Here is a 106078-nt window from a genome sequence, read left to right on the forward strand (position 1 = left end):
ACCCGACGAGCGCGAGAAGGGCAAACAGTCCCGGCATCAGGGTCCAGCCTTTCCGAAAAGCCATAACATCCCCGCCCGATAGGCGTCCGTCGAATTGGCGGCGTGGGTGCCGCCGGGAATCCGGATCAGGCGAATGTCCCACGGGCGATCGGGCACATCCCGGCCAGACCAGGTATCGACCCAAAGGGCCGCTTCCGCCGGAAGGTCGGCCCTGTCCCGCTCGCCGCTGGTGATGACAACCCGGAGGTCGTCCCGCCCGGCGGGGGCGGCCCCGTCAAGGATCGACCCCATGCCGGGTGTGAGCGACGGATTGCTGGCGATCCGCCCCCGGAACACGTCGGGATGGGCGACCGCCGAATAGAGCACGAGATTTCCGGCCCGGGACTGGCCGAACAGCACGCGCCCGTCGGGATCGACGTGGAACCGCGCCTCGATCACGGGGATCAGCTCATCGGTCAGGAAGGTGTGAAAGCGCCCGGCGCCGGCGTCTTCGGGCGGAACACCCTCATCGGGCGACTGGAAGTCGATGTTGCGGCGGTTCACCGAGGGTTCGAACCCGCCATAGGCAATGCCGACGATCACGACTTCCGGCAGGTTTTCCTCGTAGGTCAGGAAGAGGTGATTGGCCGCCAGTATGGGAAACAGGCTGTCGCCATCCAGCAGATAGACGACCGGATAGGCCGGGCCCTCATGGTCGTACTCCGGCGGCAGGCGGACATAGAGGTCGAACCCCCGGCCAAGGGTCGCCGACTCGAGCCGGAAGGCCTCGCCGCGGAGGGCCGCTGGAAACGGAACCTCGCCGACCTGCTGCGCGGTTGCCTGTGGCGCCGGGACCAGCAGAAGAAGACCGAACAGGATGCTGACAAGGCCCCGCATCCCGGTCATGCCGTCAGTCGTCGCGGTGGACGCGCTCGCGGCGCTCGTGGCGTTCCTGGGCTTCGACCGAGAGGGTCGCGGTCGGGCGGGCTTCCAGACGGCCCAGGCTGATGGGCTCGCCGGTTTCCTCGCAATAGCCGTAGGAGCCGTCCTCGATCCGGCGCAGGGCCTCGTCAATCTTGGCGATCAGCTTGCGCTGCCGGTCACGGGTCCGCAATTCCAGCGCCCGGTCGGATTCCGACGAGGCCCGGTCCACCAGATCCGGATGATTTTCGGTCTCGGCCTTCAGATTGACGACCGTGCCGCGGGACTCCCGCAGGATGTCATCCTTCCAGGCGTTCAGCTTGGCCTTGAAATAGGCCAGCTGCCGCTCGTTCATGAAGGGTTCGTCGTCGGACGGGCGATACACTTCCGTCCCTTCAGTCACCACAGACGCTAATGCGTTCATCGCACTCACGCTCACTTCTCACGCCCCCCTGTGGCGCATGCAGGCCTATAGGCAAGGCGACGAGTCGTCTCAAGCCGATTCCCCGGTTTGGTCAGCTTTATCGGGTCACTATGCCGTGAGCCGTGACAATTCCCCCGCACCCTGAGCGGGTGTCAGCGCCCGGCGACGGCGGCTTTGGCCAGCTCGACCGCGACCCGCAGGTCCACCTGGTCGAGCACGGCATTCAGGCCTGCATCCTCGGCATCCGGACGTTCCTCACGGCCGGTTAGCGACAAGGCGGACAGGGCCTCGGCGCCGCCCTGCCCGGCCAGATGCGCCAGCTTCAGCGCCTCCAGCCGGTCCAGCAGCCGGCTGCCCCGGCGGATGGCACGCCGACGCCGCTCCTGCGGACCTTCGATCCCATCGACGCCCTGGAGGGCCATCAGCGAGGCGACACTGGTCGGGCCTGCCGGGCCGGACACGCCGGCTTTCGCGCCGGTAGAAGTCGCCCCCGCCGTGCTGCCCAGGCTGAATCCGCCCGAGGCCTGACCCGTACGCGTGGGCCGACCGGCGGGGGTGTTGGACTGGGGACCAGTGATCTTCATGTGCGGGCACTCCGGACCATGGTTCCTGATTGGGGCCACGAGGTGAGGGTTTGGTTAACGGCCCGGCAGAAAATGCAGACCTGCGTGCAAGCTTCACAGATCAGGCCACTGAAATTCCGACACTTTCTCTCCGGCACGGAATTGGCATCCCTCCGGGCATGTTTGTCAGGACCGCCCCCATGTCGTCAGTTCTTGCCCGCCTCGCCTCCTGCCTTGCCGCCGGTGCGCTCGCCGTGGTCGCCCTGCCGCAGGCCGCCCAGGCGCAGTCGCGCATCAAGGACATCGTCTCGATTGAGGGTGTCCGGTCCAACCAGCTGGTGGGCTATGGCCTGGTCGTCGGCCTGAACGGCACCGGCGACAACCTGCGCAACTGCCCCCTGACCCGCCAGTCTCTGGAAGGGATGATGGAGCGCCAGGGCGTCAACATCCGGGGCGCAAACGCCAACACCAAGAACATTGCCGCCGTCATGGTCACGGCCGAACTGCCGCCCTTCGCCACGCCCGGCGCACGGATCGACGTTTCGGTCTCGACCCTGTGCGATGCCAAGAGCCTGCTGGGCGGCACGGTCGTCGTGACCGCCCTGCAAGGCGCTGACGGTGAGGTCTATGCCGTGGCCCAGGGCTCGATCCAGACCGGCTCGCTGTCCGCCTCGGGCGCCTCGGGCTCGTCCGTCACGCGCGGCGTGCCGACCGCCGGACGCATTGCGGGCGGGGCCGTAGTCGAGCGCGAAACCGGCTTTGACCTCAGCCGCCAGCCCGAGGTTCGCCTGACCCTGCGCAATCCCGACTTCACCACCGCCCAGCGGGTGGCCGGGGCCATCAACGACGCCTACCCCGGCACGGCCTGGGCCGAGAACGGCACGGTCGTGACCGTCCGCGCGCCCCAGGGCTGGGGCATGGCCGGCTATCTCAGCCGCATCGAGAACCTGCCGATCATGGTCGATGCCCCCGCCCGGGTGATCATCGACGAGGTCAATGGCGTCATCGTCATGGGCGATGCCGTGCGCATCTCCACCGTCGCCATCGCCCAGGGCAATCTGACCGTCAGCGTCCAGGAAGACCCCTTCGTCAGCCAGCCCGCGCCGTTCAGTGACGGCGAGACCGTGGTCGTCCCCTCCTCGACCGTCACGGTCGAAGAAGATCAGGGCACCCAGATGCGTATCGTCGGCGGCGGGGCCTCCCTCTCCAGCCTGGTGGCCGGGCTGAACGCGCTGGGCGTCACGCCCCGCGACATGATCAGCATCCTGCAGGCCATCAAGGCCGCCGGCGCCCTGCAAGCCGACATCGAGGTGATGTGAGCATGAGCGATCCGATCTCCCTCTCTCCCGACCTGCTCCGCCCGGTCCAGACCCCGGCTCTCCGCCAGGACCGCATGCGCGAGACCGCCATCGACTTTGAGGCCTCCTTCATCGCCCAGATGCTGCGCCCCATGTTCGAAGGCATTTCGACCGAGGCCCCGTTCGGCGGCGGCGAGGCCGAGGGCACCTGGCGGTCCTTCCTGATCGACGAAATGGCCAAGCAGACCGCCCGCGCCGGCGGCATCGGCCTGGCCGATCAGGTGATGTCCACCATGCTCCAGATGCAGGAAGTTCCGGAATGATCGACACCGCCCTGACCGTGAATGCCTCGGCCCGCGTGCGCCAGCTGATCGACCTGACCCAGGCTCTCACCCGTCGCCTGTCCGATGAGCTGGCCGCCTTCGAGGCCCAGCGCCCGCAGGACGTTGCCGAAGGTCTGGCCGAGACCCAGGAGCTGGCCAATCGCTATCGCCGCGAGTCTGCCCAGCTTAAGGCCGATCCGTCCGGCCTCGCCCACGCCCCCGCCCCCGACCGCGCCGCCCTGATCAAGGCCACGGAGGCGTTCGAGGCCATCCTGGGTCGCCACGCCCGCGCGGTCGAGGCCGCCCGCATCATCTCGGAAGGTCTGGTGAAGACCCTGGCCGCCGAGATCCGCCAGCAACGCGGCGCCCCCAACGCCTATGGCGCCACCGGTCAGGCAACCCCGACCGACGCCTGCGCGGTGGCCTTCAACCGTTCGGCCTGATCGCCGGAAACCTCTCGTAAACCAGACTTGCCACCGGTTTCTTCAAGACTGCCACGCTAGTGTGCGGCAATGGCGCTCAACAGTCGTCTTCTGGGTCTGGCCTTCGCTTCGGCGGACACCCTCGTCGAGATCGACGGAGGGGGCCGTATTGTGCTGGCCATGGGGGCGGCCCCCTGCGCCGGCCATTCCCCTGAGGCGACATGGACCGGCCGCTCGCTGACCGACCTTTTCGAGGCCCGCAGTGTCGAGCGGCTTGAAGCCGCGCTGACGGACCTGACGCCAGGCGCCCGCAGCGAACCGCTGGATCTGATGTACGACCTGGGCCGCGGCACCTATCGCCGGGTCCGCCTGCGCCTGTTCAGCCTGCCCGAACTGGCCCCTCATCTGTCGTGCGCCCTCACCTGGCTGGGCCAGCCCTTCGCGCTCGAAGCCCCCCAGCCCACCGAAATGCTGTCGCGCGACGACCTGCTGCGTCAGACCAGCGGTCTGCTGGCCGCATCAGGCTCGGACGCGATCAATCTGGCCTTCGTCGATGTCACGGGCCTTGAGAGCGTCGAGCCGGACCGGATGGAAGGTCTGAAGGCCCATCTGCATCACGCCCTGCAATCCGTATCGATCGACGGGGCCTCCGCCTCGCATCTGGCGGGGAATGCCTATGCCCTGCTGCGCCGCGACGGCGACGCCTCGGCCGTCGAGGACGCGATCCACAATGTCGCCGCCCTGGAAGGTATCGACGTCGGTGCCGACGTCCGCCAGGTTAATCTGACCAACGGCAGGGACCGCCACGCCACCCTGCGCGCCATGCGCCATGCGCTTGAGGTCTGCATCACCAATGGCGCGCTCGACGCCCCCGATGTGACCTTCCACAAGACGCTGGATCGCACGCTCGTGCAGATGGACAGCTTCCGCGCCATGGTGAAGGCGCGCGATTTCAGCCTTCACTATCAGCCGATCGTCGACCTGCGCACCGGCGCGGTCCACCACTTCGAGGCCCTCGCCCGCATTCCCGGCAGCGACGGTCCCGAAAGCACCATCCGCCTGGCCGAAACCCTCGCCCTGATCGACAGCTTCGATCTGGTCGTGGCCGAAAAGGCCATCCAGCAGATGAAGAGCCCCGGCTATGGCCTGACCCACATCGCCGTGAACGTCTCGGCCGGATCGCTGGATTCCGACGCCTATGGCGAGGCCCTGCTGCGGTTGTCAGCCAACGATCCCGACATCCGCCGCCGCCTGAGCCTCGAGATTACCGAGACCGCCAGTATCGCCGATCTGGAGGGCGCCCAGAAGCGGCTGGCCCGGATTCGCAAGGCCGGATTCCGCGTCTACCTCGACGACTTCGGGGTCGGTGCCTCCTGCTTCGACTATCTCAACCACCTGACGGTCGACGGGGTGAAGATCGACGGCGGCTTCGTCATGCGCGCCTGCGAGGACGAAAAGTCCCGCACCCTGATCCGCCACCTGGTCGACATGTGTGCGGGCCTCAAGCTCAAGACCGTGGCCGAGCGGGTCGAGACCGGACAGGTGGCCGAACTGATGGTCGGCCTGGGCGTCGATCTCGGCCAGGGCTGGTTCTACGGCAAGCCCGAGCCCCGGCCCCGGCTGGAGCCCCCGGCGCCCCCCGTCGCGGCCCGCCGCCGCGGTGCAGTCGAGTCCTGGGGCTGAACCTCAGTCCAGACGGAGCTCGCGATCAATCCGGATCGCGTTCAGAAAATCGCGGTCGTGACTGACCACCACCAGCGCCCCGTCCCACGCGGCCAGCGCCGCCTCCACCGCTTCGATGGCCTCCAGATCGAGGTGGTTGGTGGGCTCATCCAGCACCAGCAGTTGCGGGGGCTCCGGGCCGGTCATCACGCAGGCCAGGGCGGCCCGTAAACGCTCCCCACCCGACAGAGTCGCGACCGACTTGTGCGCCTCGACATTGCGGAACAGGAAGCGCGCCAGCGCCGCCTGGGCGTCATTCAGGGTGCCGCCGGGGTTCAGCCTCTGCCACGCCTCGATCAGCGTCTCCTCATCGCGCAGGATACTGGCGTGTTGGTCCAGCATCGCCATCGGCACGGAGCGTCCGACCTGCCCCTCTGAGGGTTCTAACCGGCCCGCGATCAGGTCCAGCAGCGTCGTCTTGCCCGAGCCGTTCGGTCCCGTGATGGCCACCCGCTCGGGCCCGATCAGCCGCAGATCGACCGGGCCGATGCGGACGCCCTTCGCCGGCGCGACGACCACCCGGTCCAGGGTCAGCACCTGCCGCACCGCTGCCAGTCCGGTCGCCGGCAGGGTCAGGCTCATGCGCCTTACCCGTTCGACCCGGTCACGCGCGGCGGCCAATGCCTGTTCCGCGTCTTCCGCCTGCTTCGCCGCCAAACGGACCTGACTGGCCCCGGACTGCTCGGCCTGCTCAATCTTCGCGTCGCGCAGCATCTTGGGCATGTCGCCCTTCATGCCCTTGCGCCGCCCAACCCGATCCCGCCGGGCCTTGCTCTCCGCCCGGCGCTGCGCCTCGGCAGCCGTCCGTACCACTGCGCGTTCGGCGACGGCCAGATCATGTTCAGCGGCCTCGCGTTCGACGGCCTGGCGCTCGGCATAGAGCTCGTAGTTCCCGCCATAGACGGCCGCACCGAGAGGCGACAGCTCGACGATCCGGTCCATCCGGCGCAGCAGCGCCCGGTCATGACTGACCACCACCGACCCGCCCGGCCATGTCGCCAGTCGCTCGGCCACCAGGGCGCGCCCCGCCTCATCGAGATGGTTGGTCGGCTCATCCAGCAGGATCAAATCCGCCCCGACCAGCTCCAGCGCCGCCAGCTCCAGACGCGTGCGCTCACCCCCGCTGAGGGTGGCGGCGTCCCGGCCGAGGGCCAGCCCGCGCAGACCGACGGCGGCCAGCGCCTCCTCCAGCCGCGTCTCCAGTGTCCAGTCGGCCTCGGCCAGGTCATCTGCCGTGCCTTCCCCCGCCAGAATACGCTGCTGGCGGGCCAGCGCCGCTTCCGCGCCCAGCACGCCCGCGACCGTCAGATCCGGCGCCCTGTCGGCTTCCTGACGAAGGCGCGCGATGCTGCCTGCCCGCGCGACCGATCCCTCGGCGGGGGCACGGTCGCCCGAGATCAGGTCGAGCAAGGTCGTCTTGCCGGTGCCGTTGCGGCCGACAATGCCGGTGCGCTCGCGCCCCAGCGACAGGTTCAGATTGTCAAAAAGGGTGCGGCCGTCAGGCGTGCGGGCGGCGACGCCGCTGAGCGTCACGTACGCGGATGGGCACGGGTTTCGGGCGAGGCTGGAGCGAGACATAGGCGACCACGAGGGCGACGAGGGAAAGGGCGGTACCGATTTCCACAGCGCTGATCATGATCGTCTGGCCTCCAGAAACTACTCACGCGAAGCTAGGAGAATGGGATGGATTGCCGATGGGTGCAAGCGCCATTCCCCCTTGGCCAGATGCACGATGCCGTGAGATCGTGCCACAGGCGAACGGACGGGAGGCGGCCATGAAGCGATCGGCGGGCGGGATTCTGATGGCCATGGCCGGGATTTCGGCCTGCGCCCACGCACCGGCGGGGCCGCCCGATCCGCTGGACCTCCGGCCGGTCACCACACAGACTGCGCCGCCCCACGCCCGCCTCTATGCCGACTGCATCGGTCAGGCCATCGACGCCGGCACCTATGCGCGGGCGTCCGACCCCGGCACCGAGCTTCTGGTGTTCAGCTGCTCCGGCCAGCCGGCCCGGGCCTTCTACGACGGCCTCGCCACCCGCAGCCAGGCTATGGGTTCGGAATACGCCGTCGAGGGCCGCACCCTGCGCACGACCGAACCTCTCCAGCGCGACCGCTTCGGCGCCGACGGCTGCAGCTGGGACGGCGTCACCGACTGGCGCTGCGACATCACCCTCCGAACCGGCACCTTCCTGGCGGATATGTCGCCGGTCCAGTGATCCTAAGGATCGACCGGCCTCAGAACGGGCGCTTCATCCGCTTGCGGCGCCCTATCGGCCGCTACCGCTGCCGGCCCCTCAGGCGTGGCGCCGGGTTTGAAGTTCGCATTGATGTGGAAGCCGTGAACCTTCCAGACCTCGCCCTCCTTCCGGAATACGACGTTCTGGACAATGACCCGGTCCGGATAGTCGTAGCTGCGCACCAGACTGTAGGTCATGCCCCCCGTCCCGGCATTCGTTTGCCAGCCTTCGGTCTTGCCCTCCGGCACCGGCCCCTCGGGCAGCATGGACTTCACAAAGGGAAGCTGGGCCGCGACCTGTTCCAGATCCGTGCCCGCCGCCATGGCTTCGGTGATCCGGGCGTCATCTCCGGTCGCAAGGGCGACCATAATCGCCTGGGCTTCCTGATTGCGGTCTTCATCACCGGTCAGGGACGGCATGCTGCACGCCGCCACCGCCAGCGTCATCACCATTGCAAGCGCCCGCATCCAGGCCATCGACATCACTCACTCCCGTTTCCAAGGGAACGCTGGCACGGAGACCGCGCGGGTTCAAGAAGTGCGATACAGCGAGTTCCGCATTTGTTCTTGCTGAAATCGGCAAATCAATGCCCATATACCGGCGTCGCGCCGGACCCGTCCGGCCCTCTCTGCGTTCCCGGACAGGCATGATCGAAAAACACGACTTCATCCGTGTGCGCGGCGCACGGGAGCACAATCTCAAGGGCGTCGACGTCGATATTCCCCGCGGCCAGCTGGTCGTGATGACGGGGCTGTCCGGCTCGGGCAAGTCCTCACTGGCGTTCGACACCATCTATGCCGAAGGCCAGCGACGCTATGTCGAGAGCCTCTCGGCCTACGCCCGCCAGTTCCTGGAGCTGATGGGCAAGCCCGACGTCGACCTGATCGAGGGGCTGTCGCCGGCCATCTCGATCGAACAGAAGACCACCTCGAAGAACCCGCGCTCGACCGTCGGCACGGTCACCGAGATCCACGACTATATGCGCCTGCTGTGGGCGCGGGTCGGGGTGCCCTATTCGCCGGCCACGGGCCTGCCCATTGAAAGCCAGACCGTCAGCCAGATGGTCGACAAGTTGACCGCCCTGCCCGAGGGCGAGCGCATCCTGCTGCTGGCGCCCGTGGTGCGCGACCGCAAGGGGGAGTACCGCAAGGAAATCGCCGAATGGCAGCGGCTGGGCTATCAGCGGCTCAAGATCGATGGTGAGTTCTACCCCATCGAGGACGCACCGACGCTCGACAAGAAGTTCAAGCACGACATCGATGTCGTGGTCGACCGGCTGATCACAAAGGATGGCCTTGAGGGCCGCTATGCCGACAGCCTGCAGACCGCGCTGAAGCTGACCGAAGGCATCGCGGTCGCCGAATGGGCCAGCGTGGCCGATGGCGAGACCGAACCCCGCCGCATCATCTTTTCCGAGCGATTCGCCTGTCCGGTCTCGGGCTTCACCATCAGCGAGATCGAGCCACGCCTGTTCTCGTTCAACAGCCCGACCGGCGCCTGTCCGTCCTGCGACGGCCTCGGCGTCAAGCTGGCCTTCGATGCGGGCCTGGTCGTGCCCGATGGCGACAAGACCCTGCACAAGGGGGCGGTCGCCCCCTGGTCGCGCGGCCCCTCGCCCCTCTACACCCAGACGCTGCAGGCGCTGGCCCGCCACTATGGCTTCTCGATGGACAAGCCCTGGCGCGACCTGCCGCAGCAGGCGCGCGACGTCATCCTGGGCGGCACGGGCAAGGAGAAAATCAAATTCGTCTATGACGACAACGCCCGCAAATATGAGGTCTCCAAGCCGTTCGAGGGCGTGCTGCCGAACCTGGAGCGGCGCTGGCGCGAGACGGACAGCGCCTGGGTGCGCGAGGAGCTGGGCCGCTACCAGTCGGAAACCCCGTGCGAGTCCTGTGGCGGCAAACGGCTGAAGCCCGAGGCCCTGTCGGTCAAGATCAGTGGCGAGGACATCGCCGACGTCAGCGCCCTGTCGATCTCAAAGGCTTACCTCTGGTTCTCGACGCTTGAGGAGACCCTCACCGAGAAACAGGCCGAGATCGCCCGCCGCATCCTCAAGGAGATCACCGACCGGCTGCGGTTCCTGAACAATGTCGGGCTCGATTATCTGAACCTGTCGCGGAACTCCGGCACCCTGTCGGGCGGCGAGAGCCAGCGCATCCGTCTGGCCAGCCAGATCGGCTCCGGGCTGACCGGCGTCCTCTATGTGCTCGACGAGCCCTCGATCGGCCTGCACCAGCGCGACAACACCCGCCTGCTCGACAGTCTGCGCGGCCTGCGCGACCTCGGCAATTCGGTGCTGGTGGTCGAGCACGACGAGGAAGCCATCCTGACCGCCGACCATGTCATCGACATGGGCCCGGCCGCCGGCGTGCATGGCGGCCAGATCTGCGCCCAGGGCACACCTGCGGAGGTGATGGCCAACCCTCAATCATTGACGGGCCAGTATCTGACGGGCGAGCGCGAGATCGAACTGCCCGCCGACGGCCGCCGCCCGGTCGACCGCAAGCGGATGCTCCGCATCTCGGGCGCCACCGGCAACAACCTCAAAAACGTCACGGGCGAAATCCCTGTCGGCCTGTTCACCTGCATCACCGGTGTGTCCGGCGGGGGCAAATCCACGTTCACCATCGAGACGTTGTACAAGGCCGCCGCGCGCCGCCTGCACAATGCGTCGGATGCGCCAGCCCCCCACGACCGGATCGAGGGGATGGAGCATTTCGACAAGGTCATCGACATCGACCAGTCCCCCATCGGCCGGACCCCGCGCTCGAACCCGGCCACCTATACCGGGGCCTTCGGGCCGATCCGCGACTGGTACGCCGGTCTGCCCGAGGCCAAGGCCCGCGGCTATGGCCCCGGCCGCTTCAGCTTCAACGTCAAGGGCGGCCGCTGCGAGGCCTGCCAGGGCGACGGCGTCATCAAGATCGAGATGCATTTCCTGCCCGACGTCTACGTCACCTGCGACGTCTGCAAGGGCAAGCGCTACAACCGCGAGACGCTGGAAATCGTCTTCAAGGGCAAGAGCATATCCGACGTTCTGGATATGACGGTTGAAGAAGCCGCCACCTTCTTCAAAGCTGTCCCGCCGATCCGCGACCGCATGCTGACGCTGGAGCGTGTGGGCCTGGGCTATGTCAAGGTCGGCCAGCCCGCCACCACCCTGTCCGGCGGCGAGGCCCAGCGGGTCAAGCTGTCCAAGGAGCTGTCCAAGCGCGCCACCGGCAAGACCCTCTACATCCTCGACGAGCCGACCACCGGCCTGCATTTCGAGGACACCAAGAAGCTGCTGGAGGTGCTCCAGGAACTGGTCGAGGCCGGCAACACCATCGTGGTGATCGAGCACAATCTGGACGTCATCAAGGTGGCCGACTGGCTGCTCGACTTCGGGCCCGAGGGCGGCGACGGCGGTGGCGAGATCGTCGCGACCGGCACGCCGGAACAGGTGGCCGACAATCCCGCCAGCTGGACCGGCCGCTACCTCAAACCGGTGCTGGAACGCCACGAGGACCGCCGCAAGGCGCGTGTGGCCACCCTCACGGCCGAGGCCGCGCCCGCCCGACGAAAGACCCGGGCGAAAGCCTGACGCCCGGGCGCTTCGAGTATCAGAGGTGGGTGGCGGTGCCCTTCAGGCCCATATAGGCAGCCGAGAAGGGCGCATAGCTGACGGCGGCCTGCAGGGCGGCGCTGATGGCCTGGATCACGATCGCGATCAGGATCATGGGCCCGGCGCTTTGCAGGATGGTGGCAATATCGGCGCCTTCCAGCGCCTCCCAGTCCACGGTCGCAAACAGGCCCATGGTGACCGGGAAGAAGACGATAGAGGTCAGAATGCTCACCACAATCGTCATGACAAAGGCGATGATCGCCATGCCGATCAGGCCCCACACATGGCCGCGGGTCATCTTGAACGACTCGAAGAACGCAAACTTCTTCTCGGCCACGGTGATCGGCACCGCCAGCGACAGACGAACATAGAGCCAGATGATCGCAGCAGCCGCCGCCAGGCCCAGAACGATAGCAACCAGCCAGGCTCCGGGCACATCCGCCGCGATCAGTGCGCCGCCGACGCCGCCTGCCACCGTGAGGGCGATGAAAGAGGCGATGCCGATCAGGACAGACAGCACCAGGCTGACGACCGCCACGCGGACCTCATCCATGCCGATGCGCAGATAGCCGAAGGCCGACTTGCCCGGCTCCACCACCGAGCGTGCCACGGCAGCGGTGGTCACGGCCCCCAGCAGGATCCCGAGCGGAACCATAAGCGGCATGACGCCCATATAGGCCATCATGAACGGTTCGAAGTCTTCGGGTGATGCGGCCGGGCCCATTTCCTGCAAGGCGCTGAACGCATTGATCATGCCGATGATCGGTCCCGCAGCCACCGCAAAGATCAGGGCGAAGCTGAGCATGTAGAAACCGGCCCACCACAGCAGCACCACCGGCTTGCGCCGCACCACGCGAAAGCCCTCAAAGGCCGCGTCTGTCGCTGAAAACATGGTCACCCCTCCCGATCGATGAGCGCCCGACCCTAGACGGACTCGGATGCACTGTCAGCCATGTCCGCATCGGTCGACAGCTCGCGCACCACATGGGCAAAGGGCGCATTGCCCAGCAGTTGGAAGAAGCCCTGCGCCCACGCCAGCGGTATCAGCATGATGACACCCACGGTGACCCAGATCATCGGCTGGTCAAAGATGTTCTCGAACCATGCCTCCGGGTCATCCATGGCCGGCGCAGTCCAGCCGCCCAGAACGGCGCCGACGATCATCAGCAGGATCACGCCGACAACCAGCAACACCAGCGACATCACGATGCTGACGATGGCCACCATGATGACCAGACCGGCCAGCCGCCAAGTGTTGCCGCGGCCCAGCTTCCAGCCCTCCTCAAAGGCCAGTTTGTGGTGCCAGACACAGGCCGGCAGGATCAGATAGGCACGTCCGGCCGCCAGCAGGATCGCCAGCAGCACCCCGACGCCCAAAATCAGATAGCCAAACACGCGGGCCACCTCGGGCAACTGCCAGATCGCCACGCCCAGACCGATGGCCAGGGCCGCCAGAATCAATACCGCGATCACCGCCACGATCGCCACGACCAGGCTGCCGACCAGAACCCACAGTTCGTCCCAGCCAACCCGCAGGAAGAAGGCGTTGTCCCGCCGACGGACGGCGAAGGTCGCGCGCGTCACGGCCGTGATCACGACGATCGAGCCCAGCCACTCGACCAGATTGATCATCGCCGACCATCCTTGGAACTGGAAGAAGGCGCCCAGGTCTTCCATGCTCTCGGGGTCCGGCTCGAAGAACATCTCATTGCCGAACAGATGGAACATCAGGGCGATGCCCGCGAGGCTCGGCAGCAGGCCGATCAGCCCCCACACCAGCGTCGCCATCGGGCGCCGCATGGTCTGGCGAAAGGGCTCGGCGAGCGCCTCCGTGATATCGAATGTCTTCATCTCACCCTCCCCCGAGGTGGCGTGAAAAGTCCGGCGTCCAGTATTCCAGCTGCCCGTAGGCCGCAGCCAGCGCCCCCGCCGACAAGGGTAGCCATAGCGCGATCAGTCCCGCGAGCGCCAGCCCGATCAACCCGTTGGCGCCCGCCCACCCCAGAAGGGCGAGCGGCGGCACGGCCAGAATCAGGAACAGCCCCATCAGCGGCCAGAAGCTGCCCTGCGCCACCCCCATGGTGTTCAGCGACACCACCTGGCCCCGGCCGACGGTCGCCTGCACGAACAGCGACAGCCGCACAATCAGCAGCAAGGGCACGACCAGCACGATCAGGGCGACGGCGCCCAGGGCCACCATCTGCCAGAGCGGCCCGACCCGGGCCCAGTCCCGGGCCTGAATGGCCTCCAGATCCAGCCCGGACATGCCGAAGATCGCCAGGCTGACCAGCGCCAGCACCACCGCGATCATGGCCAGAAAGATCAGGTTCAGCACCGCCGCCGCCACCACCCGCAGCAGCCGGACACCCAGCGCGACCCCTCCGGCGGGCGGGTCGCGATCCAGCGCCACCGCCGTCAGCCCGGTCCAGACCGCCAGCGTCAGCACAGCCCCCATGGCATGCACCAGGGTGGCGGCCGCGGTCGACCCGGCCGCCCAGCGACCCAGCGGAATCATCAGGCCCAGCAGCACCAGTCCGGGCCAGCCCCCGGCCCACAGGTGCGGCAGGCCCCTGACCGCCGTGGCCAGCGCCTTGCCCGGCTGCAACCGGCGCGCGTCCGTCATCGATGCCCTGAGTGCCGACATTCTGCCTCCCCCACGGGACATTCTAGCGTCCCTGCCGCCTGTGCGACCAGACGGTTGCTGACGAAGTCTCCCGGCGTGTCTAGAAAGCCGCGATGACCTCTCCCTCCCCCTCTCCCGTACACATCATCGGCGGCGGCCTGGCCGGCTCGGAAGCCGCCTGGCAGATCGCCCGCGCGGGCGTGCCCGTCATCCTGCACGAGATGCGTGGCGTGCCCGGCATCAAGACCGATGCCCACCAGACCGACGGCCTGGCCGAACTGGTCTGTTCCAACTCCTTCCGCTCGGACGACTGGGAGTACAATGCCGTCGGCCTGCTCCACGCCGAGATGCGGGCGCTGGATTCCATCATCATGAGCTGCGGCGACGCCCATCAGGTGCCCGCCGGCGGCGCCCTGGCCGTGGACCGCGAGGGCTTTTCCGAAGCGGTCACCGCGCGCCTGATGGATCACCCCCTGATCACCGTCTTGCGCGAGGAAATCGTCGGCATCCCGCCGGAGGACTGGGACAATGTCATCGTCTCCACCGGGCCCCTGACCTCGGCCGCCCTGGCCGACGCGATTCTGAAGACCACAGGCGAGGAGTCGCTCAGCTTCTTCGACGCCATCGCCCCCATCGTCCACGCCGACTCGATCGACTTCGACATCGCCTGGCGCCAGTCGCGCTATGACAAGGCCGGACCCGGCGGCGACGCGGCCGCCTACGTCAACTGCCCGATGGACAAGGACGAGTACGAGGCCTTCATCGATGCCCTGCTGGCCGGCCCCAAAACCGAGTTCAAGGCGTGGGAGAACGTCCCCTATTTCGACGGCTGCCTGCCGATCGAAGTGATGGCCGAACGCGGCCGCGAGACCCTGCGCCACGGCCCGATGAAGCCCGTCGGCCTGACCAATCCGCGCAACCCGACGGTCAAGGCCCACGCCATCGTCCAGCTGCGTCAGGACAATGCGCTCGGCACCCTGTTCAACATGGTCGGCTTCCAGACCAAGCTGAAGTACGGCGCCCAGACCGAGATCTTCCGCATGATCCCGGGCCTGCAGAACGCCCAGTTCGCGCGGCTGGGCGGCCTGCACCGCAACACCTTCCTCAACAGCCCGAAACTGCTGGACCGCCAGCTGCGGCTGAAGGCCCTGCCCCGCCTGCGCTTCGCCGGTCAGGTGACCGGGGTGGAGGGCTATGTCGAGAGCGCGGCGCTCGGCCTGCTGACCGGTCGCCTCGCCGCCGCCCAGGCTCTGGGCCGCGATCTGGCGCCCCCGCCGCCCGAGACCGCCATCGGCGCCCTGGTCGAACACATCACCGGCGGCCATCTGGAAGGCTCGAAATTCCAGCCGATGAACATCAACTACGGCCTGCTGCCGCCGCTCGAGGCGCCGCGCGTCGACGAGGACGGCAAGAAGATCCCGCCCAAGGACCGCGGCCGCGCCAAGAAACGCCTGATGAGCATCCGCGCCATGGAGTCGCTCAAGGCCTGGCGGGACTCGGCATGACCGGCTCCGCCAGCGAGCTGGAGCGCCTGATCGAGCGCCGCGTCACCCTGATCCACCGCCTCGACCTGATCGCGAAGGGGGCGCAGATCACCTATGACGACGGCACGCCTGTCGACATGGCCTCGGAAAAGGCGCGCCTGGAGTCCGAGATCACCCGCCTCGACCGCAAGATCCTCGCCCTCCAGCCGCCGGCCGGTCAGGCCTGACGGGCTGCGCAGAGGCGTCACCGGCGCCTGGCGCGAGCCGCTCTCTACGCTCCTGTTCGGACTCGCGCCGCCCGGACGCTCACCACGGCACCCCAACCCCCGGCGATCACCACACACAAGAGCAGCAGAACCGGCACGTCGTGACGTGAAAGGCCACGCATCGCATAGAACAGGAACATGAGGTTCATCACCAGCAGCGCTGCATACCATGGCAAAAATGCTGCCTTGAGCGCGTTTGGGAAGGCAAGCGTCGGGCGCCCGCCCTTCATGACGAGGGCCATCAGACTGGCCGGAATTATCGCCAGCACGGCCGGGTAGACGATGGTGTAGATGATGATGCCGACGATCTGCATGAGCGGGCCCCCCTCTCTACAGTCAGCCTCACCGCACCCGGATTCACAAGGGATTTGAACTTCTCGGGCTGAAGACGGGCGTCCTGAGCCGGTCAGCTGGCCTGGCTGAGAAGCCTGCTCAGGTCGGGCAGCGGAACGTCAAGCCAAGGCTTTGACTGGCCACAGTTGTAGTTGACCCGGGCTGTTCCCCTGGCCTCGGGGGGACTGTCAGTCCACATCTGGGTCGGGTTGAGGAACAGCAGATACTGGACGTTGGGATCAAAGCGCCCTCGGGGTGGCTCAAGATAGAAGCCTCCGCTATCGCGCTCGGTAAACACCGTCATCTCGCGGGGGGCGTCGCCCTTGAAGACCTCGAGAACCTCGATCCGGTAGGTGGTCCACGGGTCCTCGTCATAGTCGGGGCCGGCATCCGCCCAGCTGTCCGTCTGGGCCGTCACGCGCGCCCTTACGACCCAGCGGGAGTCCGCAAACTCCTGGGGGATCGTCGTCGTCGCATACAGTTCACCCTTGTAGATGCACAATGCGTGCGCCGCCGGGGGTCCGGTCAGGGCCAGGGCGGCTGCGACAAGCAAGGGGGTCGGCGACATCATGAGCCGATGCTATCACCGCTCCACCCCGGCGCCAGCGATCCACGAGAACGTGATGCTCTCCCCTTCCCAGACCCTCCGCGCCGCCATCCGCAAGCGCATCAGCGATGTGTTCAACGATGCGGAGAAGGGCGAGCGGCCCGTGATGCGCCGGGGCGATGCCCTGTTCCCGCCGGACTCAGTCGCCTGGCAGGTCAATGGCGATGTCGTCACAATGATGATCGGCGGGGTGTCGGGCTTGCTGCTGCAGATGCTGCACCCGGCGGTGCTGGCCGGGGTCTGGGACCATTCCGACTTTCGCGCGGACATGCACGGGCGGCTGCGCCGCACGGCCAAATTCATCGCCGTAACCACCTATGACCATGCCGAGGCGGGCCGCGCCGCCATCGACAAGGTCAACCGCATCCACAGGAAGCTGGGCGGCACCCTGCCCGACGGTACGGCCTATCGCGTGTCCGACCCCGCCCTGCTCGCCTGGGTCCATGTGACCGAGACGATAAGCTTTCTCGATGCCTGGATCCGCTACGCCCGGCCCGACATGCCGCTGGCCGAACAGGACGCCTATTTCGACGAGATGGCCCGCGTCGGTCAGGCGCTGGGCGCCGATCCCCTGCCCCGGACGCGGGCGGACGCGGAAGCCCTGATCCAGTCGTATCATCCCCAGCTGCGCGCCGACGCCCGCACCCGCGAGGTCGCCGATCTGGTCATGCGCCAGCGGATCGGCTCGCCCGCCGTTGACGCGGCAGCCGGGGTGATCATGCAGGCCGGCTTTGACCTCCTGCCCCCCTGGGCCCAGGCGATGCACGGGCCCAGACCCGCCTTGCCGCGTCCGCTCGTCCGCAACAGCGCCCTGACCACCGCCCGCTTCATCCGCTGGGCCTTCGACCAGTCGCCCAACCGCCGGGTCTGGCCGCGCGAGGCGACCGAGTTTCCGCGTCCTTCCCGTTCCTGATCGCGGCTAGGCAAAGGACGTTGCGGGTCATAGGCTTGCAGCCGGAATTTGCGGAGTGACGATCATGATCAGCGTGCTGGCCGCCCTTGCCCTTCTTGTCCCGGCTCCGGATCCGCAGGACGGCCCTTGGCGCCAGCTGATCGACTTTGTCCCGACCGCAGAGCAGCCTGACGGCACATCCTTGTTTCTGCTCGAGGCGGATATGCTGCCGCAGGGCAGCCCCTCGCGGCGGGAAGAGCGCCCCGTCCGGTATCTCCGGGTCAATCATGGCGCGGTCGTCGGCGATCAGGCCGTGACCCTGGTCACCGGCACCACCGACTGCGACGGCGAGATCCGCATGCAGCAGGTTCAGGTCTTCGACGCCGAAGGCCGAACGCTGGGCGAGGCAACGATCGACGAAGTGGTCCATGCCATCCCCCACTCGGCCGAGAGCCTGATCAGCGACGCCGTCTGCCGGGGGTCCCCGTACCTGTATAACAAGCCTGTGGTCGCCACCCGCGCCGAAGCCACCGCCGGGGCCGGCTCCAGCGCCGCCCTGTCCGCGCCGGCCGACGCTGTCCGCTGGGACGTCGACTATGACGGCCAGGACGACACCGTCCTGATTGCCCTGCGGCCCCACAGCTATCGCCATGACGTCGAGTTCGTGCTGGCGAAGGCCTCGAACCGCAGCCTTAATGTCATTACCGCCAACCCGTTGCCGACCGGCCCGCTACTGGAGCGCCGCATCCGCCCGCTCGAGCGCGATCGCTATCTGACCGCCTGCGATATGAATGAAGGCGCGGACGTCGCGCCCTGCGTCGCCCGCTACCCGCTGGTCCAGCGCGGCGTCGAGGTGGTGACCGAGGGCCAGCCGCCCATCCTCGTCTGGCTGGTCAATGGCGAGCCCCATGTCGCCCGACTGCCGATGGCTGAGTGATCAGGCGGTTCGGTCGCCCCTCACCCGCTCAGACGACCGCGCCGAACAGCCTGCCCACCGCAGCGGTCACCGCCATGGCCAGTGTCCCCCAGAACACCACCCGGACCGCCGAGCGCGCCAGCGGCGCCCCTCCGGCTCCAGCGCCCAGAAGACCAAGCGCCCCCAGTCCGATCAGCGCCGCTCCCGCTACCCACCACAGAAGGGTCGCCAGCGGCGCTATGGCGGCCACCAGCAGCGGCAGGGCCGCACCCATGGCGAAGGTCAGGGCCGAGGTCAGCGCCGCCTGTATCGGCCGGGCGGTCGAGATTTCCGAAATGCCGAGTTCGTCCCGGGCATGGGCCCCGAGCGCATCCTTGTCCATCAGTTGCAGCGCCACCTGGCGCGCCAGGTCCGGATCGACCCCGCGCGCGGCGTAGATGCCGGCCAGTTCCTCGACCTCGGCTTCCCGATCGGCGGCCAGCTCAGCCGTCTCGCGCAGGAGGTCGGCCTTTTCGGTGTCGGACTGCGAACTGACGGAAATATATTCACCGGCCGCCATCGACATCGCACCGGCCACCAGCCCCGCCACGCCCGCGACCAGCACCGCGCCGCGCGGTCCCCCGGCTGCCGCCACCCCCGCCACCAGGCTGGCGGTCGAGACAAGTCCGTCGTTGGCACCCAGCACAGCAGCACGCAGCCAGCCGATGCGTGACACCCGGTGTCTTTCCGCGTGGACCTTCATCCGCGTCATTGTCCCCTCCCCGGACGTCCGCGCCGGTCGCGACCCGCCCCTTCTACACCCTGGCTGTGAGACTGGCCCAGACGAGCCTTAGCCGCTTGACCGGTTCGGGGGCGGCCGGGTCTCTCAGGGCCGCGGGGGCCACGGCAGGAAAGGCCTCGGTCGGCAGCGCCTTCAGGGCCGCATTGGCGGCAGGCCTCAGCGCGCGGGCCTCATCCATGCGTCCGGTCTGGGACAGGCCCCGCACCCGTCCGGCCTCGACCACCGCCGCCTCGTGGCCCGGCCCGGCCAGAATCTGCACCGCCGCCTGCATCGGTCCGACGTAGAAGGCGTCCAGATCGTGGGGCTCGCCGTGCACCCGACCGATGTGCGCCTCGATCAGGGCATCCAGTGGCGCGCGCGGCAGATCGTGCCGTGTGACGGTGCGGGTCAGGGCTTCCAGAACGGGATGGCCGATGCGGGGCACGTTCGCAAACACCCCGTCCATCTGGTCGGCCCACCAGCGGTAGCGCATCTCGGCCAGCAGCGGCTGGGTCACCCGCGTGGGGATGACCATCAGCTCGGACTCGAACGCATACAGCGCAATCAGGTGCGCGCGCCGCGCCTCGTCGCTGACGAAACGGCTGGCCAGCCAGCGGTCCGGATCGTGCGTCCGGACCTGGGCGTCCAGATCGACCGCAGGAGAGTCACTCACGCCTGCCTCCGCCTTACGGGCGGCTGGCGCCGCCCAGCTTGATCGGCTTGGCTTCCTCGGCGAACTCGCCCCGCTTCACGCCCCACAGCAGGATGATCGGCGCGGCCACATAGACCGAGGAATAGGTGCCGACGATGATTCCGAACATCAGGGCCACCGAGAAGCCGAACAGCACCTCGCCGCCCAGGAAGGCCAGCACGGCCAGCACCATGACGGCGGTCACACCGGTGATCACCGTCCGGCTGAGGGTCTCGTTGATCGACAGGTCGATCACCTCTGCCAGGGGCATGCTCTTGTACTTGCGCAGGTTCTCGCGAAGGCGGTCAAACACGACGACGGTGTCGTTCATCGAATAGCCGATCACGGTCAGGATCGCGGCCACCATGTTCAGGCTGAACTCCAGCCGCATGATGACGATCAGGCCGAACGTCAGGATCACGTCGTGCACCAGACCCGCCACGGCGCCCATGCCGAACTGCGGCTCGAACCGGAACCAGATGTAGAGGAACATCAGCACGGTCGCGAGGCCCAGCGCCATCAGGCCAGAGCGGAACAGTTCGCCCGAAACCTTGGAGCCGACCACCGACACCCCGGAATAGGACACTTCGCCCACGGCCTGGGTGATGGCCGCCTCGGCATTGCGTACGACCTCGGTCTGGTCAGCACCCTCCGGCAGTTGGAAGCGCAGCAGGACGGTCGAGCCGTCGACCTGGTTGTTGTCCAGCCGGGCGATGCCCTGGACCCCTACGTCCTGCAGGCCGATGGCGGTCACGGCCCGGGCCACCTCTTCCTGGTCAATGGTCTGACCAGCGGGCTTCGACACTTCCAGCGAGGCGCCACCGCTGAAGTCGATGCCCATGTTCAGACCGGGCGTGAAGCACCCCACGATCGAGGCGATACACAGGATCACCGACAACACCCCGAACAGGCGGGAGTATTTGACGAACTGGAAGTTCGTCTTGGTCGGCAGCAGCTTGATAAGAGGCCATCCACGCATCGGCTTACTCCGCGACCGGCAGTTTCTTGGGCTTGGCGACCTTCAGCCACCAGGCCAGTCCCACCTGCGCGACCAGAACGGCCGACAGCATGGAGGTGAAGACGCCGATCGACAGCGTCCAGGCGAAGCCGCGCACCGGGCCCGCCCCGAAGAAGAACATGATGATCGCCGCCACCAGCGTCGTCAGGTTGGCGTCGACGATGGTGCCCATGGCCTTGTTGAAGCCGGCGTCCAGCGAGGCGATCACGCTGCGCCCCTGTCGGGCCTCGTCACGCATCCGCTCATAGATCAGAACGTTGGCGTCCACGGCCACGGCAAAGGTCAGGATCAGACCCGCGATACCGGGAAGCGTCAGCGTCGCCTGGGTCATCGACATGGCCGCGAGGATCAGGAGGCCGTTCAGAACCAGACCGATCACCGAAATGCCGCCGAACAGCACGCCATAGGCCAGGAACATGAAGACCACGATCACGACAAAGCCCAGCGCCGTGGCCCGCATGCCGCGATCCACGGCATCCTTGCCCAGCTCGGCGGTCACGGTCCGGCGCTCCTCGACCTTCAGCGGCGCCGGCAGGGCCCCGCCGTTCAGCAGGCTGACCATTTCCGAGGCCGAGGCGATTGAATAATTGCCCTCGATGACGCCCGAGCCGCCGAGGATGGCGCTGCGGATCACCGGGGCGGAAATCACCTTGCCGTCCAGAATGATGGCGAACCGGCGTCCGATGTTCGAGGCCGTCGCCTCACCAAAGCGACGGGCGCCTTGGCTGTCGAAGTTGAAGCCGATGGCCGTCTGGCCATTCTGGTCCTGGGTCACAAAGGCCCGGGTCAGGTTCTCGCCCGACACCAGAATGCGGCGCTTGACCAAGAGCGGTGTGCCCAGCTCGTCCTGCATCAGCACGGCATCGGGCGGCACCCGGCCCTGCAGGGCATCTTCGATGCTGTTGCTTTCATCCACCATCTGGAAGGTCAGTTGCGCCGTCTGGCCAATCACCCGCTCCAGCTCGGCGGGATCGCTCTCGCCGGGGGCCTGAATGACGATGCGGTCCGCGCCCTGGCGCGTGATCGACGGCTCCCGCGTGCCCAGGCTGTCGATCCGGCGGCGCACCACCTCGATCGACTGGGTCACGGCATCCGGCCCCATGCTGTTCAGGGCCGCGTCGGTAAAGGCCACCCGCAGGCGGTTGCCCGACAGACGGTTCAGCTGCCGGTCCGGCACGCCGCCGGCCGAGGTCCGTCCCACCACGTCGCGCAGGGCGGCAAAGGCTTTGTCCACGTCCGCATCGCTGGCCAAGGTGACAACGACGCCCGCATCCTCGGTCTGCATCGAGACCGGCGTGATCTGGGCCTCACCCAGCGCCTGACGGACGTCCTCGACCGTATTGCCGACCCGCTTGGACTGCATCTCGGTCACATCGACCTCGAGCAGCAGATAGGACCCGCCCTGAAGGTCGAGGCCCAGATTCAGCGTATTCTTGGGCAGGAAGCCGGGCAGCGCGTCGCGCTGGGCCGGCGTCAGCAGATTGGGGTAGGCGAACAGCAGTCCGAACGCCAGGGACAGAGCCAGAAGGATCACCTTCCAGCGCGACAGATGGATCATGGTTCGCTTCCCCGAAGGCCGGCCCTGGTCAGGCCTTGGCGCTCTTGGCCTTACGTTCGATGGCCGGAGCGGTGCGGCCACGCACCTCGGTGATCATCGTCTTGACGACCCGCACGTTCACGCCCTGGGCGATCTCGGCCATGACTTCCTCGGCCTCGACCCGCGTCACCTTGGCGATCATGCCGCTCGACAGCACGATGGTGTCGCCGCGCTTGACCGAGGACACCAGCTCCTGGTGCGCCTTCATCCGCTTCTGCTGCGGCCGGATCAGCAGGAAGTAGAACAGGACGAAGATGGCGACGAACGGCAGAAAGTTCACCAGCAGCGGCAGGATGCCGCCGTCGGCCGCCACGGCCATCAGCAGGATGGGGTCTTGGTCTGTCATGGTTTCTCCCGGCACGGATCGTTGTCCGGCCACATGTCTCGAATGTGGCGCGGAACCTAGGGGGCCGGACGCCTGAATGCAACGGACCTCAGGGCCCGCGAACGCGACTTATCGCGGCAGTTGCGTCACGGGGTCCAGCGGCACCGGCTGATCGCCCTGCATGCGCCACACCTCAAAGTGGATCGAGGGGCGTCCGTCACCGGCTGTATCGCCCACGGTGCCCAGTTGCTGACCGGCCTCGACGTCATCACCTTCGCGCACCAGGGCCGAGCCCAGATGGCCATAGACCGTCCGCCAGCCGTCCCGGTGCAGCACCAGCACCGTCAGCCCCTGCCCCGGCAAGGTGTCGCCGACATAGCCGACCCGTCCGGCGGCCGAGGCCCGGACCGGCTCGCCCAGCGGCGCGCCGATATTGATGCCGTTGTTGCGCTCGCCCATGCCGACGGGGCCGAAGCGGCGCAGGATCTCGCCCCGCAACGGCCAGTCCAGCGGCCCGTTGCGCGCGGTCGATCCGCTGGCGATGGGCGGCATGGGGGCATTGCCCGAGGGCGGCGGCGGCGGGGGCGGCAGGGCACCGGACGGCACGCGCACCCCGGTGGGTGAAGGCCCGGTGGCATAGGGGTCGCGGCCCGAATCCACGGCGGAGTCCGGCAGCACCACATCGGCGCCGACGCTGAGCGCCGCACGCGGACCCAGATCATTCATCTCGATCAGCACCTGAATGGGGGTCAGGAACCGGCGGCCGATCCCCGACAGGGTGTCGCCCGGCTGCACCGTATAGCGCGCACCCGCCACCCGGCTGACCGGTAGCGGCTCGAGTGCGGGCGGAGGCGGCACCTCTGCTTCAGGGGGCGGCGGGAGCGTGCCGGTTGTATCCAGCGCCCCGCCCTCGATCTCGCCCCGCGGCGCGGTCGAGCCGTATTCCACCGCGGGCGGCAGGCCGGCTTCGCGGGCCGGCGGCGGGGCCTCGTTCGGGCCGACGACCCGCACCCCGGTCGGGTTGACTGGCATGGGCCGCGTCGAATAGCGCGGCTCGCTGGGATAGCTGGCACAGGCCGCCATGGTCATCATACCCATGGCCAAAGCCAGAAGGGTCATCCCCTGACGGATGCTCACCATCGCCTGTCTCCTCTCGGTCCCGATTCCTCAGCCCCCGGTGTGCCCCGGCGCGGCCCCCAAGCCAACCCGCCAAACCGCGCCAAAATGGGGCGCCAAGGTTAACAGCCCCCGGAAATCCGGCGTCAGCCTTCCTTCGCCGTGCCCTCGACCAGCGGCACAAAGCGCACCTCCGTCAGGCTCTCACGGTGGAAGGAACCGTCGGGCTGGCCGACATAGCGGTTCAGCATCTGCACCGACGTCCGCCCCACCGGACACACCAGAATCCCGCCCGGCTTCAGCTGTTTCAGCAGTTCCGTCGGCTCGTGCGGCGCGGCCGCCGTCACCATGATGCGGTCAAAGGGCGCCTGTTCGGGCCAGCCCATGCCGCCGTCGCCATGCCGGGTGATGACATTGTCGATCTGCAGGGTCTTCAGCTTCGCCTCGGCCTCGTTCAGCAGGCTGCGATAGCGCTCGACCGAATAGACATAGCGTGCCAGCCGGCTCAGCACCGCGCACTGATAGCCACTGCCCGTGCCGATCTCGAGCACCCGGTGGCGCGGCTGCACCTCCAGCGCCTGGGTCATCAGGCCGACGATATAGGGCTGGCTGATCGTCTGGGCACAGTCGATCGGCAAGGCCTGGTCCTCCCAGGCCTGATCGAGGAATTTCTCGTGCACGAAGACCGCGCGGTCGATTGATTCCATCGCCGCAAGCACGCGGGGATCGGTCACCCCCTGCTGCCGCAGGCCCAGGATCAGCCGCCCCGCCCGATCGTCGTTCAGCTTCATCCCACCGTCCTCGGGACCGCCCCGCCCAGCACACCCTTCAGGTCATGCATACTCGGCCGGTGGGTCAGGTCGATGTGCAGCGGCGTCACCGAGATCCGCCCCTCGTCCATGGCGCGCAGGTCGGTGCCGGGGGCGTGGTCCTGCTTCTCGCCACGGAAGCTCATCCAGTAGTAGTCCCGCCCGCGCAGGTCGGTGCGCTTGACCGCGTGCATCTCGCCGATCTGACGGAAGCCCTGGCGGGTCACCTCGACCTCGGTCACCGCCTCGGGCGCGCGGGCGGGGAAGTTGATGTTCCACATCACCCCCTCGTGCCACTCCTGCGCCATCAGCCGCGACAGTATCGGCGGCGCATGCGTCTCGGCGGTCTCCCAGTGCGCCGTCACCTCATCGTGGAAGCGCTCAAGGCTCTGAGACAGGGCGATCGAGCGGATGCCGAACGCCATCCCCTGCAGGGCGCCGGCCACCGTGCCGGAATAGGAGCAATCCTCGCCGACATTGTGCCCGCGATTGACCCCCGACAGCACCAGATCGGGCCGCTCGGGCATCAGATCATTGACCGCCAGCACCACACAGTCGGTCGGCGTGCCGGTCACGGCGAACCGCTTGTCGCCCATCCGGTTGACCCGCAGCGGCTCGGTCAGGGTGATGCCGCGCCCCTTGCCCGATTGTTCGACCGCCGGCGCACAGATCCACACATCGTCCGACAGGGTCCGCGCGATCCGCTCCAGACAGGCCAGACCCTCCGCCTCGATCCCGTCGTCATTGGTCAGAAGAATACGCATCAGATGGGACTCAACCTCAGTTCGCTGGCCGGATATCATCGGCCAGAAGCACCGTATCGCCGCCACAGCTGTTCCGGATGACCGACCCCCGGTGCCGGATCAGGCTCCCGTCCCGGCCGGACCAGGGCATCATACGCGCGCTGATCGTCACGCGGCTGTTGTCCAGACCCTGACGCGCCTGATCCATTTGGGCGCGTGACGCGGCGCCCGACACACAGGACCCGGAGAACGGCGACCGGTCACTCTCTGGGTTGCCATAAAACCGGAATTCCTCGCCTTCGAACCGCACCCACCCGGTCACGCTGAAGTGGGCCCCCTCGACGGGTGTGGACAGTCTGGCGGTAGGAGCGGTGACAGTGCAGGCCGTCAGGCCAAGCACACTGATGACGCCCAGAACTACGGCTGGACTACGGACCGACATGCGTCACCCCTTCCGGCATGTAGCGCTTCAGGACTTCGGGCACGGCGATGCGGCCGCCCTCTTCCTGATAGTTCTCCATGACGGCCACCAGCGTCCGCCCGACCGCCAGGCCCGAGCCGTTCAGCGTGTGCACGAACTCGGTCTTCTTCTCGCCCGCCCGCTTGAAGCGCGCGTCCATCCGCCGGGCCTGGAAGTCCCCGCAGTTCGAGCAACTGCTGATCTCGCGATAGGTGTCCTGGCTGGGCAGCCAGACCTCGAGGTCAAAGGTCTTCCGCGCCGAAAAGCCCATGTCGCCCTTGCACAGCAGCATCCGCCGATAGGGCAGCTCCAGCGCCTGCAAGACCGCCTCGGCACAGCCGGTCATGCGCTCGTGCTCGGCGTCCGAATCCTCGGGCCGGGTGATCGAGACCAGCTCGACCTTGGAGAACTGGTGCTGGCGGATCAGGCCGCGCGTGTCCCGCCCCGCCGACCCCGCCTCGGCCCGGAAGCACGGCGTCAGCGCCGTCAGCCGCACGGGCTGCGCCAGTTCCTCCTCCGACAGGATCGTCTCGCGCACGAGGTTGGTCAGGGAGACTTCGGCCGTGGGGATGAGCCAGCGGCGCTCGGGGTCCCGCTGCTCAAGCGCGAAGAGCAGATCGTAGACCGCTTGATAGCCGAGATCGTCGGCCAGATTCCGACTTTGGCCATGCCTCAGTTCGAAAGACACCGCGCGATCAAAAGCCGGGACGTAATCGTTGATGATGCGCCGACGCTGCTCTTCCAGCGAGACACCCGTCGCGAAAAGGTCATCCGAAAACTTCGGCAGCTGCCCCGTCCCGAACATGGCCTCGTCGCGGACCAGATAGGGCGGGTTGACCTCCAGATAGCCGTGCTGGACCGTCTGCATGTCCAGCATGAACTGACCCAGCGCCCGTTCCAGCCGGGCCAGCCCGCCCTTCAGCACGGCAAAGCGCGCGCCCGACATCTTCGCCGCGGCCTCAAAGTCCAGCAGGCCCAGGGCCTCGCCCAGATCGGCGTGATCCTTGGCCGGGCCCGACTTCCTCGGTTCGCCCCAGCGGCCGGTCTCGACATTGCCGGTCTCATCGTCACCGTCCGGCACATCGTCGGCGGCCAAGTTCTTCAGCCCCGCGAGGATGTCCCGCAACTCCCGGCCCTTTTCGGCCTCGACCGCCTCCTGCGCCGCGATCTCGCCCTTCAGCCCCTCGACCTCGGCCTTCAGCCGCTCAGCCTCGGCCATGTCCTTACGGCCCATGGCCGCGCCGATGGCCTTGGACGCCGCATTCCGCTTCGACAGGGCCTCCTGCCCCGCCGTCTGGGCGGCGCGCAGGTCGCGGTCCAGCTCCAGAATACGGTCGACCATCGCCTCGGCATCCTCCACCCCGCGCGAGGTCCAGCCCGCCACATAGGCCTGCGGGTTGTCACGGATGGCTCGGATGTCGTGCATGGTCGGTCTTCGTCTTCGGGGAGGAAGCGATGCTCTAACGCCCCACGCGGAGTCGGGCAAACCTCCACATCGTTTCCTTCTCCCCTTGCGGGAGAAGGTGGGCCGCGAAAGCGGCTCGGATGAGGGGTGGCGCCGCCCTTAAAGACACCTCCCCACATTCAGCCGCAGCAAGACCCCTCATCCGCCCCCTTCTCAGGGGGCACCTTCTCCCGCAAGGGGAGAAGGACCATGTCCTGGCAGACGCCCTCCGCGCTTTGCCGTAGTCTCTCCGAATCCATGCCCATCCGCCGCCTCCCCCCCGAGACCGTCAACCGCATCGCCGCCGGCGAGGTGGTCGAGCGCCCGGCCAGTGCCGTCAAGGAGCTGGTCGAGAACGCCCTCGATGCCGGCGCCACCCGCATCGAGGTCCAGATCGAGGGCGGCGGCCTGACCCGCATCCTGGTCGCCGACGACGGCCACGGCATGGCCCCGGACCAGCTGGAACTGGCCATCGAGCGCCACGCGACCTCCAAGCTGGAGCCCGACGACGCAGGCGATGTCGACCTGCTGCGTATCTCCACCCTCGGCTTTCGCGGCGAGGCCCTGCCCTCCATCGGTTCGGTCGCCCGGCTGACGCTGACCAGCCGCCCGGCCGCCGGCGGCGACGCCCATGCCCTGCGCGTCGAGGGCGGGCGCGTCACCCCGCCCGGCCCCGCCGCCTTCCCCGGCCCGCACGGCACCCGGGTCGAGGTGCGCGACCTGTTCTATGCCACCCCCGCCCGGCTCAAGTTCATGAAGTCCGAGCGCGCCGAGGCCATGGCCATCGCCGAGGAGCTGCGCCGTCAGGCCATGGCGCACGAGGCCGTCACCTTCGCGCTGGACGTCGAGGGCCGCTCCGTCCTGCGCCTGCCCGCCGAACATCCGGGCGACGAAGGCCGCCTGCGCCGTTTGGCCGCCATCCTCGGCCGCGATTTCGAGGCCAATGCCCTGCTGGTCGACCACACCCGCGACGAGGTCCGCCTCAGCGGCTATGCGGGCCTGCCCACCTATTCGCGCGGCAACGGCCAACACCAGTATCTGTTCGTCAACGGCCGCCCGGTGAAGGACCGCCTGCTGCAGGGCGCCCTGCGCGGGGCCTATGCCGACTTCCTCGCCCGCGACCGCCACCCCGCCGCCGTCCTGTTCCTCGAGGTCGATCCGCTCAAGGTCGACGTCAACGTTCACCCGGCCAAGTCGGAGGTCCGCTTCCGCGACGCCGCCCTGGTGCGTGGCCTGATCGTCGGCGGCCTGCGCCACTCCCTCGCCGCCGCCGGCCACCGCGCCTCGACCACCGTCGCCGATCAGGCCCTCACCGGCTTCACCCCCCACAGCGGCATCGGCCCCGCGCCCGCGAGCGCCGCCCCGTCCGCCACCGGCTGGAGCGGCTGGACCGGCTGGAGCTCCGCCGCGGCGGCCGCCCAGACCATCCCCGGCCTCCACGACCGCAGCGCCCGCGTCGAGCCAGAGCGCTCCCCTACTGCCTACGCCCTACTGCCTACTGCCCCGCAGGCTCCCGAGCCTGCGGACATCGACCTCCCCCTCGGCGTCGCCCGGGGCCAGCTGCACGGCACCTATATCGTCGCCCAGACCCGTGACGGCCTGGTCCTCGTCGACCAGCACGCCGCCCACGAGCGCCTCGTCTATGAGCGGATGAAGGCCCAGATGGCCGAGGGCGGCGTCACGCGGCAGGCCCTGCTGGTGCCCGAGGTGGTCGAGCTGGACCCCGCCGAGGCCGAGCGCGTCACTGACCGCGCCGGCGAACTGGCCGAGCTGGGTCTGGTGGTCGAACCCTTCGGCGCCGGCGCCGTCCTGGTCCGCGAAGTCCCCGCCCTGCTCGGCCGCGTCGATGCCGCCGGCCTGGTGCGCGACATCGCCGACGACCTCTCCGAACACGGCGCGGCGCTTGCCCTCAAGGAACGCCTCGGCGAGGTCTGCGGCACCATGGCCTGCCACGGCAGCGTCCGCGCCGGCCGGGTGCTGTCAGGGCCCGAGATGAACGCCCTCCTCCGCCAGATGGAAGCGACGCCGCACTCCGGCCAGTGCAACCACGGCCGCCCGACCTACGTGGAGCTCAAGCTGGCCGATCTGGAGAAGCTGTTCGGGAGACGGTGAGGGAGCCTTGAGCCATGGAGCGACTCGGCCCAAAGTCCGTTAGGCTTTCCTTAGTAGTATTTGCTGGTCGTCGCGCGCGAATCAGCTAAGATATACCTTGCCTTGGGACAAGTCGGGCCCAAGGGGACCAGGTTAATGGACGCAAGGACGATCTTCGCCGAGGCGAGGAGCAACTTGCACCAGATCGCGGATTGCCCGGTGGGCATGATGAGGTCTCCATGACCGGCGTCACGAGTATACGCCAGAATGTTACTGCCGTGGCTGGCTTAGGCCAGAACATTGTCGTGAATGCAGCCGGGGGAACGCGAGGGTTGAACGGCACCCGCCCCCGGCGCGTAACGCAGCGGAAACTCAAGGTTCGCAGTTACACCCATTTCGATGACCCATTAGAGCAGTCAGCTCTGGACGCTTTGGTGCTCACTCCCGAACGCGTCGAACGCAATCCATTCCTTCCGCTTCTCGGTTACGAGAAGACGACGCGGAAGATCGACTTCGATGTGTTCCCACCTCTCCCAAAAGAGAAATCACGCGCCATCCGATACGCGGGGCACATGGATTCCGCCATCTACGCCACTTATGCCTTCGATCTGGGCGACCGGTACGAGGCGATCCTTAGTGAGCGCGATATCGGCGACTGCGTCTTGGCCTACAGAGGGGGCATTGGATACAATGTCCCTTTCGCGAAGTCCCTTTTTGATGAGATTCGAAATCGCGGAGATTGCTGGGTCGTCTGCCTCGATCTTTCAAAGTTTTTCGGCAACCTTCAGCACAATGTCTTGCGAACTCGGTTGGCGACAGTCTTGGGTTGCGATCATCTTCCGGCCGATTGGTACGCCATCTTTCGCCGGCTCACGCGGTACGAACACGTTGACGCCAAGGCTCTTGAGGCTCGCTTAGGAAAGCCCAAGGGCAAGCGCATCTGTGGGATAGACGCCTTCCGCGATGCGGTCCGCCCCCTAATCCGTCGCAACGAAACGGGCCGGGGTATCCCTCAAGGAACACCTCTCTCCGGCCTCCTCGCCAATATCTACATGCTAGAGTTCGATGAAGCATTGCGTCGCTGGCTGAGCGAGCATGGCGGCTCTTACCGGCGCTATAGCGATGACATTGCTGTGGTGCTGCCATCACCGGACTTGGAGGCCGAATTCAGCTCATTCATCAAGGCGAAAGCTGATGCTATTGGACTTGAATTCAACGATAGCAAGACTTGCAGAACTCGGTTCATACGCGAGGGTAAACGCCTGACGTCTGACGGTGACGAGCTCCAATACTTAGGGTTCACCTTCGATGGAACGGATATCCGCATCCGGCCGCAGAGCATTAAAGCCTTCTATGCGCGGATGAAGAGGAATTTGCGACGCTACATCAAAGCGGCGAAACGAAAGGACATCGCGTCGAGCCAGATTCGTAAACGTGTTCTCATCGGTCGCTTTACTCACTGGGGTGATAATCGAAATTTCGTTCAATACGCATACCGTGCCGCGCGTGAGCTGAAGTCTCCAGCAATCCGCCGACAGTTGCGTAACCACGTAGGCATCTTCGATCGATATTGGGCGCAGATGATAGGGAAGTTCTATCCCTCACTAGCCGAGTCGGTTTCGTCATCCGTCAACTTGGGAGCTGAAAATGTCGAATAGGCAAATGGAAGAAGCAGCAGAGCAGCGTTTAAGCTCGTACATTGCTCAGCAGCTTGGTGTGTCAATTGACGCGCTGGACGAACACCCATTCCAGATTGAAGAGAACGCCAGCGACGACGGGATAATTTATAGCTGGCGCATCCTGTGGGATGACACGCCTCCCGAAGGCGTAACGACTTACGGTGCTCCCAAAGCACTTTGGTCCGAAATCCATCCTGCCGATGAAAGTGACGTTGAGAGTTAATCCCCCCTCCCTCCTGTTCGTCTGTCTCGGCAATATCTGTCGCTCGCCGCTGGCCGAGGGAGCGTTGCGCCATGTGGCGCGGCAGCAGGGGCTCGCGCTGAGGCTCGACTCGGCGGGGACCGGGGACTGGCATGTCGGCCATCCGCCCGATCCGCGCGCGATCGCGGCGGCGCGCCGGAACGGGGTGGATATCTCGGACCTGAGGGCGCGACAGGTGACGGCGGACGACTTCACCCGCTTTGACCACATCCTGGCCCTCGACCGGCAGAACCTCGCCGACCTGCGCCGTCTGGCCCCCGCCGGCAGCACCGCCCGCCTCACCCTGTTGCTGGATCACGTCCCGGGGCGCGAAGGTCAGGGCGTGGCCGATCCGTACACCGGCACCGCCGCCGACTTCGACCAGACCTGGGCCGACGTCACGGCAGCCGCGGCGGGGCTGGTGCAAACCCTTCTCCCCTCCGGGGGAGAAGGTGTCAGGCGGAGCCTGACGGATGAGGGGGACGCCTGACACGATACCGGAAGCGTGGGCGTTTGCTCTCAACCGCCCCCTCATCCGGGCCGCTCTCGCGGCCCACCTTCTCCCCCGAGGGGAGAAGGATCGCTGACCCGATGCCCCCAGCCATCACAGCCGCCCCCGAATTCCCGCGCCTTTCCAAAGCCCCTCCCGTTTCCCGACCCGACTTGCCCGCCTCAGTCCAGCCGTATGCGACTCTCCTCCCGTCCCGTCGCGCGGAGGGCTCGTAAGGCCTGCGACCTTGTGAGCGGCGGGAGCGATGGAGCGGGGTTGGAGGAAGCCAACACCCGGCTTTCGGGCCTCAAGCAGCGAGGCTCCGCGAGCCGAGCGTTAGGCCCACCTTCATGCACCCTCGATCTCCGCCTCCGGGTGCGGGATTGGGGTAAGGGTCGAGGGGGATACTCGGCCGTTCCGGGAGGTGTCGCAGGACGCCCCCGCCCGTCGGAGGCGCTGCGGTAAGGCCCGAACACGGCCACCCGACGCAAGCTTCCGGAAAACCACCGCGCGGAGCGTCGGCCTTCGTCGAAACGGTAAACTCTAATCACTCCGGGCGAAGGCCCGGCGCTCCGCCTGCCCTCCACCTCTGCCTGCCGGGCGAGAGGCGCTTTCGCGCGCCGTCCCTAGGCCTCGCGCCGCAGGAACAGCACCTGCGCCGCGCCATAGTCGCGCTGGTCCAACCGCTCATAGCCGGGGGTCTCGATGTCCGGCTCGGTCGCGCCGCGTTCGAACACCACGATCGCGCCGGGCGCCAGCCAGTTGCCCTCGATCAGCCGGGTCAGGGTCTGTTCCCCCAGACCCTTGCCATAGGGAGGATCCAGAAACGCCAGCGTAAACGCCTCGCCCGCCGAGCCGGGGCGGGTGCCCAGATCGGTGGCGTCGCGGCGGTGCACCCGCGTCGCCCCCATCAGGCCATAAGCATCGGCATTTTCGCGGATGGCGCCGCGCGCCTCGTCCGCCGTCTCGACGAACAGGCAGAAGGCCGCCCCCCGGCTCATGGCCTCAAAGCCCAGCGCGCCCGAGCCGGCGTACAGGTCCATGACCCGCGCCCTGGCCAGCGCCCCCCCGTCAATATCCTGGGCCCACGCCGCGTGCTCCAGCACATTGAAGACGGCCTGCCGCGCACGGTCGCTGGTCGGGCGGGTGCCCTGACCGTCGGGGGCGACAATCGCCCGCCCCTTCAGCCGTCCGGCGACGATCCTCATTTCGGCGTGCGACCGCCTCGCGGACCACCCCGGGCGGGCGGGCGACCGCCGCCACCGCCTGCCGGGCGCCCGCCTGAGCCACCCCCGGGCCGGCCGCCGGGTTTACCGCCCGGCTTGCCGAAGGACTTTCCGGCGGGCTTGCCGCCCCGTCCCTCGCCCCTCGGCTTGTCACCCCGGGACTTCTCGCCCCGGGGCTTGTCGATGAACTGGTCCTCGCGCGGCTTGAAGGCGCGTTTGGGCCGCTCGAGGCCCTCCCCGCCCTCGCCGTCCGGTCGGGCGCGGGGCTTGAACGATTTGGTGTGCTCGAACTTCGGCTTTGCCTTGGCCCAGCCATCCTTTTTCGGTGCCCGGCGTCCGGTCTCGGCGCGCTCGGCGGCCTCGGTCGTGGCGACGCCCGCCGCGCGGACCCGGCTGGGCTTCCTCGAGGGGTCCGACAGGGCCGAGCCCGACTTGCCGACCACCACCGGGCCACGCGGGCGCCGGCCGGGGATGGGCGCGGGGGTCGAGACCGTATTGCCCTGCGGCAGGTTCTCGGGCCGGATATACTCGGCCAGCATCTCGCGGATCACCCGGGGGCCGACCTCCTCGACCGAGCCGACCGGCAGGGTGCCCAGCTGGAACGGCCCGTACGCCAGGCGGATCAGCCGGTTGACCGTCAGGCCGACCGACTCCAGCACCTTGCGGACCTCGCGGTTCTTGCCCTCGGTGATCGACACGCTCAGCCACAGATTGGCCGGGCCGCGCCCGTCCTCGCTGGCCGTCTCTTTCGCCTTGTCGATGGTCGCCTCGATCGGGCCATAGTGGACGCCGTCGACAGTGGTGCCGTTCTTCAGCGTATCCAGCTTGTCCTGGGCGATGCGCCCGCGCGCCCGCGCCCGGTACTGTCGCACCAGCGCCGTGGTCGGTAGTTCCAGCGCCCGGCTCAGCTCACCGTCATTGGTCAGCAGCAGCAGGCCCTCGGTGTTGAGGTCCAGCCGCCCGACCGAGATCACCCGGGGCAGGCCGCTGGGCAGGGCGTCGAACACCGTCGGCCGCCCGGCCGGATCCATGTGCGAGGTCACCAGCCCGGCGGGCTTGTGATAGCGCCAGACGCGCGTCGCCTCGGCCGCGCCCACCGGCTTGCCGTTGACGGTGATCACATCGTCGCGGGTCACCAGAGTAGCCGGCGTGTCGAGGATCTTGCCGTTGACGGCCACCTGTCCCAGGCCGATCAGCCGCTCGACCTCGCGGCGGCTGGCGATCCCGGCCCGCGCCAGTGCCTTGGCGATCCGCTCGGTGCGCTTGGGCTCGGGCTTGCCGCCCTTGGCGTCGCGCGGTCCATCCTTGCGGTCGTATTTTCCGCCCGGTTTGCGGCCGGCAGGGCCGCCGCGCTCTTGACGCGGGCGGGGCTTCTTGTCGTTGTCTTTGGAATGACGGTCCATGATGAGCGGTTCATGCGCATGGCATTGGCCCTGGCGCAAGCGGCGGCGGACGCGGACGAGGTCCCTGTCGGCGCAATTCTGGTGGATGAGGCCACCGGAACCGTCATCGCCGAAGGTGCAAACCGGCCGATTTCCAGCTGCGATCCCACGGCCCACGCCGAAATCGTCGCCTTGCGTGCCGGGGCCGAGGCACTCGGAAACTACCGTCTCACGGGCCTGACGCTCTATGTGACGCTGGAGCCCTGCCCCATGTGCGCGGGCGCCCTCAGTCTGGCGCGCGTCGGCCGGGTCGTCTGGGCCGCCGATGATCCCAAGGGCGGCGGCGTCATCCACGGCCCCCGCGTGTTTGACCAGCCGACCTGCCACTGGCGGCCGGCGACGGAGCACGGACTGCTGGCCGACGAGGCCGCCGATCTGCTGAAAGGCTTCTTCCGCGCCCGGCGGGGAACGGCCTCCGCCCGCGCCCGTTCGGAAGCCGAACCGACCCCCGAGGGACACCGCCCATGATCCGAGTCCTGATCGTCTGCGCCGGACTGACGGCCGCCCTGTCCGCCTGCGACAATCCCACACCGGTCAGCGACGACGGCGATGCCGTGCAGGAGCGGGCGGTTGAGGCGCAGACGGCCCGGCGCCGCACCGGGGCGGAAATCCAGGAGCGGATTCTGCACCGCCAGATCGAGGCCTCCTACGTCTGCGTCGGCGGCGACCGCCTGACCGTCGATTTCGATAACCGCCGCGAGATGGCAACCGTGCGCAACTCGACCGGTGAGGCCTTCGATCTCTATCTGGAGCGGGCGGAGGACGGCATCTGGTATCGCGGCAGCGGCAATGAATTGCGCGGCTCGGGCACGGAGGCCGTCTGGAGCGTCAAGGGCCGTGACCCGGTCGACTGCCGGGCGGTCGACTAGGTCGCGCCCGCCGCCTTCAGGAACGCGCGAACGCGGGCCGCCTCGACGTCGCGTGCCACGAATGCCTCGCCGATCCGGCGGTCCAGCACCAGGGTGAGACGCCCGCCCTCGGCCTTCTTGTCCTCGGCCATCCGGTCCAGCAGGGCATCCGCCTTGAAGGCCCCGACGTCGGACAGGCGCGTCGGCAGCCCCGCGGCCTGCATGGCGGTGGCGACCCGGTCCGCCTCATCTTGTGAGCACAGGCCTTCCCGGGCCGAATAGCCGAACGCCAGGACGCAGCCGAGCGCGACCGCCTCCCCGTGGGTCAGGAGGCTCTCGTCGAAGCCCAGTTCGGCCTCCAGCGCATGGCCGAAGGTGTGGCCGAGGTTCAGCAGGGCCCTCTGGCCGGCCTCTCGCTCATCCGCGCCCACCACCGCCGCCTTGATGCGCACCGACTGTTCGATGGCCCCGGCCAGTGTGGTGTCGTCCACGCCGACCGGATCGCCGACCGCCGCCAGCGCGTCGAAATAGGCGGCATCGGCCAGCAGGCCATGCTTCAGCATCTCGGCCCAGCCCGACCGCAACTGCCGGTCCGGCAGGGTGCGCAGCACGCCCGTATCGGCCACCACCCGGCGCGGTTGGTGGAAGGCGCCGACCAGATTCTTGCCGCGCGCGGTGTCGATGGCGGTCTTGCCCCCGACCGAGGAGTCGACCTGGGCCAGAAGGGTCGTCGGCACCTGGATGAAGTCGATCCCGCGCATGAACAGGGCCGCCGCCAGCCCGGCCAGATCCCCGATCACGCCGCCCCCCAGCGCGACGACCAGACTGGACCGGTCCAGACCGTGCCCGAGCAGGGCATCGAGCACCTGTTCCAGCGTGCCAAAGCTCTTGCTGGCCTCGCCGGGCGGGACCTGCACCGCGTGAACCCGGGCGCCGCTCGCCTCAAGGGCCGCCATGACCCGCTCGCCATGCAGGCCAAAGACCGTCTGGTCCGAGACCACCGCCACCGCGCGCCCGGGCCGAAGCTCCGGCCACTGGCCGATGGCCTCGATCAGGTTCGGGCCGATCACCACCTCATAGGGCCGGAACCCGGCGCCCGAGACCGCGACGATCCGGCTCATGTCGACGCGCCACGCTGATGCTCGGCGATGGCGCGGATGATGGCGTCAACGGCCTGGGCGTGGGCGCCGGCCCCCACCTCGACCGTGACATCGGCAAAGGCGTAGATCGGATAGCGAACCTCGGCCATCTGCTTCAGCGTTTCCAGCGGATCGCGCCCCCGCAGCAGCGGCCGCGTGTCCCGCCGCCGCACCCGTTCGGCCACGACCTTTAGGTCGGCCCGCATCCAGACCGTCAGGGCCTTCTCCTTCAGCAAAGACCGGGTCTCGGCATTCATCACGGCCCCGCCGCCGGTGGCCAGCACGATCGGCGGCCCCTCGACCAGCCGTTTCATCACCCTGGCCTCACCCGCCCGGAATTCGCCCTCCCCGTAGAGCGAGAAGATGTCCGAGACCGTCATGCCCGCGGCCTCCTCGATCTCGGTGTCGCCATCGGCGAAGGGCACGCCCAGACGGCGCGCCAACCGGCGCCCGACGGTCGACTTGCCAACCCCCATCAGCCCGATCAGGGCGATGGTGCGGTCGACGGTCACGGTCGGGAGCCTGTCAGGCTTGGCGGCGGCGGCGGCTGGGGTCATGATCCCTTCGACCTCTACACCATGGCGCGCCAAGCGCCACAGTCAGGGCACCCGTGACCCCCCAGATCGAAGCCTTTCTGGAAATGATGGCTGTGGAGCGGGATGCCTCGCCCCACACCCTGTCGGCCTATGGCCGCGATCTGGCCGATGCGGAGGCCGGCCTGAAGGAGTCTGGCGGCCTGATGCAGGCTGATTCGCCGGCGCTTGAGGCCTGGTACGCCGATCTGTCCCGCGCCGGACTGTCGGCGGCGACCGCGGCCCGGCGGCGCTCGGCGGTCCGCCAATTCTATCGCTTTGCCCTGTCCGAAGGCTGGCGGACAGATGACCCCTCCCGGCGGCTGGAAGCGCCTGCAAAGGGCCGGCCCTTGCCCAAGGTGCTGAGCCGCGACGAGATCGAGCGCCTGTTCGAACGGCTCGCCGAGCGGGACGGCCCGTCGGCCCTGCGGCTGCTGACGCTCGTCGAACTGGCCTATGCCTCGGGCCTGCGGGTGTCGGAGCTGCTGGCACTGCGGGTCGAGCCGTTCCGGCGGGATCCCGACCACCTGATCGTGCGCGGCAAGGGCGGCAAGGAGCGGCTGGCCCCCATCGGTCCTGCGGCGCGGCGGGCGGTCCAGGCCTGGCTGGCCGTGCGCGATGCCGCGCGCGAGCCCAAGGCCCCCGACAGCGTTTGGCTGTTCCCATCCTCCGGCGCGTCCGGCCACCTCACGCCGCGGCGTTTCGCCCAACTGCTGGAGCAGGCCGCCCTCGACGCCGGGCTGGAGCGGGGCCGGGTCACGCCCCATGTGCTCCGCCACGCCTTTGCCACCCATCTTCTGGAGGGCGGGGCCGACCTGCGGGTCGTCCAGACCCTGCTGGGCCATGCCGACATCTCGACCACCCAGATCTATACCCACGTCGCCCGCGACCATCTGGCCCGGGTGGTGCGTGACAAACATCCGCTGGGACGCCCCCGCCCGCCCTCCGACGACTGAACCCCGCTTGCCCCCCGGCGTTAGGGCCACTAGGTTCCGCCGCCTTTCCCGGGGCGATGTCTCCGCCCGCTGCAGGATGCCTTCATGGCCACCCACTACCTCGATTTCGAAAAGCCGATCGCGGACCTCGAGGCCAAGATCGAGGAACTGTCCCTGCTGTCCGAAACGGCAGGGTCCTTCGAGGCGGAAATCGCCGGCCTGACGCGCAAGGCGGCCGAGCTGCGCCGCAAGATCTACGGCAAGCTGGACCCGTGGATGAAGACCCAGGTGGCCCGCCACCCGCAGCGCCCGCACCTGGTCGACTATATCGACGGCCTGTTCACCGACTTCGTCGAACTGCACGGCGACCGGCAGTTCGGGGACGATCAGGCGATCATCGGCGGCCTCGCCCGCTTCCGCGGCCGCCCCGTGGTGGTCATGGGCCAGGAGAAGGGTCACGACACCCAGACCCGCCTGACGCACAATTTCGGCATGGCCCGGCCCGAGGGCTATCGCAAGGCCGTCCGCCTGATGGACATGGCCGAACAGTACAGCCTGCCGGTCCTGACCTTCGTCGATACGGCCGGGGCCTATCCGGGTCTGGGCGCCGAGGAGCGCGGTCAGGCCGAGGCCATTGCGCGCTCGACCGAGCGCGGCCTGACGCTGGGCGTGCCCTCCATCGCCACCATCACCGGTGAGGGTGGATCGGGCGGCGCCATCGCCATCGCCGCCGCCAGCCGGGTACTGATGCTGGAACACTCGATCTATTCCGTCATCTCGCCCGAGGGTGCCGCCGGCATCCTGTGGCGCGACGGAGCGCGCGCGAAGGACGCGGCCATGGCGATGAAGATCACCGGTCCGGACCTGATCGGCCTCAAGATCGTGGATCGCCTGATCGACGAGCCGGTCGGTGGCGCCCACAGCAACCGCACCCAGGCCATCGCCAATGTCGGCGACGTCCTGGCCGAGGAGCTGGAGGCCATGAAGGGCCTGTCGCCCGAGGACCTGCGCCGCCAGCGGGCCGACCGCTTCTACGCCATCGGACGCATGAACTAGGCCTTAGCGGCCGAGCCCCGCGTCTGCTTGCGCCACAAGGTCGCGTACTCACCGCCCTGCCGCGCGACCAGTTCGACGTGGGTCCCGCGCTCGACCACCCGGCCGTCCTTGAGCACCAGGATCAGGTCGGCGTCGGCTACGGTGGACAGGCGGTGGGCCACCACCAGGGTCGACCGCCCGGCCCGCGCCTTCCTCAGGGTTTTCTGGATGGCCTGTTCGGTACGACTGTCCAGGGCGCTGGTGGCCTCGTCGAGGATCAGCAGGCGCGGATCGGCCAGCAGGGCCCGGGCAATCCCGACGCGCTGACGCTCGCCCCCCGACAACTTCAGGCCCCGTTCGCCCACCCGGGTGTCCAGTCCGTTCGGCAGGGTGCGGATGAAGGTCGCCAGTTCCGCGGCCTCGGCCGCCTGCCAGATGTCCGCCTCCTCCGCGCCCGGTCGGGCGAAGGCGATGTTGGCGCGCAAGGTGTCGTTGAACAGGGCCACATCCTGCGGCACGAGGGCCATGGCGCGGCGCAGCGACGACTGGGTCACCGCCCGTGCGTCCTCGCCATCGATGGTCACACGGCCCGACTGGGGATCCAGCAGGCGCAGGGCCAGCTTCACCACCGTCGACTTGCCCGCCCCGGAAGGGCCGACCAGGGCGACGGTCTGGCCGGGCTCCAGCACAAAGCTCACGTGCTCCAGCCCGGCCGAGCGGGCATCGTGGCGGAAGCTGACGTCCTCGAACGCCAGGCACCCGCCCCGGGCATCCAGCGGCCGGACCAGATCGTGGGCGTTCGGCGCGTCCGCCACATGGGGCCGCTGTCGGGTGACCTTCAGCAGCTCCTCCATATCGATGAAGCCCTGCCGGATTTCCCGATAGGCAAAGCCCAGAATGTTCAGCGGCGCATAGAGTGAGATCAGGATCAGCACCGCCGCCATGACGTCGCCGGGTCCGAGCCGCCCGGCTGCGGCCTCGAACCCGGCCATGACCGCCATGATGGCCAGACCCACATTCATGATCACAGCCTGCAGGCCGTTCAGCATGGCCAGCGAGTTATTGGCCTTCAGCGCCGCCTGCACATAGGTCGACAGCGCCTGCTCGTAGCGCGCGGACGTCCGGGTCTCGGCTCCGAAGGACTTGACCGTTTCGTAGTTCAGCAGGGCATCGACTGACAGGCCGGCGGCCTCCGAGTCGGCCGTATTCATGGCCCGGCGATGTTCCAGCCGCCACCCGGCCATGCCGAAGGTCGCAACGGCATAGATGACCACCACCCCGACCGCGACCAGGGCGAACCGCCAGTCGTAGCGCGCGCCCAGCACTCCGGCCGCCATGACAAGCTCGATGCCGGTCGGGGCCAGATTGAAGACGATGATCCGTAGCAGGAAGTCCACGGCACGCGAGCCGCGCTCCATGGTGCGTGACAAGGCGCCGGAGCGCTTGGTCTGGTGAAAGTCCAGCGACAGCGACAGGGCGTGGGAAAAGGTATCGGCCGCCATCTTGCGCTGGGCCGCCGCCCGCACCGGGGCGAACACCACGTCGGACAGCTGCGGCGTGAGCGAGGACAACAGGCGCACACCGGCCCAGCCGACCGCGAAGGCGGCAAATCCCCAGCCGACGGCAACGGCAGCCCCCTGCCCCGCAGCCAGCTCGTTGACGGCAATGCCGAGCACCACCGGCGCCGCCACGCCCAGCGCCTTGCCGGTGAGGGTCAGGGCGAGGGCCGCGATGATCCTCAGCCTCAGTTGCGGTGCGCCGGACCGCCCCACGACCCCGAACAGATCGGCCAGCGCCTTCCAGGTCGGGGGTGTCTCCACAGGAGGATCGGCCGCCGATGCGCCGTCCAGAGCCTTGACCGCAGGGTCCGCCTTGCGCCCCCGCCCCCGTTCACCACGCATCGCCATCCGCCCTATATGGAGAGCGTCGCCGTCAGCTCAAAGGCCTCAATCGAGCGGACAGCGCGCGCGGTACACGGCCCGCTCGTCAATCGGGTGGTCGGGCAGATAGGCGATCAGCAGGGCCCCGCTCTCGGTGAAGCGAACCCGGCGCCCGCCCTCATACCGGTCTGACCACCACAGGAAGGTGTCCCCGTCGCGGGTGACCGTCACAACCTCATGGCCGCGCCCGCTCGAGATTTCCAGCCGGTCGGGTCCGAGGGCCGTCATCGTCAGGGGGCGGCTGCAGGGATCGAAGCGCTCGTTCTCCTCGACGCTCAGCTTGTGATTGGGCCCGAGGGTCCAGTCTCCGACAAAGGGCGCGGTGAGGTCAGGATCCTGGGGCGCGCCCAGGGCGAGCAGAAGAAGCAGCAGTCCGATCATGACCCGAGCATGGGCGGCCCGCTGTCGGCCGTCCACTGACGGAACCGGACGATCAGCCGACCTCGGCGATCGCCTCGACCAACTCCCCCACCGCCTCGTCGGTCGTGGCCCAGGAACAGACGAACCGGACCGAGCCGTCGTCGAAGCGGTAGCAGGCCCAGCCCTTCTCGTTCAGCCGGGCATGCGAGGACGCCGGCATGCGCACGAACACCGTATTGGCCTCGACCGGGTGGGCCAGCACATGCGGCGAGCGCATCACAATGCCCTCGGCCAGCTTGCGCGCCATGGCATTGGCGTGGGCAGCGCGGGTCTCCCAGGCGCCGGTCTCAAGCAGACCCAGCAGGGGTGCGGCCAGGAACCGGCCCTTGGAGGCCATCTGGCCGGCCTGTTTCAGGCGATTGTCGACGCGACGTGCCAGCGAGGTGTCAAACATCACCAGCGCCTCGCAGCACAGGGCACCGGCCTTGGCACCGCCCAGCACCAGAACATCGACGCCCAGTTTCGCGATGCCGGTCAGGTCGAAGCCCGACGCCACCGCATTGGCCAGACGGGCGCCGTCCATATGCACGCCATGGCCGCGCGCCTTCACGGGGTCGATCAGCGCCTTCAGCTCGTCATGGGTATAGACGGTGCCGTATTCGGTCGCCTGCGTCAGGGACAGGGCGGCCGGGGGCTGTCGATGGCCGACCTCCGGCTCGGACAGATGGGCGGTCAGGGCAGCCGGGTCGATCTTGCCGGAGAACCCCGGCAGGCCGATCAGGCCGACGCCCTGGCCGAAGAAGCCGGGCGCGCCGGTCTCGTCCGTGCAGATGTGGGCGGCATGGTGGGCCAGCACCGCCTCGAACGGCCAGGCCAGCATCGAAAGGGCCAGCGCATTCGCTGCCGTCCCGGAAAAGACGAAACGGACCTCGGCCTCGGCATCCAGCTTCTCGCGGATCAGGTCGGCCGCCCGGGCCGTGACCTCATCCGTGCCGTAGGCGCGCGCGAACCCGCTGTTGGCCTCGGTCAGGGCCGCGAGAGCTTCCGGCGCCATGCCCGCCGTATTGTCGGAGCCGAAGTCGTAGCGCATTACGCCTTGCCTTCCCGATCATCGGTCTTGCCGGCCTTGTCTGACTTTTCCGTCTTGTCCGCCGAGACCATCACCAGGCGCGCCAGATCGGCCCCCTTGTGCGGCACCTCGACCTGATGCGGGAACGGAATCTCGATACCAGCCTCATCCAGGGCTTCCTTGCCGCCCTGCATCAGGTCGGCCTGGGTCTGCCACCAGTCTCCGGAATAGACCCAGGCGTGCAGGGTGATCTGGACCGCGCTGTCCAGCAGTCCGGTGACCCCCGACCAGACGGGCGGGTCCTGCATCACCTTGTCGTGGCGGGTCGCGACCCCTTCCAGCACCTCGCGGGCCTGCTTCAGGTCCTCGCCATAGCCGACAGTGAAGTCGATCTCGACGCGGCGCCGCGTCTGACCTGACAGGTTCAGGATGCGGTCGCCGAGCACCAGCGAGTTGGGCACGACGATCTTGTGGTTGCTGGCATTCGTCAGCTGGGTCGTGAACAGGTCGAGCTTGGTCACCGACGCCGTGACGCCGCCGATGTCGACCACGTCCCCGACCCGGTAGGGCCGCAGGACCAGCAGCATGACGCCGGCCGCCACATTCGACAGCGTGCCCTGCAGCGCCAGACCCACGGCGAGAGAGGCCGCGCCGAGAACCGCGATGATCGAGGTGGTCTGGACGCCGAGCCGCTGCAACACCGCGATCAGGCCGAGGATCAGGACCGCGACCCGGACCACCTGGACCGCAAAATTCAGGACTGTGGAATCGTGGCGGAAGGCGCTGATCCGTCCCAGCCCCTTGCGTGCGGCCGACGCCGCCCAGCGCGAGGCCACAATGGTCGCAATCAGGATCAGGATGGCCAAGGTCAGGTTGACCGCGAAGTCGCCGATCAACTGCGTCGCCTTGGCGATCATGGCCGCATCGAGGGTGATGGCATCGCGACCCGAGGCCAGGGTCGTGGCTAGGAGGCTGGTCTTTTCGCTCATGCCCCGGGTCTAGCGCGACCACGGGCCATGTGAACCCCCTGCTCCGGAATTCTTTGCCGGAACAGGCCTCAGGCGGCGGCCTGGGCCTGAATGTCGACGCCCGACATTTCGCGCAGGGCTTCGCGGCCTTCCCCGACCCGGGCCATCATCTGGGCCAGGGCGACAAAGTCGATCGGCTTGTTGAGATAGGCGTCGGCACCGGCATCCAGCCCCGCGGCATGGTCCTCGCTGCGGGCGGAGGCCGACAGCACCACGATCGGGGTCTCGGTGTTGGCACCGTTGCCGTCGCGGATGTGGCGGGTCGCCGTCAGGCCGTCCATCACGGGCATGTTGACGTCCATGATGATCAGGTCGAACGCCTGGGTCGCGCAGGCATCGAGCGCCAGCTGGCCGTTCTCGGCCGTCGCCGACACGTGTCCGGCCGAGCCCATCCAGGCCTCCAGAATCATGCGGTTCACCGGGTGGTCCTCGACGATCAGGACCGACATCTGGCGGCCGTCCTCAACCTCGGCGCTGATCTCCTCCACCGGCGCCGGTGCGGCCCATTCCACCACCTCGGCCTCGACGGCGAAGGTGAAGACCGAGCCCTTGCCCAGTTCCGACTGGATGGTGATGTCACCGCCCATGATGTTGGCCATACGACGCGAGATGGTCAGGCCCAGCCCGGTGCCGCCGAAGCGACGCGTCGACGACGCATCCACCTGGGTGAAGGGCTGGAACAGCCGCGCCATGTCTTCCGACGAAATGCCGGTGCCGCTGTCCTTGACCTCGAACTCGAAGCTGACGCGGCGGTCGGCGACGCGCTGTCCGCGGACCGTATAGGTCACGGCGCCCGTATCGGTGAACTTCACCGCATTCGACAACAGATTGTGGATCACTTGGCAGACGCGCAGGGGGTCGCCCCGCACCACGGCCGGGATCTCGCCTTCCTGACAGACCTCGAAGGTCAGACCCTTGGCCTCGGCCTGGGCCTGGAACGGACCGGTCACGCGGCGATGCAGATCCTCGACCGAGACGTCGACCGTCTCGAACGTCATCTTGCCCGCCTCGATCTTGGTCATGTCGAGGATGTCGTTCAGCAGGCTCAGCAGATTGTCGCCCGAGTTGCGGATGATCGACAGATATTCGCGCTGGGTGGCCTCCAGACGGGTCGCGCTCAGCAGCTGGGCGGCGCCCAGCACCCCGTTCATGGGGGTGCGCAGTTCGTGCGAGATGATGCCCAGGAAGTTCGACTTGGCCTCATTGGCGGCATTGGCCTTGTCGCGGGCCGTCTCCAGCTCCTCGATCAGATGGGCCTGATGGGCCTGGAAGGCGCGGATTCGCTCTTCGCGCATCATGGTCATGGTCACCAGCACGAACAGGCCCGCGGCCGTGAACGGCACCACCGCCATGAACGGCCAGAAGATGGGGCTGCCCCACAAGCTGATGGCGATGATCAGGGCAACCGCGCCGTAGGGTGACGAGATCACCATGGCCTGACGCGGCGAGCTGCGCAGTTGGGCGAACACCAGCACATAGCCGGCGACCAGCAGGCTGAGCGCCAGCGGTTGTCCGAAGGGCGTGCCCGAGAACCAGGCCAGCAGCGGTGCTGCGGCCCAGGCTGCGGTCGTCACCGTCGCCACCAGCGGGAAGATCAGGCCCCAGCCCGTGCCGACGCGCTGGCTGATGCGCTTTTCGACGGCCCCGCGGAGTGCCCCGGCGGCCAGGGTGCCGACGAACCACAGGCCCGCGGTCACAGTGCCCAGGGTGGCCAGCAGGCCAAGCGCCCAGCTGGTGATGATCAGATAGCGAAGATACTGGGTCTGCAGGATGGCGCGCAGCGCCGCTGCAGCCTCTCCCGGCGCCGAATCCTGCCCTAATCCGTCTGTTTCGACCAAGGCGGGCCCCCTCCGCACCGTCATCTGGAAGCCAACACGCTAGGCAGAAGGTTCTAAGAGTAGGTGAATCTGCGTATCTTTCGCGGCTTACGCTCCGGATACGGACTTTTCAGCCTCCTGCGGGGTCAGGGCCTTGACCGACAGGGCGTGCACCGGCCCGGCCAGTTCTTCCCGCAAAAGATCCAGCACTCGGCGCTGGCGCTGCACGCGCCCCACGCCCTCAAAGGCGGTCGAGACGATCACCAGGTTGAAATGGCTCTCTCCGCCGGGCTTCGCATCCATGCCGCCTTCGTGGTGGTGACCGGCGTGTCGCGCGCTGTCGTCGACCAGTTCGATGGCGTCCGGTGACAGGGCGGCCCCCAGTTTTTCGAGAATTCTTTGGGCAATAGGGCCGTGCGACATGTCATCTTCCTTGATGAGGACCAAATCAGCCCTACACTTTGGGGGATGCCTTCATCCTTTCAATACAAGCCGCGCTTCACGGACATCCGCGTCAAGCCGCCCCGCACCGAAGAGGAGCGCGTGGCCGAGGCCGATGTCCTGCACCTCAAGCCCGGCGAAAAGCCCTGTCAGTGGCCCGACTGCACCCGGGCTGCGACCGCCCGCGCGCCCAAGTCGCGCGAGCGCATCAATGATTTCTACGATTTCTGTCAGCCCCACGCGGCCGAGTACAACAAGGGCTGGAATTTCTACGCCGGCATGAGCGAGGCCGAGATCGCTGCCGCGCGCGAGAATGAGGCCATGACCGGCGGTCGCCCGACCTGGGAGATGAAGGCCGGCCGCTTCAGTCGTGAGGCTGCCGCTGCATCGCGCACGTCCGGCACCGGTGGCACCTGGCGCGACAGCTTCGGCCTGTTCGGACGCAGGGGCGAGGCCGTCCCCGAAAAGCCTGGCGAGGACCGCCGCATCGGCCGGCTGGAGCGGGCGGCCCTGGCGGACCTCGATCTGGAACCCGGCGTCGAGAAGAAGGCCATCAAGGTCCGCTACCACGAACTGCTCAAGCGCTTTCACCCCGACCACAACAAGGGCGACCGCGGCGCCGAGGCCAAACTCCAGCGCGTGATCAAGGCCTGGAAGACCTTGCAGAAGGCCGGCCTCGCCTGACCGATCCGGGGTCGTGGACGTAAGCCGGGGGTCAGCCTAAGACTGCCGACATGGCCCATGCCCCTCAGGTGCTGATCGTCGGCGCAGGTCCCACAGGACTGGCCGCAGGACTGTTCCTGACGCGCGCGGGGGTGCCGGTGCGGATCGTCGACGCTGCCCAGCAGCCCACCGCCACCTCGAACGCGCTGGCGGTCAATCCGCGCACCCTGGACCTGCTGGCGCCCACCGGCGTGTCTGCGCGGGTTCTGGAACAGGGCCAGCCGATTGCCGGGATTCGCATTGCCACCGACGGGCGTCAGGTCGCCCGGCTCTGCCCCGACTGGGCGCGGATCGCGCCGGGACGGCCGATGACCATCCTTCCGCAGGCGCGCACCGAGACCCTGCTGGCCGAAGCCTTCACCGCGCTGGGCGGTCAGGTCGAACGCGGCCTGGCCTTGACGGCGCTGGCGCAGGACGCAGATCGTGTGACGGCCACCCTTTCGAACGGCGAAACCGTGACCGTCCCGTTGCTGCTGGGCGCAGACGGGGCCCACTCGGCGGTGCGCCACGCCCTCGACCTCGACTTTCCGGGCGAAGCCATGCCCATGCCGTGGCACCTGATGGACGTCGACATCGAAGGCGCGCCACAGGACGAGGCCTGGATCGACTTTCAACGGGTCGGCCCCGTGGTTGTCCTGCCTTTCTCGGGCGGGACCTTCCGGCTGATCGGCTTTGGGCCGGACCTGCTCACGCGCCTGCCGGACGGCTGGCGTGCCGGGCATGTCCACTGGTCGTCGCAGTTCACCATCTCGCACCGCATCGTGCCGACCATGGCGGTTGGGCGGGTCGCCCTCGCCGGCGACGCCGCCCACATCCACTCGCCCGTTGGCGGGCGCGGCATGAACCTCGGCATCGAGGACGCCTTCGTCTTTGCCGCCTGCGCTGCGGATGTCCTCAAGGGGCAGCCCGATCGGTTGGCCGACTATGCGCGACTGAGGCGGTCGGTAGATGCCGACTGGGTCCGGACCGCGCGGAGCCTCACCCGGTTCGTCGCCGACGACTCTCTCGGCGCGCGACTGCTGAAGCGCTGGGGTCCGCCTCTGGCGGCGCGGGTGCCCGGTCTGGTGGATCGCGCGATCCGGCGGGGTACGGGTCTCGACCACCCGGTGCGCATCCGCTAATCGCACCCTCATGACCTCTCCGCTCGACTCCTCCCCCGATCCCCTGCTGACGCTCGAACCCCACCGGCAGGTGTCGGTCCGCGAGCTGTTCGGCGTCGACTCGGACATGACCGTGCCGGTCTTTACCGAGCGCGACAGCCACGTGCCCGACATCGACGAGGCCTATCGCTTCGATCCCCAGACGACGCTGGCCATCTGCGCGGGGTTCGCCTTCGACCGCCGCGTCATGGTTCAGGGCTACCACGGCACCGGCAAGTCGACCCACATCGAGCAGGTCGCCGCCCGCCTCAACTGGCCACTGGTTCGCGTGAACCTCGACAGCCACGTCAGCCGGATTGATCTGGTCGGCAAGGACGCCATCGTCCTTAAGGACGGCAAACAGGTCACCGAATTCCGCGAGGGCATGCTGCCCTGGGCGATCCAGCGGCCCATCGCCCTGGTGTTCGACGAATACGACGCCGGCCGTCCCGATGTGATGTTCGTCATCCAGCGCGTGCTCGAGGCCCAGGGCCGCCTGACCCTGCTGGACCAGAACCGCGTCATCCGCCCGAACAAATTCTTCCGCCTGTTCGCCACGACCAACACCATCGGCCTCGGCGACACCTCGGGCCTCTATCACGGCACCCAGCAGATCAATCAGGGCCAGATGGACCGCTGGAACATCGTGACCACGCTCAACTACCTTGACCACGACGTCGAGGCCGAGATCGTGGCCGCCAAGATCCCTGACTGGCAGGATGCCGAGGGCAAGCGCACCATCGCCGCCATGGTCCGCGTGGCCGACATGACCCGCAACGCCTTCATGAACGGCGACATCTCGACCGTCATGTCGCCCCGCACCGTCATCACCTGGGCCCAGAACGCCATTATCTTCGGCGGCGACGTCGGCCTGGCCTTCCGCCTGACCTTCCTGAACAAGTGCGACGAGCTGGAACGCCCGACCATCGCGGAGTTCTACCAGCGCGCGTTTGGCGAGGACCTGCCGGAAGCGGCGACGCGGGTGAAGGTGGGGTAGGCGGTGAGCCATGCCCGGCACTGAGAGCGAGGCACCCTGGCCTAGGGCTCTGGAAACAGCGCTGGATGAGTTCAGGTCGAATCCCTCGGTGAAGGACGTGCCTGCCGGTCTGATCGAGCGTATTGTCGACGAGCTTGGGAAGCTCCCGCCTCAATCCATCCCGTGGGCCGGTAGCAGGGTGGCAGCGTGGGCGGGCCTATGGCACCAACCTGATCACCTGGCTGACCGGAGGGGATGTCTCATTCCCTTTTTTCGGCCTCCCGCGCCCCCGTCTCCGATGGAGCAGTTGGAGGCTTGCCCGCATGTGGCGCCCCTCATGCTGTTTCACCACAGCGGGTACTTCCGCCAGGCAGCACTTCGGCATCTGGCCAGGCTGCCAAACTCGCCATTCTTCATTGCGGCCCTGTTCTGGCGGACGAATGACTGGGTCGCCGAAGTCCGGGCTGAGGCGATCCGTGCAGGTTCCAGGCTCCTCGAGGCGGTCAAGGCAGATGCGATCGTCGGGGCCATGCCCTATTTGCTCAGCCGTGAGCTTGCCTGGGAACGCTGGGATCTGTCGGCCCGCGAGCTGTTGCATCAGAGCCTTGCCAGAAATGACGTCGCGGAGGCACTCGCATCCCATCTGGCCTCAACTGCGACCGGGCCGGTTGCGCGCACAATGCAGCTGGCGATGCGGACCCCGGCGATAGACGAGGCATTACCCACCCTCGCACGCTCCGCCATTTCCCCTCACGTTCGACGCTTGGCCTATCACGCCCTGGGCACGGCCCAGGCGAGGTGGCCAGCTCGACCAGCTCGCAAGAGAACGGCCTACGGTTGGACCCCGAGGTACGAGTACGAGACCCGGGCGCTTTCCCCATCACTTTCGCTGGATCACATCCTGGACCGTGCGGGCCGCGACCGTTCGCCCATCGTGCGTCGTGGAGCGCTCGACATCCTTATTCAGCTCTCGCAGGACCCGACTCCCTACCTGCCTCTGCTGGCAGAGCTGAGGGCGGACGCGAGTCCTTCAGTTCGCCAGAGGGCCGACTTCCTGATCCAGAAATTCAGGCCAGGCGACGGATCGAGGCCGTAACCGCGCGGCACGCCGGGCCACTATCTCGCCTGACCTACTCCCCCACCGGCTTCGTCAGGTCGAAGCTCACCCGCAGCAGGCGGTTTTCGCGGGACAATTCGTAGACGAAGGCCTCGCCGGGGTTGACCTCAACCGCCCAGACATTGGTGGTCGAGACTGCCGCATTGTTCGCGTTGAACAGGGCGATCGAGAAGGCATCCACCGGGAACTCCTGACGCGTCGCCGTGCCCGCACTCTCCGTGTCGCCGCCGTACCAGTGCAGGGTGTGGGCCGTGCCGTCCGGGTCGCGGTGGTCGTGCTTGAGGCGCAGGCCATCGGTCGTCCGGCTGATCACCCAGGTGCGGCTGTGGTCGGCGCCCACGTGGAAGGGGATGCGGATCTCGCTGGCGGAGCAGTCGCGCACTTCCATGACCAGTCGGTGGCGGCGCATCTCTGCGTCGGCGGCGTCGTCGGTGACCACCTGCCCCTCAAAGGTCTGGCCGCACAGGGCGGTCAGATTGGCGAAAAAGGCATCCTGCGCGCTGCCCTCCCCCTCGCCCGGCACACCGGTCGCACAGCCGGCGAGCAACAGGAGCGACAGGGCGGCGGCGGGGACGCGGGCGGTCATGGACAGGGTTTTCATGGCCGGAACTCTGGCGGGCCTGTGGCAGGCAGACAAGAAAAACCGCCTGTGGCATCGACGGCGTTGACTTGGGCGCGCGCCTGAGTATGTTCCGCGCCTCTCATTCCACGGCTTTCGCCGTCGCAAAGGTAATTGTCCGATGGCCAAACCGGCTTCCATCAAGATCCGCCTGAACTCCACCGCGGACACCGGCTTCTTCTACGTCACCAAGAAGAACGCCCGCACCATGACCGAGAAGATGGTCGTCAAGAAGTACGATCCGGTCGTGAAAAAGCACGTCGAGTTCAAGGAAGGCAAGATCAAGTAACTCCTTGAATGCCTGACACGTTTGCAACGCCCGGCCCGAAAGGTCCGGGCGTTTTGCTGTGCGCTACCCGGCCTTGGTTGCGTCGAAATAGTGGTTGCCGCCCGCATCGGTCGACCGGCTCTCCAGCGCAAGGCCCACGCCATCAAGCGCTTGCCGGTAGGCCTCCTCCCCCAGCGAGCGTGAGGGGCGATCGGTCAGCACATCCGTCCATTCGCACGCCTGCCGGGGCGCGCTGAACAGGAACCGGCCGCCGGGCTTGAGGGCCCGGGCGACCCGTTCGATCAGCCTGCGCTGATCCCCGTCCGGCAAAAGAAACAGCAGTCCGACGGCCACGGCACCGTCAAACCGGAGACCGAACAGATCGCTCTGTTCCGCCGCCTCGCAGGCGACCGGACAGTCGGAAAATCGCCGCTGGTATTCGGCCAGCAGCGTCGGGGACGCGTCGACGCCCCACACCTTGAGCCCTGCTTCGACCAAGGTGCGCGTGACCGGCTCGCCATAGCCGCAGCCAATGTCCACCACCGCCGCGCCCGGCGGCAGCTGTTCGGCCCAGCGGCGTACGATATCGGCCCCCACGCCAGATCGCGCCGCCATGAAGGCGTCGGCCACCGCGTCCCAGCCGTGTGAATCGTCCGGCGTCATGGGGTCAGGCTAGCACGCCGCAGCGTCCTAGGCCGCGCGGGCGATCACCCGGTTGCGGCCGGCGGACTTGGCCTCATAGACCCCCTCGTCGGCGCGCTTCAGGAGGGCATCGGGGGTGTCGTCGCGCCCGGTCGTGGTCGCCACGCCGATCGAGATCGTGATCTGCAGGTGCGCGTCCCCGTTCATCACCGGGAAGGGCGCATTGGCCATGTCGGCCCGGATACGGTCGGCGATGCGGACGGCGTCTTCCAGCCGCGTGCCCGGCATTACGACGACGAACTCCTCGCCCCCCATCCGGCAGGGCAGGTCGACGGCCCGGACCTTGGTCGCCAGCCGCACGGCGAATTCGCGCAGGACCTCGTCGCCGGCATCGTGACCGAAGCCGTCGTTGACCGCCTTGAAGTGGTCGATGTCCAGCATCAGCAGCGAGACCGGCTCTCCGCCCTGGCTGGCCCGGCCGACCAGGGCCTGGAGCTGCCCGGCCATATAGCGCCGGTTATGCAGGCCGGTCAGGGCGTCCGTCACCGCCATCTCGAGGCTGTAGTCCAGCTTCTGGCGCAGGAAATCGGCATAGCGCTTGCGACGCACCTGGGTGCGGGCACGGGCCGCCAGTTCCTCGACATCGATGGGCGCGGCCAGTATGTCGTTGGCACCCAGCTCCAGCGCCTTGATCATGCGGGCGCGCTGGTGCGGGTCGACCACCGCCAGCACCGGCAGCGGACGAGTCGATTCCAGTGAGCGGCTCTGGGCTACGAGGCGAAGGCCGTCGAACCCGCGCGAGGCCGTATTGGCGATCACCAGATCGAACGGTCCGCGCAGGGCGGCCAGCCCCTTTTCAATGTCGGTCTCGACCGTCAGCCGATGCTCGCCGTCCAGCTGGCTGCGAATGCGCTCGACCTGACGGGCGTCGTCGTCGACCAGCAGGATCCGCCCGCCCGTCGCGCGCAAACGCCCGGCCGAGTCCGTGTCGACACCCAGCCGGCGACCGCTTTCCTCGCGGGCCCGCAGTTCGTCCATGATGGATTTGAGGCGCGTCAACGACCGCATGCGGGCCAGCAGCACCACATCGTCGATCGGCTTGGTGACGAAGTCATCGGCCCCGGCTTCAAGGCCCTTGATGCGCTCCTCGCGGCCATCCAGCGCCGTCACCAGCACCACGGGGATGTGGCGGGTGGCCGGGTCGGCCTTCAGCCGGCGACAGGTCTCGAACCCGTCCATGTCCGGCATCATGACGTCCAGCAGGATGATGTCGGGGTGATGTGCGGCCGCCAGCTCCAGCGCCGCCGCCCCGCTGCCGCAGGTCAGGACGTCATAGTATTCCAGCGTCAGCTTGGCCTCGAGCAGCCGGACGTTGGTCTCGATATCATCGACGACAAGGATTCTGGCTGGCATGGCGTCAGCCCATATGCTTCCGGACCACGTCCAGGAAATGCATCACCGAGATGGGCTTGGAGATGTAGGCCTCGCATCCGCCCTGGCGGATTCGCTCCTCATCGCCCTTCATGGCAAAGGCGGTCACGGCGACGACCGGGATGTGCGCCAGCTCCTCGTCGTCCTTCAGCCATTTGGTGACTTCCAGGCCGCTGATCTCGGGCAGCTGGATATCCATGAGGATCAGGTCGGGACGATGCTGGCGCGCCATGGCCATGGCCGTCAGTCCCTCGCGGGTCTGATAGGTCTGATACCCCTGGGAATCGAGCAGATCATGAAAGAGCTTCATGTTCAGCTCGTTATCCTCCACGATGAGGACTTTCTTGGACATCATCACCGGTTCCTGCCGCCCCTTGCCGGCGGCGGGGCTGTTGTCGTCTTCTCCATGGTCAGCATGCCCGCCCAGTCTTAAGTTGACGTGAAGGGCCACCTCCGGCCCCGGTGCCCCGGATGACCTCCCTCTGCCGAGACTGTCTGTCGCGTTTTGACCGGCCGGAACCCCGCTGTCCGGCCTGCGGGTCGCCGCGCATGGTGAACCATGCCGAGCTGGACCGTCAGGTCATCGCCCACCTGGACTGCGACGCCTTCTATGCCTCAGTGGAAAAGCGGGATCGACCGGAGTTGCGCGACCGGCCGGTGATCGTCGGCGGCGGCCATCGCGGCGTGGTCGCCACCGCCTGCTACGTCGCGCGCCAGTATGGGGTGGGCTCGGCCATGCCGATGTTCAAGGCGCTCAAGGCCTGTCCCGATGCCGTGGTCATCAAGCCCGACTTTGCCAAATACAAGCATGAGAGCCGCCGCATCCTGGGCGCGCTCGCCAACCTCACCCCCTTGATCCAGACGCTGTCGCTGGACGAGGCCTGGGCCGATCTGTCGGGCACCGAGCGGCTGAACGGTGGCTCACCCGCCTGGCAGCTGGCCCGGCTGCAGAAGTGGATTGAGGACGAGGTCGGCCTGACGGTTTCGCTTGGCCTCGCGCCCAATCGCTTCCTCGCCAAGGTCGCCTCCGAGATGGACAAGCCGCGCGGCTTTTCGGTGATCGGGTCCGAGGCCGAGCAGCTTTTGGCCCCGCGCCCCGTGTCCATCCTGCCGGGTGTCGGCCCGATCTTCGGGCGGACCCTGCGCGCCGACGGCTTCGAGACCATCGGTCAGCTGGCCGGCGCCGATGTGCGTGATCTGGCCAAGCGCTACGGCGACTGGGGTCTGCGCCTGCACGACCTCGCTCACGGCCGCGACAGCCGCCCGGTCGATCCCGAGCATGACCGCAAGGGCATGAGCGCCGAGACCACCTTCAACGTCGATCTGTCCTCGGCCGCCGATCTGGAGAGCCAGCTCTGGCCCCTGTGCGAGAAGCTGGCGGCCAAGGCCCGGCGCGATGGCATCGCCGGTCGGGTCGTGACGCTCAAGCTCAGGCGGACGGACTTCCGCATCCTGACCCGGCGCCGCACCCTGCCCGATCCCGTCCAGACCGCCCGCACCCTGTTTGCCGAAGGGCGGGCCCTGCTCAAACCGGAACTGGGGCGCCCCTATCGCCTGATCGGCATCGGCATGGCCGATCTGGTCGACGCGGCCGACGTGGCCCCCGGTCTGTTCTCGGCCGACCGCACCAGGGAGCTGACCACCGAGACCACCATCGACCGGCTGCGGGATCGCTTCGGCCCGGGCGCCGTCATCTCGGGCCGGTCGCTGAAAAGCTGAGATCGACCCTCCGGCGGGGTGACGCCTCGCCCGCGCCGGGCTAAACGCCCCCGAAAGACATCAGGAGACGACCATGAGCTACGCCGACCGCATCGCCGAACTGGGCCTCGACCTGCCCGAGCCCGCCAAGGCCGTCGCCAACTATGTGCCGTGGGTGCGCAGCGGCAATCTGGTCCACATCTCGGGCCAGCTGTCGAATGACGCCTCGGGCGGCATCAAGGGCACGGTGGGCGTCGACGTCTCGCCCGAGGACGCCGCCCGCGCCGCCCGCATGTGCGGCGTCAACCTGCTGGCCCAGATCAAGGATGCGCTGGACGGCGACCTTGAGCGGGTCGTGCGCGTGGTCAAGCTGGGTGGCTTCGTCCAGGCCGGCCCCGAGTTCAGTGCCATTCCCGCCGTCATCAACGGCTGTTCGGACCTGATGGTCGAAGTGTTCGGCGACGCCGGTCGCCACGCCCGCTCGGCCGTCGGCGTCTATCGCCTGCCGCTGGGCTTCGCCGTCGAGGTGGACGCCATCGTCGAGGTGAAGTGACGGACGACGCCTTCACCCTCCGCGTCCACGGCGCGGTCGCCGATATCGATCGGGGTACGTGGGAGGCGCTCGCCGCTCCCACGGGCGACCCCTTCATCGGCTATGACTTTCTCGACGCCTGTGAGGCCTCGGGCAGTGCCGCGCCGGATCAGGGCTGGGCCGGGCGTCATCTGGCGCTCGAGGATGATCAGGGCCGCGTCCTTGGCCTGATGCCCCTCTGGCTGAAGGGGCACAGCAGCGGCGAATACGTCTTCGACCATGCCTGGGCCGATGCCTGGGTGCGCGCGGGCGGGCGCTACTATCCCAAGCTGCTGGGCGCCGTTCCCTTCACCCCCGTCACCGGCCCGCGCTTCCTGATCCATCCCGACGCCGACCCCGGCACGGTGCGTCAGGCCCTGATCCAGGGGGCCGAGACCCTGTGTGCGCGGCTCGACCTGTCGTCAGTCCACGTCAACTTCCCGACCGAGGGCGAATGGCGCGAGATGGCCGACGCCGGCTGGCTGCCGCGGCTGGACCTGCAGTACGTCTTCACCGATCAGGGCTATGGCGATTTCGAGGGCTTCCTCGCCGCCCTGTCCTCGAACCGCAGGAAGACCATCCGGCGCGAGCGACGCGAGGCCCAGGCCGGGCTCGACATCCGCATCCTGACCGGCGCCGATCTGACCGAAGACGTCTGGGACGCCTTTTTCGCCTTCTATCTCGACACCGGCAGCCGCAAATGGGGCCGCCCCTATCTGACCCGCGACTTCTTTGCCCGCATCGGCCGGACCATGGCCGACCGCATCGCCCTGGTCATGGCGTATCGGGGCGAGACCCCCATCGCCGGCGCCCTCAACTTCATCGGCCGCGACGCCCTGTACGGCCGCCAGTGGGGCACGCTGGAGGACATCCCCTTCCTGCATTTCGAGCTCTGCTACTATCAGGCCATCGAGTTTGCCCTGTCGCGCGGCCTGTCCCGCGTCGAGGCCGGCGCCCAGGGCCAGCACAAGATCGCGCGCGGCTATCTGCCCACCCCCGTCCGCTCGGCCCACCACATCCCCGACCCCGGCTTTCGCGACGCCATCGCCCGCTATCTGGACCATGAGCGCCCGGCCATCGAAGCCGAGATCAGGGCCCTCACCGACGAACAGTCACCCTTCCGAAAGACCTGACTTTCCACTTCGGAAAATTATCACTTGCCAATCTGGAAAGTCATGCTACTTTCCACATCGGAAAGTGAGGATCACCGATGACCGAAGACCCGAACGAAGCCCTGGCCCGCATCCGCGAAGCCCGCGAAGGGGTGCCCGGCCCCGTCGCCTATCCCGTCGCCTGGGATCTGGCCTATGGCGCCATTTGCGGCCTGATGGTCGCCAGTCAGGGCCTGCCGACACCGTGGGCGATGCTGGCCCTCGTCATTGCCCTCGCGGGGCTGGCCATCTGCGTCCAGTGGTGGCGGAACCGCGTCGGCTGGTGGGTCAGCGGCTATTCGCCCAAGCGCGCCCGGTGGGTAGCCATAGGCCTCGCTGTCATCCTGATCGCCCTGATGGGCCTGTCGATCTGGGGCAAGGACGCCGGCATGGTCTGGATGCCCCTGGCAACCGGCGCAGCGGGGTTCGTCTCGGCCATCATCGGCGGCCGCCTGTGGATGCACGTCTGGAAGCGCGAGCTGGCCGGAGATCTGTCATGAGCGAAGCCCCCGATCCCCGCGAGGCGCTCGCCTCGATCCAGTCCACCCGCGAGGGCATGACGGAGCGGATGACCCATCCCGTCGGCTACGACCTCGTGTGCGCCGCGATCTGCGGTCTGATGGTCGCCAGCCAGGGCCTGCAGAAGCCCTGGTCGCTGGTGGCGCTGCTGGCCGCCATGGCGGCGCTCGGCGGCTGCGTCCACTGGTGGAAGTCTCGCTTCGGCTGGTGGGTCAACGGCTATGCGCCGAAGCGGGCGGGCCGCGTCGCCTATGGCATGGCAGTCATGCTGGTGGTGCTGATCGGCGTGACGATGTGGGGCCGGGGCGCAGGCATCCTCTGGATGCCACTGGCCACCGGGAGCGCGGCCTTTGTCCTGTCGATCCTCGGCGGACGTCTGTGGATGCACGTCTGGAAGCGCGAGCTGGCCGAGGCTGATGGATGACGCCCCCGCCCGTTTTCGATCCCGTCATCCACGCCCCGGGTCGGCTGCAGATCTGCGCTATCCTGTCCAGTGTCGATGAGGCCGAGTTCGCCCTGATCCGCGACACCATCAAAGTCTCGGACTCCGTCCTGTCCAAACACCTGAAGCAGCTGGAGGACGCCGGGTATATCACGCTGACCAAGACCCCCGTCGACGGTCGCTCGCGCACCTGGGCCAGCCTGACCCCGGCCGGCAAGAAGGCCTTCGCCGCCCACGTCGCCGAGCTGAACCGCCTTGCGGCCCTGACGCAGGCGCCGGTGCTGGGCAAGGGGTTCTCGGGCTAGTTGTCGCCCCCCCTCAATCACGCACCACACCTCGGTCGCCATCGGCGCGGGAGCCGCGGCGGCGACGAACCGGCTTGTCACAATCACTGGCATGCCCTACGCCGGAACAAGGTAATCTGGGGGGGCGAGGCATGAAATCCATCCTGTTCGGCGTCAGCGTGCTGGCCGGGGCCGCAGTCTTCAATGCAGCCGTCGCCAATCCGCTTCTTCAGGAACCGCGCTATTATCGCACGGCGGACGAAGCGCGAACGCGCATGCCTGAACCACAGGCCGAATGCCTTGATGCCATGGGGGCGAACAAATGCGTTGCCGCCCTTCTGGCGGTCGATGTTCGGTTCGACGGAGAGCTTTCGCTGGGGTGGGAGCCGGTATGGATTGCAGCGGGCACTGAAACCGTCTGCATCGACAGCGGCACCGCCTACTTCCGGGTCGATTGCGATGCGCCGGACGCCGTGGTGTCTACCCCACTGCCCCAAATTTGCGCCTTCAATCCCGACGGCACACGCCGCAGCTGTAGTGGACGCGAGCGGCCCTATCGACCGACGTCGACTCCGTAGCCCAGCCACCCCGTCTTGCCTCCCCGGCCCACCCTCCTTAAGGCTCGCCGTCAAGGAGACACCTCATGCAAGACATTCTCGACCAGCTCGAAGCCCGCCGCGCCGGGGCCAAGCTTGGCGGAGGCGAAGCCCGCATCGCCGCCCAGCACAAGAAGGGCAAGCTGACCGCGCGCGAACGCATCGAGGTGCTGCTGGACGAGGGCTCCTTCGAGGAAACCGACATGTTCGTCGAGCACCGCTCGCACGACTTCGGCATGGAGAAGCAGCGCATCCCCGGTGACGGCGTGGTCACCGGCCGGGGCACCATCGGCGGCCGTCTGGTCTATGTCTTCTCCAAGGACTTCACCGTCTTCGGCGGCAGCCTGTCGGGCGCCCATGCGGCCAAGATCGTCAAGCTGCAGACCATGGCCCTGACCAATGGCGCGCCCATAATCGGCATCTTCGACGCCGGCGGCGCCCGCATCCAGGAAGGCGTCGAGAGCCTCGCCGGCTATGCCGACATCTTCCTCCAGAACACCCTGGCCTCGGGCGTCATCCCCCAGATCAGTGTGATCATGGGCCCGTGCGCCGGCGGCGACGTCTACAGCCCCGCCCTGACCGACTTCATCTTCATGGTGAAGGACACCTCCTACATGTACGTCACCGGGCCCGACGTGGTGAAGACGGTCACCAATGAGGTCGTGACGCACGAGGAACTGGGCGGCGCCCGCGTCCATGCGGGCAAGTCGGGCGTGGCCGACGGCGCCTTCGAGAACGATCTGGAGGCCCTCAGCGAGGTCCGCCGCCTGATCGGCTTCCTGCCCCTGTCCAACCGCGAAAAGCCCCCGGTCCGCGACAGCTATGACGACCCCGAGCGGGACGAGGCCAGCCTCGACACCCTGGTCCCGGCCAATCCGAACCAGCCCTATGACATCAAGGAGCTGATCCTGAAGACGGTCGACGAGGCCGAGTTCTTCGAGATCGCCCCCGACTACGCCAAGAACATCGTCACCGGCTTCGGCCGCCTGGACGGCCAGACCGTCGGCATCGTCGCCAACCAGCCCCAGGTGCTGGCCGGGGTGCTGGACATCGACTCAAGCCGCAAGGCCGCCCGCTTCGTCCGCTTCTGCGACGCCTTCGACATTCCGCTGGTGACCTTCGTCGACGTGCCCGGCTTCATGCCCGGCACCCGTCAGGAATACGGCGGCCTGATCAAGCACGGCGCCAAGCTGCTGTTCGCCTATGCCGAGGCCACCGTGCCCAAGCTGACTGTCATCACGCGCAAGGCATATGGCGGCGCCTATGACGTCATGAGCTCCAAACACCTGCGCGGCGACGTCAACTACGCCTGGCCCAGCGCCGAAATCGCCGTCATGGGCGCCAAGGGCGCGGTCGAGATCATCTTCCGCAAGGAAGCCGGCGACCCGGAGGCCCTCGCCGCCCGCGAAGCCGAATACAAGGAGCGCTTCGCCAACCCCTTCGTCGCCGCCAGCCGCGGCTACATCGACGACGTCATCATGCCCCACGGCACCCGGCGGAGACTGATCAAGGCCCTACGCACGCTGAAGAACAAGCAGCAGAGCAATCCGTGGAAGAAGCACGATAATATTCCGTTGTAGGGGGATTGCTTTGACCGGTCACCGTCATTCTATACATCCCGCCTCTGCAGCATCAGTCGCGATCGCAAAGGTCATCACGACGCCGAAAGGAGAAAAAACCTGTGGCTGGGGCACGGGCTTCCACTACCGTGATAAGGATGGAAATTTATGGCTGATCACGAACTGGCATGTTTTAACCGGGCGGCGACCTGATGATCCAGGTTTCTTACTCCAGGGATACCCAAGTAGCCCTACGGGTATAGATGTTGCCTATCTCAGTCGTAGGCCGGGGGGACTTCTTCACATCATAAGGATGGAGCTTTATTCCGACGGCAAGCCAACCTGGTTGCAAGGGCGACTAGATAGAGGCGAGGACGTCGCAGCCATTCGTGTCGAACTGCCAGAAGACGCAATCACTCCCTGCATTCAGGACTTTTGTAGTACATTTGACGAAACGCTTCAGCCGGGCAGAGACGTTGTGACCATTGGATTTCCCTTTAGTCAAACTTGTGAATCACCTTTTCCGATCTGGAAGAGTGGGATGGTTGCCGCAGAGCCAGATTTTCAGTTTCGCTCCCAGAACCAAAATCTATTGGATATGCCTGGAGCACCCGGGATGTCGGGAGCTCCCGTTTACGTACGCGAGCCGGGATACCGCCAAGCCATGCATGCGATGGAACTTACTACAGTATTGAAATTTGTCGGTATATACTCAGGATCATCCGGCCAAGAAGAACTTAGCCGAATATCGCTCGGTCGCTTCTTGCGCTGCAATTACATTGACATATTGGTCAATGGTGGGGGCATTATCGGAGATAATCCGTACCCGCCCCAAGAGTAACTTAAGAAAGTCCAGCCAAGTTCTCGTGTCCTGGGCGAGTTTGTGCGTCATTCGCTTGCCCTCTCCTTGGCATCCATGCCGCAGCGAAGCGGAGGGCCGGGACGGGACCTACACTCTCTTCACTCCCCTCCCCGCCAGAACAGCCGCTGAGCCGGGCGATGTTCCGCTTAGTTGATCCTTCTCCCCTTGCGGGAGAAGGTGGCAGGCGAAGCCTGACGGATGAGGGGTCGCGCTGCGGTCGGCCATCGTTTTGCGGCGCGAAGCGGACTCCCCGTCAACCGACCGAGCGCCCCCTCATCCGAGCCGCTCACGCGGCCCACCTTCTCCCGCAAGGGGAGAAGGAAACTTGCTCCTACCCCAGCGGCGGCGGGGCATCGCCATTGGCGCGCACGGCCTCAAGGATCGCCGCGATCACCCGCCAGCCCTCGTGGTCGATCATGCCGTTCGGAAAGCGCAGCACGCGAAAGTTCTGCCCGGCCAGCCAGGCGTCCCGCTCGGCATCACGCACCGGATCGTGAAACGGCCCGTCCGCCTCGACGATCAGCCGGTGCCTCAGGCAGATGAAGTCCGCAATGTAGGGCCCGATCACCATCTGGCGCCGGAACTTCAGCCCCTCCAGCCGCCGGTCGCGCAGCAACGTCCATAGCCGCCGCTCGTGGACAGAGGGCGCCCGCCGCATCTTCCGCGCCAGACCGGACAGGCGCCCCTCCACCCCTCACCCCCCCTCCTGATATCGCGCCACCAGTTCCACGATCGCCACGGTCACGGCGTGGCCGATCAGGCCGACGGTCCACCACAGCATGGGGGCCTTCATGATGAAGGCGCCCGCGTTCAGGCTGATGGCGGCGAACACGGCCATGCCCATCAGCCAGCTGACGGCGTGGATGCCGAACGAAAGGCGCACGCCCGCGCGGGCCTTTGCATTGCGGGTCTGGACCATCTCGGCCGCCTCAATGCGCGGGTCGACCGCCAGAGCCGCCACATCGACCTGATAGGCATTGGCCAGCGCCTTCAGCGTCTCCAGCGAGGCCTGCTGGCCGCGCTCGATGCGTTGCAGGGTGCGCAGGCCGATGCCGGACAGCTCGGCCAGATGCTCCTGCGACCAGTGGCGCTCCTCGCGCCAGCGTTTGATCTTTGCGGTGTCGGTCTTGAACGTCATGGGGCCCTCCTTGGGCACGGGGTTATCAGACACGGACCACAGACCGCAAAACCGGCCCGCCGCACCACGTCGGCGACCCGCCACCGGGCCGCCATCAGCCCGCCACGTCCCCGCCAGCGCGCCGCCGGTTCCTGCGGACCCCCCGACCATGGAGGATTCTTAATCTGCAACCGGCGGTTTGCCGCTTGCGTGCCGGGGCGGTGGCGGTCACCCTCCCGACCATGAGCGCAGTCATCGAAACCCGCCGCCTCACCAAGACTTATGGCACGGTCAAGGCCCTCGACGGGCTCAGCCTCACCATTCCCAAGGGGGGCGTCTATGGCGTCCTGGGGCCGAACGGGGCGGGTAAGTCGACCCTGTTCCGGATCCTGCTGGGCCTGATCCGGCCGACCGACGGGGACGCCACCGTCATGGGCGGCACCATCGGCGACCCCAAGGCCATGCGCCGCATGGGCTCTATGATCGAGACGCCGCGCTATCCGCCCTTCATGACCGCGCGTCAGGTGCTGACCTGGCTGTCGCTGGCACACGGCCTTTCGTCGGACACCAACCGTACCGACCGCTGGCTGGAGCGCGTGGGCCTGACCCAGGCAGCCGACCGCCGCGTGCGCGGCTTCTCCGTCGGCATGCTGCAGCGCCTGGGCGTCGCCGCCGCCCTGATTACCGAGCCGGAGCTGATCATTCTGGATGAGCCGACCAGCGGCATGGATCCGCCCGGCATCCAGGAAATGCGCGCCCTGATCCGCAGTCTGGCGCACGACGACGGCCTGACCGTGGTTCTGGCCAGCCACCAGCTGCTGGAGGTCCAGCGCGTCTGTGACCGCGTTGCCATCATGAACAAGGGCACCCTCGTCCGCGAGGGCACGGTGTCCGAGTTGACCACCACGAGCGAACGCCTGCGCCTGTCGGTCTCGCCGCTCGAGCGCGCGGCCGAGGTGCTGGGCGACAAGGGAGCGGTCGACGGCAAGGCCCTGCTGGCCAATGTCCCCCGCGCCGAGGGCCCGGCCCTGATCCGCGCCCTGGTCGAACAGGGCATCGACATCGACGAGGCACGTTGGGTCGGCACCGACCTCGAGAGTGTCTTCTTCACCGAAACGGGTGCCGTCCAGACGCCGGAGCATGATCATGTGGGCTGATGCCATCCGCGCGGAAGCCTTCCGCCTGACCAAGAGCCGCACGACCTGGTTCTGGAGCGTGTTCTTCGCGCCGATCCTGATGCTGGCGCTGAGCGCCATCACCAGCTTCTTCATCAAGGCGAACGAAGCCAAGCTGACCGAAGACCCCAAGATCCAGGCCGACCTCAGCGAGATGCTGGCGACCGTGCCCCTCGATCTGGGCCAAGCCATGGTCACCAATGCCGCCAGCCTGTCGAATCCGCTGGTGGTCGCCTTCATGCTGATCGGTGCCGCCACAGTCTATGCGGGCGATTATCGCTGGGAGACCTGGCGCCTGATCAGTGCGCGCAACACCCGCACCAACCAGCTGCTGGGCAAGCTGGCCGTCGTCATCGGTCTGGCCCTGATGGCCATGCTGGTCATGCTGATCTCCAGCACGATCGGCGACATGATCCAGGCCGGCATCTTCGGGCGCGGGCTGACCTTCACCATGGACGCCGGCGACGTCGGACAGTTCTTCGCGCTGGCGGGCCTGTCGCTGCTGCGCATCGTGCAGTTCACCATGGTCGGACTGCTGGCTGCCGTCATGACCCGCTCGCTGCTGGTGGCCCTGTTCGTGCCGCTGGTGCTGGGGATCGCCCAGTTCTTCGTACCGATGCAGGTCCTGCCGCCCATGGGCCTCATGCCGGACAGCTGGGTGTCGATCCTGTTCAACCCGGGCGGCGCCATCGATTCGATCAAGGATCTGGTGAAGGGTGGCGAGGTCGCTGCGGCTGTGCCGGATCACGTGCCGGTCCGCGCCTGGATCAGTATCATCCTGTGGACCCTGCTGCCCGCCATCGGCGCCATCGCCTCGTTCAACCGTCAGGACCTGTCGAAGGAATAGGGCACGGCGCTGAGGCAACTGTACGACCGATTGGCCATGAGTGTGGGGCGCCTTCCCGCGGCGCCCTTCACCTATGCCTATATGACATCGTGCGACATCTTCCTCGCGTCAGTGGTGGCCTGGGCGTTTCCCCCATCCCGTGCATGGGCCGAGACCGTTCTGGACCAGGTGCTTCCCGGCGATCGCATTTTCACCTTCCACAAGGGCCTTTGGGTGGTGTTGGGGTTGCAGGTCACCAGCATCCTGGTCGCCAACCTGAACCAGCGGCGGCAAGGACTGCTATCGCCACCCGACGAGCGCCCCGAGGGGCTCACACCCTATTTCGACGTTCGTCCTTTTGACGCTTTGCCCAGGGACTTCTTCGCCCTGTTGGCCCTGTACGGCACGATATTGCTTGTTGGCCCGCTCTTGTGGCTTCTCACCTAGGACCTTCCGCATGCGAACCCGGCTGTTGGCCATCTCCCTCCTCGCGCTCGGCTTGCCGGGGATCGCGGCAGCACAGGACCGGCCGGACGAAACGACCGTCGAGGATATCGTCGTCCTCGGCACGCCGCTGCGCGAGCAGGTCGAGACCTTTGCCGACACTGTGGTCGCCCCACCGCACGGGCGCGGCCCCGCCCGCTGGAGCGCCCGGTCGGGTATCTGCGTCGGCGTGGTCAATCTGCAGCGCGAGGCTGCCCAGGCCATGGCCGATCGCGTGTCCGAGGTCGCGCTGGAGCTGGGGCTGCCCATCGGCGAACCGGGGTGCAGCCCGAATGTGCTGATCATCGCCACCGATGACGCCCCCACACTGACCGCCGCCCTCGTCGAGCGCAGTCCGAATGCCTTCAAGCCCCCCTATTCGGGGTCGTCCCGATCCCGCCTGCAGCTGCGACGGTTCATCGAGTCGGACGCACCTGTGCGCTGGTGGCACGTCAGCCTGCCGGTCAATAGCGAGACGGGTGGCATCGCCGTCCGTATCCCCGGCTATCCCCCGCCGACAACCGGAACCATGGCCAGTCGCCTGACCACGGTCATCGAGAACGACCTCCGGCGCGCCTATGTCATCATCGACATCGATCAGGCCGAGGGCATCACCTTCCAGCAGCTGGCCGACTATGTCGCCATGGTCGCTTTCGCCCAGATCGATCCCGACGCCGACCTGTCGGGCTTTCCGACCATTCTCAATGTCTTCGACAATCCGACCATTGCCTTTGGCCTGACGGACTGGGACCAGGCCTATCTGGGCTCGCTGTATGGCGCCGAGCTGAACCAGCGCAATCCGAATGCCCAGTCGGGCGCCGTCGCCGCGCTCATGTTCCGCGAGCGCAACCGGGATGCGGCCGAGGCCGCCGCAGAAGAAGATGCCGACCCCCCGGAATAGAAGAAGGGCGGTGGATCGCTCCACCGCCCTCGTATCTTTCAGACCTGTGCCGGGGCTCAGTCTTCGGCGTCGTCCTCGGCGCCCATGACCGGGCCCGAATCCAGACCCTTGGCCGAGGTGTCGCGGTCGACGAACTCGATCACGGCCATGGCAGCGTTGTCGCCGTGGCGGAAGCCGGCCTTCATGATGCGGATGTAGCCGCCGTTGCGGTCGGCGTAGCGCGGGCCGATCGTCTCGAACAGCTTGCCGACCTGCGGCACATCACGGACCTGGCTGATGGCCTGACGACGGGCGTGAAGGTCGCCCTTCTTGGCCAGGGTCACCAGCTTCTCGACGAAGGGGCGGAGCTCCTTGGCCTTGGGCAGGGTCGTCGTGATCTGCTCGTGCTTGATCAACGAGGCAGCCATGTTGGCGAACATGGCCTGGCGGTGGCTGGTCGTCCGACCGAGCTTGCGATAGGCGGCGCCGTGGCGCATCGGGGTCTCTCCTACTCCAGGCCCGGTTTCCCTCCTCAGGGACCCTCGCCTGTCCTCATTCTATCCGCACCGCCCGACTGGGGACCGGTCCGGAAGGTTGAAACTAGATCTGGTCGTCGAACTTCTTGGCCAGGTCTTCGATGTTTTCCGGCGGCCAGTTGGGCACGTCCATGCCCAGGCTCAGGCCCATGGTCGCCAGAACTTCCTTGATCTCGTTCAGCGACTTGCGGCCGAAGTTCGGGGTGCGAAGCATCTCGCCCTCGGTCTTCTGGATCAGGTCGCCGATGTAGACGATGTTGTCGTTCTTCAGGCAGTTGGCCGAACGGACCGACAGTTCCAGCTCGTCGACCTTCTTCAGCAGGGCCGGATTGAACGGCAGCTCGGGCTTGCCGTCCGACTGCTCGACCGCGGCCTTCGGCTCGTCGAAGGTGATGAAGATCTGCAGCTGGTCCTGGAGGATGCGCGACGCATAGGCCACGGCGTCCACGGGGGAGACCGCACCGTTGGTCTCCACTTCCATGATCAGCTTGTCGTAGTTCAGCGACTGGCCCTGACGGGTCGGCTCGACGCGATAGGCGACGCGCTTGACCGGCGAATACAGGGCGTCGACGGCGATCAGGCCGATCGGCGCGTCTTCCGGACGGTTGGCTTCCGACGCGACATAGCCCTTGCCGTTCTGGACGGTCAGTTCCATGCGCACCGAAGCGCCGTCATCCAGCGTGCACAGCACGTGGTCGGGGTTCAGCACTTCGATATCGGCCGGCACTTCGATCTGGCCGGCGGTCACCGGACCGGGGCCGGTGGCCTTGAGCATCATGCGCTTGGGGCCTTCCGCGTGCATACGCAGGGCCAGCTGCTTGATGTTCAGGACGATGTCGACCACGTCCTCGCGCACGCCTTCCAGCGACGAGAATTCATGAACCACGCCGTCGATCTGGATGGCGGTCACTGCGGCGCCCTGAAGCGACGACAGCAGCACGCGACGAAGGGCATTGCCGAGCGTCACACCGAAACCGCGTTCGAGAGGTTCGGCCACCAGGCGCGCCTTGCGCTGCGGGTCGGTGCCGGTCTCGATCTGCGGTTTCTCGGGACGGATCAGTTCTTGCCAGTTTCTTTCGATCATAGGGTCCCTCGAACGGGTTTCGTCGATCTGGAAGGCCCGCGACAGCGGACATCCCGATCAACGGGAAAGGATTGCTTCAGCGGGCCTTAGACGCGGCGACGCTTGGGCGGACGGCAACCGTTGTGCGGCATCGGGGTGACGTCACGGATGGTCGTGATGGTCATGCCGACGGCCTGCAGGGCGCGCAGCGCCGACTCGCGGCCGGAACCCGGGCCCGAAACGTTCACTTCCAGCGTCTTCACACCGTGCTCGGCGGCCTTCTTGCCGGCGTCCTCAGCCGCCATCTGGGCAGCGTACGGGGTCGACTTGCGCGAGCCCTTGAAGCCCATGTGGCCGGCCGACGACCAGCTGATCGCGTTGCCCTGGGCATCCGTGATCGTGATCATGGTGTTGTTGAAGCTGGCGTTCACATGCGCCACGCCCGAAGTGATGTTCTTGCGTTCGCGGCGTTTGACGCGACCCGTGTCCTTGGCCATCGGTCAGCTCTTTCTCTTACTTCTTCTTGCCGGCGATCGGCTTGGCCGGACCCTTGCGGGTGCGGGCGTTCGTGTGGGTGCGCTGACCGCGGACCGGCAGGCCCTTGCGGTGACGCAGGCCGCGGTAGCAGGCCAGGTCCATCAGACGCTTGATGTTCATCGAGGTCTCACGACGCAGGTCGCCTTCCACCGTGTGATCGCTGTCGATCGTTTCACGGATCTGCAGGACCTCGGCGTCGGTCAGGTCGTTGACCCGGCGCGCGGCGTCGATGCCCACCTTTTCGGTGATTTCCTTGGCGGCGGCGGGGCCGATGCCATGGATGTACTGAAGCGCGATCAGGACGCGCTTGTTGGTCGGAATGTTGACGCCAGCGATACGGGCCACGAATATCTCCAATAACGCGTTTCCAGACGCAGAAACCGCTCCGGTCAACAGACCAGGAGCGTGTCGCGTCCTTCGCGGAAGCGGGCCTTATACAGGGGATTCAGATTGCGTCAATGCCGACGGCGGATTCGGCATCAGCGCGGTCGGCCAAAGTCGATACCGACCGTGAACCGCTCGCCCGATTGCGGCACGCCGTTCCGGGTCGGCGGAACCACCCGGAAGAAGCGCGCCAGCGGCAGGGCCGCCTCGCCGAACCCCCGGCCTCGCGGCGTCTCGCTGACGACCCGGCAGTCCTCGAGCCGCTCGTCCAGCCGCACGATGCAGGACAGCTCAACCCGGCCGTACTGGCTGCGGGCGTTGCGCGGGTGGGCATTGCGGATCTGATCGATGGTCGGCCCCCGGACCGGTCGCGCGCGCGTCGAGCCGCTGCCGGGGCCATAGCCGTCTCCTGACCCGGTACCCGTGCCGGTCCCCTGCCCGCCAAGGCCCGGTCCCGGCTGAGGAGTCGGTGCAGGCGCGATGCCGAGCTCCGGAGCGGGCTCGGGCGCGGGCTCAGGGGGCGCGATGATCTCCCGTTCCACTTCGGGCGGGGGCTCCGGAGGCCGGTGCACGCGAGAGGGTGCGGCGGGGGCCCCTCCTCCGACCTCAGGCGCCGGATCTTCCGGCTCGGGAGGGGGCGGGGGCGGTTCCGGGGGCGGGGTGAACAGCACCACATCGATGAGGGGTGGCGGATAGCTGGCGGGCACGGGCGTCGAACGGCTGGCGGCGAACAGCACCAGCCCGTGCATCAGCAGCACGACGATCAGGGCCCCACTCCACCGGGTGGCCCGCCGTTGGCGCTTCGTCAAATGTCCAGAGAACCGGCCCATGCGACCAGCCTAACGCGCAAGGGCGCGATCCGTCGCCTGCCGATCAGGCGTCGATGGCGGCGTCGAGGGCGGCCGCCACGGTGTCGATCGAGGCCATGCCGTCCACCTCGACCAGCTTGCCCTGTCCCTCATAGTAGGGGAGCAGCGGCGCCGTCTGGCGGTTATAGGCCTCCAGCCGCACCTTGAAGCTGTCGGGATTGTCGTCAGGACGGCCCTGTTCGGCATAGCGCTGGGCGATGCGGGCCTTGAGGGCCTCGTCATTCACCTTCAGGCGCACCACGCGGTCGATGGTCGATCCCCGCCGGGCCAGCATGGTGTCCAGCGCCTCGGCCTGGGCGACCGTGCGCGGGAAGCCGTCAAAGATGGCGCCACCGGCCGCCTCGGCCTCGTCGAGGCGGGCCTCGATCAGGGCGATGACGATCTCGTCGGTGACAAGCTCGCCGCGCTCCATGATGCCCTTGACCGTCTGGCCCAGTTCCGAGCCCGAGGCGATGGCGGCGCGCAGCATGTCACCGGTCGACAGCTGGACCATGCCGCGCGTCTCGACCAGTCGCTTGGCCTGGGTGCCCTTGCCGGCCGCAGGCGGCCCGAACAGGATCAGGTTCATGACGTCCTCCCCCGAGGCCTAGCGGCGCGCGGGCGCCGGCATGCCGCCCCGGCCACCGCCGCCACGTCCACGCAGCTTGGCCTTCTTGATCAGCCCCTCATACTGGTGCGCCAGCAGGTGCGACTGGATCTGCGCCACAGTGTCCATCGTCACCGAGACCACGATCAGGATCGAGGTACCGCCGAACAACAGCCCGCCCATCGAGCTGGCCAGGAACTCCGGCAACAGACAGACGGCGGTGATGTAGGCCGCGCCGATCACCGTCAGGCGGGTCAGCACATAGTCCAGATACTCGGCCGTACGCTTGCCCGGACGGATGCCCGGCAGGAAGCCGCCGTACTTGCGCAGGTTCTCGGCCGTGTCCTCGGGATTGAAGGTGATCGAGGTGTAGAAGAAGCAGAAGAAGATGATCAGGGCGCCGTACAGCACCATGAAGATCGGCTTGCCGTGCGACATCTGGGCCGTGACATACGGCAGCCAGCTCATCCACGAGGGCAGGTCCGCATTGGCTGTCATGGTCGCGACCGTGGTGGGCAGCATCAGCAGCGACGAGGCGAAGATCGGCGGGATGACGCCGGCGGCATTGACCTTCAGCGGCAGGAACGAGCGCTCGCCCCCCGCCATCCGATTGCCTTCCTGACGCTTCGGATACTGGATCAGCAGGCGGCGCTGGGCGCGCTCCATGAAGACGATGAAGACCACGGTGGCGATCGCCATGACGCCCAGGAACAGCAGCAGGAAGGCCGACATCTGGCCCTGCTGGGCCAGACCCAGCAGACGCGCGATGCTGGACGGCAGCACCGCCACGATACCGGCGAAGATGATCAGCGAGATGCCGTTGCCGACGCCGCGCGCCGTCACCTGCTCACCCAGCCACATCAGGAACATGGTGCCGCCGGTCAGGGTCACGACCGTCGAGACGATGAAGAAGATGCCGGGCGCATCGACCAGATTGGCCTGGGCGTTCAGGCCGATGGCGATACCAAACGACTGCATCAGGGCCAGCACCACGGTCAGATAGCGGGTGTACTGGTTCAGCTGCTTGCGGCCGCTCTCGCCGCCTTCCTTCTTCAGCTTCTCCCACGGCGGATACACCGCGCCCATCAGCTGCACGATGATCGACGCCGAAATGTAGGGCATTACGTTCAGGGCGAAGACCGCCATCCGCTCGACCGCGCCGCCCGAGAACATGTTGAACATGTCCAGGATGCCGCGCTGGCCATCCGGGTTCTGGAAGAACTGCAGGAAGGCTTCCGAGTTGATCCCCGGGATCGGCACGAAGGTGCCGATGCGATAGACGATCAGCGCGCCCAGGGTGAAGAGCAGACGCTTGTGCAGCTCGGTCGCTTTCGCGAACGAGCCCACATTCATATTGGCAGCAAGTTGTTCGGCGGCCGAAGCCATAACGGTTTACCCCGACGTTTAGTCCAAGACCGGTCGCGCACGACCGGGTGCCCGTTCCCAGATAGGCGAAGGGCGGCCTCTTAGCGAGACCGCCCCGGCGGGTTTATTTTCCGGCCTTGTCGGCGGCCTGGCGACGGGCCCGGGCGGAAACCTTGTTGGCATCGCCCTTCGGAGCCTTCGCTGCCGGGGCCTTGCCCTTGGCGGCGTTGCGCTTCTCGACGCGGGCCTTGGCCTTTTCTTCGGCCTCGATGCGCTGCTGCACCACAGTGCCGCCGGCAGCTTCGATGGCCTTGATCGCGCCGGCCGAGGCCGACCAGACGACCAGGTTCAGCTTGGCCTTCAGCTCGCCGGTGCCCAGCACCCGCACGCCGTCCTTGACGCGACGCAGCACGCCGGCGGCGACCAGGGCCTCACCGGTGATTTCCTTCTTGATGTCCAGCTTCTTGGCATCCACGGCGTCCTGCAGACGCCACAGGTTCACCTCGGCCAGCTTCAGCGCGCCAGGATTGTTGAAGCCGCGCTTGGGCATGCGCATGTACAGCGGCATCTGGCCGCCTTCGAAGCCCAGCAGGCTGACGCCCGTCCGCGACTTCTGACCCTTGACGCCGCGACCCGAGGTCTTGCCCTTGCCCGAGCCGGGGCCCCGGCCGACGCGCATGCGCTTCTTGTGAGCGCCTTCGTTGTCACGGATTTCGTTCAGTTTCATGTGCCTGATCCTTTCGGGTGCTAGCGCCTGGCCAGGCCAGACTCGGCGTTTGGATAAATTGAAGGGCCGCTTCTAGGCGGCCCCGCACAGCTTCGCAAGCAGCGAACCGCCCTCCCCCGGTCCGGGAGAGGGCGTCTCGGCTTACTTTTCGACCACTTCCACCATGTGGCGGACCTTGGCGATCATGCCACGGACGGCCGGGGTGTCCTCGAGGGTCGACTCGCGGCCCATGCGGTTCAGGCCCAGACCCATCAGGGTGGCGCGCTGGTCCGACTTGCGACGGATCGGGCTGCCGGTCTGGCGGATGGTGACGGTTGCGTTTTCTTTCTTGGCCATGATCAGCTCTCGACGGCTTCCGGCGCCGAGGCACCGTCATTGCGACGTCCCATCAGATCCGCAACCTTCTTGCCGCGCTTCGACGCGATCTGACGCGGCGAAGACTGGACCTTGAGCGCCTCGAAGGTGGCACGGATCATGTTGTAGGGGTTGGACGAACCGGTCGACTTGCCGACCACGTCCTGCACGCCCAGGGTTTCCAGAACGGCCCGCATCGGACCGCCCGCGATCACGCCGGTGCCGGGAGGCGCCGCGCGGACCATGATCTTGCCGGCGCCCCAACGGCCGTTGCCGTCGTGGTGCAGGGTGCGGTTCTCGCGGAGCGGGACCCGGATCATCGTCTTCTTGGCTTCCTCGGTCGCCTTGCGGATGGCTTCCGGCACTTCGCGCGCCTTGCCGTGACCGAAGCCGACGCGGCCCTTGCCGTCGCCGACGACCATCAGGGCCGCGAACGAGAACCGGCGGCCGCCCTTCACAGTGGCCGCGACGCGGTTGATGTGAACCAGCTTCTCGATGATGTCCGACTCGGGACCCTCGGCCTGGGGGGCGTTGCGGTTGTCGCGACGATTGCCACCGCCGCCGCGTTGGGGTTGTTGCGCCATACGTCCCGTTCCTTAGAAGTTCAGGCCGGCTTCACGCGCGGCTTCCGCCAGCGCCTTCACCCGTCCGTGATAGATGTAGCCGCCGCGATCGAAGACGACGTCCTTGACGCCCTTCTCGATGGCACGTTCGGCGAGCAGCTTGCCGATGCGCGCCGCGGCCGCGGTGTCCGAGCCCTTCTGCTTCTTGCCCTTTTCGCCTTCCAGCGAAGAGGCAGCCGCCAGGGTGACGCCGTTGGCGTCGTCGATGATCTGGGCCGAGATGTTCTTGTCCGACCGGTGGACCGACAGACGCATACGACCGTTGGCGACCGCCTTCAGGCGGCGGCGCGTGCGCTCGGCGCGACGCTTGGCATTCTGTTTGAGCGTAGTGGCCATGACTTACTTCTTCTTGCCTTCCTTGCGCCGGACGGTCTCGCCCGCATAGCGCACGCCCTTGCCCTTGTAGGGTTCCGGCGGACGGAGCTTGCGGATGACGGCGGCGATCTGACCGACGGCCTGCTTGTCATTGCCCGAGATCTTGACCTCGGTCTGCTTGGGCACGGCAAAGGTGATGCCGGCCGGCGGAGCGATGTCGATCTCGTGCGAGAAGCCCAGCTGCAGCGACAGCGACTGGCCCTTCAGCGCGGCACGATAGCCGACGCCCACCAGTTCCAGCGTGCGCTCGAAGCCTTCGGTGACGCCGACGACCATGTTGTCGACCAGCGTGCGCGACAGGCCCCACATGGCGCGGGCACGTTGCGTGTCCGCACGCGGGGCCAGGCTCAGGCCGTCGTCACCCTGGGTGATCTCGACCTCTTCGGCCACGGTCCAGGAGCGCTCGCCCTTGGGACCCTTCACCGACACGGTCTGGCCGTCGATGGAGACGGTCACACCCTTCGGAATGGAGATGGTTTTCTTACCGATACGGGACATCTTAGTAGACCCTGCAGAGGACTTCGCCGCCAACATTGGCGTCGCGGGCGGCCGAGTCGGACATCACGCCCTTCGAAGTCGAAAGGATCGAGATACCGAGGCCGTTCTTGATCGGCTTCAGGTCGCTGATCGCCGAATAGACGCGGCGGCCCGGCTTGGACACGCGGCTGATCTCGGCGATGACCGGCTGGCCGTCGAAGTACTTCAGTTCAATCTCGAACTGCGGGAACTCGCCGGGGTTCTGAACCAGCGAATAGCCGCGGATGTAACCCTCGTCCTTCAGCACGTCCAGGACGCGCTGGCGCAGACGCGAGGCCGGGGTGAGCACCTTGGAACGCTTACGGGTCGCGGCGTTCTTGATGCGAGCGATCATGTCGCTCAGGGGATCGTTGATCATCATGGCGTTCTTCCCCTTACCAGCTCGACTTGGTCAGGCCGGGGATCTGACCCTTGTTGCCCAGTTCGCGCAGGGCAATACGGCTCATCTTCAGCTTGCGATAATAGGCGCGCGGACGGCCCGTCACCTCGCAGCGGTTGCGGATGCGGCTGGGCGCAGAGTTGCGCGGCAGCGCGGCCAGCTTGAGGCGCGCTTCAAAGCGCTCTTCCAGCGGCAGCGATTCATCGTTGGCGGTCGCCTTGAGGGCGGCCCGCTTCGCGGCATACTTCGCAACAAGCCGCTTGACGTGCTCGTTCCGGTTTACGGCGCTCTTCTTAGCCATTTTGCTCTTCCTTTCCCGATCAGTTCACGAACGGGAACTTGAATTCGGTGAGGAGAGCCTTGGCTTCCTCATCCGTCTTGGCCGTGGTGCAGACGACGATGTCCATGCCCCACATCTGGTCGATCTGGTCGTAGTTGATCTCCGGGAACACGATGTGCTCCTTCAGACCCATCGCATAGTTGCCACGGCCGTCGAACGACGTGCCCTTCAGGCCGCGGAAGTCTTTCACGCGCGGCAGGGCGATCGTGATCAGGCGGTCCAGGAACTCGTACATCCGGTCGCCGCGCAGGGTGACCTTGCCGCCGATGACCATGCCTTCACGCAGCTTGAAGCCGGCGATGGAGTTGCGGGCCTTGGTCGGCACAGCCTTCTGGCCGGCGATCGCGGTCAGATCCTTGAGGGCGGCGTTCGCCTTCTTGGAGTCGGCCACGGCTTCACCGATACCCATGTTCAGGACGATCTTGTCCAGCTTCGGCATCTGCATCGGGTTGGTGTAGCCGAACTTCTCGGACATCACCGCCTTGATGCGGTCCTGGTACTCGCTCTTGAGGCGAGGCGTATACTTGGTGTCGGCCATCAGATGACGTCTCCCGTCGTCTTGGCGAAGCGAACCTTCTTGTCGCCTTCAACCTTGAAGCCCACGCGGGTCGCCTTGCCGTTAGCGTCGGCGATCGCGACGTTCGACAGGTGAAGCGAGGCTTCCTTGTTCTTGATGCCGCCTTGCGGGTCAGCCTGGGTCGGGCGCGTGTGGCGCTGGACCATGTTGACGCCTTGCACGACGACGCGGTTTTCGGTCGGCAGGACCTTGAGCACCTTGCCGGTGCGGCCCTTGTCCTTGCCGGTCAGGACGACGACGGTGTCGCCCGATTTGATCTTGGCGGCCATGGTTACAGGACCTCCGGAGCCAGCGAGATGATCTTCATGTGGTTCTTGGCGCGCAGCTCGCGCGGAACCGGGCCGAAGATACGGGTGCCGACCGGCTCGTTCTGCTTGTTGACGATCACGGCCGCCGACTTGTCGAAGCGGATGACCGAGCCGTCACGGCGCTGGATGTCCTTGGCCGTGCGGACGACGATGGCGCGCACGACGTCACCCTTCTTCACCCGGCCGCGCGGAATGGCTTCCTTGACCGAGGCGACGATGGTGTCACCGACCGAGGCGTAGCGACGCTTCGCGCCGCCCAGCACCTTGATGCACATGACCCGGCGAGCGCCCGAATTGTCGGCCACCTCCAGGTTAGTTTGCATCTGGATCATGGGATCCGATCCTTCTTCTTACGAAGCCGAGGCGGGGGAGTCGGAGACGACTTCCCAGCGCTTCAGCTTGGACTTCGGGGCGCACTCGACGATGCGGGCCAGGTCACCGACCTTCAGGGCGTTCGCTTCGTCGTGGGCGTGATACTTCTTGGACAGGCGCACGGTCTTCTTCAGCACCGGGTGCAGCAGGGTGCGTTCGACCTTGACGACGATCGTCTTGTCGCCCTTGTCGGAGACGACCACGCCTTCGAGAATTCGTTTCGGCATCTTCGTTCCTTTAAGCCGCAGCCTGCTTCTGGCGCAGAAGCGTCGAGATGCGGGCGATGTCCTTGCGCACTTCACCCACGCGGTGGGTCTTTTCCATCTGGCCGGTGGCCGCCTGGAAACGCAGGTTGAACTGTTCCTTCTTGAGCTTGAGCAGCTCCTCGGACAGCTGGTCGGGCGTCAGAGCCCGCAGGTCGGCGATCTTGGTCATGCCGCTTGCTCCGTGTGACCGATGCCGGCATCCAGGCGAGTGACCACCTTGGTGCGGACCGGCAGCTTGGCAGCGCCGAGACGCAGCGCCTCGCGGGCGATGTCATCCGGCACGCCGTCGATTTCAAACAGGATACGGCCCGGGTGGCAGCGCGCGGCCCAGTGGTCCACGGCGCCCTTGCCCTTGCCCATCCGCACTTCGGCCGGCTTGCCCGAGACCGGCACGTCCGGGAAGACGCGGATCCAGACGCGGCCCTGACGCTTCATCTGGCGGGTGATCGCGCGGCGGGCCGCCTCGATCTGACGCGCAGTGATGCGTTCCGGCTCCAGCGTCTTCAGGCCATACGAGCCGAAGTTCAGCGAGAAACCACCCTTGGCCGAGCCATGGATGCGGCCCTTGAAGGCCTTGCGGTATTTGGTCTTCTTCGGTTGCAGCATGACTTAGTTCTCACGTCCCCGGTCACGGCGCGGACCGCGATCACCGCGGGGGCCACGCTCGCGGCCTTCATTCGACGACGGGCCCGACGCTTCCTGGGCCCAGCGCTTGTCCTGGGCCATCGGGTCGTGCTCCAGCACCTCGCCCTTGAACACCCACACCTTCACACCGATGATGCCGTAGGTGGTCTTGGCTTCGTAGACGCCATAGTCGATGTCCGCGCGCAGGGTGTGCAGCGGCACACGGCCTTCGCGGTACCATTCCATACGGGCGATTTCCGCACCGCCCAGACGACCCGCCACATTGATCCGGACGCCCTTGGCCCCCAGACGCATGGCCGATTGCATGGCGCGCTTCATGGCCCGACGGAAGGCCACGCGGCGCTCCAGCTGCTGGGCGATGTTCTCGGCGATCAGCTGGGCATCGACTTCCGGCTTGCGGACCTCGACGATGTTCAGGTGAACCTCGCCTTCGGTCATCGCGGCGATGTCCTTGCGCAGCTTCTCGATGTCGGCGCCCTTCTTGCCGATCACGACACCCGGACGGGCGGCATAGATCGTCACGCGGCACTTCTTGTGCGGACGCTCAATGATGATGCGCGACACACCGGCGCCCGACAGGCGCTCACGCAGCCACTCGCGCAGCTTCAGGTCCTGGTGCAGGAGCTTGGCGTATTCGCGGCCGCCGGCGAACCAGCGGCTGTCCCAGGTGCGGTTGACGCCGAGCCGCAGCCCGATCGGATTGATTTTCTGACCCATCAGGCGGCCTCGCCGGCTTCACGGACCACGATGGTGATCTCGCTGAACGGTTTCAGGATACGCGACGAGCGACCACGAGCGCGGCTCGCGAAACGCTTCATCACCAGGTTCTTGCCCACAAAGGCTTCGGCAACGATCAGGTTGTCGATGTCCAGGTTGTGGTTGTTTTCGGCGTTCGAGACGGCCGAATACAGCACCTTGCGGACGTCGGTCGCAATGCGCTTGCGGCTGAATTCCAGCTCGTTCAGCGCCTTCTGGACCGGCAGGCCACGGATCGACTGGGCCACCAGGTTCAGCTTCTGGGGGCTGATCCGGACGTTGACCAGCTTGGCGCGGGCTTCGGTCGTCGACACGCGACGGGGGTTCTTGGTCTGGGCCATCGGTTACTTCCTCTTGGCCTTCTTGTCCGCCGCGTGACCCGGGAAGGACCGCGTCGGCGAGAACTCGCCAAACTTCATGCCGACCATTTCTTCGGAGACCGACACCGGCACGTGCTTCATGCCGTTGTGCACGCCGAACGTCAGGCCGACGAACTGAGGCAGGATGGTGGAGCGGCGCGACCAGGTCTTGATCACGTCCTTGCGGCCCGACGCTTGCGCGGCCTCGGCCTTCTTCAGCAGATACCCGTCGACAAACGGGCCTTTCCAGGAGGAGCGGGCCATCTTTAGCGAGCCTTCTTCACGTGGCGGCTACGGATAATGAACTTGTCCGTGGCCTTGTTCTTGCGGGTACGGGTGCCCTTGGTGTCCTTGCCCCAGGGCGTGACCGGCGTGCGGCCGCCCGAGGTCCGGCCTTCACCACCACCGTGCGGGTGGTCGATCGGGTTCATGGCGACACCGCGGACGTGCGGGCGGAAGCCCATGTGGCGCTTGCGTCCGGCCTTGCCCAGGTTCTGGTTCATGTGGTCGGGGTTCGACACCGCGCCCACCGTGGCCATGCAGCCGTCCAGCACCATGCGCAGCTCGCCCGAACCCAGACGGATCTGGGCGTAGCCGGCGTCGCGGCCGACCAGCTGGGCGTAGGCGCCGGCCGAACGGGCCAGCTGGGCGCCCTTGCCCGGCTTCATCTCGATGTTGTGGATGATCGTACCCACCGGCATCGAGCGCAGCGGCATGGCGTTGCCCGGCTTCACGTCGGTCTTTTCACCGGCGACCACCGTGTCGCCCGCCTTCAGGCGTTGCGGCGCGATGATGTAGGCCTTTTCGCCGTCCTCATAGGTGATGAGGGCAATGAAGGCGGTCCGGTTCGGATCGTACTCCAGGCGCTCGACGGTCGCCGACTGGAACTTGCGACGCTTGAAGTCGATCTTGCGGTACAGGGTCTTGGCGCCACCACCGCGGAAGCGGACGGCCACGCGACCACCGGCACCGCGACCGCCGGACTTGGTCAGGCCTTGGGTCAGCGACTTCTCCGGACGCCCCTTGTGGAGCTCCGAGCGGTCGATCAGCACCAGGGCGCGGCGGCCCGGCGACGTCGGATTATATGTCTTCAGAGCCATTGGTTCAGAGCCCCGTGGTGACGTCGATCGACTGGCCCTCGGCCAGCGTCACGATCGCTTTCTTGATGTCGACCCGACGGCCCTGAATGCCGCGGAAGCGCTTGGTCTTGCCCTTTTGGACCAGGGTGTTGACCTTCACGACACTGACCTTGAACAGGCTTTCGACCGCAGCGGCGATCTCGTCCTTCGAGGCCGTGCCGGCCACGCGGAAGACGACCTTGTTCTGCTCGGACAGGATCGTCGCCTTTTCGGTGATGATCGGCGACAGGATGGTGTCGTAGTGTTTGGCGGTGGGTTGAGCGCCGGCCATTACGCGGCCTCCTTCTCAGAGAAGCGCGCCTCGATGGCCTCGACGGCCGCCTTGGTCAGCACCAGCTTGTCGGCCCGCAGGATGTCAAAGACGTTCAGGCCGGCGTTCGGCAGCACGTCGATGTGCGGGATGTTGCGCGCCGCCAGGCCGAAGCCGGTGTCGACTTCCGGACCAGCGATGATCAGGGCCTTGGTCCAGCCCAGCTTGCCGAACTGCTCACGCAGCTTGGCGGTCTTGGGCTCCTTGACCGAGACGCTGTCGACCACGATCAGGTCGCCCGAGACGACCTTGGACGACAGGGCGTGGCGCAGGGCCAGGGCGCGGACCTTCTTCGGCAGCGAGAAGCCGTGGTCGCGAACGACCGGGCCGAAGGCGCGCGAGCCGCCCACGAACTGCGGCGCACGCCGCGAGCCGTGACGGGCGCCGCCGGTGCCCTTCTGCTTGTACATCTTCTTGCCGGTGCGCGAGTTTTCGTTGCGCGTCTGGACCTTGTGGGTACCGGCACGGCGCTTGGCCAGCTGCCAGTTCACATAGCGGGCCAGCAGGTCGCCGCGGATGTCGGTGATGCCGAACACGGCATCCGACAGCTCCACGTCGCCCGAGGCCTTGCCGTCGAGTTTGATGACCGAGAGCTTCATTACGCTTCACCGCCTTCTTGGGTCTCGGCGACGGGCGCGTCCTCGGCCGGGGTTTCGGCAGGCGCCTCGGCGGCGGCCTTGGCCGACTTCACGGCACCGGGGAACGGAGCATCGGCCGGACGGGCCTTCTTGATGGAGTCGCGAACCTTGACGTAGCTGCCGTCGTGACCCGGGACGGCGCCCTTGATCAGGATCAGGCCGCGGTCGGCGTCGACGCGGAACACGGTCAGGTTCTGCAGGGTGACGGTTTCCTGACCCAGGTGACCCGCCATCTTCTTGCCGGCGAAGGTCTTGCCCGGATCCTGACGGTTACCCGTCGAACCGTGCGAACGGTGCGAGACCGACACGCCGTGGGTGGCGCGCAGACCGCCGAAGTTCCAGCGCTTCATGGCGCCCGCGAACCCCTTACCGATGGTCTGGCCCTGGATGTCCACGGTCTGGCCGGCGATGAAGTGGTCCGCCGTCAGCTCGGCACCGACGTCCAGCAGCGCGTCTTCCGACACGCGGAACTCGGTGACGATCCGCTTCGGCTCGACCTCGGCCTTGGCGAACACGGTCCGCTGGGCCTTGTTGGTCCGCTTGGCCTTGCGGGCACCGGCACCCAGTTGCAGGGCGACATAGCCGTCCCGGTCCTTGGTGCGTTGACCCACGACCTGGCAGCCGTCCAGCTGCAGCACGGTCACAGGGACATGCGCGCCATCTTCAGCGAAGATACGCGTCATTCCCAGCTTCTTGGCGATCACGCCCGTTCTTTGCGCGTCCTGGCGCATCGGATCCCGCCTCTTCTTCTTAAATCTTGATCTCGACGTCCACACCAGCGGACAGGTCGAGCTTCATCAGCGCGTCCACGGTCTGCGGGGTGGGGTCGACGATATCGAGAACACGCTTGTGCGTGCGGATTTCAAACTGCTCGCGCGACTTCTTGTCGACGTGCGGCGAACGGTTCACGGTGAACTTTTCGATCAGGGTCGGCAGCGGGATCGGACCACGGACGGTCGCCCCGGTGCGTTTCGCAGTATTGACGATTTCGCGCGTCGAAAAGTCGAGGACGCGATGATCGAAGGCCTTGAGCCTGATGCGGATGCTTTGATCCATATCGGTCGTATTTCCCAAGCAGGCGAACCTGCGTCCCTGTGAACCATTTCAAAGACCGGAGTCTTCAGGCCGAAGCCCTCAGAGTACGCACGTCCGCAAAAACGAGCGGCCCACGCAGTTACCCGCGAAGGCCGTTTAAGTCCTGGATCGCTGCAAAGAACAGGGTCTCAGGTCGTTCCTGCGGACCGCGTCTGCACTTCATACTCACGCGAAGTGCACAGCCGGTCCAACAAGAGTGCGGGCTTATGCCGTTCGATTCCGCCTGCGTCAAGGGCAGAATCCGACGGATGTCAGTGGCGGATGGAGATATCTCCCGCCCCCAGCACCGAACGGCTGACCCGGCCGGTGACCCGGTCGATATCCACGTCGCCCGCGCCGACGATCGAGACATCCAGATCGCCCACGGTACCCCGGAACTCCACGTCCCCGGCGCCGGCGATCGAAATGTCCATGGTCGGGGCATTGCCACCCCGGATCAGCAGGTCACCGGCGCCGGCCACCGACAGATCGACCGGACCATTCACGCCGGCGATCTCCACATCGCCCGATCCCCCGATGGAAATGTCGAGGTCACGGGTGGCTCCGGCCCGGACATCGCCCGACCCGCCGATGCTGATGTTCAGGGCGCCGGAGGTGCCGATGACCGAGTCCCCAGACCCTACGAGCGACAGATCCACCTGCCCGTCGACATTGGCGACCATCCAGTCGCCACAGCCGGCATTGCCGAAGTCGACGCTGCGTGCGCCCCGACCGACCGTCCCGTAAACCGCGCCCGATACGCCCAGGTCCACGTCACGCGGCGCATGGATCACGATCAGCGTGGCGTCTTCCAGATTGATGCGGCCCTTGCCCCGCACATCAACCGAGGCGCCCTCGCCCGGCTGGGAGCCCCCGGCCCGGCCCGAGCGGCAGCTGCGGATGGCCCGGCGCGGAAGGTTGCCCTCGATCTCGATGCGGTCGCCCCGTCGACGCACGGTCGGCACCGGCAAATCGGCACGGCCCTGATCGATCTCCACGGCCACGTCGGTGCGGTCCTCGACCAGCACGATGACGCGGGCCACGGCGTTCTCGATCTTCACGTCCTGCGCCTGGGCCGTTCCCGCCAGCGCGGTCGTCGACAGCAGGGCAGCGGTCAGGATGTATGCGGCTTTCATGAGAGGTCCTCCCTGTTCCAATGACAGGAAGGATGCGCAGCCCGGACCCCGAAGTCATTTTAACTCGAGGTCATGACTCCGAATTAATCTCGCCCGCACCGTCCACCGCGCCCACGGCGGGTTCGAACTCCCGCTCGAAGCGGGCGATCCGGTCGGGCATGACCTTCAGCTTGCGCAGCACCTGCGCTGCCGCCCAGCGCACCGCCAGACCCGGCGAGCCCAGACGATCGGTCGACACCGGCCTCAGCCCCCTCGCCCGCGCCACGGCGTGGGTATAGAGGGCGCCATTCCTCAGCCGCGTGGGCCAGGTCTGGAACTCGACCGACAGGGACACACAGAACCGGTCGAGGTTCTCCACCCGGTGCGGCGCATAGAAGGGCCAGGTCAGCGCCTGTCCCGGCTCCAGATCCACGACCTGGGCATCGGCCTCGAAGCTGCGGGTATAGGGTACCTCTTCGGTCGTCTGCCGTGCGACCACCTGCTCCATGGCGACCTCGGGCAGGTGCAGCTCGTCACCCGGATAGACGAACACCCGCTTGCGCCCGCGCATATGGAACAGCATCACGCCGGCCGCATCGAAGTGATAGGGCACGCGGGCCTTGGGTGACGACAGGATCAGCTGCCCTGCCCGGCGGATCGCCTTCAGTCCCGGATAGCTGGCCTGGATGGTGTCGAACTCGGCCATGGCGGCCTGCCACAGCTCGGGCCAGCCCCGCTCCACCGAGCGCAGGTTCACCCATAGCCGCCCCTGTTTGATCGCGTCCAGCAGGTCCGCGCCCGACAGGCGCCCCCGCGCCCCGGTCCGCAGGCGGGCCTGACCCTCGTCGTCATAGTCATAGAGGTTGATGTCGAACAGCTCGGCCGGATAGCGGTCCAGCAGGGCCGCCAGCGCCTCGTCCGAGGCGAAGCCCTGATCGACCAGGGCATGCGAATGCACCTCGCCCTTTTCGATGGGGCCGGTGTAGCGGGTGCGGGCGGTCTTCTGCAGCATGGCGTCCTCCGCCGGGGGTCAGGCCGAAGCCGTCAGGATGTCGGGCGTCTTGCGCAGGGCCGACCGCGCCGCGACGGCCAGGCCCCGGGCGCGCGCCAGTCCATCGACCTCGCAGGCCTCGATGGCCGCCCAGCGGCGCCGCAGGCTGGTGCGAAGCGCCTCGGCCCGACCGGCACCGGCCAGTCCGCCCAGCGTCGCCAGTGCGGCCCCACCCAGCGTCGCCGTCAGGCCAGGCTTCTGGATCACCGCCTCGCGCAGGCTCTGCGACGCGTTGCAGAAATACTTCTTGTAGTGCTCACCCCCGAAGCCGAAGTCGAACACCCGATAGCCCAGCTCCGAGCCCTGCCGCATGGTCTCCAGACTCAGCAGCACCCCGGGCGAACAGCGCGCCAGTCCCGGGACGTAGGTCGGGAACCAGAAGTGATAATGGCTGTCGGCGTGCATGGAATATTCCAGCGCACAGATATCGTCGCCGGCCTTGAGCACGGCGATCGAGGCGCCAAAGTCGCCCTCGGACTGCATCAGCGCCTGCAGCAGCCGACCGGTCCAGCCACAGGCGAACACATCGTGCAGGCCGCTGCGGCGGTACTGCTCGCGCTTCAGCCCTATGATCCGCTCCAGAAGCTCGGGATCGCGCAGGCCCAGCTGGACCTCGACCGGTCCCAGCTCGGCCTCCAGGCTGCGCCGGGCGCGCTCCTTGTCCTTGAAGTACTTGCCCTGGGCGGTGCGCCGCTCGGCGTACCAGGGCTCGAAGCCCTCGTCCGGCAGGACAGCCATGACCGCCTGGCGAGCTTCACCGGCCCCGCACGGCCCGACCCATCCGCTGACGTTCAGCCGCTTGCCGTCCAGAAGTTCGGCCACATGCGCCAGGGTCGGCGCCGTATCCGGATGGCTGATGATGCCGTGGTAGTCATTCATCGGCGCGGCCAGCGGCTGGATCGCCCCGCCGCGGGTCTGGTGCGGGAAGAAGCCGACGACCTCCTCGCCCCGGTGCAGCACGGCCACCCGCGCGCCCGGCGTGACCCCTGCCGCAATGCGGGTGAACTCGGTCCGGAAATAGGGGCTGGACAGCGCCGGGTTGGCCTGTCGCATCGCGTCCCACAGCTGCCAGTGATCCGCCGACAGTCGCTCGACCGCCAGCATTTCGACCTTCAGTCCCCTGTCCATACCGGCTCCACCATCCCCTTCGGGCGCGCGCAGCACGCACCGCTTCACACGGAAGACTAGACTCGCAGCCTTGAATCGAAGTTGAGAGCCATGGTGAACGGGGCCTTATACATGTCCGGGCTGCGGGAGCCGCGTGGCGACCTTGAGCGTTCAGGTCACGCCGGGCACTGTTGCCCATCGACGGAGTCCGAGATGACCGATCCCCGCCCTGACAACCGCTCCACTGAAAACGAGGACCTGCGCCCGGATCACGACGGCGAGCCGCCGCGCCCGGCGACCGAGCCGCGGGGCTCCAAGGGCTCCAGCAACTCGGGCGAGACCGAGACCGATCCGGCCACGGGCGAAGAGAACTGATGCGTCACGCCGCTGCCGTCGCCGCCCTGCTGGTGCCCCTCGCGCTCGGGGCCTGTGCCCCCGGCATGACGACCACGCCCATCCGGGCCTTCGACATCCCGGCCGCCTGCCCGGTTGCGGGGGCGGTTTTCCACGAGAACGGCGCGCTTGACCGCAGCCGGGCCGCACTGGCGTCGGGCCAGCTGACCATTCTGGCGGTCGGCTCCTCCAGCATCGAGGGGGTGGGCGCCAGCGCCCGTGAACTGTCCTATGTGCCGCTGGTCGAGGCGGGTCTGCGCGAGGCCTTTCCCTCCGCCACGATCACCGTGGTCAATCGCGGCATCGGCGGAGAAACGACGGCCGACACCGTCAACCGCCTCAAGGCCGAGATCGACGCCCACCACCCTGACCTCGTGCTCTGGCAGTTGGGCACCAATGACATGCTACGGGACCTGACCCTCGCCCAGGTCGTCGCCGACTTCGACCGGGGCCGCGACATCCTCGATGCCGCCGGCGTCGACGTCGTGCTGATCGATCCCCAGCGCCTGCCGGAGCAGACTGAGAACGCCGGCTTCCGCGGGCGCAACGCCCTGCTGTCGGGCGTGTCGGGCACCATCACCTATCTGGGCGAGCGCGAAGGCTATGCCGTGGCCCAGCGGTTCGTGCCCATGTCGGACTGGGGCGCCCTGCCCCACGGCGGCGTCGGCCCCGACGACCTGCACCTCAACGACGCCGGCTATGCCTGCTGGGCCGCCCAGACCGTGACCGGACTGGCGGGAGCGCTCCGCTAGAAACTGCGGAACGCCCCCTTTCGCGAAGGGTTGGACAGGTCCCTCTCCCGGAGCCTGTTCATGATCATCCGCCGTCGCCGTCCGCTCGCCCTCGCTGCCGCCTTCCCCCTGCTCGCGCTGGCGGCCTGTGGCGACGATTCCCGCGACCGCTCCCCGCCCGAGGCCAGCAGCCCGGCGCGCGACGAAGCCTCGCGCCTGCGGCAGTCAATCGAGGCGGCGACCTACACACCCCCCGCTCCTGAACAGAACGAGGCGTCCACCGGTGACACCCCGACAGAGGACGGCGCGGTTTCCGGCGAACTGCCGGACGAGGCGAGTCCCGACCCGGCCATGGTCCGCGTCCAGATCCTGCTCGACCGGACCCGCTTCTCGCCCGGCATCGTCGACGGGCTGGGGGGCGAGAACACCCGTCAGGCCATCGCCGCCTTCGAGGAGGCCAACGACATGGAGGTCGACGGCGAGCTGGACGCCGCCGTATTCGACCGCCTGACCTCGGGCGACACCGCCCGGGTGCTGACCGACTACACGATCACCCAGGCCGACGTCGCCGGCCCCTTCATCGGTTCCGTGCCCGAAGATCTCGCCGACATGGCCGGGCTTGAGACCGTCGGTTACACCGATCCGCTTGAGGCCCTGGCCGAGAAATTCCACATGAGCGAAGCCCTGCTTGAGGCGCTCAATCCGGGCGTTGATTTCGGGCGTGCGGGCCAGACCATCGTCGTCGCCTCGACCGGCCAGCCGGCCTTGGACGGCAAGGTCGCCCGCATCGTCGTCAGCAAGGCCGAAAGCGCGGTGCGCGCCTTCGATGCCGAGGGCCGGCTGCTCGCCTTCTACCCGGCCACCATCGGCAGCGGCGACACCCCGTCTCCGTCTGGCACCCACACGGTCCGGGCCGTCGCACCCCGCCCGAACTACACCTACGACCCGTCGCGGGTCAGCTATGGCGAGGGGGGCAGCAAGGTGATCGTGCCCCCGGGCCCGAACAATCCGGTCGGCTCCGTCTGGATCGACCTGTCGAAGGACACCTACGGAATCCACGGCACGCCCGAGCCTGCGGAGATCGGCAAGACGGCCTCCAGCGGCTGCGTGCGCCTGACCAACTGGGACGCCGAACAGCTGGCCGAGGCGGTGGAACAGGGCGTCGAGGTGCGCTTCACCTAGGATTCCCCAGGGTCTAAGCCCGCGTACCAGTCGGCATAGGGCGTCGTGCGCGCCATATGCCGATTGAGGTCCGGCGCCCCGTCTGTCCACCACACGGGACCGCGCTCGCCCAGCGCCACCTTGGCCGCGTCCACTGCCTGTCCGGCCGCCGCCAGCCCCTCGCGGTCGCCCGCCTTTCGCGCCCGGCCCACCTCGCGGCGTGCGGCCATGAGCGCCTTGACCAGCCGGGCCTTCTCCTCTGGAGCCAGCGCAGGGTTGGTGGAGCGCCACAGGCGACCGCGCACCACGAAGTAGCGACCGTCGGGCGTGGTCGGATAGATCGGCTTCATCCAGTCCCAACGAAAACGGCCCCCGGATTGCTCCGGGGGCCGTTCTGTCTTGTCTCAGGCCTATGCTCGTCCCGGATTTAACCGGGGCTCGCGGCTTGAGGCCGTCGCTTACTCGGTGATCTTCGACACGACGCCGGCGCCGACGGTGCGGCCGCCTTCGCGGATGGCGAAGCGGAGCTTCTCTTCCATGGCGATCGGGGTGATCAGCTCGACGTTCAGCTCGGCGTTGTCGCCGGGCATGATCATCTCCACACCTTCCTTCAGGTGCACGATGCCGGTTACGTCCGTCGTCCGGAAGTAGAACTGCGGGCGATAGTTGGTGAAGAACGGCGTGTGACGGCCACCCTCTTCCTTGGTCAGGATATAGGCCTCGGCCAAGAACTTGGTGTGCGGGGTGATCGAACCCGGCTTGCACAGCACCTGGCCGCGCTCGACGTCTTCACGCTTGGTGCCGCGCAGCAGCACGCCGACGTTGTCGCCCGCTTGGCCCTGGTCCAGCAGCTTGCGGAACATTTCCACGCCCGTGCAGGTCGTCTTCTGGACCGGACGGATGCCGACGATCTCGACTTCCTCACCGACCTTGACGATGCCGCGCTCGACGCGACCGGTCACCACGGTGCCGCGGCCCGAGATCGAGAACACGTCTTCCACCGGCATCAGGAACGGCAGGTCAACCGGACGCTCCGGCTGCGGGATGTAGTCGTCGACCGTCTGCATCAGCGCCAGGATCGCTTCCTCGCCGATCTTGGCGTCGCGGCCTTCGACCGCCGCCAGGGCCGAGCCCTTGGTGATCGGAATGTCGTCGCCCGGGAACTGGTACGAGCTCAGCAGCTCGCGCACTTCCATCTCGACCAGCTCCAGCAGTTCCTCGTCGTCGACCATGTCGACCTTGTTCAGGAACACCACCAGCGCCGGCACGCCGACCTGACGCGACAGCAGGATGTGCTCGCGGGTCTGCGGCATCGGGCCGTCAGCGGCCGACACCACCAGGATCGCGCCGTCCATCTGCGCGGCGCCCGTGATCATGTTCTTCACATAGTCAGCGTGGCCCGGGCAGTCGACGTGGGCGTAGTGACGGTTGGCCGTCTCATATTCCACGTGCGCCGTGTTGATCGTGATGCCCCGCGCCTTCTCTTCCGGCGCCGCGTCGATGTCGGCGTAGTTCATCGCCTTCGCACCACCGGCCTTCGCCAGCGTCATCGTGATCGCCGCCGTCAGCGTCGTCTTGCCGTGGTCAACGTGACCAATCGTGCCGATGTTGCAGTGCGGCTTGGTGCGTTCAAACTTTTCCTTGGCCATGGCCAAAACTCCTGATGGCCCGGGTTGAGGGGCGCTGAGTGCTATCAAAAACCTGGAGCGGGTAGACGGAATCGAACCGACATATTCAGCTTGGAAGGCTGCTGTACTACCATTGTACTATACCCGCATAACGAATGCGGCAGGCTCCGGATCACTCCGGAACGCGACACAATCGGTTCCGATCCGGACCGTTCCGGCGGGTCGGGCAGCGCGTGGTGGGGGAAGCAGGACTCGAACCTGCGAAGCTTACGCAGCGGATTTACAGTCCGCCCCCTTTGCCGCTCGGGACATTCCCCCAGCGCGCCTGTCGACCCGGTTCAGAACCCGACCCGCACCGCGAAGGTCCGTGTCGTCACAAAGGCCTCGGTATCCGTCTCCGCCTGCGTTAGAGGGGGTGAAGGACCCGGAAACCCCCGGGGCTCCCAAATCGGAGCGCGTCTTATAGTGTCGTCGAACCGCGAACGCAACGACTGGAAAGCCGGTCGTAAACAGTCTGCCCGGAGTGGCCCCAAAGGCCCCGAAAAGCCGGGCCGCAAAGGGGACCGCCCGGCCCCCGGTGGCGTGCGCGAGGCACCGGCGGCGCGCGAGGGACGCCGCGACGGCGGCCGCGAGCGGACCGATCCCGATTCCCTCATCTGGGGACGCCATCCGGTGCTGGCTGCGCTCGCCAACCCGGCCCGGCGCGGCATGGGCCGCCTGATGGCCACCGCCGACCGCGCGACCGAACTGGAACGCGACAATCTGCTCCACGGTCATGCCGTCGAGGTCGTCGAGGCTGACCGGCTGGCCCGGCTGCTGCCGCCCGGCGCCGTCCACCAGGGTCTGGTGTTCAAGGTCAGGCCGCTGGAGGGCGTCGATCTCGACGAGCTGGCCCGCCCCGCCCGCGGCCTGCTGGTCATGCTGGATCAGCTGACCGATCCCCAGAACGTCGGCGCCATCTTCCGCTCGACCCTCGCCTTCGGGGCGCGCGGCATCATTGTTCAGGATCGTCACAGCCCGGCGCTTGCCGGACCGCTGGCCAAGACGGCGGCCGGTGCCACCGAACGTCTGCCCTGCGCGCGGGTGACCAATCTGTCGCGCGCCCTGCGGACGCTCCAGGACGCGGGCTGGCATATTGTCGGGCTGGACGGTCAGGGCGAGGCCACCCTCGACGAGGCCCTCGATTCGCGCCCGACCGTTCTGGTCATGGGGTCGGAAGGCGACGGCCTGCGCCGTCTGGTCGCCGAAAACTGCGACACCCTGGCCCGCATTCCCATGCCCGGCGGCTTCGAAAGCCTGAATGTCTCGAATGCGGCCGCGGTCGCCCTCTACGAGGCCTCGCGCAAGCAGGCGGGCTGATGACATCCGCCCCGTTTTGGCTCTAGAGAGCCGCCATGGAATTCCTGTCCTCTCCCGAACTCGCCAGTCAGCTCGCCGCGCTCGGCAAGGTGTTGATGATCGATCTGGTCCTCGCCGGTGATAACGCCGTCGCCGTGGGCCTGGCCGCCGCTGCCCTGCCGCAGGAGCAACGCAAGAAGGCCATTCTGGTTGGTCTGGCCGCCGCCGTGGTCATGCGCATCGGCTTTGCCCTGATCACCGTCCAGCTGCTGGCCATCGTCGGCCTGCTGCTGGCGGGTGGCTTCCTGCTGCTGTGGGTGTGCTGGAAGATGTGGCGCGAACTGCAGGAGCAGCGCACCCACGACCAGGCCGAGTCTGGCGAGGCCATGGAGATGGCGCTGGCCGCGCACCACGGCGGCGGCGCATCGCCCGAGGAAATGGGGATCAAGCGCAAGACCTTCGGCGCGGCCCTGATCCAGATCATGATCGCCGACATCACCATGTCGCTCGACAACGTCCTGGCCGTGGCCGGCGCGGCGCACGATCACCCGTGGATCATGGTGTTCGGCCTGGTGCTGTCGATTGCCCTCATGGGCGTGGCTGCGACCTGGATCGCCAAGCTGCTGAACAAGTACCGCTGGATCGGCTACGTCGGTCTGGTGATCGTGCTCTACGTCGCCCTGCACATGATCTGGGACGGCTACCGCTCGGTCGTGGTCCGCACCGGCAATATGGAGAGCTACAACGCCTCGGCGCCGGGCTTCCTTGAGATCGGTCCGGACGAGGCGAAGAAGCACATGCGCGGCGTCCGCACCGAGGACAGTGACCTCAAGACGCCGCCCGTGCCTTCCAGCCCGGCAGACGCCCCGCCTGTGCAGACGATTCCGGCAGAGGAAGCGGTGGCGAACTAGCTCACCCGTCCCTCACGCTCGACGCAGGCCCCCATCCTCTTGCCCCCGAGGATGGCGATACTGTAACCGGTACCCGCCGGGCCCTGAGCGCGGTCGGATGAGAGGCGTCATGAAGAGACTGGTCGCATTGGGGGTGCTGGCGGCAGCTTCATTAACGGCCTGCGACCAGACAAACGAAACCCCGGCGTCGTTGGATACCGCCTCAGCAAATCCTCCACTTTTCGACAAGCAGGAATTCACGATCATCTCCAGGGACGTTGCAGGCAACGCCACCAAGACGGAATATGTGAGGGACTGGGGACATCGACGGGTCGAAGTGTTTGAAAGCCCTTCGGACAGCATGCGTGTCGTTTACGAGGGTGGTCTTGCCTGGGCCATTCTCCCGCCGAACGATCAGGTCTTCGAGCGAGAGGACCCCACTTCGGACATTCTCGCTGCGCGCATCAGTGAGGCCGAGGGAAACACCTTCGGTCAACGCAGGATGATGGCCAGCGTGGGCGCCCTGCCGACGGGCGAGACGGGGACTTTCGCTGGACACGAATGCGAATACTATCAGGCCTCTGCACCGGGGCAGTCCGGCCGGGTTCGGGTCTGCGTGGCCGACTGGGGAGGCGTCTTGTATATGAAGGCGGCTAGTCCGGGGGGCGAAATCGAAGTGGTAGCCACAACGGTTCGGCTGGGCGATGGCGGACCAGATTCGGCGTTCGAGTTTGACCGGGCTGGCGCGCAGCGCGTGACACCGTCGTCTCCGGTCGGCTAACCCTCGCCGCCGAAGCGGGCCGCCCATTCGGCGACCTGCGCGTCCTCGATCTTGGTGAAGAGCACGCCCTGATGCGCCACCGCGCGCCCGGCCGGCACGGCCTCCAGCCAGGCCGCGTCCGGTGACGGCCAGCCCAGGTCCGTCTCGCCGACGCTGGCCGCGATCTGCGGCGCGCTGAACGGCAGGATCGGGGCTGCCAGCCGCGCGAACAGGGCCACCAGATTGAGCGCGAACCGCACCGCCGTCGCCGCCCGTTCCGGGTCGGTCTTGAAGGCGGTCCAGGGCGCGGCGACCTGCAGATATTCATTGCCCAGCACCCAGGCGGCGCGAACGGCCTGCGCCGCCTTGCGGAACTCCATGGCCTCGAAGGCCGCGGTCGCCTCGGCCACGGCCTGGGTGATCCTGGTCTGGAAGTCCCGCTCGACGTCAGTCAGTGCGCCGCCCTCGGGCACAACACCGTCGAACTTGGATTCCGTGAACTTCACGATCCGGTTGACGAAATTGCCCAACACGTCGGCCAGGTCCTTGTTGGTCGCCGACTGGAACTGCTCCCAGGTGAAGGCCGAGTCCGAATGCTCGGGCCCGTAGGCCGTCAGGTACCAGCGCCAGTAATCCGCCGGCAGCAGCTCCAGCGCCTGGTCCATAAACACGCCCCGGCCCTGGCTGGTGGAGAATTTCCCGCCGTACCAGTTCAGCCAGTTGAAGGCCTTCAGCGTATCGACGGTCTTCCACGGCTCGCCCGAGCCCAGAATGGTCGCCGGGAAGCTGACGGTGTGGAAGGCGACATTGTCCTTGCCCATGAACTGGACGTAGCGGACGTCGTCGGCGCCCTCGTCGGTACGCCACCAGTCGCGCCAGCTATGCCCCGTGGCCTCGGCCCATTCCTCGGTGGCACCGATGTATTCGATCGGGGCGTCGAACCAGACGTAGAAGACCTTGCCCTCCATGCCCGGGCGGGGACCGCCGTCGGGTCCGACCACCGGGACGCCCCACTTCAGGTCGCGGGTGATGCCCCGATCAATCAGCCCCTCGTCCAGATGCTTCAGCGCGATCGACCGCGCCAGCGTCTGCCAGTCGGACTTGGTGCCGATCCAGTCGCGAATACGCTGCTCCAGCTTGGTCTGCAGCAGATACAGGTGCCGGGTGTCGCGCACCTCCAGATTTCGGCTGCCCGAGACGGCCGAATAGGGCTCCTTCAGATCCGTCGGGTCCAGCAGGCGGCCGCAGTTGTCGCACTGGTCGCCGCGCGCCTTTTCATAGCCGCAGTGCGGACAGGTGCCCTCGACATAGCGATCCGGCAGGAAGCGCCCGTCGTCGATCGAATAGATCATCTGATCGACGCGTTCCTCGATCAGGCCGTTGTCCTCCAGCACCTTCGCAAAGTGCTGGGTCAGGCGTCGATTCGGCGCATTCGACGACCGTCCGAACCAGTCATAGCTCAGGCCGAACGCTTCGCCCGCCGCCTTCTGGATCTGGTGCTGTTCGTCGCAATAGGTCCGCACGTCCTGGCCGGCCGCGGCAGCGGCCAGCTCGGCCGGCGTGCCGTGCTCGTCCGTGGCGCAGATATAGAGCACCTCATGCCCCTGCCCGCGCTTGAACCGGGCCCACACATCGGCGGGCAGCATCGACCCGGCCAGATTCCCAAGGTGCTTGATGCCGTTGATGTAGGGCAGCGCCGAGGTGATGAGGATGCGGGCCATGGGAGTCCGGGAGCAGCAGCGTTCGGGGAAGCGTGGCATATAGAGGGCCACGGGCGCGCCGTCACCCTGCCCTCATGCTCCAGCCTACGACCCCGGCGTCGGAGCCAGGCGCACCATTCGCCGCGCCACCCGGATGAACCGCCCGGTCAGCAGGCTCGAAGACACCAGACTGGCGATGATGATGGCCCAGACCATGCCGTTCACGCCCATCTGCGGCGCCAGCACCCAGCCCAGCGGCATCATCACCGCGCCGTAGGCGGTGAAGTGCATGATGGTCGGCCACCAGATGTCGCCGGCCGCCCGGTTGGCCTGGGCCGCGACCGCCTGGATGCCGTCCGCCACGAAGAACAGGGTGGCCAGAACCAGCGCCGGCACCGCCAGCGCGACCAGCTCAGGATCGCGGCTGTAGGCCTGGATCAGCAATGGCGCGGTCGGCCAGACGATCAGGGCGATGACCAGCGTCAGCGCCGCAATGACGGCCAGACTGACCAGTCCGGCCCGCATGACGCCCGGTGCATCCGCGGCGCCGAACGCCCGTCCGACCAGCACCGCCGTCGCCGAAGACAGCCCCATGGGCACCATGAAGACGATGGCCGAGATGTTCAGCACCACGGCCCAGGCTGCGGTCTCGACCGTGCCCAGCCGGCCGGCGATCAGGGCCATCAGGGCAAAGGCCGCGACCTCGATGAAATAGCTGGAGCCCGCGCCGTACCCCACCTTGCGCTGCTCGGCCTCGGCCAGCGGATCGCGTTCCGGCTTGCGGAACAGGCCCAGCGCCCGCGCCTCCGGCAGTCGCAGGATATAGACGATCAGGAAGACGGCCAGCGCGCCGCGCGCACAGAAGGTCGCCCAGGACGAGCCCAGCGCCCCGTCGACGCCGAGGCCCAGCAGGTCCGGCACGAACAGCAGGTTCAGCCCCAGATTGACCCCGTTCGCCACCCACATGGCGACCATGCCGGGCTTGGGCTTGCCCAGCGCCTCGAGGAAGAACTGCGCGGCGACGCTGATCAGATAGGCGGGCATCGACAGGGCGAACACCATCAGCGGCAGGCGCGCGCCCTCCGCCAGACCCTCGCCCAGGCCGAAATTCTCCAGCCCTGCCGGCCCCAGCACCATCAGGCCGATCATCGACCCGCCGCCCAGCCACAGGGCATAAACCAGCCCGCGGCGCAGCACCGCGCCGGCCTCGTCGCGGCGGCCTTCGCCCAGACGACGGGCAGTCATGACCTGCACGCCCAGCAGCAGGCCCACGGCCGTGGTCACCACGATGGCCGTCGGCGTCCACGCCAGGGTGTGGAACGCCAGCTCCTCGCTCGAGAAATTGCCGACCACGATCGCATCGGTCAGGCCCATGACCATGATGCCGATGCGCGCCAGCACCACCGGCCAGGCCAGGGCCAGCAGGTCGCGCAGGACGGTTCGGGTGGCGGGGGATACGGGCATGGGGGCTTCGCGGCAGTAGGCAGTAGGCAGTAGGGAATAGAAGGGTTGATCGGGCAGCGGGCGCGATCGGGCCGGTCGCTTTAGCGACTTCTCGTCCGCCTGTCTCTAAGGCCCACTGCCTACTGCCTCCCCTTCACCACGCCCCCATTTCACGCAGCTGCTGCGCCAGTTCTTCCGGCAGATCCCCGGCGTCCATGGTCGACAGGTCCGCCGGTGCATCCTTCGGCTCCAGATAGCGCCAGCCCTGAAAGGGGCGCCGGGCCTGCGGGGCCGTGCGGATCACCCGTGGCTCCAGCTGGATCAGGCACTGTGAGGTCTTGCCCTCGCCGCGCGTGGAGACGTCGGCGATCGGCATGCGGCAGGCGACCGAGCCCTTGATCACCCAGTACAGAGACCCGCCGTCTTCCAGCTCGGCAGCCCGCTTGGGCGTCATACGCGTGTGCACGGTCAGCCAGTCGCCCTTGGCCGCACGCCGCTCCAGCGTCTCCACTTCGGACACGCCGACACACAGCTTGATCATATGAAGAGGCATCCGGCGGGATCAGGCGCCCGCGCTGCCGGCCGCCACCATCGAACTGCCCAGCGTCTCCAACTCACCGGCGCAACGCTCGCCGGCCTGGTCAAGCATCGTCCCCAAGGCGGCTTCGTCCTGAGAATGCAACCAGTTAGAAAACCGCTCCGACTGATTGATACCGGGATTGCGCCCTTCAAGGCGGCCAAGGAAATAGGCCATGCCGACCGTACCCGCGACGACATACTCAGGGTCACGTCCGGCCATAGTGGCGAACAGGGCGACGCACTCCATATCCTTGCGGTCCATCTCGGGCACAGGGTCCTGTGCCTGGGCCGCAGCGGGGGTTCCCAGCAGGGCGGTGCCAAGGGCCATAGTAGCCAAAATCGGGTTCATCACTCAGTCCTTTGCTGTGACCACCGCCAGGACGGCGTCGGCCCCGACCTGATCGCCCACGCTATAGGCGACACTCTCCACGACGCCGTCAAACGGAGCCGTAAGCGCCTGTTCCATCTTCATGGCCTCGATGACGATCACCGCCTGGCCCTTGCCCACCGTGTCGCCCGCCTTGACCGGCACCGCCACCACCTTGCCCGGCATGGGCGCGCGCAGGGCCCCGTCACCGGCCTCGGCCGCCCCGGCCGCCGCCGCAGGCCGGCCGTCCACCCGCCAGGCGCGCCCGTCGCGGAACAGCACGGCCGCATGGTCGTCGGCCAGATAGCGATAGGACACCGGCGCCCGATCCGGGCTCAGCGTCACCGAGGTCCGGTACCAGGATTCATGGGGTCCGCTGCCCGGCCACGGCTGGACCGGCACCGCCTCTCCATCCAGATCTCCGGCATAGCCGTCGCGCCCATCCGGGGTCAGCTCGACCACACGGGCCTCACCGCCCGCCCGCAGCGGCACCGCCAGGGTCGCGGGCCGGTTCAGGCGAAAGCCGACGAGTTCCGGCGCGGTCGCCCACGGCGTCTCCGCACTTTCCTCTGCCAGAGCCCGCTTGCGCGCTTCATGCGTCAGCGCCACGGCCGCTGCCAGGGCGCCGTCGTCATCCAGCGTCCACGGCGCCAGCAGGGTGTCCTCCTCCGCCGCGATGAACGCCGTATCCACATCGCCCGCGACAAAGCGCGGATGGTCCAGACAGCGCGCGAGGAAGGCCGCATTGGTCCGGACCGGCCAGACCTCGACCTCGCGGCACACCCCGGCCAGATGGTCCGCCGCCGCCTCGCGCGTCTCGGCATGCACGATCAGCTTGGCGATCATCGGGTCATAGAACTGGCTGACCTCGCCGCCCTCCTCGACGCCGGTGTCGACCCGCAGCAGGGGCCCGTCCGCCGGATCGTCGATATCCTCCGGATCGCCCGTGCCCATGTCCGCCGGCGGCAGCACGAAATGCTCCAGCGCCCCGACCGACGGCAGGAAGCCGTTTTCCGGATCCTCGGCATAGAGGCGCGCCTCCATGGCCCAGCCGTGGATGCCGATCTCATCCTGCTTCAGCGGAATGGGCTCGCCCGCGGCAACGCGCAGCTGCCATTCCACCAGATCGACGCCGGTAATGGCCTCCGTCACCGGGTGCTCGACCTGCAGGCGGGTGTTCATCTCCATGAACCAGATGCGGTCCGCCTTGAGGCCCTCACTGGCATCGGCGATGAACTCGATGGTCCCTGCGCCCTCATAGTTGACAGCCTTGGCCGCCCGCACGGCGGCGGCGGTCACGGCCTCACGCGTCGCGGTATCCATGCCGGGGGCGGGAGCCTCCTCGATCACCTTCTGGTGCCGACGCTGCAGCGAACAGTCGCGCTCGTTCAGATGCACGACGGTGCCGTGGGTGTCGCCGAACACCTGCACCTCGATGTGGCGCGGCCGGGTGATGTAGGTCTCGATCAGCACGCGCGGATCGCCGAAGGACGACTGGCCCTCGCGCTGGGCGCTGGCCAGGGCATCGGCGAAATCCTCGGCCCGGTCGACCCGGCGCATGCCCTTGCCGCCACCGCCGGCCACCGCCTTGATCAGCACGGGATAGCCGATGCGATCGGCCTCGGCCTTGAGGGTGTCCGCCGACTGGTCCTCGCCCTGATAGCCGGGCGTGACCGGCACGCCCGCCTCGATCATCAGCTTTTTCGCCGCATCCTTCAGGCCCATGGCGCGGATCGACGCCGGGGGCGGCCCGATCCAGACCAGCCCCGCCGCCTTCACCGCCTCGGCAAAGTCGGCGTTCTCGGACAGGAAGCCATAGCCCGGGTGGATGGCCTCGGCCCCGGTCGCCCTCGCGGCCGCCAGCACCTTCGCCCCATCCAGATAGGACTCGCTGGCCTGCGCCGGCCCCAGCAGGACGGCCTCATCGGCCATCTGGACGTGCGGGGCCCGGGCATCGGCCTCGGAATAGACGGCGATGGTGCGCAGGCCCATGGCACGGGCGGTGCGAAACACACGACAGGCGATCTCGCCACGGTTGGCGACCAGAACGGATTTGAACATGACGCCTCTCTAACGCCTTGCGGCGTCCTCGGCCACTCAGTGACCGCCCGCCATGTCATTGAATCCCAGATACAGCCACAGCAGCGCCAACAGGGTGAAGGTGATGTTCGTCATCACGAACAGCACCGCCATGCGCGCCAAAGTGCCGAATGTGCTGCGCTGATAGGTGCCCTTCATGTGCAGAAACAGGTGGACGGGTGACAGCAACAACAGTGTCCAGGCCCAGCCGCCGATAATCGTGGCCAGCACGAAGATCGTCGTCAGCAGCAACATTTGCGCCGCCAGCGAGTGCATCGAAAAGATCAGATGGTCGAAGACGTAGTAGCGCCGGTTGAACACGAACAGCAGCGTCAGCATCAGGGCCGAAACCGGCAAGGCCAGAATGGCGACCCGGTGACCCCAGATTTCCAGCAGCAGCGCAAAGCGCTCGGGATCGCGCTGCACGGCCTCGTAACGGGACTTCACCCATCCCTCCACGACACCCAGCTGTTCATCGTTCAGCACATTGGATCGAACCTCGATCTCGTCCGGCTCCGATTCCGCCGCCGCGCCGGCTACGGACTTTCCGAAATTGCCCCAGTCGCCGTCGATGGCCGCCAGCGCCGCTGCCTTGGCCGCAGGGGGCATGTCGGGGTCGGCCTCGATCTCGGCCCGGGCCGCGGCACGCTCTTCGGCGCTCACCTGCGGACGGACGACGTTCACGGTCGAATGGCTCTCATCCCCCGTGTGCCGGGCCTCGATCACCGACGTAGACCAGTGCCCGACGAACAGCACGATCAGCAGCAGCACCAGGAACATGCGGAACGGCTGGACCTGAAAGGCCCGTTTGCCGTCCAGATAGTCGCGCGTCAGATGTCCCGGGCGCCGCACCAAGGCGGGGATGGTCCGGAACAGCTTGCCGTCGAGGTGCAGCAGGCCCTCAATCGCCTCGACCAGCAGGTGCCAGGTCGAGCGGTGGAAGTCTTCGGCCAGCTGGCCGCAGTTGTGGCAGTAGGTGCCCTCCAGCGGGGTCTGGCAATTGGCGCAGGGCGTGCCCGGCGGAATGTCCGCATGCTTGCGCTTCCAGCGCAAAAACCCGCCGCCCGAGTCGAGCGCCGCTGCTTCCAATTCGCTCGACATCGAATCCCCCTCCGAACCGAGGCTCTACTTAGCCCAGTCGGGCTTACGCTTGTCCAGAAAAGCGCGCACGCCCTCCTGCCCCTCGCGCGACACGCGAGCCCGGGCGATGCGGTGCGCCGTGTCATCCATCAGCGAATGATCGACCTTGTGATGGGCCACATCGTGCACCAGCCGCTTGGCATGGCCCATGGCGCCCGGCGCACAGACCGCCAGCGAACCGCTCAGCTGGCTGATGAAGCCATCCAGCGCCGCCGTATCCGGCACCACGGCGTCGACCAAGCCGATATGGGCGGCATAGTCGGCATCGAACACATTGGCCGTCAGGAACAGGGCCCGGGCGCGGCGCGCGCCGACGGCCTCGATCACATAGGGGGCGATGGTCGCGGGGATCAGGCCCAGCTTGACCTCGCTGAAGGCGAACTTCGTGCCCTTGACCGCCACCGCCATGTCACAGGCCGCGACAATGCCGGCGCCCCCGCCCATGGCCGCGCCCTCGACCAGCGCCACAGTCAGCGCCGGCACGTCGTGCAGGGCCTTCAGCATCTTCGCCAGCCCCATGGCGTCCGAGCGGTTGTCGCTCTCGGACCAGTCCACGGCCGCCGCCATCCAGCTCAGATCGGCGCCGGCGCTGAAGGTGCCGCCTGCTCCGCGCACGAACACCACGCGGATGTGGTCGGCCCCATGCAGGGTCTCGAACGCCTGATAGAGGGCGCCGATGGTCCGCGCGTCGAAGGCATTCTTCTTGTCCGGGCGGTTGATGGTGATGAACACCGCCCCGTCCGGCGTCGACTCGATCGACACCAGATCGCTGACGGCATCCGTATCCGCCCCCGCCACCATGGGATGAGCAATGCGATTCATCTCGCGCGCCTCGGCATCGGTGATGTCCATGGCGTTGAGGTCGGCGTCGGTCGGGGTCTTGTCGGGCATGTCAGCGCCTTTCGGTGGCCCGTCCCCATCGCGGGGCACGGGCAGGAAAACTTACATCCTGAACACGCCGAACGGCGTGTCGGGGATCGGGGCATTCAGGCTGGCGCTGATGGCCAAGCCCAGCACGTCGCGGGTCTGGACCGGGTCGATCACGCCGTCATCCCACAAACGCGCGGTGGCGTAATAGGGGTTGCCCTCGTCCTCATATTTCTGGCGGATCGGCGCCTTGAAGGCCTCGGCCTGATCCTCGGTCCAGGTGTCGGCGTCGCGGTGCACGGTCGCCAGCACACTGGCCGCCTGCTCGCCGCCCATCACCGAAATCCGGCTGTTCGGCCATGTGAACAGGAAGCGCGGGCTGTAGGCCCGGCCGCACATGCCATAGTTGCCGGCGCCGAAGCTGCCGCCAATCAGCACGGTGAATTTCGGCACCTCGGCACTGGCCACGGCGGTGACCAGCTTGGCCCCGTTCTTGGCGATGCCCTCGGCCTCATACTTTCCGCCGACCATGAAGCCGGAGATGTTCTGCAGGAACACCAGCGGAATCTTGCGCTTGCAGGCCAGCTGGATGAAGTGCGCCCCCTTCAGCGCGCTCTCCGAGAACAGCACGCCATTGTTGGCCAGAATGGCGACCGGATAGCCCCAGATGCGGGCAAAGCCGCACACCAGCGTCGTGCCATAGTCGCGCTTGAACTCGTCGAACTCCGAGCCGTCGACCGTGCGGGCGATCACCTCGCGCACGTCATACGGCGCGCGCACATCGTCGGGAATGATGCCGTACAGCTCTTCCGGGTCCAGCGCCGGCGGGCGCGGCTCGCGCACATCCAGCGGCACATCCTTGACCGTGTTCAGATTGGCGACGATCGAGCGCACGATCTCCAGCGCGTGTTCGTCATTCTCGGCCACATGGTCGACCACGCCCGACTTGCGGCCATGGGTGTCGGCCCCGCCCAGATCCTCGGCCGAGATCACCTCGCCCGTCGCCGCCTTCACCAGCGGCGGCCCGGCCAGGAAGATGGTGCCCTGATTGCGCACAATGACCGTCTCGTCCGACATGGCGGGCACATAGGCGCCCCCCGCCGTACAGCTGCCCATCACACAGGCGATCTGGGGAATGTCGCGCGCGCTCATCCGCGCCTGATTGAAGAAGATCCGCCCGAAATGCTCGCGGTCGGGAAACACCTCGGCCTGGTGCGGCAGGTTGGCCCCGCCCGAATCGACCAGATAGACGCAGGGCAGACGGTTCTGTTCGGCGATCTCCTGAGCCCGAAGGTGCTTCTTCACCGTCATGGGGAAGTAGGCACCGCCCTTCACCGTCGGGTCGTTGGCGACGATCATCACCTCGCGGCCCGACACCCGGCCGACGCCACAGATCATGCCCGCGCCGGGCGCCTGATCGTCATACATCCCGAACGCCGCCAGCTGCCCGACCTCGAGGAAGGGCGATCCCGCATCCAGCAACCGCTCGACCCGGTCGCGGGGCAGCAGCTTGCCGCGGCTGACGTGGCGCTCGCGCGATTTGTCAGAGCCGCCCCGCGCCGCCTGGGCCACCCGCTCGACCAGTTCGTCGCGCAGGCGGCGGTTGGTGCTCTCCAGCGCCTTGAAGGCCGGACTGGACGGATCGATCGCAGAGGTCAACTTGGGCATGCCCTCCCTTTAGGCAGCTTTCCGCCGATGGGCAAAGGGGACGAAACTGCCAGGCGACGGATGACCACGCCCCCCGGAATCTGCCATAAGGCCGTATGGCCAAGGCGCGCACCGACACCCTCGAAGCGGCACTTCAGAACCTCTTCACCGGCGGCGACACCACCCGGGTCAGCTGGTTTGCCCTGACGGGCGGCGAGCAGCTGTTTGGCGAGGGCGATCCGGCCGACACCCTTTATCTGGTGCGCTCCGGCCGTCTCGGCGTCTTCTGCCACGACGGGGATCAGACGCCACGCTTCCTCGGCGTCGTCCGCCCCGGCGAGCCGGTCGGCGAAATGTCCATGCTGGCCGGCACACCCCATACCGCCAGCGTGGTGGCCCTGCGCGATTCCGAAATCCTGGCCCTGCCGCGCGAGACCTTCTTCGAGGCTGCCCGCAGCCAGCCCGATCTGATGGTCGAGCTGTCCCGCCTGATGATCCGACGCTCGCGCGACAAGACCCTCGGCGGCAGCGAACCCAGTGTGTTCGGCTTCATCTCTGCACGGCCCAAGCCCATCCGCGCCTTCGTCGAGCGTATCGCTGCCTGTATCGAGGCCGACGGCTTCACCTGCCAGATCATTGATCATTCGGCCCTGACCTCGGTCGCAGACTGGTTCAGCCGCGTCGAGGACAGCCACGATTACGTCCTCTATGTCGCCGAGGCCGACGAGCCCGCCTGGGCCCAGCTGTGCACCCGTCAGGTCGACCGCCTGTTCATCGTCGGCAACCCCCTGAACACGCCGCCGGGCGCCAACCTGCCCCGCAATCCGGCACTGGACGCCCAGCAGCGCACCGATCTGATCCTGCTGCGCGATCCGCGCATGCCCCGCCCCGCCAACACCTCGGTCTGGCTGGATGCCGTCAAGCCCGGCCGCTGGTTCCAGGCCATGGACGGTCACCTCGGCGATGCCGCCCGTCTCGCCCGCGTCGTCACCGGCACGGCCGTGGGCGTGGTGCTATCGGGCGGCGGGGCCCGGGCCTATGCCCATCTCGGCGCACTCAGGGCCCTGCGCGATGCCAAGGTCCCGCTCGACTTTATGGGTGGCGCCTCCATGGGAGCAGTCATCGCCGCCGGTCCGGCGCTCGGCTGGTCGCAGGACGAAATGGAGGACGAAATCAAGCGGGCTTTCGTGGCCAGCGATCCGCTCTCGGACATCACCTTCCCGCTGATCGCCATGACCCGGGCGGGCAAGGTCACGCGCCTGCTGCGCAACGCCTTTGGCGACACCGAGATGGCCGATATGGCCCTGCCCTACTTTGCCGTCTCGACCAATCTGACGACAGGCCGGATTGAGGTGCACAAGCGCGGCCTTCTTCGCCGGGCCATGCGCGCCACCATCTCCATTCCTGGCGTCATGCCGCCGGTGGTCATGCACGATCAGGTCCTGGTGGACGGCGCCGTCCTGCGGAATTTCCCCGCCGAAACCATGCGCCAGATGAACGCCGGCCCCGTGATCGGCGTGGACATGTCCCAGGCGCGCGGGGTCGACCCCGCCACCCTCCAGAACCCGCCCTCCTGGTGGCGGTGGATCCTGTCCGGGGACTGGAAGAACGGCCCGCCCATCGTGGCCCTGCTGATGCGCGCCGCCACCCTGACCAGCGACGCCGATATCGAAACCTCGCGCAGGGCCACGGACCTGCTGATCCAGCCCGAGCCCGAGGGCATGGATATCCGCGACTGGAAAGCCTACGACATCGCCGTTGGGGCTGGCTATGAGGCCGCGCACGCGGCCCTCTCGGAACTGGACGGCCCTGTCACCCGGCTCCGGCAGGACCGGAGCCGTCAGGCCGAGGCCGCCGAGACCGTCACCGCGCCCGAGCCACCAGAAAAAGCCTCGGGAAAGGCAAAAGCGTCACGCCGTCAGACCGCTTCGGAAAGGCCCGGTTGAGCGCCTCTTCCAGCGCCGCCAGATAGGCCGACTTCAGCCCGGGTGCTGAAGCCAGGGCCGTCAGATACGGCCGCAACGCCGTTCCGGACATCCAGGTCAGCACCGCATTCTCGCCCGTCAGGGCATGCAGATAGGTGGTGGACCAGATGTCGACCTCGGCACCCGCCCCGGCCAGTAGATAGTAATAGACCTCGGCGGAGGGAAGGGGTGCGATTGTCGAGACGTCCCGCAGCGTGCCGGCCCACGGCCCGTCCTCCGCGACTTCTCGCATCAGACTATGATGGCGGGTCTCAAACGCCATCGGCATTTGCACGGCCAGCACGCCGCGCGAGTCCAGCTGACCGGCCAGACGCGGGAAGAGCTGGTCGTGCCGGCCCAGCCACTGCAGCGAGGCATTCGCCAGAATCAGATCGACGGGCTGCCCGGCGGTCCAGTCAGCGATATCGCCCTGACGCCACTGCACCCGGTCGTCCCGCGCCCGCGCATCGGCCAGCATGTCCCCGCTTTGCTCCAGCCCGTGAACCTCGGCGGCCGGATAGCGCCGCTTCAGCAGACTGGCGTGATGCCCGTCACCGCAGCCAAGGTCCCAGATCACGCGGGGCTGCAGATCGTCGGGCAACCGGACCAGCAGGTCCAGCGCCGCACGATCGCGCTCGGCCTCGAACCGGTTGTAGGTTTCGGGATCCCAGTGAACCGGATCGGAGGGAGAGAGGATCATGGGGACAGCCTCCCCATTGTCGCGACCCGGTCAAGCGGGGCGCTTCGCGATGGTACAGCCTCTCAGGATCGAACTGAGGACCTCCGGCTCCACAAACCGGCGCTCTAACCAGCTGAGCTAAGGCTGCACATCTCGTCGCGAGGGCGGTTCTCTAGCGGGCCTCGCGGTCGGGGGCAAGCGGCTCTTTCGAATTCACTGCCCCGTCCGGATCAGCTGTAACCCTTGGACTGGATATAGCGCTCGATCGCCTGGATGCGCGAGGCATCCGACGGGTGGGTCGAGGCGAACTCCGGCGTCTGGGTCTGACGTTGGGCAGCCATCAGACGCCACAGGGTCAGGGCCTCGGTCGGGCGATAGCCGGCGCGCACCATATAGTCGATGCCCAGCTGATCCGCCTCCAGCTCATGCTGGCGCGAGAAGGGCAGAAGCACGCCCAGCTGGGCCCCCAGCCCGCCCAGGGCGCCGACCGCCTGCCCATAGTCGCCCGAGGCACCCTGGATAGCCTGCAGGCCAATGCTGGTCACCGCCGTGCTGGAATAACGCTCGGCCGCGTGCTGGGCGACAACATGGCCGACCTCATGACCGAGGACGGCAGCCAGCTGGTCGTCATTCTGCACCAGCGCCAGCAGACCGGTCGTCACGCCCACCTTGCCCGACGGCAGAACAAAGGCGTTCGGCGACGAGTCGACAAAGACCGCATAGTCCCAGTTGAGATTGGTCAGGCCGGCGGCCTGAACGATCCGCCCGCCAACGCGGCGAATGCGGGCATTGGCATTGGCGTCGCGGGACACCTGCTGCGTCCGCAGGGCATCGGCCCACGCCTGATCGGCCTGCTGCGTGAGGGACGCGTTGTCCACCAGCAGGAACTGGTTGCGGCCCAGCGCCTCGTTGTAGGCGCACCCTGCGACGAGGGCAGAGGCGGCGACCAGTCCGACAAGGACCTTGGGCACAGTGAGGGTCATCAGGGAATCTCCCGGAGTGTTTCAGGATAGCGGTGAAGCTTGAACCCGCTGGGGCCGAAATTGATCCAGCCCGCACGACAACCGGCGGGCAAGAAAAAACGCCCCGGAGCGGACTCCGGGGCGTTTCCATTTTCAGTCGACCTAGTCCGCGATCGGGAACCGGATCGTGACGTTGAACGTCGCGTTCTCGGCGGCCCCATCCACGGTCCGCGGCGACAGTTCGCCGCGCTGGACCACCCGGACTGCGGCCCGGCCGAAGCCGTATCCGCTGGGCGTTTCCGACACCACCTGGCAGTTGGCGGGTCGGCCGTTCGCCTGGGCGGTACACCGCACGGTGGCTTCACCGCTGGTGCCCGAGTTCAGCGCCCGATCGGGGAAGTCCCGCTCGGTGGGCTGGGGACGACGCGACCACGACGGGTTCGTGATCACCGAGGGGCGGACCGGCGGCGCCGGCGGAGCCGGAGGCGGCGGGGGCCCGGGGATGTTGATCGGCGGTCCCGTGTACTCCTGACGGTCCTCTTTCGGCACCGGCGGAATGGGCAGCGGGGCCGGCGGCGTGATCGGCGAAGGCAGCGGCTCGCGCGGCTGGATCTTCGGCGGCGGAGGGGTATCCGTCGGAGGCGGCGGAGGCGGAGGAGGCGGCGGCGGAGGCGGAGGGATCGGATCGATCAAATCCACCTGCACCGACTCATCCGAGTACTCCGGAATCTTCAGCTCGAACTTCGTCTTGTCGATGAAGTAGAGCATCACCCCGAACAGGATGGTGACGACGACCAGCACGATCAGCCAGACGCCAAGCGAGACCCCCAGGAAGCCCTTCTTGCGAGGGGCGTCATAGCGACTGCGATGGTACTCAACGGGTGTATCGGTCATATGCCCGTCCTTTACTCTGGCGCGTTGTCTTCGCCGACCAGGGCGACGCTATAGAAGCCATTGTCCTGCAGGGCATTCATCACCTGCATGAAATCGCCATAGCGCGTCTGCTGGTCGCCGCGGATGAAGATACGCTCTTCCTCCGGGTTACGCGTGCGGATCTGTGTGCGGAGATCGTCACCCAGGGTAGCCACCGAGGTCCGGAAGTCGCCGAGGAACACGTCCCCGTCGTTCTGGATCGAGATGAACACCGGCTTGGGCGGGTTCTCCTGCGGGTCTGCCGCGGCGGTGGGCAGTTTCACCTCGATCGACACGGTGGCCAGAGGCGCGGCCACCATGAAGATGATGAGGAGAACCAGCATGATATCAACGAAAGGCGTAACGTTGATCTCGCTGTTCTGCTCGACGTGATACTTTCCGCCGCCGCCTCCTGAGAGTTTTGCGGCCATGAGCCTTACGCTCCCTTGTCGAGCTGACGCGAGATGGCGTTGAGCAGTTCAGCCGCAAAGCCGTCCGAACGCGTGCCGTAGGCGGCGATGCGGGTGTTGAAGTAGTTGTAGAAGATAACCGCCGGGATAGCGGCGAACAGACCGATACCGGTGGCCAGCAGGGCCTCGGCGATACCCGGGGCCACGACGGCCAGGTTGGTCGTGTTCGACTGGGCGATACCGATGAAGGAGTTCATGACGCCGTACACCGTACCGAACAGACCGACGAACGGACCGGACGAACCGACCGAGGCAAGGAACTGCTGACCGCCCGAGAGGCGACCGGCCAGACCAGATTGCACCGCGGCAACGGCGGTCGAGGCGCGGGTGATGGCCGAGTCACGGTGCTCACCGGTGACCGACAGACCGGCCTGACGCGACAGTTCGACTTCTTCAGTGGCCGCGGCGGCCATGTCGGCCAGCGGGTTACCATCGAACTCGTCCGCCGTGGCGATCTTGCGCATGTCCGCGATCGAGCGGGCCCCGCGGAAGCTTTCCAGGAAGCGGTCGGTCTTGGAGTTCAGACCGGCGAACTCGATAATCTTGATGATCAGGATGACCCACGAGAAGATCGAGGCCACCAGCAGGCCGATCATGACGATCTTCACGACGATGCCGGCTTCCATGAACATGGAGATCGGCGTGATGTCGCCGTGGCCTTCGCCGCCGACGGCGTCAGCGACGCTTTCCGGATCGGCTGCGGTGTCGACCGGGGCCGCGTCCGTGGCCGGAGCCTCGGTGGTGGTAGCTTCGGCAGTCGCCGGAGCCGGAGTCGCGGTGTCCTGAGCCAGGACCGGCGAGCTCGCCATCAGCACGGCGGCGCCGGCCATTGCGAGAAGGATGTTCGTCTTTTTGCTATCGCGCATAGTTCGCCAGTTCCTGCGTTGTGGTCTGACCATAAAACCAAAAGGACCCGACCCCAGTGGCCGTACCCCAGTTGAAAACTCTGACTTCCCGACTTC

The 106078-nt window shown here is 67.2% G+C and carries 126 protein-coding genes and 3 tRNA genes (1 of these 129 only partly in view); 43 read left to right on the forward strand and 86 right to left on the reverse strand.

Annotated elements, in window-relative coordinates; genetic code table 11:
* The 4 genes from LC068_RS03155 to LC068_RS03170 form a co-directional block, all read right to left on the reverse strand.
* On the reverse strand, positions 1-64 hold the 5' portion of the coding sequence (locus LC068_RS03155) for a hypothetical protein (RefSeq protein WP_226634486.1). It extends 380 nt beyond the left edge of the window; 64 of the gene's 444 nt are visible here — the first part of the coding sequence; the start codon lies at positions 62-64; the stop codon falls past the left edge of the window.
* Entirely contained in the window at positions 37-885 is an 849-nt protein-coding gene (locus LC068_RS03160) for an alpha/beta hydrolase (RefSeq protein WP_226634487.1), read from the reverse strand. The genes LC068_RS03155 and LC068_RS03160 overlap by 28 nt, the downstream gene beginning before the upstream one ends.
* Positions 886-889: 4 nt before the next feature.
* The gene (dksA, locus tag LC068_RS03165) at positions 890-1324 is read right to left on the reverse strand and encodes an RNA polymerase-binding protein DksA (RefSeq protein ID WP_209120088.1); all 435 of its coding nucleotides are present in this window, start codon (positions 1322-1324) and stop codon (positions 890-892) included.
* Positions 1325-1476: 152 nt separating this feature from the next.
* A complete protein-coding gene (locus LC068_RS03170) occupies positions 1477-1908 on the reverse strand; it encodes a flagellar assembly protein FliX (protein WP_226634488.1) in 432 nt (143 codons plus the stop codon).
* Positions 1909-2087: 179 nt separating this feature from the next.
* Here LC068_RS03170 and LC068_RS03175 point away from each other — a divergent pair, with 179 nt between their 5' ends.
* From LC068_RS03175 to LC068_RS03190, 4 genes are all read left to right on the forward strand, one after another.
* A complete protein-coding gene (locus tag LC068_RS03175) occupies positions 2088-3206 on the forward strand; it encodes a flagellar basal body P-ring protein FlgI (RefSeq protein ID WP_226634490.1) in 1119 nt (372 codons plus the stop codon).
* 2 nt (positions 3207-3208) lie between these two features.
* Positions 3209-3508 carry a rod-binding protein gene (locus LC068_RS03180; protein ID WP_226634492.1) on the forward strand — a complete coding sequence of 100 codons (300 nt, stop codon included), beginning with the start codon at positions 3209-3211 and terminating at the stop codon, positions 3506-3508.
* Positions 3505-3951 carry a flagellar basal-body protein FlbY gene (locus LC068_RS03185; RefSeq protein ID WP_226634494.1) on the forward strand — a complete coding sequence of 149 codons (447 nt, stop codon included), beginning with the start codon at positions 3505-3507 and terminating at the stop codon, positions 3949-3951. Before LC068_RS03180 ends, LC068_RS03185 begins: the two co-directional genes overlap by 4 nt.
* 69 nt (positions 3952-4020) lie before the next feature.
* On the forward strand, positions 4021-5613 hold the full coding sequence (locus LC068_RS03190; RefSeq protein WP_226634496.1) for an EAL domain-containing protein: 1593 nt from the start codon (positions 4021-4023) through the stop codon (positions 5611-5613).
* Between the two features lie 3 nt (positions 5614-5616).
* Here the strand turns inward: LC068_RS03190 and LC068_RS03195 are convergent, their stop codons facing one another.
* Entirely contained in the window at positions 5617-7185 is a 1569-nt protein-coding gene (locus LC068_RS03195; RefSeq protein WP_319002471.1) for an ABC-F family ATP-binding cassette domain-containing protein, read from the reverse strand.
* Between the two features lie 242 nt (positions 7186-7427).
* Between LC068_RS03195 and LC068_RS03200 the strand changes: the two genes are divergently transcribed.
* A complete protein-coding gene (locus LC068_RS03200) occupies positions 7428-7871 on the forward strand; it encodes a hypothetical protein (protein WP_226634500.1) in 444 nt (147 codons plus the stop codon).
* A 2-nt stretch (positions 7872-7873) separates the two neighbouring features.
* Here the strand turns inward: LC068_RS03200 and LC068_RS03205 are convergent, their stop codons facing one another.
* Positions 7874-8374, reverse strand: coding sequence for a hypothetical protein (locus tag LC068_RS03205; protein ID WP_226634502.1), 501 nt, complete (start codon positions 8372-8374; stop codon positions 7874-7876).
* A gap of 164 nt (positions 8375-8538) precedes the next feature.
* Between LC068_RS03205 and uvrA the strand changes: the two genes are divergently transcribed.
* On the forward strand, positions 8539-11478 hold the full coding sequence (gene uvrA, locus LC068_RS03210; protein ID WP_226634504.1) for an excinuclease ABC subunit UvrA: 2940 nt from the start codon (positions 8539-8541) through the stop codon (positions 11476-11478).
* A gap of 19 nt (positions 11479-11497) precedes the next feature.
* Here uvrA and LC068_RS03215 read toward each other — a convergent pair whose 3' ends face one another.
* From LC068_RS03215 to LC068_RS03225, 3 genes are read right to left on the reverse strand one after another with little or no spacing between them, the layout of a single operon-like run.
* Positions 11498-12391 carry a hypothetical protein gene (locus LC068_RS03215; protein WP_226634506.1) on the reverse strand — a complete coding sequence of 298 codons (894 nt, stop codon included), beginning with the start codon at positions 12389-12391 and terminating at the stop codon, positions 11498-11500.
* Between the two features lie 32 nt (positions 12392-12423).
* A complete protein-coding gene (locus LC068_RS03220; RefSeq protein WP_226634508.1) occupies positions 12424-13350 on the reverse strand; it encodes a hypothetical protein in 927 nt (308 codons plus the stop codon).
* 1 nt (position 13351) lies between these two features.
* On the reverse strand, positions 13352-14143 hold the full coding sequence (locus tag LC068_RS03225) for a hypothetical protein (RefSeq protein ID WP_226634510.1): 792 nt from the start codon (positions 14141-14143) through the stop codon (positions 13352-13354).
* Between the two features lie 92 nt (positions 14144-14235).
* On the opposite strand from LC068_RS03225, the gene trmFO reads away from it, so the two are divergent.
* Positions 14236-15627 carry a methylenetetrahydrofolate--tRNA-(uracil(54)-C(5))-methyltransferase (FADH(2)-oxidizing) TrmFO gene (gene trmFO / locus LC068_RS03230; protein ID WP_226634512.1) on the forward strand — a complete coding sequence of 464 codons (1392 nt, stop codon included), beginning with the start codon at positions 14236-14238 and terminating at the stop codon, positions 15625-15627.
* Positions 15624-15833 carry a hypothetical protein gene (locus LC068_RS03235; protein ID WP_226634514.1) on the forward strand — a complete coding sequence of 70 codons (210 nt, stop codon included), beginning with the start codon at positions 15624-15626 and terminating at the stop codon, positions 15831-15833. Before trmFO ends, LC068_RS03235 begins: the two co-directional genes overlap by 4 nt.
* Before the next feature lie 44 nt (positions 15834-15877).
* Here LC068_RS03235 and LC068_RS03240 read toward each other — a convergent pair whose 3' ends face one another.
* Positions 15878-16186 (reverse strand): hypothetical protein, encoded by a 309-nt coding sequence (locus tag LC068_RS03240; RefSeq protein WP_226634516.1) that lies wholly within the window; start codon positions 16184-16186, stop codon positions 15878-15880.
* A 92-nt stretch (positions 16187-16278) separates the two neighbouring features.
* Positions 16279-16776, reverse strand: a complete 498-nt coding sequence (locus LC068_RS03245; protein ID WP_226634518.1) for a hypothetical protein — start codon at positions 16774-16776, stop codon at positions 16279-16281.
* A gap of 52 nt (positions 16777-16828) precedes the next feature.
* Here LC068_RS03245 and LC068_RS03250 point away from each other — a divergent pair, with 52 nt between their 5' ends.
* Entirely contained in the window at positions 16829-17725 is an 897-nt protein-coding gene (locus LC068_RS03250) for an oxygenase MpaB family protein (RefSeq protein WP_226634521.1), read from the forward strand.
* A 64-nt stretch (positions 17726-17789) separates the two neighbouring features.
* Positions 17790-18641: a hypothetical protein gene (locus LC068_RS03255; RefSeq protein ID WP_226634523.1), complete on the forward strand. Its 852-nt coding sequence runs from the start codon at positions 17790-17792 to the stop codon at positions 18639-18641.
* Positions 18642-18669: 28 nt separating this feature from the next.
* Here the strand turns inward: LC068_RS03255 and LC068_RS03260 are convergent, their stop codons facing one another.
* The 10 genes from LC068_RS03260 to serS form a co-directional block, all read right to left on the reverse strand.
* Positions 18670-19371: a VIT1/CCC1 transporter family protein gene (locus LC068_RS03260; RefSeq protein ID WP_226634525.1), complete on the reverse strand. Its 702-nt coding sequence runs from the start codon at positions 19369-19371 to the stop codon at positions 18670-18672.
* A gap of 43 nt (positions 19372-19414) precedes the next feature.
* Positions 19415-20053, reverse strand: a complete 639-nt coding sequence (locus LC068_RS03265; protein ID WP_226634528.1) for a squalene/phytoene synthase family protein — start codon at positions 20051-20053, stop codon at positions 19415-19417.
* 13 nt (positions 20054-20066) lie between these two features.
* Positions 20067-21050, reverse strand: coding sequence for a protein translocase subunit SecF (secF, locus tag LC068_RS03270; protein WP_226634530.1), 984 nt, complete (start codon positions 21048-21050; stop codon positions 20067-20069).
* 4 nt (positions 21051-21054) lie between these two features.
* The gene (gene secD, locus LC068_RS03275) at positions 21055-22647 is read right to left on the reverse strand and encodes a protein translocase subunit SecD (protein WP_226634532.1); all 1593 of its coding nucleotides are present in this window, start codon (positions 22645-22647) and stop codon (positions 21055-21057) included.
* A gap of 28 nt (positions 22648-22675) precedes the next feature.
* Positions 22676-23032: a preprotein translocase subunit YajC gene (gene yajC / locus LC068_RS03280; RefSeq protein ID WP_404825183.1), complete on the reverse strand. Its 357-nt coding sequence runs from the start codon at positions 23030-23032 to the stop codon at positions 22676-22678.
* 108 nt (positions 23033-23140) lie between these two features.
* A complete protein-coding gene (locus tag LC068_RS03285; RefSeq protein WP_226634533.1) occupies positions 23141-24151 on the reverse strand; it encodes a M23 family metallopeptidase in 1011 nt (336 codons plus the stop codon).
* A 122-nt stretch (positions 24152-24273) separates the two neighbouring features.
* Positions 24274-24918: a protein-L-isoaspartate(D-aspartate) O-methyltransferase gene (locus LC068_RS03290; protein WP_209120721.1), complete on the reverse strand. Its 645-nt coding sequence runs from the start codon at positions 24916-24918 to the stop codon at positions 24274-24276.
* Complete coding sequence (gene surE, locus LC068_RS03295) at positions 24915-25700, reverse strand: 5'/3'-nucleotidase SurE (protein ID WP_226634534.1); 786 nt, start codon at positions 25698-25700, stop codon at positions 24915-24917. Before surE ends, LC068_RS03290 begins: the two co-directional genes overlap by 4 nt.
* Before the next feature lie 16 nt (positions 25701-25716).
* Entirely contained in the window at positions 25717-26121 is a 405-nt protein-coding gene (locus LC068_RS03300; protein WP_226634535.1) for a hypothetical protein, read from the reverse strand.
* Complete coding sequence (gene serS, locus LC068_RS03305) at positions 26108-27565, reverse strand: serine--tRNA ligase (RefSeq protein WP_226634536.1); 1458 nt, start codon at positions 27563-27565, stop codon at positions 26108-26110. Before serS ends, LC068_RS03300 begins: the two co-directional genes overlap by 14 nt.
* A 276-nt stretch (positions 27566-27841) precedes the next feature.
* On the opposite strand from serS, the gene mutL reads away from it, so the two are divergent.
* The 4 genes from mutL to LC068_RS03325 all read left to right on the forward strand — a co-directional run bounded on the left by mutL (position 27842) and on the right by LC068_RS03325 (position 32084).
* Complete coding sequence (gene mutL, locus LC068_RS03310; RefSeq protein ID WP_226634538.1) at positions 27842-29695, forward strand: DNA mismatch repair endonuclease MutL; 1854 nt, start codon at positions 27842-27844, stop codon at positions 29693-29695.
* 218 nt (positions 29696-29913) lie between these two features.
* Complete coding sequence (gene drt2, locus LC068_RS03315) at positions 29914-31332, forward strand: antiviral reverse transcriptase Drt2 (protein WP_226634539.1); 1419 nt, start codon at positions 29914-29916, stop codon at positions 31330-31332.
* Between the two features lie 4 nt (positions 31333-31336).
* Positions 31337-31576 carry a hypothetical protein gene (locus tag LC068_RS03320; protein ID WP_226634541.1) on the forward strand — a complete coding sequence of 80 codons (240 nt, stop codon included), beginning with the start codon at positions 31337-31339 and terminating at the stop codon, positions 31574-31576.
* Positions 31566-32084, forward strand: a complete 519-nt coding sequence (locus LC068_RS03325) for a low molecular weight protein-tyrosine-phosphatase (protein WP_226634544.1) — start codon at positions 31566-31568, stop codon at positions 32082-32084. The genes LC068_RS03320 and LC068_RS03325 overlap by 11 nt, the downstream gene beginning before the upstream one ends.
* Before the next feature lie 626 nt (positions 32085-32710).
* Here LC068_RS03325 and rsmD read toward each other — a convergent pair.
* Together rsmD and LC068_RS03335 are read right to left on the reverse strand one after the other, a co-directional pair.
* Positions 32711-33292: a 16S rRNA (guanine(966)-N(2))-methyltransferase RsmD gene (gene rsmD, locus LC068_RS03330; protein WP_226634546.1), complete on the reverse strand. Its 582-nt coding sequence runs from the start codon at positions 33290-33292 to the stop codon at positions 32711-32713.
* Complete coding sequence (locus LC068_RS03335; RefSeq protein ID WP_226634548.1) at positions 33289-34713, reverse strand: pseudouridine synthase; 1425 nt, start codon at positions 34711-34713, stop codon at positions 33289-33291. Before LC068_RS03335 ends, rsmD begins: the two co-directional genes overlap by 4 nt.
* Before the next feature lie 12 nt (positions 34714-34725).
* On the opposite strand from LC068_RS03335, the gene tadA reads away from it, so the two are divergent.
* Positions 34726-35220: a tRNA adenosine(34) deaminase TadA gene (gene tadA, locus LC068_RS03340; RefSeq protein ID WP_264182098.1), complete on the forward strand. Its 495-nt coding sequence runs from the start codon at positions 34726-34728 to the stop codon at positions 35218-35220.
* Positions 35217-35621, forward strand: coding sequence for an MliC family protein (locus tag LC068_RS03345; protein ID WP_226634551.1), 405 nt, complete (start codon positions 35217-35219; stop codon positions 35619-35621). The genes tadA and LC068_RS03345 overlap by 4 nt, the downstream gene beginning before the upstream one ends.
* On the opposite strand, the gene aroB is transcribed toward LC068_RS03345, so the two are convergent.
* Both aroB and LC068_RS03355 read right to left on the reverse strand, forming a co-directional pair.
* Positions 35618-36721, reverse strand: a complete 1104-nt coding sequence (gene aroB / locus LC068_RS03350) for a 3-dehydroquinate synthase (RefSeq protein ID WP_226634552.1) — start codon at positions 36719-36721, stop codon at positions 35618-35620. The genes LC068_RS03345 and aroB overlap by 4 nt on opposite strands.
* A complete protein-coding gene (locus tag LC068_RS03355; RefSeq protein ID WP_226634553.1) occupies positions 36718-37296 on the reverse strand; it encodes a shikimate kinase in 579 nt (192 codons plus the stop codon). The genes aroB and LC068_RS03355 overlap by 4 nt, the downstream gene beginning before the upstream one ends.
* Before the next feature lie 53 nt (positions 37297-37349).
* Between LC068_RS03355 and LC068_RS03360 the strand changes: the two genes are divergently transcribed.
* Positions 37350-38267, forward strand: a complete 918-nt coding sequence (locus LC068_RS03360; RefSeq protein ID WP_226634554.1) for a tyrosine recombinase — start codon at positions 37350-37352, stop codon at positions 38265-38267.
* 84 nt (positions 38268-38351) lie between these two features.
* A complete protein-coding gene (locus LC068_RS03365) occupies positions 38352-39302 on the forward strand; it encodes an acetyl-CoA carboxylase carboxyltransferase subunit alpha (protein WP_226634555.1) in 951 nt (316 codons plus the stop codon).
* Here LC068_RS03365 and LC068_RS03370 read toward each other — a convergent pair.
* The 6 genes from LC068_RS03370 to LC068_RS03395 form a co-directional block, all read right to left on the reverse strand.
* Entirely contained in the window at positions 39299-41182 is a 1884-nt protein-coding gene (locus LC068_RS03370) for an ABCB family ABC transporter ATP-binding protein/permease (RefSeq protein ID WP_226634556.1), read from the reverse strand. The genes LC068_RS03365 and LC068_RS03370 overlap by 4 nt on opposite strands.
* A 45-nt stretch (positions 41183-41227) precedes the next feature.
* A complete protein-coding gene (locus LC068_RS03375; protein WP_226634557.1) occupies positions 41228-41602 on the reverse strand; it encodes a hypothetical protein in 375 nt (124 codons plus the stop codon).
* Between the two features lie 52 nt (positions 41603-41654).
* On the reverse strand, positions 41655-42671 hold the full coding sequence (locus LC068_RS03380; RefSeq protein WP_226634559.1) for a threonine aldolase family protein: 1017 nt from the start codon (positions 42669-42671) through the stop codon (positions 41655-41657).
* The gene (locus LC068_RS03385; RefSeq protein WP_226634561.1) at positions 42671-43639 is read right to left on the reverse strand and encodes a mechanosensitive ion channel family protein; all 969 of its coding nucleotides are present in this window, start codon (positions 43637-43639) and stop codon (positions 42671-42673) included. Before LC068_RS03385 ends, LC068_RS03380 begins: the two co-directional genes overlap by 1 nt.
* A 68-nt stretch (positions 43640-43707) precedes the next feature.
* Positions 43708-45516 (reverse strand): response regulator, encoded by a 1809-nt coding sequence (locus tag LC068_RS03390; protein ID WP_226634563.1) that lies wholly within the window; start codon positions 45514-45516, stop codon positions 43708-43710.
* An 87-nt stretch (positions 45517-45603) separates the two neighbouring features.
* Positions 45604-45918 (reverse strand): BolA family protein, encoded by a 315-nt coding sequence (locus LC068_RS03395; protein ID WP_226634565.1) that lies wholly within the window; start codon positions 45916-45918, stop codon positions 45604-45606.
* 45 nt (positions 45919-45963) lie between these two features.
* Here LC068_RS03395 and LC068_RS03400 point away from each other — a divergent pair, with 45 nt between their 5' ends.
* The 4 genes from LC068_RS03400 to LC068_RS03415 all read left to right on the forward strand — a co-directional run bounded on the left by LC068_RS03400 (position 45964) and on the right by LC068_RS03415 (position 49870).
* On the forward strand, positions 45964-46620 hold the full coding sequence (locus tag LC068_RS03400) for a J domain-containing protein (protein WP_226634567.1): 657 nt from the start codon (positions 45964-45966) through the stop codon (positions 46618-46620).
* A 50-nt stretch (positions 46621-46670) separates the two neighbouring features.
* Entirely contained in the window at positions 46671-47780 is a 1110-nt protein-coding gene (locus LC068_RS03405) for an FAD-dependent oxidoreductase (RefSeq protein WP_226634569.1), read from the forward strand.
* Between the two features lie 10 nt (positions 47781-47790).
* Positions 47791-48795, forward strand: coding sequence for a cobaltochelatase subunit CobS (gene cobS, locus LC068_RS03410; RefSeq protein ID WP_209120454.1), 1005 nt, complete (start codon positions 47791-47793; stop codon positions 48793-48795).
* Between the two features lie 316 nt (positions 48796-49111).
* On the forward strand, positions 49112-49870 hold the full coding sequence (locus LC068_RS03415) for a hypothetical protein (RefSeq protein WP_226634571.1): 759 nt from the start codon (positions 49112-49114) through the stop codon (positions 49868-49870).
* Between the two features lie 34 nt (positions 49871-49904).
* Here LC068_RS03415 and LC068_RS03420 read toward each other — a convergent pair whose 3' ends face one another.
* Positions 49905-50492 (reverse strand): hypothetical protein, encoded by a 588-nt coding sequence (locus tag LC068_RS03420; RefSeq protein WP_226634573.1) that lies wholly within the window; start codon positions 50490-50492, stop codon positions 49905-49907.
* Positions 50493-50631: 139 nt separating this feature from the next.
* On the opposite strand from LC068_RS03420, the gene rpmG reads away from it, so the two are divergent.
* Positions 50632-50799: a 50S ribosomal protein L33 gene (rpmG, locus tag LC068_RS03425; protein ID WP_029417689.1), complete on the forward strand. Its 168-nt coding sequence runs from the start codon at positions 50632-50634 to the stop codon at positions 50797-50799.
* 63 nt (positions 50800-50862) lie between these two features.
* On the opposite strand, the gene LC068_RS03430 is transcribed toward rpmG, so the two are convergent.
* Genes LC068_RS03430 through LC068_RS03440 form a run of 3 tightly spaced genes read right to left on the reverse strand, consistent with a single transcriptional unit; the run spans position 50863 to position 53203 of the window.
* Entirely contained in the window at positions 50863-51441 is a 579-nt protein-coding gene (locus LC068_RS03430) for a class I SAM-dependent methyltransferase (protein ID WP_226634575.1), read from the reverse strand.
* A gap of 27 nt (positions 51442-51468) precedes the next feature.
* Entirely contained in the window at positions 51469-52833 is a 1365-nt protein-coding gene (locus LC068_RS03435; protein ID WP_226634578.1) for a PleD family two-component system response regulator, read from the reverse strand.
* 4 nt (positions 52834-52837) lie between these two features.
* Entirely contained in the window at positions 52838-53203 is a 366-nt protein-coding gene (locus tag LC068_RS03440) for a response regulator (RefSeq protein ID WP_209120476.1), read from the reverse strand.
* Between the two features lie 119 nt (positions 53204-53322).
* Between LC068_RS03440 and LC068_RS03445 the strand changes: the two genes are divergently transcribed.
* The 9 genes from LC068_RS03445 (at position 53323) to LC068_RS03485 (ending at position 60512) form a co-directional block, all read left to right on the forward strand.
* Entirely contained in the window at positions 53323-54570 is a 1248-nt protein-coding gene (locus LC068_RS03445; protein WP_226634579.1) for a DNA polymerase IV, read from the forward strand.
* A 73-nt stretch (positions 54571-54643) separates the two neighbouring features.
* Positions 54644-55102, forward strand: coding sequence for a RidA family protein (locus LC068_RS03450; RefSeq protein ID WP_226634581.1), 459 nt, complete (start codon positions 54644-54646; stop codon positions 55100-55102).
* Entirely contained in the window at positions 55099-56253 is a 1155-nt protein-coding gene (locus tag LC068_RS03455) for a GNAT family N-acetyltransferase (RefSeq protein WP_226634584.1), read from the forward strand. Before LC068_RS03450 ends, LC068_RS03455 begins: the two co-directional genes overlap by 4 nt.
* A gap of 77 nt (positions 56254-56330) precedes the next feature.
* On the forward strand, positions 56331-56771 hold the full coding sequence (locus tag LC068_RS03460; protein WP_226634586.1) for a hypothetical protein: 441 nt from the start codon (positions 56331-56333) through the stop codon (positions 56769-56771).
* Complete coding sequence (locus LC068_RS03465) at positions 56768-57214, forward strand: hypothetical protein (protein ID WP_226634587.1); 447 nt, start codon at positions 56768-56770, stop codon at positions 57212-57214. Before LC068_RS03460 ends, LC068_RS03465 begins: the two co-directional genes overlap by 4 nt.
* The gene (locus LC068_RS03470; RefSeq protein ID WP_226634588.1) at positions 57211-57537 is read left to right on the forward strand and encodes a winged helix-turn-helix domain-containing protein; all 327 of its coding nucleotides are present in this window, start codon (positions 57211-57213) and stop codon (positions 57535-57537) included. Before LC068_RS03465 ends, LC068_RS03470 begins: the two co-directional genes overlap by 4 nt.
* Before the next feature lie 131 nt (positions 57538-57668).
* Complete coding sequence (locus tag LC068_RS03475) at positions 57669-58094, forward strand: hypothetical protein (protein ID WP_226634589.1); 426 nt, start codon at positions 57669-57671, stop codon at positions 58092-58094.
* A 65-nt stretch (positions 58095-58159) separates the two neighbouring features.
* Positions 58160-59692: an acyl-CoA carboxylase subunit beta gene (locus tag LC068_RS03480; protein ID WP_226634590.1), complete on the forward strand. Its 1533-nt coding sequence runs from the start codon at positions 58160-58162 to the stop codon at positions 59690-59692.
* 10 nt (positions 59693-59702) lie between these two features.
* A complete protein-coding gene (locus LC068_RS03485) occupies positions 59703-60512 on the forward strand; it encodes a S1 family peptidase (protein WP_226634591.1) in 810 nt (269 codons plus the stop codon).
* 352 nt (positions 60513-60864) lie between these two features.
* On the opposite strand, the gene LC068_RS03490 is transcribed toward LC068_RS03485, so the two are convergent.
* Positions 60865-61191, reverse strand: a complete 327-nt coding sequence (locus LC068_RS03490) for an endonuclease domain-containing protein (protein WP_226634592.1) — start codon at positions 61189-61191, stop codon at positions 60865-60867.
* Positions 61192-61227: 36 nt separating this feature from the next.
* Positions 61228-61671 carry a helix-turn-helix domain-containing protein gene (locus LC068_RS03495; protein ID WP_226634594.1) on the reverse strand — a complete coding sequence of 148 codons (444 nt, stop codon included), beginning with the start codon at positions 61669-61671 and terminating at the stop codon, positions 61228-61230.
* Between the two features lie 221 nt (positions 61672-61892).
* On the opposite strand from LC068_RS03495, the gene LC068_RS03500 reads away from it, so the two are divergent.
* The 4 genes from LC068_RS03500 to LC068_RS03515 are packed head-to-tail and all read left to right on the forward strand — an operon-like array spanning position 61893 to position 65035.
* A complete protein-coding gene (locus tag LC068_RS03500; protein WP_226634596.1) occupies positions 61893-62807 on the forward strand; it encodes an ABC transporter ATP-binding protein in 915 nt (304 codons plus the stop codon).
* On the forward strand, positions 62791-63672 hold the full coding sequence (locus tag LC068_RS03505; RefSeq protein WP_226634598.1) for an ABC-2 transporter permease: 882 nt from the start codon (positions 62791-62793) through the stop codon (positions 63670-63672). The genes LC068_RS03500 and LC068_RS03505 overlap by 17 nt, the downstream gene beginning before the upstream one ends.
* Positions 63673-63708: 36 nt before the next feature.
* Complete coding sequence (locus LC068_RS03510; RefSeq protein WP_226634600.1) at positions 63709-64098, forward strand: hypothetical protein; 390 nt, start codon at positions 63709-63711, stop codon at positions 64096-64098.
* Positions 64099-64108: 10 nt separating this feature from the next.
* Positions 64109-65035 carry a hypothetical protein gene (locus tag LC068_RS03515; RefSeq protein WP_226634602.1) on the forward strand — a complete coding sequence of 309 codons (927 nt, stop codon included), beginning with the start codon at positions 64109-64111 and terminating at the stop codon, positions 65033-65035.
* Positions 65036-65091: 56 nt separating this feature from the next.
* On the opposite strand, the gene rplQ is transcribed toward LC068_RS03515, so the two are convergent.
* From rplQ to LC068_RS03670, 31 genes are all read right to left on the reverse strand, one after another.
* Positions 65092-65511 (reverse strand): 50S ribosomal protein L17, encoded by a 420-nt coding sequence (gene rplQ, locus LC068_RS03520; RefSeq protein ID WP_209120469.1) that lies wholly within the window; start codon positions 65509-65511, stop codon positions 65092-65094.
* A 103-nt stretch (positions 65512-65614) separates the two neighbouring features.
* Positions 65615-66634, reverse strand: coding sequence for a DNA-directed RNA polymerase subunit alpha (locus tag LC068_RS03525; protein WP_226634603.1), 1020 nt, complete (start codon positions 66632-66634; stop codon positions 65615-65617).
* Between the two features lie 86 nt (positions 66635-66720).
* Positions 66721-67110, reverse strand: a complete 390-nt coding sequence (gene rpsK, locus LC068_RS03530) for a 30S ribosomal protein S11 (RefSeq protein WP_209120471.1) — start codon at positions 67108-67110, stop codon at positions 66721-66723.
* 16 nt (positions 67111-67126) lie between these two features.
* Complete coding sequence (rpsM, locus tag LC068_RS03535) at positions 67127-67495, reverse strand: 30S ribosomal protein S13 (protein ID WP_209120472.1); 369 nt, start codon at positions 67493-67495, stop codon at positions 67127-67129.
* Positions 67496-67629: 134 nt separating this feature from the next.
* Entirely contained in the window at positions 67630-68343 is a 714-nt protein-coding gene (locus LC068_RS03540) for an energy transducer TonB family protein (RefSeq protein ID WP_226634605.1), read from the reverse strand.
* A gap of 64 nt (positions 68344-68407) precedes the next feature.
* The gene (locus tag LC068_RS03545) at positions 68408-68971 is read right to left on the reverse strand and encodes an adenylate kinase (RefSeq protein WP_226634607.1); all 564 of its coding nucleotides are present in this window, start codon (positions 68969-68971) and stop codon (positions 68408-68410) included.
* 18 nt (positions 68972-68989) lie between these two features.
* Positions 68990-70375 (reverse strand): preprotein translocase subunit SecY, encoded by a 1386-nt coding sequence (gene secY / locus LC068_RS03550; RefSeq protein ID WP_226634609.1) that lies wholly within the window; start codon positions 70373-70375, stop codon positions 68990-68992.
* 103 nt (positions 70376-70478) lie between these two features.
* Positions 70479-71081, reverse strand: coding sequence for a 50S ribosomal protein L15 (gene rplO / locus LC068_RS03555; protein WP_449727688.1), 603 nt, complete (start codon positions 71079-71081; stop codon positions 70479-70481).
* Between the two features lie 141 nt (positions 71082-71222).
* Positions 71223-71417, reverse strand: coding sequence for a 50S ribosomal protein L30 (gene rpmD, locus LC068_RS03560; RefSeq protein ID WP_209120635.1), 195 nt, complete (start codon positions 71415-71417; stop codon positions 71223-71225).
* Between the two features lie 2 nt (positions 71418-71419).
* Positions 71420-72019: a 30S ribosomal protein S5 gene (gene rpsE / locus LC068_RS03565; protein ID WP_209120636.1), complete on the reverse strand. Its 600-nt coding sequence runs from the start codon at positions 72017-72019 to the stop codon at positions 71420-71422.
* A 12-nt stretch (positions 72020-72031) separates the two neighbouring features.
* Positions 72032-72394, reverse strand: a complete 363-nt coding sequence (gene rplR / locus LC068_RS03570) for a 50S ribosomal protein L18 (RefSeq protein WP_209120637.1) — start codon at positions 72392-72394, stop codon at positions 72032-72034.
* A gap of 3 nt (positions 72395-72397) precedes the next feature.
* Complete coding sequence (gene rplF, locus LC068_RS03575) at positions 72398-72931, reverse strand: 50S ribosomal protein L6 (protein ID WP_226634611.1); 534 nt, start codon at positions 72929-72931, stop codon at positions 72398-72400.
* A gap of 1 nt (position 72932) precedes the next feature.
* Positions 72933-73331: a 30S ribosomal protein S8 gene (rpsH, locus tag LC068_RS03580; protein WP_209120639.1), complete on the reverse strand. Its 399-nt coding sequence runs from the start codon at positions 73329-73331 to the stop codon at positions 72933-72935.
* Positions 73332-73344: 13 nt separating this feature from the next.
* Positions 73345-73650, reverse strand: a complete 306-nt coding sequence (rpsN, locus tag LC068_RS03585) for a 30S ribosomal protein S14 (protein ID WP_209120640.1) — start codon at positions 73648-73650, stop codon at positions 73345-73347.
* A gap of 19 nt (positions 73651-73669) precedes the next feature.
* A complete protein-coding gene (gene rplE / locus LC068_RS03590) occupies positions 73670-74227 on the reverse strand; it encodes a 50S ribosomal protein L5 (protein ID WP_226634613.1) in 558 nt (185 codons plus the stop codon).
* Positions 74227-74535, reverse strand: coding sequence for a 50S ribosomal protein L24 (gene rplX / locus LC068_RS03595; RefSeq protein ID WP_226634615.1), 309 nt, complete (start codon positions 74533-74535; stop codon positions 74227-74229). Before rplX ends, rplE begins: the two co-directional genes overlap by 1 nt.
* Before the next feature lie 2 nt (positions 74536-74537).
* Positions 74538-74906 (reverse strand): 50S ribosomal protein L14, encoded by a 369-nt coding sequence (gene rplN, locus LC068_RS03600; protein WP_209120643.1) that lies wholly within the window; start codon positions 74904-74906, stop codon positions 74538-74540.
* A gap of 18 nt (positions 74907-74924) precedes the next feature.
* Complete coding sequence (rpsQ, locus tag LC068_RS03605) at positions 74925-75173, reverse strand: 30S ribosomal protein S17 (RefSeq protein WP_209120644.1); 249 nt, start codon at positions 75171-75173, stop codon at positions 74925-74927.
* Between the two features lie 10 nt (positions 75174-75183).
* Positions 75184-75381 carry a 50S ribosomal protein L29 gene (gene rpmC, locus LC068_RS03610; protein ID WP_209120645.1) on the reverse strand — a complete coding sequence of 66 codons (198 nt, stop codon included), beginning with the start codon at positions 75379-75381 and terminating at the stop codon, positions 75184-75186.
* Complete coding sequence (gene rplP, locus LC068_RS03615) at positions 75378-75818, reverse strand: 50S ribosomal protein L16 (protein ID WP_209120646.1); 441 nt, start codon at positions 75816-75818, stop codon at positions 75378-75380. The genes rpmC and rplP overlap by 4 nt, the downstream gene beginning before the upstream one ends.
* Positions 75819-75821: 3 nt before the next feature.
* A complete protein-coding gene (gene rpsC / locus LC068_RS03620) occupies positions 75822-76574 on the reverse strand; it encodes a 30S ribosomal protein S3 (protein WP_209120647.1) in 753 nt (250 codons plus the stop codon).
* Positions 76574-76954 carry a 50S ribosomal protein L22 gene (gene rplV, locus LC068_RS03625; protein ID WP_123285854.1) on the reverse strand — a complete coding sequence of 127 codons (381 nt, stop codon included), beginning with the start codon at positions 76952-76954 and terminating at the stop codon, positions 76574-76576. The genes rpsC and rplV overlap by 1 nt, the downstream gene beginning before the upstream one ends.
* Positions 76955-76957: 3 nt before the next feature.
* Positions 76958-77236 (reverse strand): 30S ribosomal protein S19, encoded by a 279-nt coding sequence (rpsS, locus tag LC068_RS03630; RefSeq protein WP_209120648.1) that lies wholly within the window; start codon positions 77234-77236, stop codon positions 76958-76960.
* A 2-nt stretch (positions 77237-77238) separates the two neighbouring features.
* The gene (gene rplB, locus LC068_RS03635) at positions 77239-78072 is read right to left on the reverse strand and encodes a 50S ribosomal protein L2 (protein WP_226634617.1); all 834 of its coding nucleotides are present in this window, start codon (positions 78070-78072) and stop codon (positions 77239-77241) included.
* Between the two features lie 4 nt (positions 78073-78076).
* On the reverse strand, positions 78077-78382 hold the full coding sequence (locus LC068_RS03640; RefSeq protein ID WP_209120650.1) for a 50S ribosomal protein L23: 306 nt from the start codon (positions 78380-78382) through the stop codon (positions 78077-78079).
* Entirely contained in the window at positions 78382-79020 is a 639-nt protein-coding gene (gene rplD / locus LC068_RS03645) for a 50S ribosomal protein L4 (protein WP_209120651.1), read from the reverse strand. The genes LC068_RS03640 and rplD overlap by 1 nt, the downstream gene beginning before the upstream one ends.
* Positions 79020-79790 carry a 50S ribosomal protein L3 gene (gene rplC / locus LC068_RS03650; protein ID WP_209120652.1) on the reverse strand — a complete coding sequence of 257 codons (771 nt, stop codon included), beginning with the start codon at positions 79788-79790 and terminating at the stop codon, positions 79020-79022. Before rplC ends, rplD begins: the two co-directional genes overlap by 1 nt.
* Before the next feature lie 19 nt (positions 79791-79809).
* Complete coding sequence (rpsJ, locus tag LC068_RS03655) at positions 79810-80115, reverse strand: 30S ribosomal protein S10 (RefSeq protein ID WP_003164367.1); 306 nt, start codon at positions 80113-80115, stop codon at positions 79810-79812.
* Between the two features lie 290 nt (positions 80116-80405).
* Positions 80406-81269 carry a GIN domain-containing protein gene (locus tag LC068_RS03660; RefSeq protein WP_226634619.1) on the reverse strand — a complete coding sequence of 288 codons (864 nt, stop codon included), beginning with the start codon at positions 81267-81269 and terminating at the stop codon, positions 80406-80408.
* Positions 81270-81339: 70 nt separating this feature from the next.
* Entirely contained in the window at positions 81340-82260 is a 921-nt protein-coding gene (locus LC068_RS03665; RefSeq protein WP_226634620.1) for a cupin-like domain-containing protein, read from the reverse strand.
* Positions 82261-82278: 18 nt separating this feature from the next.
* Positions 82279-83427 (reverse strand): GNAT family N-acetyltransferase, encoded by a 1149-nt coding sequence (locus tag LC068_RS03670; RefSeq protein WP_226634621.1) that lies wholly within the window; start codon positions 83425-83427, stop codon positions 82279-82281.
* Between the two features lie 192 nt (positions 83428-83619).
* On the opposite strand from LC068_RS03670, the gene LC068_RS03675 reads away from it, so the two are divergent.
* From LC068_RS03675 to LC068_RS03685, 3 genes are read left to right on the forward strand one after another with little or no spacing between them, the layout of a single operon-like run.
* The gene (locus LC068_RS03675) at positions 83620-83781 is read left to right on the forward strand and encodes a hypothetical protein (protein ID WP_209120656.1); all 162 of its coding nucleotides are present in this window, start codon (positions 83620-83622) and stop codon (positions 83779-83781) included.
* Entirely contained in the window at positions 83781-84551 is a 771-nt protein-coding gene (locus LC068_RS03680) for an SGNH/GDSL hydrolase family protein (protein ID WP_226634623.1), read from the forward strand. Before LC068_RS03675 ends, LC068_RS03680 begins: the two co-directional genes overlap by 1 nt.
* A gap of 60 nt (positions 84552-84611) precedes the next feature.
* Positions 84612-85712: a L,D-transpeptidase family protein gene (locus LC068_RS03685; RefSeq protein WP_226634625.1), complete on the forward strand. Its 1101-nt coding sequence runs from the start codon at positions 84612-84614 to the stop codon at positions 85710-85712.
* On the opposite strand, the gene LC068_RS03690 is transcribed toward LC068_RS03685, so the two are convergent.
* The 4 genes from LC068_RS03690 to LC068_RS03705 form a co-directional block, all read right to left on the reverse strand.
* Complete coding sequence (locus tag LC068_RS03690; RefSeq protein WP_226634627.1) at positions 85709-86041, reverse strand: hypothetical protein; 333 nt, start codon at positions 86039-86041, stop codon at positions 85709-85711. The genes LC068_RS03685 and LC068_RS03690 overlap by 4 nt on opposite strands.
* A 108-nt stretch (positions 86042-86149) precedes the next feature.
* Positions 86150-87340, reverse strand: a complete 1191-nt coding sequence (gene tuf, locus LC068_RS03695; RefSeq protein ID WP_226634379.1) for an elongation factor Tu — start codon at positions 87338-87340, stop codon at positions 86150-86152.
* A gap of 53 nt (positions 87341-87393) precedes the next feature.
* Positions 87394-87467 (reverse strand) — tRNA-Gly (locus tag LC068_RS03700).
* A gap of 86 nt (positions 87468-87553) precedes the next feature.
* Positions 87554-87637, reverse strand: a tRNA-Tyr gene (locus LC068_RS03705).
* 147 nt (positions 87638-87784) lie between these two features.
* Here LC068_RS03705 and rlmB point away from each other — a divergent pair.
* The 3 genes from rlmB to LC068_RS03720 all read left to right on the forward strand — a co-directional run bounded on the left by rlmB (position 87785) and on the right by LC068_RS03720 (position 90328).
* A complete protein-coding gene (gene rlmB, locus LC068_RS03710) occupies positions 87785-88678 on the forward strand; it encodes a 23S rRNA (guanosine(2251)-2'-O)-methyltransferase RlmB (RefSeq protein ID WP_226634629.1) in 894 nt (297 codons plus the stop codon).
* Between the two features lie 35 nt (positions 88679-88713).
* The gene (locus LC068_RS03715; RefSeq protein WP_226634630.1) at positions 88714-89568 is read left to right on the forward strand and encodes a TerC family protein; all 855 of its coding nucleotides are present in this window, start codon (positions 88714-88716) and stop codon (positions 89566-89568) included.
* Between the two features lie 109 nt (positions 89569-89677).
* Positions 89678-90328 (forward strand): hypothetical protein, encoded by a 651-nt coding sequence (locus tag LC068_RS03720; protein WP_226634631.1) that lies wholly within the window; start codon positions 89678-89680, stop codon positions 90326-90328.
* Here the strand turns inward: LC068_RS03720 and metG are convergent.
* The 8 genes from metG to LC068_RS03760 form a co-directional block, all read right to left on the reverse strand.
* On the reverse strand, positions 90325-92028 hold the full coding sequence (metG, locus tag LC068_RS03725; protein WP_226634632.1) for a methionine--tRNA ligase: 1704 nt from the start codon (positions 92026-92028) through the stop codon (positions 90325-90327). The genes LC068_RS03720 and metG overlap by 4 nt on opposite strands.
* Before the next feature lie 84 nt (positions 92029-92112).
* The gene (locus tag LC068_RS03730) at positions 92113-93471 is read right to left on the reverse strand and encodes an MATE family efflux transporter (protein ID WP_226634633.1); all 1359 of its coding nucleotides are present in this window, start codon (positions 93469-93471) and stop codon (positions 92113-92115) included.
* Positions 93472-93604: 133 nt separating this feature from the next.
* Positions 93605-94003, reverse strand: coding sequence for a DUF1489 family protein (locus tag LC068_RS03735; RefSeq protein ID WP_226634634.1), 399 nt, complete (start codon positions 94001-94003; stop codon positions 93605-93607).
* Between the two features lie 9 nt (positions 94004-94012).
* On the reverse strand, positions 94013-94378 hold the full coding sequence (locus LC068_RS03740) for a hypothetical protein (RefSeq protein WP_226634636.1): 366 nt from the start codon (positions 94376-94378) through the stop codon (positions 94013-94015).
* Positions 94379-94381: 3 nt separating this feature from the next.
* A complete protein-coding gene (locus LC068_RS03745; RefSeq protein WP_226634638.1) occupies positions 94382-96457 on the reverse strand; it encodes an acetyl/propionyl/methylcrotonyl-CoA carboxylase subunit alpha in 2076 nt (691 codons plus the stop codon).
* A 36-nt stretch (positions 96458-96493) separates the two neighbouring features.
* Entirely contained in the window at positions 96494-97576 is a 1083-nt protein-coding gene (locus tag LC068_RS03750) for a DUF3667 domain-containing protein (RefSeq protein ID WP_226634640.1), read from the reverse strand.
* Positions 97577-97600: 24 nt separating this feature from the next.
* Positions 97601-98506, reverse strand: a complete 906-nt coding sequence (locus LC068_RS03755; RefSeq protein ID WP_226634643.1) for an enoyl-CoA hydratase-related protein — start codon at positions 98504-98506, stop codon at positions 97601-97603.
* 51 nt (positions 98507-98557) lie between these two features.
* Entirely contained in the window at positions 98558-100150 is a 1593-nt protein-coding gene (locus tag LC068_RS03760; protein ID WP_226634645.1) for a carboxyl transferase domain-containing protein, read from the reverse strand.
* Positions 100151-100245: 95 nt separating this feature from the next.
* On the opposite strand from LC068_RS03760, the gene LC068_RS03765 reads away from it, so the two are divergent.
* Positions 100246-102075, forward strand: a complete 1830-nt coding sequence (locus tag LC068_RS03765) for a patatin-like phospholipase family protein (RefSeq protein ID WP_226634647.1) — start codon at positions 100246-100248, stop codon at positions 102073-102075.
* Here the strand turns inward: LC068_RS03765 and LC068_RS03770 are convergent.
* From LC068_RS03770 to exbB, 6 genes are all read right to left on the reverse strand, one after another.
* Positions 101993-102793, reverse strand: a complete 801-nt coding sequence (locus tag LC068_RS03770) for a methyltransferase domain-containing protein (protein WP_226634649.1) — start codon at positions 102791-102793, stop codon at positions 101993-101995. The genes LC068_RS03765 and LC068_RS03770 overlap by 83 nt on opposite strands.
* A 50-nt stretch (positions 102794-102843) precedes the next feature.
* A tRNA-His gene (locus LC068_RS03775) sits at positions 102844-102920 on the reverse strand.
* Positions 102921-103002: 82 nt separating this feature from the next.
* Entirely contained in the window at positions 103003-103755 is a 753-nt protein-coding gene (locus tag LC068_RS03780; RefSeq protein ID WP_226634651.1) for a M48 family metallopeptidase, read from the reverse strand.
* Between the two features lie 141 nt (positions 103756-103896).
* The gene (locus tag LC068_RS13785) at positions 103897-104628 is read right to left on the reverse strand and encodes an energy transducer TonB (RefSeq protein WP_264182101.1); all 732 of its coding nucleotides are present in this window, start codon (positions 104626-104628) and stop codon (positions 103897-103899) included.
* 11 nt (positions 104629-104639) lie between these two features.
* Positions 104640-105077, reverse strand: a complete 438-nt coding sequence (locus LC068_RS03790) for a biopolymer transporter ExbD (protein WP_209120415.1) — start codon at positions 105075-105077, stop codon at positions 104640-104642.
* 5 nt (positions 105078-105082) lie between these two features.
* The gene (gene exbB, locus LC068_RS03795; protein WP_226634653.1) at positions 105083-105982 is read right to left on the reverse strand and encodes a tonB-system energizer ExbB; all 900 of its coding nucleotides are present in this window, start codon (positions 105980-105982) and stop codon (positions 105083-105085) included.
* Positions 105983-106078 lie beyond the last annotated feature (96 nt).

The organism is Brevundimonas poindexterae (genome assembly GCF_020524625.1).
In the GTDB taxonomy this organism is placed as follows: Bacteria; Pseudomonadota; Alphaproteobacteria; order Caulobacterales; family Caulobacteraceae; genus Brevundimonas; species Brevundimonas poindexterae_A.

Excerpts from the sequence above, each read along its gene's own strand:
- LC068_RS03720 (WP_226634631.1), top strand. The coding sequence starts at position 89,678 with ATGAAGAGACTGGTCGCATTGGGGGTGCTGGCGGCAGCTTCATTAACG.
- yajC (WP_404825183.1), bottom strand. The coding sequence starts at position 23,032 with ATGACAGACCAAGACCCCATCCTGCTGATGGCCGTGGCGGCCGACGGC.
- LC068_RS03170 (WP_226634488.1), bottom strand. The coding sequence starts at position 1,908 with ATGAAGATCACTGGTCCCCAGTCCAACACCCCCGCCGGTCGGCCCACG.
- LC068_RS03290 (WP_209120721.1), bottom strand. The coding sequence starts at position 24,918 with ATGAAGCTGAACGACGATCGGGCGGGGCGGCTGATCCTGGGCCTGCGG.
- LC068_RS03770 (WP_226634649.1), bottom strand. The coding sequence starts at position 102,793 with ATGATCCTCTCTCCCTCCGATCCGGTTCACTGGGATCCCGAAACCTAC.
- cobS (WP_209120454.1), top strand. The coding sequence starts at position 47,791 with ATGACCTCTCCGCTCGACTCCTCCCCCGATCCCCTGCTGACGCTCGAA.
- LC068_RS03760 (WP_226634645.1), bottom strand. The coding sequence starts at position 100,150 with ATGCCCAAGTTGACCTCTGCGATCGATCCGTCCAGTCCGGCCTTCAAG.
- LC068_RS03190 (WP_226634496.1), top strand. The coding sequence starts at position 4,021 with ATGGCGCTCAACAGTCGTCTTCTGGGTCTGGCCTTCGCTTCGGCGGAC.
- LC068_RS03780 (WP_226634651.1), bottom strand. The coding sequence starts at position 103,755 with ATGACCCTCACTGTGCCCAAGGTCCTTGTCGGACTGGTCGCCGCCTCT.
- LC068_RS03175 (WP_226634490.1), top strand. The coding sequence starts at position 2,088 with ATGTCGTCAGTTCTTGCCCGCCTCGCCTCCTGCCTTGCCGCCGGTGCG.
- LC068_RS03715 (WP_226634630.1), top strand. The coding sequence starts at position 88,714 with ATGGAATTCCTGTCCTCTCCCGAACTCGCCAGTCAGCTCGCCGCGCTC.
- trmFO (WP_226634512.1), top strand. The coding sequence starts at position 14,236 with ATGACCTCTCCCTCCCCCTCTCCCGTACACATCATCGGCGGCGGCCTG.
- secD (WP_226634532.1), bottom strand. The coding sequence starts at position 22,647 with ATGATCCATCTGTCGCGCTGGAAGGTGATCCTTCTGGCTCTGTCCCTG.
- LC068_RS03740 (WP_226634636.1), bottom strand. The coding sequence starts at position 94,378 with ATGAACCCGATTTTGGCTACTATGGCCCTTGGCACCGCCCTGCTGGGA.
- LC068_RS03465 (WP_226634587.1), top strand. The coding sequence starts at position 56,768 with ATGAGCGAAGCCCCCGATCCCCGCGAGGCGCTCGCCTCGATCCAGTCC.
- rplN (WP_209120643.1), bottom strand. The coding sequence starts at position 74,906 with ATGATCCAGATGCAAACTAACCTGGAGGTGGCCGACAATTCGGGCGCT.
- LC068_RS03640 (WP_209120650.1), bottom strand. The coding sequence starts at position 78,382 with ATGGCCGGCGCTCAACCCACCGCCAAACACTACGACACCATCCTGTCG.
- LC068_RS13785 (WP_264182101.1), bottom strand. The coding sequence starts at position 104,628 with ATGACCGATACACCCGTTGAGTACCATCGCAGTCGCTATGACGCCCCT.
- LC068_RS03665 (WP_226634620.1), bottom strand. The coding sequence starts at position 82,260 with ATGCTGCAGAAGACCGCCCGCACCCGCTACACCGGCCCCATCGAAAAG.
- LC068_RS03445 (WP_226634579.1), top strand. The coding sequence starts at position 53,323 with ATGACCTCCCTCTGCCGAGACTGTCTGTCGCGTTTTGACCGGCCGGAA.
- LC068_RS03220 (WP_226634508.1), bottom strand. The coding sequence starts at position 13,350 with ATGAAGACATTCGATATCACGGAGGCGCTCGCCGAGCCCTTTCGCCAG.
- LC068_RS03505 (WP_226634598.1), top strand. The coding sequence starts at position 62,791 with ATGATCATGTGGGCTGATGCCATCCGCGCGGAAGCCTTCCGCCTGACC.
- secY (WP_226634609.1), bottom strand. The coding sequence starts at position 70,375 with ATGGCTTCGGCCGCCGAACAACTTGCTGCCAATATGAATGTGGGCTCG.
- LC068_RS03255 (WP_226634523.1), top strand. The coding sequence starts at position 17,790 with ATGATCAGCGTGCTGGCCGCCCTTGCCCTTCTTGTCCCGGCTCCGGAT.
- LC068_RS03460 (WP_226634586.1), top strand. The coding sequence starts at position 56,331 with ATGACCGAAGACCCGAACGAAGCCCTGGCCCGCATCCGCGAAGCCCGC.
- LC068_RS03185 (WP_226634494.1), top strand. The coding sequence starts at position 3,505 with ATGATCGACACCGCCCTGACCGTGAATGCCTCGGCCCGCGTGCGCCAG.
- tuf (WP_226634379.1), bottom strand. The coding sequence starts at position 87,340 with ATGGCCAAGGAAAAGTTTGAACGCACCAAGCCGCACTGCAACATCGGC.
- uvrA (WP_226634504.1), top strand. The coding sequence starts at position 8,539 with ATGATCGAAAAACACGACTTCATCCGTGTGCGCGGCGCACGGGAGCAC.
- LC068_RS03180 (WP_226634492.1), top strand. The coding sequence starts at position 3,209 with ATGAGCGATCCGATCTCCCTCTCTCCCGACCTGCTCCGCCCGGTCCAG.
- LC068_RS03245 (WP_226634518.1), bottom strand. The coding sequence starts at position 16,776 with ATGATGTCGCCGACCCCCTTGCTTGTCGCAGCCGCCCTGGCCCTGACC.
- LC068_RS03765 (WP_226634647.1), top strand. The coding sequence starts at position 100,246 with ATGGCCAAGGCGCGCACCGACACCCTCGAAGCGGCACTTCAGAACCTC.
- LC068_RS03400 (WP_226634567.1), top strand. The coding sequence starts at position 45,964 with ATGCCTTCATCCTTTCAATACAAGCCGCGCTTCACGGACATCCGCGTC.
- LC068_RS03450 (WP_226634581.1), top strand. The coding sequence starts at position 54,644 with ATGAGCTACGCCGACCGCATCGCCGAACTGGGCCTCGACCTGCCCGAG.
- LC068_RS03470 (WP_226634588.1), top strand. The coding sequence starts at position 57,211 with ATGACGCCCCCGCCCGTTTTCGATCCCGTCATCCACGCCCCGGGTCGG.
- LC068_RS03435 (WP_226634578.1), bottom strand. The coding sequence starts at position 52,833 with ATGCCAGCCAGAATCCTTGTCGTCGATGATATCGAGACCAACGTCCGG.
- LC068_RS03525 (WP_226634603.1), bottom strand. The coding sequence starts at position 66,634 with ATGATCGAAAGAAACTGGCAAGAACTGATCCGTCCCGAGAAACCGCAG.
- LC068_RS03735 (WP_226634634.1), bottom strand. The coding sequence starts at position 94,003 with ATGCCTCTTCATATGATCAAGCTGTGTGTCGGCGTGTCCGAAGTGGAG.
- exbB (WP_226634653.1), bottom strand. The coding sequence starts at position 105,982 with ATGCGCGATAGCAAAAAGACGAACATCCTTCTCGCAATGGCCGGCGCC.
- LC068_RS03475 (WP_226634589.1), top strand. The coding sequence starts at position 57,669 with ATGAAATCCATCCTGTTCGGCGTCAGCGTGCTGGCCGGGGCCGCAGTC.
- rplR (WP_209120637.1), bottom strand. The coding sequence starts at position 72,394 with ATGGCCACTACGCTCAAACAGAATGCCAAGCGTCGCGCCGAGCGCACG.
- LC068_RS03215 (WP_226634506.1), bottom strand. The coding sequence starts at position 12,391 with ATGTTTTCAGCGACAGACGCGGCCTTTGAGGGCTTTCGCGTGGTGCGG.
- LC068_RS03320 (WP_226634541.1), top strand. The coding sequence starts at position 31,337 with ATGGAAGAAGCAGCAGAGCAGCGTTTAAGCTCGTACATTGCTCAGCAG.
- tadA (WP_264182098.1), top strand. The coding sequence starts at position 34,726 with ATGCGCATGGCATTGGCCCTGGCGCAAGCGGCGGCGGACGCGGACGAG.
- rpmG (WP_029417689.1), top strand. The coding sequence starts at position 50,632 with ATGGCCAAACCGGCTTCCATCAAGATCCGCCTGAACTCCACCGCGGAC.
- rplQ (WP_209120469.1), bottom strand. The coding sequence starts at position 65,511 with ATGCGCCACGGCGCCGCCTATCGCAAGCTCGGTCGGACGACCAGCCAC.
- rpsS (WP_209120648.1), bottom strand. The coding sequence starts at position 77,236 with ATGGCCCGCTCCTCCTGGAAAGGCCCGTTTGTCGACGGGTATCTGCTG.
- LC068_RS03480 (WP_226634590.1), top strand. The coding sequence starts at position 58,160 with ATGCAAGACATTCTCGACCAGCTCGAAGCCCGCCGCGCCGGGGCCAAG.
- LC068_RS03385 (WP_226634561.1), bottom strand. The coding sequence starts at position 43,639 with ATGAGCGAAAAGACCAGCCTCCTAGCCACGACCCTGGCCTCGGGTCGC.
- rpsJ (WP_003164367.1), bottom strand. The coding sequence starts at position 80,115 with ATGGATCAAAGCATCCGCATCAGGCTCAAGGCCTTCGATCATCGCGTC.
- mutL (WP_226634538.1), top strand. The coding sequence starts at position 27,842 with ATGCCCATCCGCCGCCTCCCCCCCGAGACCGTCAACCGCATCGCCGCC.
- rplE (WP_226634613.1), bottom strand. The coding sequence starts at position 74,227 with ATGGCCGACACCAAGTATACGCCTCGCCTCAAGAGCGAGTACCAGGAC.
- dksA (WP_209120088.1), bottom strand. The coding sequence starts at position 1,324 with ATGAACGCATTAGCGTCTGTGGTGACTGAAGGGACGGAAGTGTATCGC.
- rsmD (WP_226634546.1), bottom strand. The coding sequence starts at position 33,292 with ATGAGGATCGTCGCCGGACGGCTGAAGGGGCGGGCGATTGTCGCCCCC.
- rplP (WP_209120646.1), bottom strand. The coding sequence starts at position 75,818 with ATGCTGCAACCGAAGAAGACCAAATACCGCAAGGCCTTCAAGGGCCGC.
- LC068_RS03335 (WP_226634548.1), bottom strand. The coding sequence starts at position 34,713 with ATGGACCGTCATTCCAAAGACAACGACAAGAAGCCCCGCCCGCGTCAA.
- LC068_RS03685 (WP_226634625.1), top strand. The coding sequence starts at position 84,612 with ATGATCATCCGCCGTCGCCGTCCGCTCGCCCTCGCTGCCGCCTTCCCC.
- rplV (WP_123285854.1), bottom strand. The coding sequence starts at position 76,954 with ATGGCCCAGACCAAGAACCCCCGTCGCGTGTCGACGACCGAAGCCCGC.
- LC068_RS03160 (WP_226634487.1), bottom strand. The coding sequence starts at position 885 with ATGACCGGGATGCGGGGCCTTGTCAGCATCCTGTTCGGTCTTCTTCTG.
- LC068_RS03200 (WP_226634500.1), top strand. The coding sequence starts at position 7,428 with ATGAAGCGATCGGCGGGCGGGATTCTGATGGCCATGGCCGGGATTTCG.
- LC068_RS03395 (WP_226634565.1), bottom strand. The coding sequence starts at position 45,918 with ATGTCGCACGGCCCTATTGCCCAAAGAATTCTCGAAAAACTGGGGGCC.
- LC068_RS03420 (WP_226634573.1), bottom strand. The coding sequence starts at position 50,492 with ATGAAAACCCTGTCCATGACCGCCCGCGTCCCCGCCGCCGCCCTGTCG.
- LC068_RS03235 (WP_226634514.1), top strand. The coding sequence starts at position 15,624 with ATGACCGGCTCCGCCAGCGAGCTGGAGCGCCTGATCGAGCGCCGCGTC.
- LC068_RS03285 (WP_226634533.1), bottom strand. The coding sequence starts at position 24,151 with ATGGTGAGCATCCGTCAGGGGATGACCCTTCTGGCTTTGGCCATGGGT.
- LC068_RS03415 (WP_226634571.1), top strand. The coding sequence starts at position 49,112 with ATGCTGTTTCACCACAGCGGGTACTTCCGCCAGGCAGCACTTCGGCAT.
- LC068_RS03545 (WP_226634607.1), bottom strand. The coding sequence starts at position 68,971 with ATGAACCTGATCCTGTTCGGGCCGCCTGCGGCCGGCAAGGGCACCCAG.
- surE (WP_226634534.1), bottom strand. The coding sequence starts at position 25,700 with ATGCGTATTCTTCTGACCAATGACGACGGGATCGAGGCGGAGGGTCTG.
- LC068_RS03495 (WP_226634594.1), bottom strand. The coding sequence starts at position 61,671 with ATGACGTTCAAGACCGACACCGCAAAGATCAAACGCTGGCGCGAGGAG.
- metG (WP_226634632.1), bottom strand. The coding sequence starts at position 92,028 with ATGGCCCGCATCCTCATCACCTCGGCGCTGCCCTACATCAACGGCATC.
- LC068_RS03755 (WP_226634643.1), bottom strand. The coding sequence starts at position 98,506 with ATGCCCGACAAGACCCCGACCGACGCCGACCTCAACGCCATGGACATC.
- rpsC (WP_209120647.1), bottom strand. The coding sequence starts at position 76,574 with ATGGGTCAGAAAATCAATCCGATCGGGCTGCGGCTCGGCGTCAACCGC.
- rplB (WP_226634617.1), bottom strand. The coding sequence starts at position 78,072 with ATGGCTCTGAAGACATATAATCCGACGTCGCCGGGCCGCCGCGCCCTG.
- LC068_RS03345 (WP_226634551.1), top strand. The coding sequence starts at position 35,217 with ATGATCCGAGTCCTGATCGTCTGCGCCGGACTGACGGCCGCCCTGTCC.
- rplX (WP_226634615.1), bottom strand. The coding sequence starts at position 74,535 with ATGGCCGCCAAGATCAAATCGGGCGACACCGTCGTCGTCCTGACCGGC.
- LC068_RS03430 (WP_226634575.1), bottom strand. The coding sequence starts at position 51,441 with ATGACGCCGGACGATTCACACGGCTGGGACGCGGTGGCCGACGCCTTC.
- aroB (WP_226634552.1), bottom strand. The coding sequence starts at position 36,721 with ATGAGCCGGATCGTCGCGGTCTCGGGCGCCGGGTTCCGGCCCTATGAG.
- rplF (WP_226634611.1), bottom strand. The coding sequence starts at position 72,931 with ATGTCCCGTATCGGTAAGAAAACCATCTCCATTCCGAAGGGTGTGACC.
- LC068_RS03225 (WP_226634510.1), bottom strand. The coding sequence starts at position 14,143 with ATGTCGGCACTCAGGGCATCGATGACGGACGCGCGCCGGTTGCAGCCG.
- LC068_RS03370 (WP_226634556.1), bottom strand. The coding sequence starts at position 41,182 with ATGCGTGGTGAACGGGGGCGGGGGCGCAAGGCGGACCCTGCGGTCAAG.
- LC068_RS03375 (WP_226634557.1), bottom strand. The coding sequence starts at position 41,602 with ATGATCGGACTGCTGCTTCTTCTGCTCGCCCTGGGCGCGCCCCAGGAT.
- LC068_RS03500 (WP_226634596.1), top strand. The coding sequence starts at position 61,893 with ATGAGCGCAGTCATCGAAACCCGCCGCCTCACCAAGACTTATGGCACG.
- LC068_RS03355 (WP_226634553.1), bottom strand. The coding sequence starts at position 37,296 with ATGACCCCAGCCGCCGCCGCCGCCAAGCCTGACAGGCTCCCGACCGTG.
- LC068_RS03240 (WP_226634516.1), bottom strand. The coding sequence starts at position 16,186 with ATGCAGATCGTCGGCATCATCATCTACACCATCGTCTACCCGGCCGTG.
- drt2 (WP_226634539.1), top strand. The coding sequence starts at position 29,914 with ATGACCGGCGTCACGAGTATACGCCAGAATGTTACTGCCGTGGCTGGC.
- rpsH (WP_209120639.1), bottom strand. The coding sequence starts at position 73,331 with ATGATGATCAACGATCCCCTGAGCGACATGATCGCTCGCATCAAGAAC.
- LC068_RS03440 (WP_209120476.1), bottom strand. The coding sequence starts at position 53,203 with ATGTCCAAGAAAGTCCTCATCGTGGAGGATAACGAGCTGAACATGAAG.
- LC068_RS03790 (WP_209120415.1), bottom strand. The coding sequence starts at position 105,077 with ATGGCCGCAAAACTCTCAGGAGGCGGCGGCGGAAAGTATCACGTCGAG.
- LC068_RS03300 (WP_226634535.1), bottom strand. The coding sequence starts at position 26,121 with ATGTCGGTCCGTAGTCCAGCCGTAGTTCTGGGCGTCATCAGTGTGCTT.
- LC068_RS03260 (WP_226634525.1), bottom strand. The coding sequence starts at position 19,371 with ATGACGCGGATGAAGGTCCACGCGGAAAGACACCGGGTGTCACGCATC.
- LC068_RS03380 (WP_226634559.1), bottom strand. The coding sequence starts at position 42,671 with ATGCGCTACGACTTCGGCTCCGACAATACGGCGGGCATGGCGCCGGAA.
- LC068_RS03510 (WP_226634600.1), top strand. The coding sequence starts at position 63,709 with ATGAGTGTGGGGCGCCTTCCCGCGGCGCCCTTCACCTATGCCTATATG.
- LC068_RS03680 (WP_226634623.1), top strand. The coding sequence starts at position 83,781 with ATGCGTCACGCCGCTGCCGTCGCCGCCCTGCTGGTGCCCCTCGCGCTC.
- rpsN (WP_209120640.1), bottom strand. The coding sequence starts at position 73,650 with ATGGCTAAGAAGAGCGCCGTAAACCGGAACGAGCACGTCAAGCGGCTT.
- LC068_RS03750 (WP_226634640.1), bottom strand. The coding sequence starts at position 97,576 with ATGTCGAGCGAATTGGAAGCAGCGGCGCTCGACTCGGGCGGCGGGTTT.
- rpsK (WP_209120471.1), bottom strand. The coding sequence starts at position 67,110 with ATGGCCAAGGACACGGGTCGCGTCAAACGCCGCGAACGCAAGAACATC.
- LC068_RS03690 (WP_226634627.1), bottom strand. The coding sequence starts at position 86,041 with ATGAAGCCGATCTATCCGACCACGCCCGACGGTCGCTACTTCGTGGTG.
- LC068_RS03670 (WP_226634621.1), bottom strand. The coding sequence starts at position 83,427 with ATGGACAGGGGACTGAAGGTCGAAATGCTGGCGGTCGAGCGACTGTCG.
- LC068_RS03250 (WP_226634521.1), top strand. The coding sequence starts at position 16,829 with ATGCTCTCCCCTTCCCAGACCCTCCGCGCCGCCATCCGCAAGCGCATC.
- LC068_RS03405 (WP_226634569.1), top strand. The coding sequence starts at position 46,671 with ATGGCCCATGCCCCTCAGGTGCTGATCGTCGGCGCAGGTCCCACAGGA.
- LC068_RS03490 (WP_226634592.1), bottom strand. The coding sequence starts at position 61,191 with ATGCGGCGGGCGCCCTCTGTCCACGAGCGGCGGCTATGGACGTTGCTG.
- LC068_RS03365 (WP_226634555.1), top strand. The coding sequence starts at position 38,352 with ATGGCCACCCACTACCTCGATTTCGAAAAGCCGATCGCGGACCTCGAG.
- secF (WP_226634530.1), bottom strand. The coding sequence starts at position 21,050 with ATGCGTGGATGGCCTCTTATCAAGCTGCTGCCGACCAAGACGAACTTC.
- LC068_RS03745 (WP_226634638.1), bottom strand. The coding sequence starts at position 96,457 with ATGTTCAAATCCGTTCTGGTCGCCAACCGTGGCGAGATCGCCTGTCGT.
- LC068_RS03205 (WP_226634502.1), bottom strand. The coding sequence starts at position 8,374 with ATGTCGATGGCCTGGATGCGGGCGCTTGCAATGGTGATGACGCTGGCG.
- rplC (WP_209120652.1), bottom strand. The coding sequence starts at position 79,790 with ATGCGCCAGGACGCGCAAAGAACGGGCGTGATCGCCAAGAAGCTGGGA.
- rplD (WP_209120651.1), bottom strand. The coding sequence starts at position 79,020 with ATGAAGCTCTCGGTCATCAAACTCGACGGCAAGGCCTCGGGCGACGTG.
- LC068_RS03730 (WP_226634633.1), bottom strand. The coding sequence starts at position 93,471 with ATGCCCGTATCCCCCGCCACCCGAACCGTCCTGCGCGACCTGCTGGCC.
- rpmD (WP_209120635.1), bottom strand. The coding sequence starts at position 71,417 with ATGGCCAAGAAAGAAAACGCAACCGTCACCATCCGCCAGACCGGCAGC.
- LC068_RS03515 (WP_226634602.1), top strand. The coding sequence starts at position 64,109 with ATGCGAACCCGGCTGTTGGCCATCTCCCTCCTCGCGCTCGGCTTGCCG.
- rpsQ (WP_209120644.1), bottom strand. The coding sequence starts at position 75,173 with ATGCCGAAACGAATTCTCGAAGGCGTGGTCGTCTCCGACAAGGGCGAC.
- serS (WP_226634536.1), bottom strand. The coding sequence starts at position 27,565 with ATGCACGACATCCGAGCCATCCGTGACAACCCGCAGGCCTATGTGGCG.
- rplO (WP_449727688.1), bottom strand. The coding sequence starts at position 71,081 with ATGAAACTGAACGAAATCCGTGACAACGAAGGCGCTCACAAGAAGCGC.
- LC068_RS03675 (WP_209120656.1), top strand. The coding sequence starts at position 83,620 with ATGACCGATCCCCGCCCTGACAACCGCTCCACTGAAAACGAGGACCTG.
- rpsE (WP_209120636.1), bottom strand. The coding sequence starts at position 72,019 with ATGGCGCAACAACCCCAACGCGGCGGCGGTGGCAATCGTCGCGACAAC.
- LC068_RS03660 (WP_226634619.1), bottom strand. The coding sequence starts at position 81,269 with ATGAAAGCCGCATACATCCTGACCGCTGCCCTGCTGTCGACGACCGCG.
- rpmC (WP_209120645.1), bottom strand. The coding sequence starts at position 75,381 with ATGACCAAGATCGCCGACCTGCGGGCTCTGACGCCCGACCAGCTGTCC.